The organism is Enterobacter sp. H2G27 (assembly GCF_054403075.1).
On record NZ_JBSVSI010000001.1, the window covers coordinates 57,672 to 170,318 of the forward strand.

At 56.1% G+C, this 112,647-nt stretch carries 109 protein-coding genes, 2 tRNA genes and 3 rRNA genes (1 of these 114 cut by a window edge); 58 read left to right on the top strand and 56 right to left on the bottom strand.

Annotated features, from left to right (window positions below):
* The 9 genes from livH to ugpQ all read left to right on the top strand — a co-directional run.
* Positions 1 to 628, top strand: partial view of a high-affinity branched-chain amino acid ABC transporter permease LivH gene (livH, locus tag ACW9E7_RS00245; RefSeq protein WP_013099131.1) — the 3' portion only. The gene continues 299 nt to the left of window position 1, outside the view; the window shows 628 of its 927 coding nt (coding positions 300-927); the start codon falls outside the window, past its left edge; it ends in the stop codon at positions 626 to 628.
* On the top strand, positions 625 to 1,902 hold the full coding sequence (gene livM, locus ACW9E7_RS00250) for a branched chain amino acid ABC transporter permease LivM (protein WP_048226437.1): 1,278 nt from the start codon (positions 625 to 627) through the stop codon (positions 1,900 to 1,902). The genes livH and livM overlap by 4 nt, the downstream gene beginning before the upstream one ends.
* Positions 1,899 to 2,666 carry a high-affinity branched-chain amino acid ABC transporter ATP-binding protein LivG gene (gene livG / locus ACW9E7_RS00255; RefSeq protein WP_024906698.1) on the top strand — a complete coding sequence of 256 codons (768 nt, stop codon included), beginning with the start codon at positions 1,899 to 1,901 and terminating at the stop codon, positions 2,664 to 2,666. Before livM ends, livG begins: the two co-directional genes overlap by 4 nt.
* A 1-nt stretch (position 2,667) precedes the next feature.
* Positions 2,668 to 3,381 carry a high-affinity branched-chain amino acid ABC transporter ATP-binding protein LivF gene (gene livF, locus ACW9E7_RS00260; RefSeq protein ID WP_008500102.1) on the top strand — a complete coding sequence of 238 codons (714 nt, stop codon included), beginning with the start codon at positions 2,668 to 2,670 and terminating at the stop codon, positions 3,379 to 3,381.
* 252 nt (positions 3,382 to 3,633) lie between these two features.
* The gene (gene ugpB, locus ACW9E7_RS00265; protein ID WP_023310025.1) at positions 3,634 to 4,950 is read left to right on the top strand and encodes a sn-glycerol-3-phosphate ABC transporter substrate-binding protein UgpB; all 1,317 of its coding nucleotides are present in this window, start codon (positions 3,634 to 3,636) and stop codon (positions 4,948 to 4,950) included.
* Positions 4,951 to 5,069: 119 nt separating this feature from the next.
* Positions 5,070 to 5,957 carry a sn-glycerol-3-phosphate ABC transporter permease UgpA gene (gene ugpA, locus ACW9E7_RS00270; protein ID WP_023310026.1) on the top strand — a complete coding sequence of 296 codons (888 nt, stop codon included), beginning with the start codon at positions 5,070 to 5,072 and terminating at the stop codon, positions 5,955 to 5,957.
* Positions 5,954 to 6,799, top strand: coding sequence for a sn-glycerol-3-phosphate ABC transporter permease UgpE (ugpE, locus tag ACW9E7_RS00275; RefSeq protein ID WP_023310027.1), 846 nt, complete (start codon positions 5,954 to 5,956; stop codon positions 6,797 to 6,799). Before ugpA ends, ugpE begins: the two co-directional genes overlap by 4 nt.
* 1 nt (position 6,800) lies before the next feature.
* Positions 6,801 to 7,871, top strand: coding sequence for a sn-glycerol-3-phosphate import ATP-binding protein UgpC (locus ACW9E7_RS00280; protein ID WP_458727062.1), 1,071 nt, complete (start codon positions 6,801 to 6,803; stop codon positions 7,869 to 7,871).
* Entirely contained in the window at positions 7,868 to 8,614 is a 747-nt protein-coding gene (gene ugpQ / locus ACW9E7_RS00285; protein ID WP_458727063.1) for a glycerophosphodiester phosphodiesterase, read from the top strand. Before ACW9E7_RS00280 ends, ugpQ begins: the two co-directional genes overlap by 4 nt.
* Here ugpQ and ACW9E7_RS00290 read toward each other — a convergent pair.
* Entirely contained in the window at positions 8,598 to 8,975 is a 378-nt protein-coding gene (locus ACW9E7_RS00290) for a DUF2756 family protein (RefSeq protein WP_111964217.1), read from the bottom strand. The two genes, ugpQ and ACW9E7_RS00290, sit on opposite strands and share 17 nt — an antisense overlap.
* A gap of 123 nt (positions 8,976 to 9,098) precedes the next feature.
* Here ACW9E7_RS00290 and ggt point away from each other — a divergent pair, with 123 nt between their 5' ends.
* Positions 9,099 to 10,844 (top strand): gamma-glutamyltransferase, encoded by a 1,746-nt coding sequence (gene ggt / locus ACW9E7_RS00295; RefSeq protein WP_458727064.1) that lies wholly within the window; start codon positions 9,099 to 9,101, stop codon positions 10,842 to 10,844.
* Positions 10,845 to 10,930: 86 nt separating this feature from the next.
* Here ggt and yhhY read toward each other — a convergent pair whose 3' ends face one another.
* A complete protein-coding gene (yhhY, locus tag ACW9E7_RS00300; RefSeq protein ID WP_021242744.1) occupies positions 10,931 to 11,419 on the bottom strand; it encodes an N-acetyltransferase in 489 nt (162 codons plus the stop codon).
* A 256-nt stretch (positions 11,420 to 11,675) separates the two neighbouring features.
* Here yhhY and ACW9E7_RS00305 point away from each other — a divergent pair, with 256 nt between their 5' ends.
* The 5 genes from ACW9E7_RS00305 to gntU all read left to right on the top strand — a co-directional run bounded on the left by ACW9E7_RS00305 (position 11,676) and on the right by gntU (position 16,627).
* Positions 11,676 to 12,713 carry an oxidoreductase gene (locus ACW9E7_RS00305; RefSeq protein ID WP_458727065.1) on the top strand — a complete coding sequence of 346 codons (1,038 nt, stop codon included), beginning with the start codon at positions 11,676 to 11,678 and terminating at the stop codon, positions 12,711 to 12,713.
* Between the two features lie 123 nt (positions 12,714 to 12,836).
* A complete protein-coding gene (locus tag ACW9E7_RS00310; protein WP_021242746.1) occupies positions 12,837 to 13,532 on the top strand; it encodes a pirin family protein in 696 nt (231 codons plus the stop codon).
* Between the two features lie 101 nt (positions 13,533 to 13,633).
* On the top strand, positions 13,634 to 14,629 hold the full coding sequence (gene gntR, locus ACW9E7_RS00315) for a gluconate operon transcriptional repressor GntR (RefSeq protein ID WP_021242747.1): 996 nt from the start codon (positions 13,634 to 13,636) through the stop codon (positions 14,627 to 14,629).
* 126 nt (positions 14,630 to 14,755) lie between these two features.
* Positions 14,756 to 15,283 carry a gluconokinase gene (gntK, locus tag ACW9E7_RS00320; protein ID WP_008503362.1) on the top strand — a complete coding sequence of 176 codons (528 nt, stop codon included), beginning with the start codon at positions 14,756 to 14,758 and terminating at the stop codon, positions 15,281 to 15,283.
* A gap of 3 nt (positions 15,284 to 15,286) precedes the next feature.
* Entirely contained in the window at positions 15,287 to 16,627 is a 1,341-nt protein-coding gene (gene gntU / locus ACW9E7_RS00325; RefSeq protein ID WP_023310036.1) for a gluconate transporter, read from the top strand.
* A gap of 116 nt (positions 16,628 to 16,743) precedes the next feature.
* On the opposite strand, the gene plsB is transcribed toward gntU, so the two are convergent.
* On the bottom strand, positions 16,744 to 19,164 hold the full coding sequence (gene plsB / locus ACW9E7_RS00330) for a glycerol-3-phosphate 1-O-acyltransferase PlsB (protein WP_458727066.1): 2,421 nt from the start codon (positions 19,162 to 19,164) through the stop codon (positions 16,744 to 16,746).
* A gap of 154 nt (positions 19,165 to 19,318) precedes the next feature.
* Here plsB and ACW9E7_RS00335 point away from each other — a divergent pair, with 154 nt between their 5' ends.
* From ACW9E7_RS00335 to ACW9E7_RS00350, 4 genes are all read left to right on the top strand, one after another.
* Entirely contained in the window at positions 19,319 to 19,687 is a 369-nt protein-coding gene (locus ACW9E7_RS00335; protein ID WP_111964212.1) for a diacylglycerol kinase, read from the top strand.
* A gap of 108 nt (positions 19,688 to 19,795) precedes the next feature.
* Positions 19,796 to 20,404, top strand: coding sequence for a transcriptional repressor LexA (gene lexA, locus ACW9E7_RS00340; protein ID WP_111964211.1), 609 nt, complete (start codon positions 19,796 to 19,798; stop codon positions 20,402 to 20,404).
* A 62-nt stretch (positions 20,405 to 20,466) separates the two neighbouring features.
* Positions 20,467 to 21,804, top strand: a complete 1,338-nt coding sequence (gene dinF, locus ACW9E7_RS00345; protein WP_136196006.1) for an MATE family efflux transporter DinF — start codon at positions 20,467 to 20,469, stop codon at positions 21,802 to 21,804.
* 120 nt (positions 21,805 to 21,924) lie between these two features.
* Positions 21,925 to 22,134, top strand: a complete 210-nt coding sequence (locus ACW9E7_RS00350) for a CsbD family protein (RefSeq protein WP_024906712.1) — start codon at positions 21,925 to 21,927, stop codon at positions 22,132 to 22,134.
* A 47-nt stretch (positions 22,135 to 22,181) separates the two neighbouring features.
* Here ACW9E7_RS00350 and zur read toward each other — a convergent pair whose 3' ends face one another.
* Positions 22,182 to 22,694: a zinc uptake transcriptional repressor Zur gene (zur, locus tag ACW9E7_RS00355; protein WP_458727067.1), complete on the bottom strand. Its 513-nt coding sequence runs from the start codon at positions 22,692 to 22,694 to the stop codon at positions 22,182 to 22,184.
* Positions 22,695 to 22,809: 115 nt separating this feature from the next.
* On the opposite strand from zur, the gene ACW9E7_RS00360 reads away from it, so the two are divergent.
* The 4 genes from ACW9E7_RS00360 (at position 22,810) to pspG (ending at position 26,238) form a co-directional block, all read left to right on the top strand.
* Entirely contained in the window at positions 22,810 to 23,298 is a 489-nt protein-coding gene (locus tag ACW9E7_RS00360; RefSeq protein ID WP_115876925.1) for a cupin domain-containing protein, read from the top strand.
* 172 nt (positions 23,299 to 23,470) lie between these two features.
* Positions 23,471 to 24,781: a conjugal transfer protein TraF gene (locus ACW9E7_RS00365; RefSeq protein ID WP_115876924.1), complete on the top strand. Its 1,311-nt coding sequence runs from the start codon at positions 23,471 to 23,473 to the stop codon at positions 24,779 to 24,781.
* Between the two features lie 82 nt (positions 24,782 to 24,863).
* Positions 24,864 to 25,859: a tRNA dihydrouridine(20/20a) synthase DusA gene (dusA, locus tag ACW9E7_RS00370; protein ID WP_458727068.1), complete on the top strand. Its 996-nt coding sequence runs from the start codon at positions 24,864 to 24,866 to the stop codon at positions 25,857 to 25,859.
* Positions 25,860 to 25,995: 136 nt separating this feature from the next.
* Positions 25,996 to 26,238: an envelope stress response protein PspG gene (gene pspG, locus ACW9E7_RS00375; protein WP_111964222.1), complete on the top strand. Its 243-nt coding sequence runs from the start codon at positions 25,996 to 25,998 to the stop codon at positions 26,236 to 26,238.
* Between the two features lie 184 nt (positions 26,239 to 26,422).
* On the opposite strand, the gene ACW9E7_RS00380 is transcribed toward pspG, so the two are convergent.
* The gene (locus tag ACW9E7_RS00380; protein ID WP_133293585.1) at positions 26,423 to 27,406 is read right to left on the bottom strand and encodes a quinone oxidoreductase; all 984 of its coding nucleotides are present in this window, start codon (positions 27,404 to 27,406) and stop codon (positions 26,423 to 26,425) included.
* Positions 27,407 to 27,472: 66 nt separating this feature from the next.
* Here ACW9E7_RS00380 and dnaB point away from each other — a divergent pair, with 66 nt between their 5' ends.
* Together dnaB and alr are read left to right on the top strand one after the other, a co-directional pair.
* Positions 27,473 to 28,885: a replicative DNA helicase gene (dnaB, locus tag ACW9E7_RS00385; RefSeq protein WP_023310046.1), complete on the top strand. Its 1,413-nt coding sequence runs from the start codon at positions 27,473 to 27,475 to the stop codon at positions 28,883 to 28,885.
* A 16-nt stretch (positions 28,886 to 28,901) separates the two neighbouring features.
* A complete protein-coding gene (alr, locus tag ACW9E7_RS00390; RefSeq protein WP_127729266.1) occupies positions 28,902 to 29,981 on the top strand; it encodes an alanine racemase in 1,080 nt (359 codons plus the stop codon).
* Positions 29,982 to 30,032: 51 nt separating this feature from the next.
* On the opposite strand, the gene ACW9E7_RS00395 is transcribed toward alr, so the two are convergent.
* A complete protein-coding gene (locus ACW9E7_RS00395) occupies positions 30,033 to 31,175 on the bottom strand; it encodes an ENY2 family protein (RefSeq protein ID WP_458727069.1) in 1,143 nt (380 codons plus the stop codon).
* A 304-nt stretch (positions 31,176 to 31,479) separates the two neighbouring features.
* Between ACW9E7_RS00395 and ACW9E7_RS00400 the strand changes: the two genes are divergently transcribed.
* Positions 31,480 to 32,073: a response regulator transcription factor gene (locus ACW9E7_RS00400; RefSeq protein WP_240741472.1), complete on the top strand. Its 594-nt coding sequence runs from the start codon at positions 31,480 to 31,482 to the stop codon at positions 32,071 to 32,073.
* Positions 32,074 to 32,153: 80 nt separating this feature from the next.
* Here ACW9E7_RS00400 and ACW9E7_RS00405 read toward each other — a convergent pair whose 3' ends face one another.
* The 6 genes from ACW9E7_RS00405 to ACW9E7_RS00430 form a co-directional block, all read right to left on the bottom strand.
* The gene (locus tag ACW9E7_RS00405; protein WP_111967849.1) at positions 32,154 to 32,444 is read right to left on the bottom strand and encodes a hypothetical protein; all 291 of its coding nucleotides are present in this window, start codon (positions 32,442 to 32,444) and stop codon (positions 32,154 to 32,156) included.
* On the bottom strand, positions 32,445 to 32,852 hold the full coding sequence (locus ACW9E7_RS00410; protein ID WP_115876918.1) for a hypothetical protein: 408 nt from the start codon (positions 32,850 to 32,852) through the stop codon (positions 32,445 to 32,447).
* 65 nt (positions 32,853 to 32,917) lie between these two features.
* Positions 32,918 to 33,400 (bottom strand): ribonuclease domain-containing protein, encoded by a 483-nt coding sequence (locus ACW9E7_RS00415; protein ID WP_115876917.1) that lies wholly within the window; start codon positions 33,398 to 33,400, stop codon positions 32,918 to 32,920.
* A 17-nt stretch (positions 33,401 to 33,417) separates the two neighbouring features.
* Positions 33,418 to 33,867, bottom strand: a complete 450-nt coding sequence (locus tag ACW9E7_RS00420) for a lysozyme (protein WP_458727070.1) — start codon at positions 33,865 to 33,867, stop codon at positions 33,418 to 33,420.
* A complete protein-coding gene (locus ACW9E7_RS00425) occupies positions 33,867 to 34,469 on the bottom strand; it encodes a DUF2589 domain-containing protein (RefSeq protein WP_115876915.1) in 603 nt (200 codons plus the stop codon). The genes ACW9E7_RS00420 and ACW9E7_RS00425 overlap by 1 nt, the downstream gene beginning before the upstream one ends.
* A 75-nt stretch (positions 34,470 to 34,544) precedes the next feature.
* Complete coding sequence (locus ACW9E7_RS00430; RefSeq protein WP_045335167.1) at positions 34,545 to 35,102, bottom strand: DUF2589 domain-containing protein; 558 nt, start codon at positions 35,100 to 35,102, stop codon at positions 34,545 to 34,547.
* 206 nt (positions 35,103 to 35,308) lie between these two features.
* On the opposite strand from ACW9E7_RS00430, the gene tyrB reads away from it, so the two are divergent.
* From tyrB to ACW9E7_RS00450, 4 genes are all read left to right on the top strand, one after another.
* Entirely contained in the window at positions 35,309 to 36,502 is a 1,194-nt protein-coding gene (gene tyrB, locus ACW9E7_RS00435; protein ID WP_458727071.1) for an aromatic amino acid transaminase, read from the top strand.
* Between the two features lie 257 nt (positions 36,503 to 36,759).
* Entirely contained in the window at positions 36,760 to 37,473 is a 714-nt protein-coding gene (gene aphA, locus ACW9E7_RS00440) for an acid phosphatase AphA (RefSeq protein WP_133293590.1), read from the top strand.
* Between the two features lie 113 nt (positions 37,474 to 37,586).
* Positions 37,587 to 38,003 carry a secondary thiamine-phosphate synthase enzyme YjbQ gene (locus ACW9E7_RS00445; protein ID WP_111964202.1) on the top strand — a complete coding sequence of 139 codons (417 nt, stop codon included), beginning with the start codon at positions 37,587 to 37,589 and terminating at the stop codon, positions 38,001 to 38,003.
* 2 nt (positions 38,004 to 38,005) lie between these two features.
* Positions 38,006 to 38,359, top strand: a complete 354-nt coding sequence (locus ACW9E7_RS00450) for an MmcQ/YjbR family DNA-binding protein (protein ID WP_111964201.1) — start codon at positions 38,006 to 38,008, stop codon at positions 38,357 to 38,359.
* 3 nt (positions 38,360 to 38,362) lie between these two features.
* Here the strand turns inward: ACW9E7_RS00450 and uvrA are convergent, their stop codons facing one another.
* Positions 38,363 to 41,185, bottom strand: a complete 2,823-nt coding sequence (uvrA, locus tag ACW9E7_RS00455; protein WP_136196010.1) for an excinuclease ABC subunit UvrA — start codon at positions 41,183 to 41,185, stop codon at positions 38,363 to 38,365.
* 250 nt (positions 41,186 to 41,435) lie between these two features.
* Here uvrA and ssb1 point away from each other — a divergent pair, with 250 nt between their 5' ends.
* Complete coding sequence (gene ssb1, locus ACW9E7_RS00460; RefSeq protein WP_023310055.1) at positions 41,436 to 41,966, top strand: single-stranded DNA-binding protein SSB1; 531 nt, start codon at positions 41,436 to 41,438, stop codon at positions 41,964 to 41,966.
* Between the two features lie 61 nt (positions 41,967 to 42,027).
* Here ssb1 and ACW9E7_RS00465 read toward each other — a convergent pair whose 3' ends face one another.
* Positions 42,028 to 42,309 (bottom strand): YjcB family protein, encoded by a 282-nt coding sequence (locus tag ACW9E7_RS00465; protein WP_458727072.1) that lies wholly within the window; start codon positions 42,307 to 42,309, stop codon positions 42,028 to 42,030.
* Positions 42,310 to 42,953: 644 nt separating this feature from the next.
* Here ACW9E7_RS00465 and ACW9E7_RS00470 point away from each other — a divergent pair.
* The gene (locus ACW9E7_RS00470) at positions 42,954 to 44,519 is read left to right on the top strand and encodes an EAL domain-containing protein (protein ID WP_111964200.1); all 1,566 of its coding nucleotides are present in this window, start codon (positions 42,954 to 42,956) and stop codon (positions 44,517 to 44,519) included.
* Positions 44,520 to 44,525: 6 nt separating this feature from the next.
* Here the strand turns inward: ACW9E7_RS00470 and soxS are convergent, their stop codons facing one another.
* Positions 44,526 to 44,852: a superoxide response transcriptional regulator SoxS gene (gene soxS, locus ACW9E7_RS00475; RefSeq protein WP_008503387.1), complete on the bottom strand. Its 327-nt coding sequence runs from the start codon at positions 44,850 to 44,852 to the stop codon at positions 44,526 to 44,528.
* A 98-nt stretch (positions 44,853 to 44,950) separates the two neighbouring features.
* Here soxS and soxR point away from each other — a divergent pair, with 98 nt between their 5' ends.
* The 4 genes from soxR (at position 44,951) to ACW9E7_RS00495 (ending at position 49,809) form a co-directional block, all read left to right on the top strand.
* On the top strand, positions 44,951 to 45,409 hold the full coding sequence (soxR, locus tag ACW9E7_RS00480) for a redox-sensitive transcriptional activator SoxR (RefSeq protein ID WP_008503388.1): 459 nt from the start codon (positions 44,951 to 44,953) through the stop codon (positions 45,407 to 45,409).
* 288 nt (positions 45,410 to 45,697) lie between these two features.
* A complete protein-coding gene (locus ACW9E7_RS00485; RefSeq protein WP_115876910.1) occupies positions 45,698 to 46,369 on the top strand; it encodes a glutathione S-transferase family protein in 672 nt (223 codons plus the stop codon).
* Between the two features lie 293 nt (positions 46,370 to 46,662).
* Positions 46,663 to 48,012: a guanine/hypoxanthine transporter GhxP gene (gene ghxP, locus ACW9E7_RS00490; RefSeq protein ID WP_115876909.1), complete on the top strand. Its 1,350-nt coding sequence runs from the start codon at positions 46,663 to 46,665 to the stop codon at positions 48,010 to 48,012.
* A 150-nt stretch (positions 48,013 to 48,162) separates the two neighbouring features.
* Entirely contained in the window at positions 48,163 to 49,809 is a 1,647-nt protein-coding gene (locus ACW9E7_RS00495; RefSeq protein WP_008503391.1) for a Na+/H+ antiporter, read from the top strand.
* Positions 49,810 to 49,875: 66 nt separating this feature from the next.
* On the opposite strand, the gene ACW9E7_RS00500 is transcribed toward ACW9E7_RS00495, so the two are convergent.
* Positions 49,876 to 50,763: a LysR family transcriptional regulator gene (locus ACW9E7_RS00500; RefSeq protein ID WP_133293593.1), complete on the bottom strand. Its 888-nt coding sequence runs from the start codon at positions 50,761 to 50,763 to the stop codon at positions 49,876 to 49,878.
* 102 nt (positions 50,764 to 50,865) lie between these two features.
* On the opposite strand from ACW9E7_RS00500, the gene ACW9E7_RS00505 reads away from it, so the two are divergent.
* Together ACW9E7_RS00505 and ACW9E7_RS00510 are read left to right on the top strand one after the other, a co-directional pair.
* Positions 50,866 to 51,276 carry a CidA/LrgA family protein gene (locus ACW9E7_RS00505; protein ID WP_021242769.1) on the top strand — a complete coding sequence of 137 codons (411 nt, stop codon included), beginning with the start codon at positions 50,866 to 50,868 and terminating at the stop codon, positions 51,274 to 51,276.
* Positions 51,269 to 51,958 (top strand): LrgB family protein, encoded by a 690-nt coding sequence (locus tag ACW9E7_RS00510; RefSeq protein ID WP_458727073.1) that lies wholly within the window; start codon positions 51,269 to 51,271, stop codon positions 51,956 to 51,958. Before ACW9E7_RS00505 ends, ACW9E7_RS00510 begins: the two co-directional genes overlap by 8 nt.
* 32 nt (positions 51,959 to 51,990) lie before the next feature.
* Here the strand turns inward: ACW9E7_RS00510 and actP are convergent, their stop codons facing one another.
* From actP to acs, 3 genes are all read right to left on the bottom strand, one after another.
* Entirely contained in the window at positions 51,991 to 53,640 is a 1,650-nt protein-coding gene (gene actP / locus ACW9E7_RS00515) for a cation/acetate symporter ActP (protein ID WP_274241769.1), read from the bottom strand.
* The gene (locus ACW9E7_RS00520) at positions 53,637 to 53,951 is read right to left on the bottom strand and encodes a DUF485 domain-containing protein (protein ID WP_008503396.1); all 315 of its coding nucleotides are present in this window, start codon (positions 53,949 to 53,951) and stop codon (positions 53,637 to 53,639) included. Before ACW9E7_RS00520 ends, actP begins: the two co-directional genes overlap by 4 nt.
* An 82-nt stretch (positions 53,952 to 54,033) precedes the next feature.
* On the bottom strand, positions 54,034 to 55,992 hold the full coding sequence (gene acs / locus ACW9E7_RS00525) for an acetate--CoA ligase (RefSeq protein WP_458727074.1): 1,959 nt from the start codon (positions 55,990 to 55,992) through the stop codon (positions 54,034 to 54,036).
* A 423-nt stretch (positions 55,993 to 56,415) separates the two neighbouring features.
* Here acs and gltP point away from each other — a divergent pair, with 423 nt between their 5' ends.
* On the top strand, positions 56,416 to 57,729 hold the full coding sequence (gene gltP / locus ACW9E7_RS00530) for a glutamate/aspartate:proton symporter GltP (RefSeq protein ID WP_024906735.1): 1,314 nt from the start codon (positions 56,416 to 56,418) through the stop codon (positions 57,727 to 57,729).
* A gap of 53 nt (positions 57,730 to 57,782) precedes the next feature.
* Here the strand turns inward: gltP and ACW9E7_RS00535 are convergent, their stop codons facing one another.
* From ACW9E7_RS00535 to fdhF, 3 genes are all read right to left on the bottom strand, one after another.
* A complete protein-coding gene (locus ACW9E7_RS00535) occupies positions 57,783 to 58,457 on the bottom strand; it encodes a tetratricopeptide repeat protein (protein ID WP_458727075.1) in 675 nt (224 codons plus the stop codon).
* 121 nt (positions 58,458 to 58,578) lie between these two features.
* Positions 58,579 to 58,731 carry a Hok/Gef family protein gene (locus ACW9E7_RS00540; RefSeq protein WP_059386360.1) on the bottom strand — a complete coding sequence of 51 codons (153 nt, stop codon included), beginning with the start codon at positions 58,729 to 58,731 and terminating at the stop codon, positions 58,579 to 58,581.
* Between the two features lie 322 nt (positions 58,732 to 59,053).
* On the bottom strand, positions 59,054 to 61,201 hold the full coding sequence (fdhF, locus tag ACW9E7_RS00545) for a formate dehydrogenase subunit alpha (RefSeq protein ID WP_458727076.1): 2,148 nt from the start codon (positions 61,199 to 61,201) through the stop codon (positions 59,054 to 59,056).
* A 256-nt stretch (positions 61,202 to 61,457) separates the two neighbouring features.
* Between fdhF and ACW9E7_RS00550 the strand changes: the two genes are divergently transcribed.
* The gene (locus ACW9E7_RS00550; RefSeq protein WP_458727077.1) at positions 61,458 to 62,189 is read left to right on the top strand and encodes a response regulator; all 732 of its coding nucleotides are present in this window, start codon (positions 61,458 to 61,460) and stop codon (positions 62,187 to 62,189) included.
* 3 nt (positions 62,190 to 62,192) lie between these two features.
* On the opposite strand, the gene lpxO is transcribed toward ACW9E7_RS00550, so the two are convergent.
* The 7 genes from lpxO to ACW9E7_RS00585 all read right to left on the bottom strand — a co-directional run bounded on the left by lpxO (position 62,193) and on the right by ACW9E7_RS00585 (position 69,340).
* The gene (gene lpxO, locus ACW9E7_RS00555) at positions 62,193 to 63,101 is read right to left on the bottom strand and encodes a lipid A hydroxylase LpxO (protein WP_115876902.1); all 909 of its coding nucleotides are present in this window, start codon (positions 63,099 to 63,101) and stop codon (positions 62,193 to 62,195) included.
* Between the two features lie 143 nt (positions 63,102 to 63,244).
* On the bottom strand, positions 63,245 to 64,249 hold the full coding sequence (locus ACW9E7_RS00560) for a carbohydrate kinase family protein (RefSeq protein WP_111964190.1): 1,005 nt from the start codon (positions 64,247 to 64,249) through the stop codon (positions 63,245 to 63,247).
* The gene (locus ACW9E7_RS00565; protein WP_111964189.1) at positions 64,249 to 65,109 is read right to left on the bottom strand and encodes a ketose 1,6-bisphosphate aldolase; all 861 of its coding nucleotides are present in this window, start codon (positions 65,107 to 65,109) and stop codon (positions 64,249 to 64,251) included. Before ACW9E7_RS00565 ends, ACW9E7_RS00560 begins: the two co-directional genes overlap by 1 nt.
* A 10-nt stretch (positions 65,110 to 65,119) precedes the next feature.
* A complete protein-coding gene (locus ACW9E7_RS00570; protein ID WP_458727078.1) occupies positions 65,120 to 65,806 on the bottom strand; it encodes a D-lyxose/D-mannose isomerase in 687 nt (228 codons plus the stop codon).
* 49 nt (positions 65,807 to 65,855) lie between these two features.
* Complete coding sequence (locus tag ACW9E7_RS00575) at positions 65,856 to 66,797, bottom strand: ABC transporter substrate-binding protein (protein WP_126817613.1); 942 nt, start codon at positions 66,795 to 66,797, stop codon at positions 65,856 to 65,858.
* 30 nt (positions 66,798 to 66,827) lie between these two features.
* Positions 66,828 to 67,823: an ABC transporter permease subunit gene (locus ACW9E7_RS00580; protein ID WP_133293600.1), complete on the bottom strand. Its 996-nt coding sequence runs from the start codon at positions 67,821 to 67,823 to the stop codon at positions 66,828 to 66,830.
* A gap of 2 nt (positions 67,824 to 67,825) precedes the next feature.
* A complete protein-coding gene (locus tag ACW9E7_RS00585) occupies positions 67,826 to 69,340 on the bottom strand; it encodes a sugar ABC transporter ATP-binding protein (RefSeq protein ID WP_458727079.1) in 1,515 nt (504 codons plus the stop codon).
* A 181-nt stretch (positions 69,341 to 69,521) separates the two neighbouring features.
* Between ACW9E7_RS00585 and ACW9E7_RS00590 the strand changes: the two genes are divergently transcribed.
* Both ACW9E7_RS00590 and yjdP read left to right on the top strand, forming a co-directional pair.
* Positions 69,522 to 71,804 (top strand): ATP-binding protein, encoded by a 2,283-nt coding sequence (locus tag ACW9E7_RS00590; RefSeq protein ID WP_458727080.1) that lies wholly within the window; start codon positions 69,522 to 69,524, stop codon positions 71,802 to 71,804.
* 69 nt (positions 71,805 to 71,873) lie between these two features.
* A complete protein-coding gene (gene yjdP / locus ACW9E7_RS00595) occupies positions 71,874 to 72,197 on the top strand; it encodes a DDRRRQL repeat protein YjdP (protein WP_033144428.1) in 324 nt (107 codons plus the stop codon).
* A 52-nt stretch (positions 72,198 to 72,249) separates the two neighbouring features.
* Here yjdP and phnP read toward each other — a convergent pair whose 3' ends face one another.
* The 16 genes from phnP to ACW9E7_RS00675 all read right to left on the bottom strand — a co-directional run bounded on the left by phnP (position 72,250) and on the right by ACW9E7_RS00675 (position 83,939).
* The gene (phnP, locus tag ACW9E7_RS00600; RefSeq protein ID WP_458727081.1) at positions 72,250 to 73,008 is read right to left on the bottom strand and encodes a phosphonate metabolism protein PhnP; all 759 of its coding nucleotides are present in this window, start codon (positions 73,006 to 73,008) and stop codon (positions 72,250 to 72,252) included.
* A gap of 9 nt (positions 73,009 to 73,017) precedes the next feature.
* On the bottom strand, positions 73,018 to 73,452 hold the full coding sequence (gene phnO, locus ACW9E7_RS00605; RefSeq protein WP_111964182.1) for an aminoalkylphosphonate N-acetyltransferase: 435 nt from the start codon (positions 73,450 to 73,452) through the stop codon (positions 73,018 to 73,020).
* Positions 73,445 to 73,996 carry a ribose 1,5-bisphosphokinase gene (phnN, locus tag ACW9E7_RS00610; RefSeq protein WP_115876894.1) on the bottom strand — a complete coding sequence of 184 codons (552 nt, stop codon included), beginning with the start codon at positions 73,994 to 73,996 and terminating at the stop codon, positions 73,445 to 73,447. Before phnN ends, phnO begins: the two co-directional genes overlap by 8 nt.
* Positions 73,993 to 75,129: an alpha-D-ribose 1-methylphosphonate 5-triphosphate diphosphatase gene (gene phnM / locus ACW9E7_RS00615; protein ID WP_458727082.1), complete on the bottom strand. Its 1,137-nt coding sequence runs from the start codon at positions 75,127 to 75,129 to the stop codon at positions 73,993 to 73,995. Before phnM ends, phnN begins: the two co-directional genes overlap by 4 nt.
* Positions 75,126 to 75,806: a phosphonate C-P lyase system protein PhnL gene (gene phnL, locus ACW9E7_RS00620; RefSeq protein WP_458727083.1), complete on the bottom strand. Its 681-nt coding sequence runs from the start codon at positions 75,804 to 75,806 to the stop codon at positions 75,126 to 75,128. The genes phnM and phnL overlap by 4 nt, the downstream gene beginning before the upstream one ends.
* Positions 75,807 to 75,815: 9 nt before the next feature.
* Positions 75,816 to 76,571, bottom strand: coding sequence for a phosphonate C-P lyase system protein PhnK (gene phnK / locus ACW9E7_RS00625; protein ID WP_133293605.1), 756 nt, complete (start codon positions 76,569 to 76,571; stop codon positions 75,816 to 75,818).
* Complete coding sequence (locus ACW9E7_RS00630; RefSeq protein ID WP_133293606.1) at positions 76,568 to 77,413, bottom strand: alpha-D-ribose 1-methylphosphonate 5-phosphate C-P-lyase PhnJ; 846 nt, start codon at positions 77,411 to 77,413, stop codon at positions 76,568 to 76,570. Before ACW9E7_RS00630 ends, phnK begins: the two co-directional genes overlap by 4 nt.
* Positions 77,406 to 78,470 carry a carbon-phosphorus lyase complex subunit PhnI gene (locus ACW9E7_RS00635; RefSeq protein ID WP_458727084.1) on the bottom strand — a complete coding sequence of 355 codons (1,065 nt, stop codon included), beginning with the start codon at positions 78,468 to 78,470 and terminating at the stop codon, positions 77,406 to 77,408. Before ACW9E7_RS00635 ends, ACW9E7_RS00630 begins: the two co-directional genes overlap by 8 nt.
* On the bottom strand, positions 78,470 to 79,054 hold the full coding sequence (phnH, locus tag ACW9E7_RS00640) for a phosphonate C-P lyase system protein PhnH (RefSeq protein WP_127729318.1): 585 nt from the start codon (positions 79,052 to 79,054) through the stop codon (positions 78,470 to 78,472). The genes ACW9E7_RS00635 and phnH overlap by 1 nt, the downstream gene beginning before the upstream one ends.
* Positions 79,051 to 79,503 (bottom strand): phosphonate C-P lyase system protein PhnG, encoded by a 453-nt coding sequence (gene phnG, locus ACW9E7_RS00645; protein WP_458727085.1) that lies wholly within the window; start codon positions 79,501 to 79,503, stop codon positions 79,051 to 79,053. Before phnG ends, phnH begins: the two co-directional genes overlap by 4 nt.
* Positions 79,504 to 80,229, bottom strand: a complete 726-nt coding sequence (gene phnF / locus ACW9E7_RS00650) for a phosphonate metabolism transcriptional regulator PhnF (RefSeq protein WP_458727086.1) — start codon at positions 80,227 to 80,229, stop codon at positions 79,504 to 79,506.
* Positions 80,230 to 80,249: 20 nt separating this feature from the next.
* Positions 80,250 to 81,029, bottom strand: a complete 780-nt coding sequence (gene phnE / locus ACW9E7_RS00655) for a phosphonate ABC transporter, permease protein PhnE (RefSeq protein ID WP_274241803.1) — start codon at positions 81,027 to 81,029, stop codon at positions 80,250 to 80,252.
* 50 nt (positions 81,030 to 81,079) lie between these two features.
* Positions 81,080 to 82,096, bottom strand: a complete 1,017-nt coding sequence (gene phnD / locus ACW9E7_RS00660) for a phosphonate ABC transporter substrate-binding protein (protein WP_325814457.1) — start codon at positions 82,094 to 82,096, stop codon at positions 81,080 to 81,082.
* A gap of 24 nt (positions 82,097 to 82,120) precedes the next feature.
* Positions 82,121 to 82,909: a phosphonate ABC transporter ATP-binding protein gene (phnC, locus tag ACW9E7_RS00665; protein WP_136196026.1), complete on the bottom strand. Its 789-nt coding sequence runs from the start codon at positions 82,907 to 82,909 to the stop codon at positions 82,121 to 82,123.
* Between the two features lie 173 nt (positions 82,910 to 83,082).
* Entirely contained in the window at positions 83,083 to 83,523 is a 441-nt protein-coding gene (gene yjdN, locus ACW9E7_RS00670) for a VOC family metalloprotein YjdN (protein WP_458727087.1), read from the bottom strand.
* Between the two features lie 80 nt (positions 83,524 to 83,603).
* Complete coding sequence (locus ACW9E7_RS00675; protein ID WP_111964171.1) at positions 83,604 to 83,939, bottom strand: zinc ribbon domain-containing protein YjdM; 336 nt, start codon at positions 83,937 to 83,939, stop codon at positions 83,604 to 83,606.
* Positions 83,940 to 84,534: 595 nt separating this feature from the next.
* Between ACW9E7_RS00675 and crfC the strand changes: the two genes are divergently transcribed.
* Positions 84,535 to 86,889, top strand: a complete 2,355-nt coding sequence (gene crfC / locus ACW9E7_RS00680; protein WP_302237831.1) for a clamp-binding protein CrfC — start codon at positions 84,535 to 84,537, stop codon at positions 86,887 to 86,889.
* Complete coding sequence (locus ACW9E7_RS00685) at positions 86,886 to 87,761, top strand: diguanylate cyclase regulator RdcB family protein (RefSeq protein WP_111964169.1); 876 nt, start codon at positions 86,886 to 86,888, stop codon at positions 87,759 to 87,761. The genes crfC and ACW9E7_RS00685 overlap by 4 nt, the downstream gene beginning before the upstream one ends.
* Positions 87,762 to 87,819: 58 nt before the next feature.
* On the opposite strand, the gene kdgT is transcribed toward ACW9E7_RS00685, so the two are convergent.
* Positions 87,820 to 88,812 carry a 2-keto-3-deoxygluconate transporter gene (gene kdgT, locus ACW9E7_RS00690; protein ID WP_115876883.1) on the bottom strand — a complete coding sequence of 331 codons (993 nt, stop codon included), beginning with the start codon at positions 88,810 to 88,812 and terminating at the stop codon, positions 87,820 to 87,822.
* Positions 88,813 to 89,461: 649 nt separating this feature from the next.
* Between kdgT and proP the strand changes: the two genes are divergently transcribed.
* Positions 89,462 to 90,964: a glycine betaine/L-proline transporter ProP gene (gene proP, locus ACW9E7_RS00695; protein WP_023334221.1), complete on the top strand. Its 1,503-nt coding sequence runs from the start codon at positions 89,462 to 89,464 to the stop codon at positions 90,962 to 90,964.
* Between the two features lie 33 nt (positions 90,965 to 90,997).
* On the opposite strand, the gene ACW9E7_RS00700 is transcribed toward proP, so the two are convergent.
* On the bottom strand, positions 90,998 to 91,951 hold the full coding sequence (locus ACW9E7_RS00700; protein WP_458727088.1) for a nickel/cobalt transporter: 954 nt from the start codon (positions 91,949 to 91,951) through the stop codon (positions 90,998 to 91,000).
* Positions 91,952 to 92,445: 494 nt separating this feature from the next.
* Here ACW9E7_RS00700 and ACW9E7_RS00705 point away from each other — a divergent pair.
* The 4 genes from ACW9E7_RS00705 to rrf all read left to right on the top strand — a co-directional run bounded on the left by ACW9E7_RS00705 (position 92,446) and on the right by rrf (position 97,421).
* A 16S ribosomal RNA gene (locus ACW9E7_RS00705) occupies positions 92,446 to 93,985 on the top strand.
* Between the two features lie 85 nt (positions 93,986 to 94,070).
* Positions 94,071 to 94,146 (top strand) — tRNA-Glu (locus tag ACW9E7_RS00710).
* A 183-nt stretch (positions 94,147 to 94,329) separates the two neighbouring features.
* Positions 94,330 to 97,234 (top strand): 23S ribosomal RNA (locus tag ACW9E7_RS00715).
* Between the two features lie 71 nt (positions 97,235 to 97,305).
* Positions 97,306 to 97,421: ribosomal RNA gene (rrf, locus tag ACW9E7_RS00720) — 5S ribosomal RNA — on the top strand.
* Together the 16S, 23S and 5S rRNA genes with 1 tRNA gene alongside form the textbook arrangement of a ribosomal RNA operon.
* 235 nt (positions 97,422 to 97,656) lie before the next feature.
* Here rrf and ACW9E7_RS00725 read toward each other — a convergent pair.
* A tRNA-Phe gene (locus ACW9E7_RS00725) sits at positions 97,657 to 97,732 on the bottom strand.
* Positions 97,733 to 97,902: 170 nt separating this feature from the next.
* Here ACW9E7_RS00725 and ACW9E7_RS00730 point away from each other — a divergent pair.
* A complete protein-coding gene (locus ACW9E7_RS00730) occupies positions 97,903 to 98,748 on the top strand; it encodes an AraC family transcriptional regulator (protein WP_133293614.1) in 846 nt (281 codons plus the stop codon).
* A gap of 36 nt (positions 98,749 to 98,784) precedes the next feature.
* On the top strand, positions 98,785 to 99,375 hold the full coding sequence (locus tag ACW9E7_RS00735; protein ID WP_458727089.1) for a LysE family translocator: 591 nt from the start codon (positions 98,785 to 98,787) through the stop codon (positions 99,373 to 99,375).
* On the opposite strand, the gene ACW9E7_RS00740 is transcribed toward ACW9E7_RS00735, so the two are convergent.
* From ACW9E7_RS00740 to aspA, 5 genes are all read right to left on the bottom strand, one after another.
* Positions 99,372 to 99,947, bottom strand: a complete 576-nt coding sequence (locus tag ACW9E7_RS00740) for a transcriptional regulator (RefSeq protein ID WP_032643754.1) — start codon at positions 99,945 to 99,947, stop codon at positions 99,372 to 99,374. The genes ACW9E7_RS00735 and ACW9E7_RS00740 overlap by 4 nt on opposite strands.
* Before the next feature lie 49 nt (positions 99,948 to 99,996).
* Entirely contained in the window at positions 99,997 to 101,688 is a 1,692-nt protein-coding gene (locus ACW9E7_RS00745; RefSeq protein WP_458727090.1) for a protein-disulfide reductase DsbD, read from the bottom strand.
* The gene (gene cutA / locus ACW9E7_RS00750; protein ID WP_111965412.1) at positions 101,664 to 101,987 is read right to left on the bottom strand and encodes a divalent cation tolerance protein CutA; all 324 of its coding nucleotides are present in this window, start codon (positions 101,985 to 101,987) and stop codon (positions 101,664 to 101,666) included. The genes ACW9E7_RS00745 and cutA overlap by 25 nt, the downstream gene beginning before the upstream one ends.
* Before the next feature lie 113 nt (positions 101,988 to 102,100).
* Positions 102,101 to 103,402: an anaerobic C4-dicarboxylate transporter gene (locus ACW9E7_RS00755; RefSeq protein ID WP_458727091.1), complete on the bottom strand. Its 1,302-nt coding sequence runs from the start codon at positions 103,400 to 103,402 to the stop codon at positions 102,101 to 102,103.
* Between the two features lie 115 nt (positions 103,403 to 103,517).
* Positions 103,518 to 104,954, bottom strand: a complete 1,437-nt coding sequence (gene aspA / locus ACW9E7_RS00760; protein WP_003855923.1) for an aspartate ammonia-lyase — start codon at positions 104,952 to 104,954, stop codon at positions 103,518 to 103,520.
* A 334-nt stretch (positions 104,955 to 105,288) separates the two neighbouring features.
* Here aspA and ACW9E7_RS00765 point away from each other — a divergent pair, with 334 nt between their 5' ends.
* A complete protein-coding gene (locus tag ACW9E7_RS00765) occupies positions 105,289 to 105,753 on the top strand; it encodes an FxsA family protein (RefSeq protein ID WP_023616652.1) in 465 nt (154 codons plus the stop codon).
* Positions 105,754 to 105,777: 24 nt separating this feature from the next.
* Here the strand turns inward: ACW9E7_RS00765 and yjeH are convergent, their stop codons facing one another.
* Positions 105,778 to 107,028, bottom strand: coding sequence for an L-methionine/branched-chain amino acid transporter (gene yjeH, locus ACW9E7_RS00770; RefSeq protein WP_458727092.1), 1,251 nt, complete (start codon positions 107,026 to 107,028; stop codon positions 105,778 to 105,780).
* Between the two features lie 179 nt (positions 107,029 to 107,207).
* On the opposite strand from yjeH, the gene ACW9E7_RS00775 reads away from it, so the two are divergent.
* The 3 genes from ACW9E7_RS00775 (at position 107,208) to ACW9E7_RS00785 (ending at position 109,664) form a co-directional block, all read left to right on the top strand.
* Positions 107,208 to 107,501, top strand: a complete 294-nt coding sequence (locus ACW9E7_RS00775; protein ID WP_003855929.1) for a co-chaperone GroES — start codon at positions 107,208 to 107,210, stop codon at positions 107,499 to 107,501.
* A gap of 31 nt (positions 107,502 to 107,532) precedes the next feature.
* A complete protein-coding gene (gene groL / locus ACW9E7_RS00780; RefSeq protein ID WP_023310114.1) occupies positions 107,533 to 109,176 on the top strand; it encodes a chaperonin GroEL in 1,644 nt (547 codons plus the stop codon).
* Positions 109,177 to 109,310: 134 nt separating this feature from the next.
* Complete coding sequence (locus tag ACW9E7_RS00785) at positions 109,311 to 109,664, top strand: DUF4156 domain-containing protein (protein ID WP_023310115.1); 354 nt, start codon at positions 109,311 to 109,313, stop codon at positions 109,662 to 109,664.
* 47 nt (positions 109,665 to 109,711) lie between these two features.
* Here the strand turns inward: ACW9E7_RS00785 and epmB are convergent, their stop codons facing one another.
* Positions 109,712 to 110,740, bottom strand: a complete 1,029-nt coding sequence (gene epmB, locus ACW9E7_RS00790) for an EF-P beta-lysylation protein EpmB (protein ID WP_271369032.1) — start codon at positions 110,738 to 110,740, stop codon at positions 109,712 to 109,714.
* A gap of 40 nt (positions 110,741 to 110,780) precedes the next feature.
* Here epmB and efp point away from each other — a divergent pair, with 40 nt between their 5' ends.
* From efp to ecnB, 3 genes are all read left to right on the top strand, one after another.
* Positions 110,781 to 111,347 carry an elongation factor P gene (gene efp / locus ACW9E7_RS00795; protein WP_008502940.1) on the top strand — a complete coding sequence of 189 codons (567 nt, stop codon included), beginning with the start codon at positions 110,781 to 110,783 and terminating at the stop codon, positions 111,345 to 111,347.
* 58 nt (positions 111,348 to 111,405) lie between these two features.
* Positions 111,406 to 111,537, top strand: coding sequence for an entericidin A/B family lipoprotein (locus ACW9E7_RS00800; protein ID WP_024907352.1), 132 nt, complete (start codon positions 111,406 to 111,408; stop codon positions 111,535 to 111,537).
* Positions 111,538 to 111,645: 108 nt separating this feature from the next.
* Positions 111,646 to 111,792 (top strand): lipoprotein toxin entericidin B, encoded by a 147-nt coding sequence (gene ecnB / locus ACW9E7_RS00805; RefSeq protein ID WP_003025482.1) that lies wholly within the window; start codon positions 111,646 to 111,648, stop codon positions 111,790 to 111,792.
* Between the two features lie 35 nt (positions 111,793 to 111,827).
* On the opposite strand, the gene ACW9E7_RS00810 is transcribed toward ecnB, so the two are convergent.
* Positions 111,828 to 112,427 (bottom strand): helix-turn-helix transcriptional regulator, encoded by a 600-nt coding sequence (locus ACW9E7_RS00810; RefSeq protein ID WP_115876639.1) that lies wholly within the window; start codon positions 112,425 to 112,427, stop codon positions 111,828 to 111,830.
* Positions 112,428 to 112,647 lie beyond the last annotated feature (220 nt).

Here is a 112,647-nt window from a genome sequence, read left to right on the forward strand (position 1 = left end):
CAGCTCCAAGCGTCTGATTGCGTTGATTTCCGCGATCGGGATGTCGATCTTCCTGCAAAACTACGTCAGCCTCACCGAAGGCTCGCGCGACGTGGCGCTGCCAAGCCTGTTTAACGGCCAGTGGATTGTGGGGGCCAGTGAAAACTTCTCGGCTTCTATCACCACTATGCAGCTGGTTATCTGGGTCGTGACCTTTATTGCGATGCTCGCCCTGACGCTGTTCATCCGCTACTCGCGTATGGGTCGCGCCTGCCGCGCCTGCGCAGAAGACCTGAAGATGGCGAGCCTGCTCGGCATCAACACCGACCGCGTGATTGCCCTGACCTTCGTGATTGGCGCCGCGATGGCGGCCGTCGCAGGCGTGCTGCTCGGCCAGTTCTACGGCGTGATCAACCCGTACATCGGCTTTATGGCCGGGATGAAAGCGTTTACCGCGGCGGTTCTGGGCGGTATCGGCAGTATTCCGGGGGCGATGATCGGCGGCCTGATCCTGGGTGTGGCGGAAGCGCTCTCCTCGGCGTATCTGAGCACTGAGTATAAAGATGTGGTGTCGTTTGCCCTGCTGATTCTGGTTCTGCTGGTGATGCCTACCGGTATTCTGGGCCGTCCGGAGGTAGAGAAAGTATGAAACCGATGCATTTTGCAATGGCGCTGCTCTCTGCCGCCATGTTCTTCGTGCTGGCGGGCGTCTTTATGGGCGTCCAGTTAGGTCTGGACGGGACGAAGCTGGTGGTAGACGCCGCCCCCGACATCCGCTGGCAGTGGGTATTTATCGGCACTGCCGTGGTGTTCCTGTTCCAGCTGCTGCGTCCGCTGTTCCAGAAGTCGCTGAAAAACGTCTCCGGGCCGAAATTCGTTCTGCCGGCCATCGACGGGTCAACCGTTAAGCAGAAGCTGTTCCTCGTGGCGCTGCTGGTGGCCGCCGTGGCGTGGCCGTTTGTGGTCTCTCGTGGAACCGTAGATATCGCTACCCTGACCATGATCTACGTGATTCTTGGTCTTGGTCTGAACGTGGTGGTGGGGCTATCTGGCCTGCTGGTGCTTGGCTACGGCGGCTTCTACGCCATCGGCGCCTACACCTTCGCGCTGCTGAACCACTATTACGGCCTCGGCTTCTGGACCTGTCTGCCGCTGGCGGGGCTGGTCTCCGCCGCAGCCGGTTTCCTGCTTGGCTTCCCGGTGCTGCGCCTGCGCGGTGACTACCTGGCGATCGTGACCTTAGGCTTCGGTGAAATCGTCCGTATCCTGCTGCTGAACAACACCGAAGTGACCGGCGGCCCGAACGGCATCAGCCAGATCCCGAAACCGACCTTCTTCGGTCTGGAGTTCAGCCGTACCGCCCGCGAAGGCGGCTGGGATACCTTCAGTAACTTCTTCGGCGTGAAGTATGACCCGTCCGACCGCGTGATCTGGCTCTATCTGGTAGCGCTGCTGCTGGTGGTGATCACCCTGTTCGTGATTAACCGCCTGCTGCGCATGCCGCTGGGCCGCGCGTGGGAAGCACTGCGCGAGGATGAGATCGCCTGCCGTTCCCTGGGCCTGAACCCGACACGCATCAAGCTGACCGCGTTCACCATCAGCGCCGCGTTTGCCGGTTTCGCCGGGACGCTGTTTGCCGCGCGTCAGGGCTTCGTCAGCCCGGAATCGTTCACCTTTGCCGAATCCGCTTTTGTGCTGGCGATTGTGGTGCTCGGCGGGATGGGCTCGCAGTTCGCCGTTATCCTCGCGGCCATCCTGCTGGTGGTTTCGCGCGAGCTGATGCGCGACTTTAACGAATACAGCATGTTAATGCTGGGTGGTTTGATGGTGCTGATGATGATCTGGCGTCCGCAGGGCTTGCTGCCGATGACCCGTCCACAGCTGAAGCTGAAGAACGGGCAAGCGAAAGGAGAGCAGGCATGAGTCAGCCATTATTATCCGTTAACGGTCTGATGATGCGTTTTGGCGGCCTGCTGGCGGTCAACAATGTGTCACTGGATCTGCACAAGAAAGAGATTGTCTCCCTGATTGGCCCGAACGGCGCGGGGAAAACCACGGTCTTTAACTGCCTGACCGGCTTCTACAAGCCGACGGGCGGCACCATCATGCTGCGCGACAAGCACCTTGAAGGGCTGCCGGGCCAGCAGATTGCCCGCATGGGCGTGGTGCGTACCTTCCAGCACGTGCGTCTGTTCCGCGAGATGACGGTGATTGAGAACCTGCTGGTTGCGCAGCATCAGCAGCTGAAAACCGGGCTGTTCTCCGGTCTGCTGAAAACCCCGGCCTTCCGCCGCGCCCAGGATGAAGCGCTCGATCGCGCCGCCACCTGGCTCGACCGAATTGGCCTGCTGCAGCACGCTAACCGCCAGGCGAGCAATCTGGCCTACGGCGACCAGCGTCGTCTGGAGATTGTGCGCTGCATGGTCACCCAGCCGGAAATCCTGATGCTCGACGAACCGGCGGCGGGCCTCAACCCGAAAGAGACCAAAGAGCTGGACGAGCTGATTGCTGAGCTGCGCGATCACCACGACACCACCATTCTGCTGATTGAGCACGACATGAAGCTGGTAATGGGCATTTCCGACCGTATCTACGTGGTTAACCAGGGTACGCCGCTGGCAAACGGCACGCCGGAAGAGATTCGCAACAACCCGGACGTGATCCGCGCATACCTGGGTGAGGCATAAGATGGAAAAAGCGATGTTAACGTTCGACAAGGTCAACGCGCACTACGGCAAGATTCAGGCGCTGCACGACGTCAGCCTGCATATCAATCAGGGTGAAATCGTGACCCTGATTGGCGCCAACGGCGCGGGCAAAACCACGCTGCTCGGCACCCTGTGCGGTGACCCGCGCGCCACCAGCGGGCGGATTGTGTTCGATGGCAAAGACATTACCGACTGGCAGACCGCCAGAATCATGCGCGAGGCGGTGGCGATTGTTCCGGAAGGGCGCCGCGTGTTCTCGCGTATGACGGTGGAAGAGAACCTGGCGATGGGCGGGTTCTTCGCCCACCGCGATGAATACCAGACCCGCATCAAGTGGGTGTACGAACTCTTCCCGCGCCTGTGGGAGCGCCGCATTCAGCGTGCGGGCACCATGTCCGGCGGTGAGCAGCAGATGCTGGCGATCGGCCGCGCGCTGATGAGCCAGCCGCGCCTGCTGCTGCTGGATGAGCCGTCGCTCGGCCTGGCGCCAATCATCATCCAACAGATATTCGACACCATCGAGCAGCTGCGCAAAGAGGGGATGACCATCTTCCTCGTCGAGCAGAACGCCAACCAGGCGCTGAAGCTCGCCGACCGTGGCTACGTGCTGGAGAACGGCCGCGTGGTGCTGGAAGACACCGGCGACGCGCTGCTGGCGAACGAAGCGGTGCGGAGCGCGTATCTGGGCGGATAGGTAAAAGCAAAAAGGCAACGCAAGTTGCCTTTTTTAGTGTTTTCTCCCTCTCCCTGTGGGAGAGGGCCGGGGTGAGGGCACCAGACCGCACCCAACCATCCAACCCCCTTCACATAACCATCATCCCCCTGACCCTTTACTGTCACTTATCTGTAAACAAACAGTTATTTTTCTGTCATTCGAGCATGTCATGTTACCTCGCGAGCATAAAACGCGTGATATCGCGCATCCGGCACAATAAGAGAGATGACAATGACATCGTTACGACACACAGCTTTGGGTCTGGCACTGGGTCTGGCTTTTGCGACGAACGCAATGGCTGTGACGACCATTCCGTTCTGGCATTCCATGGAAGGGGAGTTGGGTAAAGAAGTTGACTCCCTGGCGCAGCGTTTCAACGACACCCACCCGGATTACAAAATTGTGCCGGTGTACAAAGGCAACTACGAGCAGAGCCTGAGCGCGGGCATCGCCGCCTTCCGTACCGGCAACGCGCCTGCACTGTTACAGGTTTATGAAGTGGGCACCGCCACGATGATGGCCTCCAAAGCCATCAAGCCGGTCTATGAAGTATTCAAAGAAGCGGGTATTAACTTCGATGAATCCCAGTTCGTGCCAACCGTAGCGGGTTACTACACCGATTCCAAAACCGGACATCTGCTGTCTCAGCCGTTTAACAGCTCCACGCCGGTGCTGTACTACAACAAAGACGCCTTCAAGAAAGCCGGTTTAGATCCGGAGCAGCCGCCAAAAACCTGGCAGGACCTGGCCGAATACACCGCGAAGCTGAAAGCGGCGGGAATGAAGTGCGGCTACGCCAGCGGCTGGCAGGGCTGGATCCAGATTGAAAACTTCAGCGCCTGGCATGGCCTGCCGGTTGCGACCAAAAACAACGGCTTCGACGGCACCGATGCGGTACTGGAGTTCAACAAGCCGGAGCAGGTGAAGCACATTGCGCTGCTTGCCGATCTGAACAAGAAGGGCGACTTCAGCTACTTCGGGCGTAAAGACGAATCCACCGAGAAGTTCTACAACGGCGACTGCGCCATTACCACCGCCTCGTCCGGCTCTCTGGCGGATATCCGCCACTACGCCAAATTTAACTACGGCGTGGGCATGATGCCGTATGACGCTGACGTGAAGGGCGCGCCGCAGAACGCCATCATCGGCGGGGCGAGCCTGTGGGTGATGCAGGGTAAAGACAAGGGCACCTATAAAGGCGTGGCCGAGTTCCTCGACTTCCTGGCGAAGCCGGAAAACGCCGCCGAATGGCACCAGAAGACCGGCTACCTGCCGATCACCAAAGCCGCGTATGACCTGACCCGCGAGCAGGGCTTCTACAGCAAGAACCCAGGGGCGGACATCGCGACGCGCCAGATGCTGAACAAGCCGCCGTTGCCGTTCACCAAAGGCCTGCGTCTGGGCAACATGCCGCAGATCCGCACCATCGTGGATGAAGAGCTGGAAAGCGTGTGGACCGGGAAGAAAACGCCACAGCAGGCGCTGGATTCTGCGGTAGAGCGCGGGAATCAGCTGCTGCGCCGCTTTGAGCAGTCGACGAAATCGTAAAAAAATGCCCGGTGACGCGCAGCGTTCCGGGCCTACGGATTAATGCGGCCTGATGCCTCACCCCAACCCTCTCCCCCAGGGAGAGGGAGAAAACAGAAATCGCCAGGAACCAAATCTCAATGTCATCATCCCGTCCGGTGTTCCGTTCCCGCTGGCTTCCGTACCTGTTGGTCGCGCCGCAGCTGGTCATCACCGTTATCTTCTTTATCTGGCCTGCGGGCGAAGCGCTGTGGTACTCGGTACAAAGCGTCGACCCGTTCGGGCTTTCCAGCCAGTTTGTTGGTCTGGACAACTTTACCGCGCTGTTCCATGACAGCTACTACCTGGACTCCTTCTGGACGACGATGAAGTTCAGCGCGCTGGTGACCGTCAGCGGTCTGGTTGCCTCGCTGTTTTTCGCCGCGCTGGTGGACTATGTAGTGCGCGGCAGCCGTATTTATCAAACCCTGATGCTGCTGCCTTACGCCGTGGCTCCCGCCGTCGCCGCCGTGCTGTGGATCTTCCTGTTTAACCCCGGGCGCGGGTTGATTACCCACTTCCTGGCCGAACTGGGCTACGACTGGAACCACGCCCAGAACAGCGGCCAGGCGATGTTTCTGGTGGTGTTCGCCTCGGTGTGGAAGCAGATCAGCTACAACTTCCTGTTCTTCTTTGCCGCGCTGCAGTCCATCCCGCGCTCGCTGGTGGAAGCCGCTGCCATCGACGGGGCTGGGCCCATTCGTCGTTTCTTCAGACTGTCGCTGCCGCTGATCGCCCCGGTGAGTTTCTTCCTGCTGGTGGTTAACCTCGTGTACGCCTTCTTCGACACCTTCCCGGTGATCGACGCGGCGACCGCAGGCGGTCCGGTACAGGCGACCACGACGCTGATTTACAAAATCTACCGCGAAGGCTTTGCGGGGCTGGATCTCTCCGCCTCCGCCGCGCAGTCGGTTGTGCTGATGTTCCTCGTCATCATCCTCACGGTGGTGCAGTTCCGCTATGTCGAAAGTAAGGTGCGCTACCAATGATTGAGAACCGTCGCGGGCTGACGATTTTCAGCCATACCATGCTGATTTTAGGGATCATCGTTATCCTCTTCCCGCTGTACGTGGCGTTTGTCGCCGCCACGCTGGACACCAAAGCGGTGTTCGACACGCCGATGACGCTGCTCCCCGGCGGGCATCTGTTCGAGAACATGAAGACCATCTGGACCCGGGGCGTGGGCGCCAACAGCGCGCCGTTCTGGCTGATGATGCTCAACAGCTTCATCATGGCGTTTGGCATTACGGTCGGCAAAATTACGGTGTCGATGCTTTCGGCCTTCGCCATCGTCTGGTTCCGCTTTCCGCTGCGTAACCTCTTCTTCTGGATGATCTTCATTACGCTGATGCTGCCGGTAGAGGTGCGTATCTTCCCGACGGTGGAGGTGATCGCCAACCTGAAGATGCTCGACAGCTACGCGGGCTTAACCCTGCCGCTGATGGCCTCGGCGACCGCCACCTTCCTGTTCCGCCAGTTCTTTATGACCCTGCCGGACGAGCTGATTGAAGCGGCGCGCATCGACGGCGCGTCGCCGATGCGCTTCTTCCGCGACATCGTGCTGCCGCTGTCGAAAACCAACCTTGCGGCGCTGTTTGTGATCACCTTTATCTACGGCTGGAACCAGTACCTGTGGCCGCTGCTGATTATTCAGGACGTCAACCTCGGCACCGCCGTGGCGGGCATCAAAGGCATGATCGCCACCGGCGAAGGCACCACCCTCTGGAACCAGGTGATGGCGGCGATGCTGCTCACCCTTATCCCACCCGTAGTCATTGTTTTAGCCATGCAGCGCGCGTTTGTCCGCGGCCTGGTCGATAGCGAGAAATAAGATGGCAGGTTTAAAACTTCAGGCAGTAACCAAAAGCTGGGATGGTAAAACCCAGGTGATTCAGCCGCTGACGCTCGACGTGGCGGACGGAGAATTCATCGTGATGGTCGGCCCGTCCGGCTGCGGCAAATCCACGCTGCTGCGCATGGTGGCGGGGCTGGAGCGCGTAACCTCCGGGGATATCTGGATTGATCGTCAGCGCGTCACCGAAATGGAGCCAAAAGACAGGGGCATCGCGATGGTGTTCCAGAACTACGCCCTCTATCCGCACATGAGCGTGGAAGAGAACATGGCCTGGGGGCTGAAAATCCGCGGCATGGGCAAAGGCCTTATCGACGAGCGGGTGAAAGAGGCGGCGCGTATTCTCGAGCTGGACGGCCTGCTGAAGCGCCGCCCGCGCGAGCTCTCCGGCGGCCAGCGCCAGCGCGTAGCGATGGGGCGCGCCATCGTGCGCGATCCGGCGGTATTCCTGTTCGACGAGCCGCTCTCTAACCTCGATGCCAAGCTGCGCGTGCAGATGCGTCTTGAGCTGCAGCAATTGCACCGTCGTCTGAAAACCACCTCGCTGTACGTTACCCACGATCAGGTCGAAGCCATGACCCTCGCCCAGCGCGTGATGGTGATGAACAAAGGCGTTGCCGAGCAGATTGGTACCCCGGTGGAAGTGTATGAGAAACCGGCTACCCGCTTTGTGGCGAGCTTTATCGGCAGCCCGGCGATGAACCTGCTGGAAGGGCGTATCAGCAGCGCGGGCTCGCACTTTGAGCTGGAAAGCGGGATGGCATTGCCAATCAACTGGTACTATCGTGGCTACGCCGGGCGTAAGATGACGCTCGGTATCCGCCCGGAACATATCGGTTTAACCTCTCAGGCGGAAGGAGGCGTGCCGCTGGTCATGGACACGCTGGAGATGTTGGGTGCAGATAACCTGGCGCACGGGCGCTGGGGCGAGCAAAAGATGGTGGTGCGTCTGGCACATCAGGAGCGCCCTAAAGCAGGCAGCACGCTGTGGCTGCACCTGCCGGAAAATCATCTGCACCTTTTTGACGGTGAAACAGGACAACGAGTATGAGCAACTGGCCTTATCCCCACGTCGTCGCCCACCGCGGCGGCGGTAAACTGGCGCCGGAGAACACCCTGGCGGCGATTGATGTTGGCGCGCGTTACGGCCACACCATGATCGAGTTCGACGCCAAGCTGTCGAAAGACGGCGAGATTTTCCTGCTGCATGACGATAACCTCGAACGCACCAGCAACGGCTGGGGCGTGGCGGGCGATCTGCCGTGGCGCGATCTGCTGAAAGTCGACGCCGGAAGCTGGTACAGCGGCGAATTCAAAGGCGAACCGCTGCCGCTGCTGGCGGAAGTGGCCGATCGCTGTCGCCAGCACGGCATGATGGCCAATATCGAAATTAAACCGACCACCGGCACCGGGCCGCTGACCGGCAAAGTGATTGCCCTTGCCGCGCGCGAGCTGTGGGAAGGGATGACCGCGCCGCTACTCTCCTCGTTTGAAATCGACGCGCTGGAGGCGGCGCAGGCTGCCGCGCCGGAGCTGCCGCGCGGGCTATTGTTGGACGAGTGGCGCGAAGACTGGCGCGAGCTGACGACGCGCTTAGCGTGCGTCTCTATTCATCTCAACCACAAGCTGCTGGATGAGGCGCGGGTGAAGATGCTGAAGGACGCGGGTCTGCATATTCTGGTTTACACCGTCAATAAACCCCAGCGCGCGGCCGAACTGCTGCGCTGGGGGGTAGACAGCATCTGCACCGATGCAATCGACCTGATCGGCCCGGACTTTAGTTCTGCGGATTAAGCATACTGCCATTCGACTGCGGCGGCAGCATATGCTGCTGTCCGCTACCTGACGACGTCATTCCCCCTAACATCCCGCCGTTTTTATTTGGCAACGGTTGCTCGCGCACCTGCCCCTGCTGCACGCGCTGGGTGTTGGCGTTCATCTGATTTTGCAGGCTTTGCTGCTGCACCTGGGTCTGCGTTCTCAGCTGCTGATTCAACATCCCTTTTTGCTGCTGCTGCTGGCTCATCATCTCGGTCTGCATACGCTGCTGGCTCGGGATGACGTAACCCTGCTGATTCGGGTTATTCATGGTGTTGAGGGGCTGTGCGAGCGCGGCAAACGGGATCAGCGCCGTAAGAATCAATAAGCGTTTCATTGTCATTTCCTCCTTTTGAGGTCTCTCTTAAGTTTACCCTGATTTCACCATGACGATGATTTTTTAGGAGTTGTGAACCAGGCTTAAGCGGGGAATATGGATCCCTTCACCTGGAGAACAATAATGATGAAACCAACGTTTTTGCGCTGGGTCGCCCTCGCCGCGCTGATGGCTGGCGGTACATTTAGCGTGGCGGGGAACCCGCCCGCGGCGCCTCCGGTCTCTTACGGCGTGGAGGAAGATGTTTTTCATCCCGTGCGGGCAACCCACGGCATGGTGGCATCCGTGGATGCGCTGGCGACCCGCGTGGGCGTCGATATTCTCAGACAGGGCGGTAACGCGGTGGATGCCGCGGTCGCCGTCGGCTACGCGCTGGCGGTGACGCACCCGCAAGCGGGGAACCTGGGCGGTGGCGGCTTTATGATGCTGCGCACCAAAGACGGGAAAACCACCGCCATCGACTTCCGTGAAATGGCGCCTTCTCAGGCGTCACGAGACATGTTCCTTGATGACCAGGGCAACCCTGACAGTAAAAAATCCCTGACCTCGCATCTCGCGTCCGGCACGCCGGGCACCGTTGCGGGCTTCTCGCTGGCGCTGGAAAAATACGGCACGATGCCGCTGAACAAGGTGGTGCAGCCTGCCATCAAGCTGGCGCGGGAGGGCTTTGTGGTGAATGACGCGCTGGCAGACGACCTCAAAACCTACGGCAGCGAAGTCATTCCGAATCATGAAAACAGCAAGGCCATCTTCTGGAAAGACGGCGAGCCGCTGAAGAAGGGCGATAAGCTGGTGCAAAAAAACCTCGCTAAAAGCCTGGAGCTGATTGCGGAGCACGGTCCGGACGCCTTCTACAAAGGGGCGATTGCCGATCAGATTGCGGAAGAGATGCAGAAGAACGGCGGGCTCATCACCAAAGCGGATCTGGCGGACTACAGGGCGGTGGAGCGCGAGCCGATTAGCGGCACCTACCGCGGGTATGAGGTCTTCTCCATGCCGCCGCCGTCTTCCGGGGGCATTCACATCGTGCAGATCCTCAACATTCTTGAAAACTTCGATATGCACAAGTTCGGCTTTGGCAGCGCGGATGCCATGCAGATAATGGCGGAAGCGGAAAAACGCGCCTATGCCGATCGCTCGGAATATCTCGGCGACCCGGACTTCGTGAAGGTGCCGTGGCAGGCGCTGACCAACAAGGCGTACGCCAAATCCATTGCCGATCAGATCGATATCAACAAGGCCAGGCCGTCGAGCGAGATCCGCCCCGGCAAGCTGGCGCCGTATGAAAGCAACCAGACCACCCACTTCTCGGTGGTGGATAAAGACGGTAACGCGGTGGCGGTGACCTATACGCTCAACACCACGTTTGGCACCGGGATTGTGGCGGGCAACAGCGGCATTCTGCTGAACAACGAGATGGATGACTTCTCCGCCAAGCCGGGCGTGCCGAACGTCTACGGGCTGGTCGGCGGCGATGCGAATGCGGTAGGACCGAAGAAACGTCCGCTGTCGTCCATGTCGCCCACAATCGTGGTGAAAGAGGGCAAAACCTGGCTGGTAACCGGCAGCCCGGGCGGCAGCCGAATTATCACCACAGTATTGCAGATGGTGGTGAACAGCATCGACTTTGGGATGAACGTCGCCGAAGCCACCAACGCACCGCGCTTCCATCATCAGTGGCTGCCGGACGAGCTGCGCGTCGAGAAGGGCTTTAGCCCGGACACCATTAAACTGCTGGAGCAGCGTGGGCAGAAGGTGGCGGTGAAAGAGGCGATGGGCAGCACCCAGAGCATTATGGTAGGGCCGGACGGAGCGCTGTTTGGCGCATCAGATCCGCGTTCGGTGGATGATTTGACGGCGGGGTATTGATGTATTGCCCGGTGGCGCTGCGGTTACCGGGCCTACAACTGCACGAACGAAGGCCGGGCAAGGCGAAGCCGCCCCCCGGCAAATCACTACTTCATTCTCGCCATATAATACGCGTCCACATATTCGCCGTTGCGCAGGGCAAATTTCTTGCCGGTCCCTTCGATTTCAAAACCAAAATTTTTATAGAGGGCAACTGCCGCGGGGTTATCGGCAAAGACCGTCAGTTCGATACGTTCAATGCGCAACCAGTTGTCACACAGGTTGATCATCTCGCTCATGAGCCTGCGGCCTACGCCGCGTCCCTGCATATCCGCAGCAACGCTGATGCCGAATGTGGCAACATGGCTGCGACGCGGGTTTTCCATTACGTCCAGCGCCATATGTCCAATAACGCGCTGGTCAAGACAGGCAACGAGATGGCGCCGGCCTGGTTTTGTCGCAACGCGTTCGTGCCACATTTCCATAGAAGGATGAGGGAGTTGTAGCGTGTCGTGATACACATCAGGATGCGACATGATGTCACGTAAAGCTTCTGCATCGCTGGGTTCGATGTGGCGTATCACTATCTCACTCATTCCTTGTTCCTCAGTCAGTTAAAAGTCCCTTCCAACATCAATGACTTTAAAATTTGAGTCAACCGCTATTTTTTGCAAAAAGTATTGGACAAGTGCGAATGAGAATGATTATTATTGCTCTGCATTCAGGAAGACCGCTACGGGAACCTGAAAGCACGACATTGCTCACATTGCTTCCAGTATTACTTTAGCCAGCTTTTAGCTGGCTTTTTTTTTGTTATGGTTAGACTCAGTAACCTTCCAAAAGGACTGAGCCATGACACTACATTGCGCATTTATTGGATTTGGTAAAAGCACCACCCGCTACCACCTGCCGTATGTCCTCAACCGTAAAGATACCTGGCATGTGGCCCATATCTACCGCCGCCGCGCGAAGCCGGAAGAGCAGTCTCCGCAGTACTCCCACATCCACTTCACCAGCGATCTCGATGAGGTGCTTAACGACCCGCAGGTGAAGCTGGTGATTGTCTGCACCCACGCCGACAGCCATTTTGACTATGCCAAACGCGCGCTCAATGCGGGTAAAAACGTGCTGGTAGAAAAGCCGTTCACCCCGACTATTGCCGAAGCGAAAGAGCTGTTCGCGCTGGCGAAAAGCAAAGGCCTGACCGTCACGCCGTATCAGAACCGTCGCTTTGACAGCTGCTTCCTGACGGCGAAAAAAGCGATTGAAAGCGGCAAGCTCGGCAACATCGTGGAAATCGAAAGTCACTTCGATTACTACCGTCCGGTGGCGGAAACGCAGCCCGGACTGCCTCAGGATGGTTCGTTCTATGGTCTGGGCGTGCACACCATGGACCAGATCATCTCCCTGTTTGGCCGCCCGGACCACGTGGCGTATGACATTCGCAGCCTGCGCAACAAAGCCAATCCGGACGATACCTTCGAAGCCCAGCTGTTCTACGGCGATCTGAAGGCCATCGTCAAAACCAGCCACCTGATGAAGATCGACTACCCGAAATTTATCGTTCACGGTACCCGGGGTTCGTTCATTAAGTACGGCATTGACCAGCAGGAGACCAGCCTGAAGGCCAATATCATGCCGGGCGAGCCGGGATTTGCCGCGGACGATTCCGTGGGCGTGCTGGAGTATGTGAACGACGAGGGCATGACGGTCAAAGAAACGCTGAAGCCGGAAAGCGGCGACTATGGCCGCGTCTACGATGCGCTGTTTGAGACCCTAACAAACGGCACGGCGAATTACGTCAAGGAATCTGACGTTCTGATCAACCTCGAAATCCTTGAGCGGGCCTTCGAACAGGCTTCTCCTGCCACGATAACCCTCGCGAAATAAGCAAAAACGGCTCCTCTGAACTTGTTCACAATTTTTGAACAGAGGAGTCAATTTTCACCCTCTATGATCCCAGGCCGTTTGCGTCCACACTTACTCCATCGAAACGAACTGAGGGTGAAAACAATGATCTACTTACGCAAAGCAAACGAACGTGGTCACGCGAATCATGGCTGGCTGGACTCATGGCATTCATTCTCGTTTGCCGACTACTACGACCCGAACTTCATGGGCTTCTCCGCGCTGCGCGTGATTAACGACGACGTGATTGATGCAGGCCAGGGCTTCGGTACCCACCCGCACAAAGACATGGAAATCCTTACCTATGTGCTGGAAGGCGCGGTTGAGCACCAGGACAGCATGGGCAACAAAGAGCAGGTTCCGGCGGGCGAGTTCCAGATTATGAGCGCGGGTACCGGGGTGCGTCACTCCGAGTACAACCCGAGCAAAACGGAAAAACTGCACCTGTATCAAATCTGGATCATTCCAGAAGAGACCGGCATCACGCCGCGCTACGAGCAGCGCCGCTTCGACGCGAAACAGGGCAAACAGCTGGTGCTGTCCCCGGATGCGCGTGAAGGTTCCCTGAAAGTGCATCAGGATATGGAGCTGTACCGCTGGGCGCTGGCGAAAGATGAACAGTCCGTGCATCAGATTGCCGCTAACCGCCGCGTCTGGATCCAGGTGGTGAAAGGTGACGTGTCCATCAACGGGACCAAAGCGACAACCGCCGATGGTCTGGCCATCTGGGACGAGCAGGCGATCTCCGTGCACGCCGACAGCGAAAGCGAAATTCTGCTGTTTGACCTGCCGCCGGTGTAATAAAACATAAATAAATCCCCATCCTTCCCTTTGACAGGGGAAGGATGGGCTTTGTCCGTGGTAAACTGAGCAAATCTATCACTTCAAGATTTCTCAGGACGATGAAAAAGAAACGCCCCGTACTTCAGGATGTCGCCGATCGCGTCGGTGTGACCAAAATGACGGTCAGCCGTTTTTTACGTAACCCGGAACAGGTTTCCGTAGCGTTACGTGGCAAGATTGCCGCTGCCCTTGATGAACTGGGTTATATCCCCAACCGCGCGCCCGATATTCTCTCCAATGCGACCAGCCGCGCGGTGGGCGTTCTGCTTCCTTCTTTGACCAACCAGGTTTTCGCCGAAGTATTACGTGGAATAGAAAGCGTCACCGATGCGTTTGGCTACCAGACCATGCTCGCCCACTACGGGTACAAGCCGGAACTCGAAGAGGAACGTCTTGAGTCGATGCTTTCCTGGAACATTGACGGCCTGATTTTAACCGAACGAACCCACACTGCCCGCACGCTCAAAATGATTGAAGTGGCCGGTATTCCGGTCGTGGAGCTGATGGACAGCCAGTCGCCGTGCCTCGACATCGCCGTGGGGTTTGATAACTTCGAAGCGGCGCGTCAGATGACGGCGGCCATTATCGCCCGCGGGCACCGTCATATCGCCTATCTGGGTGCGCGTCTTGATGAACGTACTATCATCAAACAGAAGGGATACGAGCAGGCGATGCTTGACGCGAACTTAACCCCCTACAGCGTGATGGTGGAGCAGTCCTCTTCCTATACGTCGGGTATTGAGCTGATGCGTCAGGCACGACGTGAGTATCCGCAACTGGACGGTATTTTCTGTACCAACGATGACCTTGCGGTCGGCGCAGCATTTGAGTGTCAGCGTCTGGGGCTGAAGATCCCTGATGATATGGCGATCGCCGGTTTCCACGGCCACGACATTGGCCAGGTGATGGAGCCGCGTCTGGCGAGCGTCCTGACCCCGCGTGAACGTATGGGCCGCATTGGCGCAGAACGCCTGCTGGCGCGCATTCGTGGCGAGACGGTTACCCCGAAAATGTTAGATTTAGGTTTCACCTTGTCACCGGGTGGATCTATTTGAACTGACAAATTTGAAGTAGCTCACACTTATTCACTTCGCGCACGTTTGGATATTGCTTCTCTTTTGCCCCAGCAGGACAATGTTACCGATAACTGTTACCCGTAACAATTGACTGAGGGACACCCTTTGAGCACGACTAATCACGATCACCACGTCTACGTCCTGATGGGCGTTTCCGGTAGCGGGAAATCAGCCGTGGCCAGCGAAGTGGCGCATCAACTCCAGGCTGCGTTTCTTGATGGCGACTTCCTCCATCCGCGCAGCAACATCATGAAAATGGCCTCCGGCGAGCCGCTGAACGACGACGACCGCAAACCGTGGTTGCAGGCGCTGAATGACGCCGCGTTCGCTATGCAGCGTACCAATAAAGTCTCCCTGATCGTCTGCTCCGCGCTGAAAAAAACCTATCGCGACCTGCTGCGCGACGGCAACCCAAACCTCTCTTTCATCTACCTGAAAGGGGATTTCGAAGTGATTGAAAGCCGCCTGAAGGCGCGTAAAGGTCACTTCTTCAAAACCCAGATGCTGGTAACGCAGTTCGAAGCGCTGCAGGAGCCGGGTGAAGACGAGAAAGACGTCTTAGTGGTTGATATCGATCAGTCACTGGAGGGTGTTGTTGCCAGCACCATCGAGGTCATTAATAAAAGGCAGTAAGTTTTGAGTACATTAACGCTAGTTTTGACAGCAGTGGGTTCGGTATTGCTGCTGCTGTTTTTAGTGATGAAGGCGCGCATGCACGCCTTTGTTGCTTTGATGGTGGTTTCTATTGGTGCTGGTCTCTTTTCCGGTATGCCGCTCGACAAGATCGCCGCGACGATGGAAAAAGGGATGGGCGGTACGCTGGGCTTCCTGGCGATTGTGGTCGCGCTGGGCGCGATGTTTGGCAAGATTTTGCACGAGACGGGCGCGGTCGACCAGATTGCAGTGAAGATGCTGAAATCCTTTGGCCACAGCCGTGCGCACTACGCGATTGGCCTGGCAGGGCTGATTTGCGCGCTGCCGCTGTTCTTCGAAGTGGCCGTTGTGCTGCTGATAAGCGTCGCATTCTCCATGGCGCGCCATACTGGTACTAACCTCGTGAAGCTGGTCATTCCGCTGTTTGCGGGGGTGGCGGCGGCTGCGGCGTTTCTGCTGCCGGGGCCTGCGCCGATGCTGCTTGCCTCCCAGATGCACGCCGACTTTGGCTGGATGATCCTGATTGGCCTGTGCGCGGCAATCCCGGGGATGATTATCGCCGGTCCGCTGTGGGGCAACTTCATCAGCCGTTACGTTGAGCTGCATATTCCGGATGACGTCACCGAGCCGCACCTGGGCGAGGGCAAAATGCCGTCCTTCGGCTTCAGCCTGTCGCTGATCCTGCTGCCGCTGGTTCTGGTGGGTCTGAAAACCATCGCCGCGCGCTTTGTGCCGGTGGGTTCCAGCGCCTACGAATGGTTCGAGTTCATCGGTCACCCATTTACGGCGATCCTGGTGGCCTGTCTGGTGGCGATTTACGGCCTGGCGATGCGTCAGGGGATGCCGAAAGACCGGGTGATGGAGATTTGCGGTGCGGCGCTGCAGCCTGCGGGCATTATCCTGCTGGTGATCGGTGCCGGCGGCGTGTTCAAGCAGGTGCTGGTGGATTCCGGCGTGGGCCCGGCTCTGGGTGAAGCGCTGACCGGGATGGGCCTGCCGATTGCGGTAACCTGTTTTGTGTTGGCTGCGGCGGTTCGTATCATTCAGGGTTCCGCCACCGTGGCGTGTTTAACCGCCGTGGGTCTGGTGATGCCGGTGATTGAACAGCTGAACTACTCCGGTGCCCAGATGGCCGCGCTCTCTATCTGTATCGCGGGCGGTTCGATTGTGGTCTCTCACGTTAACGACGCCGGCTTCTGGCTGTTCGGTAAGTTTACCGGCGCCACCGAAGCGCAAACCCTGAAAACCTGGACGCTGATGGAAACCATACTCGGCACGACGGGTGCGATTGTCGGGATGATTGCCTTTACGCTGCTCAGCTAAATGCAATGATTTAACAAGGCAGAAAAAAAGGCCCGGTAGCGTTAACGCTTACCGGGCCTTTTATTATGCAGAACGTCAGGCCGGGTCAGGTGAAACCATCACCCGGCTTTTTAACATCACTCGCCCTGCGTGGCGCTCTCAATCGTCAAGCGCACGTCCGAGGTAATCAGCTCTGCGAGCATCTGGTAAACCTTCAGCGTCTCTTCCGGCTCGGCATCGCCTGTATCGCTGATGAAGCCTTCATCACGCAGCGTCAGTACCAGAGAACTAAAGACTGCTTTGTCGAAGAATTCAGGGGCGTTAATGCCGTGCAGAACGGACAGGCGCTGGGCCAGCGTCCGGCTTTCTTTCTCCAGCGTACCGCGGTTGATGGACGGGTTCGCACTCAGCAGCCAGAACGTAATGGCGTAGCGCTGCAGCGTTTCACGCGCACCGGCCGCCAGCAGCTGCAGGGTACGGGAGCGTGACGGATTGATGTGCAGCTCGTCGTTTGAAACGGCGATCAGCCCCTGGCGACGCATCTCTTCCGTCATCTTATCCAGTTCTGTCGCCAGCTCATCCTTACTCCAGCGCAGGAACAGCTCCGCTTTCAGCATCGGATAGATGGTCTCAAGATGGCGCAATAGCTCCTGACGGGAGATATGACGATGCTGGGTAATAATGGCGGCCATGAGCGACGGCAGCATCAGCATATGCGTGATGTTGTTGCGGTAGTAGGTCATCAGCACCGCCTGCTCGCGCGGCAGAATGATGATGTCGCCGATCGTGTCCTTTTCGACTTCAAACTTGTTCATCTGAAGCGCGTGATCGATAAGCTCACTGGCGGTCGCAGAAGGTACGGTCGAATCAACCGAATACGGCACGTTCCGCATCATATCCAGATAGCAATCCAGCTGCTCTGTGAGCTGTTCACGGGTCAGCGAGCGCTGGCGCGAAGCCAGAAGCGCCGTACAGCACAGGTTCATGGCGTTAGCCGCACCGGCGTTGTTAATGCGCACCATCAGCTCGGACGCGATGCCGTTAACCGTTGGCGTCAGCCAGGCCGGACGCACCGCTTCGATAGGATCGATGGACTCGCGCCACTCCGGAACGTGATGGTTCAGGTACGTCATCAGCGGCATCGGCTCGCCGAAGTTAACGTAGCCCTGACCAAGATTGCGCAACTTGCTCAAGCCGCGCAGCATCTGCGGCAGGCTCTCTTTCTCTTTGGTCGCGCCACGCAGCTCTTTCGCGTACGTGCCCACTTCCATCACGTGCTCGTAGCCAATGTAGATAGGCACCAGCGTAATCGGACGGGTACCTCCGCGCAGCATGGCCTGGATGGTCATCGACAGCGTGCCGGTCTTCGGATCGAGCAGACGTCCGGTACGGGAACGACCGCCCTCCACGAAGTACTCCACGGAATAGCCGCGGCTGAACAGCTCGCCCAGATACTCGCGGAACACGGTGGAGTAGAGCTTGTTACCCTTGAAGGTACGACGAATAAAGAACGCGCCCAGGCGGCGGAAAATCGGACCTGCTGGCCAGAAATTCAGGTTGATACCGGCAGCAATGTGCGGCGGTACCAGCCCCTGATGATAGAGCACGTATGAAAGGAGCAGGTAGTCCATGTGGCTGCGGTGGCAGGGGACATAGACAATCTCATGGCCATCATGCGCCAGCTGACGCACGCGCTCGGCGTTATGGACGTTGATGCCCTGATACAGGCGGTTCCACGTAAAGCCGAGAATACGATCGGAAAGGCGAATCATCTCGTAAGAGAAGTTCGCTGCAATCTCTTCCATCAGCGCAATGGCGTTCTGCTGGGCTTTCTCATGCGAAATTTTCTTGCTGCGCGCTTCATCTTCAACGGCGCGGGCAATCGCTTTGGAGGCCAGCAGCTTGTTGAACAGATCCTGACGCGCCGGGAGGCGTGGCCCTACGGCAGCGAGGCGCTGACGAGCGAAGTGCATACGCGCCACGCGCGCCAGTTTTTGCGCGATGATCTTGTCGGTGCCGTGCTCGTCCGCCATGTGACGCAGCGAAACGGAAGGGGAGAAACGTACAAAGCTGTCGCGTCCCAGCCAGGAGACCGCAAAGAACTTCTGGATGCCGTTAAGCATGCGCAGCGGCGGGTTCTCTTCACCTTTTTCGCGGCCCGGACGACGACCAAACATCACCGATACCGGCACCATCTGCACATCCAGATCGGGGTTGCTGCGGTGCAGGTCGAGATAGTCATGGAACAGCTTGATGGACTCTTCTTTCGGCGTGTAATAGGTAAACACGCGCGGCCCGCCGTGGATGAACACGTAGCGCGGCAGCAGCGTACCGTCAACTTCCAGCGGTTCAAGCGGATCTGGTAAGTCATGCGCCAGACACTGGGCGCGAAGCGTCAGTAAGTCAGCCTTCGAGTTATAAGGCAAAACGTACATAATGGGACGCGACGTATCGAGCCCCAGTTCCAGCGCGGGTTCTGCTGGGATAGACTTGCTTTTTACCAGGATGCTTAATGGTAAATTAAGTAATTTGTAGTAAATTCGTGGCCAGCCGGACATAAACGATGTAAAGCCTCTGGTTAATAATGCAATTGCGGCGCAAGGATAACAGAAAGCGCGCAAAATTTCTGTTGTTACCCGTCATACTTCAGGCTGTAGCGAAACGCGCTACGGCTCCTGTTACTGACGCTCTTTTTTAAAAAAGGTTCTTTTAATGGCCAATAATACCACTGGGTTAACACGTATCATCAAAGCCGCCGGCTATTCATGGAAAGGTTTCCGTGCCGCATGGGCCAACGAGGCCGCGTTTCGCCAGGAGGGCGTCGCCGCTATCATCGCGGTGATCGTCGCCTGTTTCCTTGATGTTGATGCTATTACCCGCGTACTTCTTATCGGTTCCGTACTTCTGGTGATGATAGTGGAAATTCTTAATAGCGCTATTGAGGCCGTTGTGGATCGCATCGGTTCCGATTTCCATGAGCTTTCTGGCCGCGCAAAAGACATGGGATCTGCTGCCGTATTACTGGCGATTATCACTGCCGTTATCACCTGGGTCACGCTGCTTTGGTCACATTTCCGATGAGCCTCGAGGAATAATTAAGTCCCTGGTTTTTTGTGCAGTTTTTGGTTCCAAAATCGCCTTTGACTGTATATACTCACAGCATAACTGTATATACACCCAGGGGGCGGAATGAAAGCGTTAACGACCAGGCAGCAAGAGGTGTTTGATCTCATCCGGGATCATATCGGCCAGACGGGTATGCCACCTACGCGTGCGGAAATCGCGCAGCGTCTGGGTTTCCGTTCTCCGAATGCTGCCGAAGAACACCTGAAAGCGCTGGCGCGTAAAGGCGTGATTGAGATTGTATCAGGCGCGTCACGCGGTATCCGACTGCTGGTAGAAGAAGAGACGGGCATTCCGCTGGTAGGTCGTGTTGCTGCCGGTGAGCCTTTACTGGCACAGCAGCATATTGAAGGTCATTACCAGGTCGATCCAGCCATGTTCAAGCCGAGCGCTGATTTTCTGCTGCGCGTTAGCGGCATGTCGATGAAAGACATCGGTATTCTTGACGGCGATCTGCTTGCGGTACATAAAACGCAGGATGTGCGTAACGGCCAGGTGGTTGTCGCGCGCATTGACGATGAAGTCACCGTCAAACGTCTGAAAAAACAGGGTAACACCGTTCAGTTGCTGCCTGAAAACAACGAGTTCACCCCAATTGTGGTCGATCTCCGCGAACAGAACTTCTCTATCGAAGGTCTGGCAGTAGGCGTGATTCGTAACGGTGAATGGCTGTAATCTCTTCCTGACAGGCTACGCTTCCGCTGTAGCCTGTTCATCTACCTTTCCCGGTATTTCGCATGTCACTACTGACGGCATCAGATAAGGCATTGTGGCGTCTTGCCCTGCCGATGATTTTCTCCAATATTACCGTGCCTTTACTGGGACTGGTTGATACTGCCGTTATAGGCCATCTTGATTCACCGGTTTATCTTGGCGGCGTGGCGATTGGCGCGACGGCAACCAGCTTCCTGTTTATGCTGTTGCTCTTTTTACGCATGAGCACCACCGGTCTTACCGCACAGGCTTATGGTGCGAAAGATCCGCTGCGTCTGGCGCGTGCGCTGGTGCAGCCGCTGATACTCGCGCTTGGCGCGGGTGCATTAATCGTTGTATTGCGGACACCCCTGATCGATCTTGCGCTTCATATCGTTGGCGGCAGCGAGGCGGTACTGGATCAGGCGCGACGTTTCCTTGAAATCCGCTGGCTCAGCGCGCCAGCGTCGCTGGCTAACCTGGTTCTGCTGGGGTGGTTACTGGGCGTTCAGTATGCCCGGGCGCCAGTGATTTTGCTGGTGGTGGGCAACCTTCTCAACATTGTGCTGGATATCTGGCTGGTGATGGGCCTGCATATGAACGTGCGGGGCGCGGCGCTGGCGACGGCGATTGCCGAATACGGAACCTTTATCATTGGCTTGTGGATGGTCTGGCGCGTGCTGTCGATGCGCGGGATCTCTCTGGCGCTGCTCAAAACCGCATGGCGCGGCAATATCCGTAAGCTGCTGGCCCTCAACCGTGACATCATGCTGCGCTCGCTGCTTCTTCAGCTCTGCTTCGGCGCGCTGACGGTTTTCGGGGCTCGACTGGGGCCAGAAATCGTGGCGGTCAACGCGATATTGATGACGCTTCTGACCTTTACCGCCTATGCGCTGGACGGTTTTGCCTACGCGGTTGAAGCGCATTCCGGGCAAGCATACGGTGCGCGAAAAAGCGGGCAGCTTCGGGATGTCTGGCGGGCAGCCTGCCGTCAGTCGGGACTGGTGGCGCTGGCCTTTGGTCTGGTGTACGCCTGCTTTGGTGAGCAGATCGTTGCATTGCTGACGTCTATCCCTGCTCTGCGCGAGCTGGCGAGTCACTATCTCCTCTGGCAAGTCATCTTACCGGTGGTCGGCGTCTGGTGTTATCTGCTGGACGGCATGTTTATTGGTGCGACGCGCGGAGCGGAAATGCGCAACAGCATGGCGGTTGCGGCGGCAGGTTTTGGTCTGACGCTGCTAACGCTTCCCTGGCTGGGTAATCACGGTTTGTGGCTGGCCCTGGCCGTCTTCCTCTCGCTGCGCGGGTTATCGCTGGCGTTTATCTGGCACCGCCACTGGCAAAACGATACCTGGTTCTCTTCGCGCCACGATATATCGTGACGGTTAAAGATTCCGAATATGAAATTAACTACGGAATCCTTAACTACAATAATTATCACGTCCAGCAGAAAAGAACGTAACGGACGTTACGACCCGACGCTTAACTAAGAGGACACGATGATGAATAAAGACGAAATCGGCGGCAACTGGAAGCAGTTCAAAGGTAAAGCGAAAGAAAAGTGGGGTAAGCTGACTGATGACGATATGACCGTCATTGAAGGTAAACGCGATCAGCTTGTCGGTAAAATTCAGGAACGTTACGGCTACGCGAAAGATCAGGCGGAAAACGAAGTAAAAGACTGGGAAACCCGTAACGACTACCGCTGGTAACGCTGAATAACCCACAGGGCGGCTCCAGGCCGCCTTATCTTTTGCCGTTAACGCGGCTTTTTCTTCACCAGGATAGAGTGGTCGTGCTGACACGCGTCCTGATGGCGACAGGCTTCCACCTCCACGCACGCGGAACAGAGCCCGTGCGCTTCAATCACGTTATGACGCAGGGCAAACCCTATTTTCGCTGCCAGCGTATGCATAATGTCTTCCACGCCTTCCGCAGCCTCTTCTTTCACCACGCCGCAGCGGTCACAGATAAACATCGCCGATGTGTGGGTGGGCTGATCGAACAGATGGCACAGCACATAGCTGTTGGTGGATTCCACCTTGTGCACGAACCCTTGTTCAAGCAGGAAATCCAGAGCGCGATAGACCGTCGGCGGCTTTGCCTGCGGCTCGCTTTCGCGGAGCAGGTCGAGCAGATCGTAGGCGCTGATGGCACCCTGCTGCAGGCTCATCAGGCGTAATACTTCAAGGCGCTGCGGAGTCAGGCGCACATTGCGTTGCGCACACAGCTTTTCGGCCTGCGCTAACAGCTCTTTTGTGGACTTATCCATGTAGCACCCCGGATGTTATAGGACGGAAAACCCTCACTTTATCATGTTCTGGTAAAAACGCCGAGATCCACCAGTCTGTGCTATACCTGACCCATTACAAACCGGGAAATAAACAATGAAAAAACCTGACTGTATTCGGCACTGGCGCGACGTAGAAGTCGCGGATGATTCGACCTATCCAGATAGCGATGAGCTTTTTTCTATCGGCGCCCCGCTGGCTCGAAAGCTTGGGCTCGGGCGTATTGGTATCCATCATGAGCGCCTGCCGCCTGGGCGCAGGACGTCCTATCCGCATGCGGAGAGCGACGAAGAAGAGTTTATTTACGTGCTTGAAGGCCACCCTGACGCCTGGATTAATGGCTACTTGTGGAAGCTGGAGCCTGGCGACAGCGTAGGTTTTCCCGCCGGTACCGGCATCTGTCATACCTTTATCAACAACACGGACGACGAGGTTCGGCTCCTGGTCGTTGGCGAGGCCAACAAGAAGCATAACCGCATATACTATCCGCTTAACCCGGTTTATGCCGCTACCCGAGAGGATCGCTGGGTAGACCACCCGCCCCAGTTTTTTGGACCGCATGATGGAAAACCTGGGAAAAAATAATTTCCTCTTCTATAAATATTGAGGGCCGTCACAAAATATAACAGGCCGTAAGGGAGTTTTACTTAGGGATAGAAATAGCGGGTCTTTTACTACTTATTCACAGCAATAGTTCGTTCCTGTTTGGGTGATAACAGACAGGGGTTATTTCATAACAGACTATAACGGGCATACTGTGAAAAAAAATTTTAAATTTTCGGTGGTTAGTATCGCTGTTTCCTTGTTTATGGCAAATCAGGCGGGAGCAGCCAATACCTGGACAGAATCACGAAGCGACGCAATGGGTGGCACTGGCGTTGCCTCCGGGAGCTATGGCAGTGGGGCATTAATCAACCCCGCGCTGCTGGCAAAGGCAAAACCTGACGATGATGTGACGGTCATTTTGCCGTCCGTTGGCGTACAGGTAACGGATGAGGACAATCTTCAGGACGAGATTGATACCATCAACGACAAAATCAATCACTACAAGGATGTGGTTGATAATCTCACGCCAAGAGAAATTATCACCAATCCATTAGGTTCCATTAATCAATTCCAGGGCGCGGCCAAAGATCTGGCCGATGAGCTGGACTATCTCAAAGGCAAAACCGCACGCGCAACGGCAGGGGCAGGGCTTGCTGTGAGTATCCCTAACGATGTCCTTTCGGTAGCCTTCATGGCGAAAGGCTATGCCCATGGCCGGGTGAGCTCGTCTATCGATCAGCAGGATATTGATTATCTGCGCGGTATTCAACGCAGTAATGTGGTGGCTGCCGGTGTTGCCCTGGACGCTGCGCTGAACGGCACGGATCAGATCACTAAAAACCTCAACTCAACCGCGTCTGGCCGGGCAGCGATTGTCTCCGACTATGGTGTTGCCGTTGCCCGCCAGTTTGACCTCGGCGGCGTCCCTGTTTCCGTGGGCGTGACGCCAAAGCTGCAAAAAACCTGGGTCTATAACTACACCACGTCAATCTACGATTACGACAGTAACAAGTGGAACGACAGCCGCTACCGTACTGACGATACGGGCTTCAACGTGGATGCCGGTATTGCGGCCGATTTCGGCGAACACTGGACCGTTGGCGTGAGCGGACAAAACCTGATGTCGCGCGATATCGACACCAAAGATATCCGTATCCGCAATGGCCGTACGGGAGAAGTGGTGAGCTATAAAGACACCTATCAGATCCGCCCGCTGGTAACCGCCGGTGCCGCCTGGCATAACGACCTGGTGACGCTGACCGCCGATGGCGATCTGACCGAAACCAAAGGCTTCAAGAGCGAAGATACGTCGCAGTACGTGGGTGTCGGTGCCGAGGTGACGCCGCTGAGCTGGCTGGCGGTCCGTGCGGGTTATCGTGCAGACGTGAAGGGTAACGACAGCAATGTCTTTACCGGCGGTGTCGGTTTCGCGCCGTTTAGCACCGTGCATGTTGACCTGATGGGCCTTTACGGTGAAGATGAAACCTGGGGCGCAGGGGCTCAGCTGAGCATGACGTTCTAAAGTCAACCGGAGGCGCTGCGCCTCCGGCTTTTCTTTGTGCTATAGTAGCGCCCCTTTTCCACCAGATGCTTAAAACTTCGCCATGTCGTCAGAATCACAGACCGCTTTCCCCGCACACCGTTTCTCCATTGCGCCGATGCTCGACTGGACGGACAGACACTGCCGCTATTTCCTGCGCCAGCTCTCCCGCCATACGCTGCTGTACACCGAAATGGTGACCACGGGCGCAATTATTCACGGGAAGGGCGACTATCTGGCCTACAGTGAGGAAGAGCATCCGGTTGCCCTGCAGCTGGGCGGCAGCGATCCGGCCGCGCTGGCGCAGTGTGCGAAGCTGGCGGAAGCGCGCGGCTACGACGAGATCAACCTGAACGTTGGCTGCCCGTCCGACCGTGTGCAAAACGGTATGTTCGGTGCCTGCCTGATGGGGAACGCGCAGCTGGTAGCGGACTGTATCAAGGCGATGCGCGACGTCGTTTCCATTCCGGTGACGGTCAAAACCCGTATCGGGATTGACGACCAGGACAGCTACGAATTCCTGTGCGACTTCATCGATACGGTCTCCGGAAAGGGCGAATGCGAGATGTTCATCATTCACGCGCGAAAAGCCTGGCTCTCCGGCCTGAGCCCGAAAGAGAACCGTGAGATCCCGCCGCTGGACTACCCGCGCGTGTATCAACTGAAGCGTGACTTCCCGCACCTGACGATGTCGATCAACGGCGGCATTAAGTCGCTGGAAGAGGCCAAAGCGCATCTGGCGCATATGGATGGCGTGATGGTCGGCCGCGAGGCGTACCAGAACCCAGGCATTCTGGCGACGGTCGATCGCGTAATCTTTGGCATTGAAGGCGCAGACACCGATCCGGTTGCCGTCGTGCGGGCGATGTATCCTTATATTGAGCGCGAGCTGAGCAACGGTACGTATCTCGGCCATATCACCCGCCATATGCTGGGTCTGTTCCAGGGTATACCGGGCGCGCGTCAGTGGCGTCGCTACCTGAGCGAAAACGCACATAAAGCCGGTGCCGATATTGAGGTGCTGGAACATGCGCTGCGACTGGTGGCAGACAAGCGATAACTTTCGCTAAAAGTTCGTCAAATTCACCACGCCCTGCGAGTTCTCGCGGGGCGTTTTGCTTTAAGAACAAAACGTTAGCTTTGGCATGGATCTTGTAATGCTTAATGCATTACTCGGGAACTCGTGGGAGAGCACCATGCTGGAACTACTTTTTGTGATTGGCTTTTTTGTCATGCTGTTAGCGACAGGCGTTTCGTTGCTCGGCATTCTGGCGGCTATCGTGGTGGCGACGGTGGTCATGTTTATTGGCGGACTGTTTGCGCTGACGATCAAACTGCTGCCGTGGTTACTGCTGGCCGTTGCTGTGGTGTGGGTGATTCGGTCGATTAAATCGCCAAAAGTGCCCGGTTATCAGCGCAATAACCGCTTTCGTTACTAAGGTATTGAGGGGTTCGTCACATAGTTGTAACTTTTCCGGCAGCATGGCTTAGAACAGAATAGGATTTACTTATCGAATCTGTCACTATGACTGCCGTTAAAGAATTCATCGTGCTGTACCCTACATACAGCCGAACTAAAAAAAGAAAGGGCTTCCCACGGGAAGCCCAATTTCTTTTTGGGGCTCAGGGAATCAACAGGCTCGACCCCTGCGTCGCCCGGCTCTCCAGCACCTCATGCGCGCGCTGCGCATCGGTCAGCGCGAATTTCTGCGCATCTGCCACGTCCACTTTGATGACACCGCTGGCGATCAGCGAGAACAGCTCGTTGCTGGCTTCCTCAAGTTCTTCCCGGTTGGTGATGTAGCCCTGCAGGGAAGGGCGCGTGACGTACAGCGAACCTTTCTGATTCAGAATACCGAGATTCACGCCGGTGACAGCGCCTGACGCATTGCCAAAGCTCACCATCAGCCCACGACGCTGCAGACAGTCCAGCGACGCTTCCCAGGTGTCTTTCCCAACCGAGTCATACACGACGCGCACCTTTTTGCCGCTGGTGATCTCCTTCAGCCGTTCGACAATGCTCTCTTCACGATAGTTAATCACCTGCCAGGCGCCCGCCTGCAGCGCGCGCTGCGCTTTTTGGGCATTGCCCACGGTGCCGATCAGTTTTGCGCCCAGGGCTTTTGCCCACTGACAGGCGATGAGCCCGACGCCGCCCGCCGCGGCATGAAACAGGAACTGCTCGTCGGGTTTAATTTCATAGGTTTTACGCAGCAGGTAGTAAACCGTCAGACCTTTCAGGAACGAGGCCGCCGCCTGTTCGAAGGAGATAGCGTTAGGCAGCAGGGCGGCTTTATCCGCCGGAACGTTGTGGACGGAGCTGTAAGCGCCCAGCGCAGACTGCGCATATACCACGCGGTCGCCCTCTTTAATATGCTTAACCGCGCTGCCCACTTTGACGACGACACCGGCTGCCTCGGTGCCGAGGCCGCTCGGCATTGACGGAGGCGGGTAGAGACCGCCGCGAATATAGGTGTCGATGTAGTTTATGCCTATGGCTTTGTTTTCAACCTGCACTTCGTTTTCGCCAGGCGCGGTGGGGGTGAACTCCACCGCTTTGAGTACGTCTGGCCCACCGTGTTTCTGAAATTCAATGCGCGTTGCCATGCTCCCTCCGTAAGAAAAATATGGTAATCTTTCGACCCACTCTTTATCTCGGTAACTCCATTCACTATGGCAGGAAACAAACCCTTCAACAAACAGACTGAACCTCGCGAGCGTGATTTCCAGGTCGCAGGGTTAAAGGTCCCGCCGCACTCGATTGAAGCGGAACAGTCGGTGTTGGGCGGTTTAATGCTGGATAACGAGCGCTGGGACGACGTCGCCGAACGCGTCGTGGCGGAAGATTTCTACACCCGCCCGCACCGCCACATCTTTACCGAAATGGCGCGTCTGCAGGAATCGGGCAGCCCGATCGATCTGATCACGCTCGCGGAATCACTGGAGCGTCTTGGTCAACTCGACAGCTGCGGTGGGTTTGCCTATCTGGCGGAACTGTCAAAAAACACGCCTAGTGCGGCGAACATCAGCGCTTATGCCGATATCGTGCGCGAACGTGCCGTCGTCCGCGAGATGATTTCGGTGGCGAACGAGATCGCCGAAGCGGGTTTTGATCCGCAGGGTCGCACCAGCGAAGACCTGCTTGACCTTGCCGAGTCCCGCGTCTTCAAAATCGCCGAAAGCCGCGCCAACAAAGACGAAGGCCCAAAAAATATCGCCGATGTGCTCGACGCCACCGTCGCCCGTATCGAACAGCTGTTCCAGCAGCCGCACGATGGCGTCACCGGAGTGAATACCGGCTATGATGATTTGAACAAGAAAACCGCTGGCCTTCAGCCGTCGGATTTGATTATCGTCGCCGCGCGTCCGTCGATGGGTAAAACCACTTTTGCGATGAACCTCGTCGAAAATGCGGCGATGTTGCAGGATAAGCCGGTGCTTATCTTCAGCCTTGAGATGCCCTCCGAGCAGATTATGATGCGTTCTCTGGCATCGCTGTCTCGCGTGGATCAGACCCGCATTCGTACCGGCCAGCTCGATGATGAAGACTGGGCGCGCATCTCCGGCACCATGGGCATTCTGCTGGAAAAACGTAACATCTATATCGATGACTCTTCCGGCCTGACGCCGACGGAAGTGCGCTCCCGCGCGCGCCGTATCGCCCGTGAACACGGCGGCATCGGCCTCATCATGATCGACTACCTTCAGCTGATGCGCGTTCCGTCGCTTTCCGACAACCGTACGCTGGAGATTGCGGAGATTTCCCGCTCGCTCAAGGCGTTAGCCAAAGAGCTGCACGTGCCGGTGGTCGCGCTGTCGCAGCTGAACCGCTCCCTGGAACAACGCGCCGACAAGCGCCCGGTCAACTCCGACCTGCGTGAATCCGGCTCCATCGAGCAGGATGCCGACTTAATCATGTTTATCTACCGTGATGAGGTTTATCACGAGAACAGCGACCTGAAAGGGATCGCCGAAATTATTATTGGTAAACAACGTAACGGCCCGATCGGGACGGTACGTCTGACCTTTAACGGACAGTGGTCACGTTTCGACAACTATGCCGGTCCTCAATATGATGATGAGTAATTTCTAAGGAATTCAAATGCAAGCGGCAACTGTTGTTATTAACCGCCGCGCTCTGCGACACAACCTGCAACGTCTGCGTGAACTGGCGCCTGCCAGCAAGCTCGTTGCAGTCGTGAAAGCGAACGCTTACGGACACGGTCTTCTTGAGACCGCGCGAACGCTCCCCGATGCCGATGCCTTTGGCGTCGCCCGTCTTGAAGAAGCCCTCCGCCTGCGCGCGGGGGGGATTACCCAACCGATTCTTCTCCTCGAAGGTTTTTTCGAAGCCAGCGATCTGCCAACCATTGCTGACCAGCATCTGCACACGGCGGTACACAATGAAGAACAGCTGGCCGCACTTGAAACCGCCGAGCTGAGCGAGCCGGTGACCGTCTGGATGAAGCTAGACACGGGCATGCACCGTCTGGGCGTGCGTCCGGAAAGCGCGGAAGCGTTTTACCAGCGTCTATGCCGGTGCAAAAACGTGCGCCAGCCGGTGAATATTGTTAGCCACTTCGCCCGTGCCGATGAGCCCGAGTGCGGTGCAACCGAGCGGCAGCTGGATATCTTTAATACCTTCTGCGAAGGCAAGCCGGGGATGCGCTCGATCGCCGCATCCGGCGGTATTTTGCTGTGGCCGCAGTCGCACTTCGACTGGGCGCGACCGGGCATCATTCTTTACGGCGTATCACCGCTGGAGAACAAGCCCTGGGGGCCGGATTTTGGCTTCCAGCCGGTCATGTCGCTGGTCTCTAACCTGATTGCCGTGCGTGACCATAAAGCGGGTGAGCCGGTGGGCTACGGCGGTACCTGGACCAGCGAGCGTGATACCCGCCTTGGCGTGGTGGCGATGGGCTATGGCGACGGTTATCCCCGTGCCGCGCCGTCGGGTACGCCGGTTCTCGTCAACGGTCGCGAGGTGAAGATTGTTGGTCGCGTGGCGATGGACATGATTTGCGTCGATCTGGGGCCAGAAGCGCAGGATAAACCCGGCGACGATGTGGTGATGTGGGGGGAAGGTTTACCCGTTGAACGTATTGCTGAAATCACTAAAGTGAGTGCTTACGAACTTATTACCCGCCTGACGTCTCGGGTGGCGATGAAGTACGTCGACTGAAACGTGTACATAACAGTCCAACGGCATACGCTGCCGTTGGACAAGTAACGCTTATTTCAACACGTTATAAATCGCCTGATTCGTTAAATAATCTGACGCCAGCCCTGACTCTGGACTGAAGCGCGCGCCCTGGATGGATGAGAAGCGTTTTCCTGTGTTGCCCAGTGAGACATAGCGTTCTCCCCCATCGTTTTCCGAAATGGTGTACACCGTTTTCTGCATTTCGGCGAACAGCGGAGCGTTACGCTGAATGACCTGATGCAATTCCAGCAGCTGCACACCATCAAGATTGAGCTTTTTATCCAGCGTGACCCCCCATCTTTGCAGGCAAACCTCGGCAAAATGACGCACGATCGTGCCCGGTTCATGTACCACTTTTTCCCCGCTATTCCCATTAGCCGACGCATTTCCCACCAGCGTAGCATGACGACCAGACATAGGATAAATATGTACCTTTGTCGTGCTATCGGTCTGTGGAATGACGCACGAGAAACCTTTTGAACGCTCGTGTCGGGCATAGAAAGCCACATACTCCTTCACGTTGCTGCCCAGAGTGACTTTTTCCGGCTGGAAATTACCCATTCCCGGAACCGGATCGACAGCAAAAATATTCACCGGAATAGTCGTCAAAAGGGGATCGGCCAGCATCGCATTCGCAAGCATATGGCAGCTAATTCCGCCCCGGCTCCATCCCACAAGGTTCACCTGAGTGGGCAGAATCTGGCCCTGACGGAAGGTTTTAATAATTTGCTGCTGCAGCGCCTGCTGGGTCACTTTACGGTCACCATAATCATACTTGCGCCACCAAAACGATCCGGTAACCTCAACGTCCTGAATCGGCACGCCCGCCTTTTTGAGCTGCTCATAGTTCTCTTTTGTGAGCTTTTCTCGCTGCCAGTCAACGTGCCCTTTAATAATATTGATCGCGTGCTGAACATTCTCACTCCAGCCGCTGCCCAGAAGCTGGGCCCGAAGCTGAGAATATTCTCCGCTTTTGACCCAAAGTTCATCGCTTTGAAGATTACCGCTTCCCGGGCCATCAAGAATGACCCATTCGGCGAACTCTTTACCCTTGTTATTGGCGGCCAGAGAAGAAATGAGCTCGCCGTTCCAGTAATTAGCATGAGACTCATCAAACTTATTAGAACCAGTACCACAGAAATACACTGTTAGTATTGTCATAAATGACCTCATTGAAATATTAATATGTAGGTGGATGGCACGCGTGCAGTTAAATAATACGTGTCGGCAATATTTCGAGAAATATGCTATTAAGCCCAGGGTATTTTTGATAGCGATAAGTTCGTTCTTAATTAAATATGGCTATGTTTAATGTGTAGCACTGCTTAACTTTTTGCTTAGGCATATGACATTTGCCTTATGCTGAATGCTGTTTTTACAGTTCTGCAATAGCACGCATACTTAATTTCGGAATAAGTTAGTTGAATAATCAAAGAAAATAGATTTCACACGGGGTTATGCTACAATGAACATATTAATGATCGATGAATTACCGATCTTCATTCACGGTATGAAAACAGAGCTGGAACGCGTAATGCCGGAATGCACTGTTTTTTCAGCGAACAACTTTGAAGATGCACACGCAATCTTAACCTCTATGCCAGTCAGCATTATTTTGCTGGATGGTGAAATGAAATGCCGTGATTTTATCACAAATTTGATGTCAAACTGGCCTGAGCTACCGATCGTGGTAATGTTACGAAAAACGACGGATAAGATATTCAACTTCTACATTCGTCAAAGCATTAAGGGCATTTTTACTAAGGATCTTCCCGCCGAGAAAATCAGCCAGATACTTAGCATGGTTTCCTCGGGTGTGGTCTGCTTTCCGGAGCAGGCCGTGATTCAGCGAGAACAACCCACTGGCGGTTTACCGATTCATACTCTGAGTCGTCGGCAGAAGGAAGTGCTCAAGCTGCTGGCGAATGGAGGAACAAATAAGCAGATCAGCAGACAACTGAATATCAGTGCTGGTACGGTCAAAGTACATCTGGAATCCATTTTTCACCGATTGCAGGTCAACAATCGAACACAGGCTGCAATGCTCTATTTTAAATATATGGGCAATTAGGCCGTTTTTGTAAGACGCAGGATTGGTATCAAACTATGTTTAGTGAAAAGCGCGACAGGCAGAATACTGTCGCGCTTTTTTTAATGATACTGAGATTTGAAATAGTATATCACGACCACCAGAGTTCCAAAGTCCTGCAATAGCCAGAAGGGAAAACTGTCACTCAGTATATCAGCCCCAGTAAGGATAAATTTCATGTTTAAACTGCTCTCACCAAAAAAGCCAAAGGCGAGGGCAGCTAAGCCGACTTTACACATTACCGGCAGAGCATGGACTCTTCGACTATAGGCTGCAAACAAAATGAGCAGCGAGGTGACAAGGTCGACGAGGATAATAAAGGGAAGAACCCAGCCATTCATTATGTTAAGCATTTACTCTCCATCGGGATTGTTATGGGTTAAATCAGGCGGAGAAAGTGACTCGTGCCTGACTTTGCTTTTGATGACGCTGGCGACATCAAAAATATCGCGCTGTTCGTGCCGGCGGAAAAAGTTTGCCAGCCAGACGATCAGACCATTACTCATTGCCCCGAGGATATAACCTAAACCAAGCGTGATATCGGCCTGGTTAAGGTCTATCTTTAACCAGCGGGCTGATAAGCCACCTAATGCGACGGCCGCACCCATGCTGATTCCGCCAAAAATAATGCCTGCCATAAATCGGCTGTGCTGATGCAGCCGCTGCGGTTGCCAGAAAAACGAAATACTGACGCCGCCAAATAAGCCTGAAAATGCCAGCAAGGCTTCGCTGATGAGGGTCGGGAGATAGATGTCAGACATACATTCATCCTCTGCAAGGATAAACCCCCTCGAAAAAGGGGATTTATTATCGTAACGGGCGCTTATTATTGGCAGGGATCCAGCTCAACAATATGCTGATACTTATCGGTAGTGATAAAGCGCTGTTGCCCTGACAGGCTGTAAATCAAACGTTCAGGAGAGCGATAGCCCTTTACGACATCCACATCCGCGCTAAGCCAGGGCTGATCGGCAGGAAGAGCGCTATGGCTGTATTTGTCACCTCCGATCCATTTTTGATGAGTGAGTTTCAACCCCCAAAGTGACTCGCTTTCACTCCCCGACCAGCCGAGGCGTTTGGCTTCTTCCGACGTGATATAGCGGTCGGGCAGGCGGCCAAAATTTTTTATATGGCGAAGGGTTGTCGCCAGCTCGGTCACATTATTGACGGGCGGTACACCCTGAGAAGATAAAAAGGCGTTAACTTCCTTTATTTCATCTTCGCAGGTTGGCATGGCGGCAGTAGCCTGTAAAACGGCGAATAAGGAAGCAGAAAGAACGGCCATTTGCACTATGGATAATGATTTCATGTGTTTTTCCTGTCGAGTTAACTGAGAAATAACTTCATTTCCGCCTCGCGGCGACGCGTCAGACCAGCCAATACCTTCCCGCCTGCCTTATTCCAGCTTTTGAACTGCAGTGCGGCGCCCTGAACATCGCCCGCGTTGAATTTTTTGAGCAGCGTTGATTTCTTCAAATTGCCAACGCCGAGGTTGAAGGCGAAGGAAACCAGCGCGTCGAATTGCGCCTGCGTTGCTGGCTGGTTCAGCAGCTTTTTCACGCCGTCCTCGGTGCGTTTCAGATCTTTGCGCAGCAGTTCTTTGGCTTCGCCGGTAGTAATTTTAGTGAGCTTTTCCATCTCCTCTTTGAGGATCAAATGGCCATAGCCGATGGTCCATAAACCTACGGCATCGCGATAACGCTCCAGCTTTAGTCCTTCAAACTGGCAAATCAGCTGAATACCCTTGTCACCTGTACTTTCTGGTTGTGTGTGCATTACGGAGTCTCCTCTGCTTTCGGACGGGGAATCACCTTGTTGGTGTATTCGTCAATCAAGCGCATAACGCTTTCCGGTGGCTCAAGCGCGGTAAACTGCATCTCCACATCGACGTGGCGGCTGTCACGCCCGCCTTTGTTATCGCTGGAAGGCGAAAGGCTGACGTGAAAGCGACCAAATTCGTTTTCACCAGACTGGCGGGAAGGTGCCTGCATGCCTTCTGTACGGATCGTCAGGTTGACCTTCATTTTCTCCAGCATCAGCCCGCGCGGCGTTGAAAGTGCGACCAAGGGCAGGTCAAAGTAGTGCTTTTCATCCAGTGCCAGCTGTACCGTGCGTGGAACCAACGAACCGTCCTCAGCAGGTTCGAAAAAGGGATCCAGCGCTTTCATATACTGCTGAGCAATCAGTTCGTTGGCCGCCGTGGCCGCGTACTGCATCCCGCGCGTAATATCTTCAAGCGAGATCGGCACGCCGGGAATATCGGCTGGCGGCGTAGGGGGCGTGTTTTCCTGTACAGGCGGCGTGCCTTCATCCTCTTTGCCCATCCTGTTTTCCGGCTCTTCATCCTTGCCGCCGCGCAGCCATTTTTTAAAAGACATATTTCGCTCCTGGAAAAAGGGCTACCCGGGTAGCCCCTGCGTTACGGAATCGCACGTATGTCGCGGCGTGGAAGATTATTGCGCGGCGACAGGCTTGGTTTTGGCGTTGGTCAGGTAGTCAATTACGCGCTGCAGAGCTTCTGGTGGCTCCTGGCGTTTGATCTGGGTATGAATGGAGTATTTCGCGCGTGTATCGGTCGAACGGGTCTGCTCCGATTTATGGGAGACTTTGCCGGTCATTTTAGCTTTAAAGACACCCCAGCCGACGGACGCTTCCACGGAGGCCTCCGCTTCGGTACTGCTGGAACTGGCTTCGCTCTGGCTCACTTCCAGCTCAAAGTCGATGGTGCCGTCTTCGATACAGATGATAGGGTGCGTGATCGCCGCCAGCAGCGGAATGCTCATCTTGCGGGTCACGCTGCCTTTGTTCACGCCTTGTTCGTCTACCACGGTTTCGTCGTAGTCGAACTCGATCGCGACGGCTTTGCCGTCTTTAATGCAGACAGAGAGCAGGAAGTCGGTATAGGACTTGCTCGCCTGAACCTGTGCTTTGATCATCGCCTGCAGCGGACCGCCGATCATATGCTCCAGCGGCAGGGCGTTAATAACTGAACCAATAAATTGTGAATCCATGATGTGAACTCCTTGAATCAGTGAATGCGCGGTTGCGCAGGAGTCACATTACGGAAAGCGAGAAGGGGAAAATATTGGGTAAATGTCATGGCTAAAGGACGCAAAAAACCTATGCCGATCGCAGGATAATCCTAAGGGGTGGTGTTGCGTGATATTCCGGTTTATTGTTGAAATCCCTGCCTCATCGAATTCCGGAGAACCATCGCGTGTTTCAGAAAGTTGACGCCTATGCCGGCGACCCTATCCTCTCCTTAATGGAGCGTTTCAAAGAAGATCCTCGCAGCGACAAAGTGAACCTCAGCATCGGTCTGTATTACAACGAGGATGGCATTATTCCTCAATTAAAAGCCGTTGCCGAAGCCGAAGCACGTCTGAACGCTGTTCCACACGGCGCTTCTCTTTATCTGCCAATGGAAGGGCTAAACGCTTATCGCAACACCATTGCACCGCTGCTGTTCGGCACCGATCACGCGGTGCTCGCGCAAAAACGCGTGGCGACCATCCAGACGCTGGGCGGCTCGGGTGCGCTGAAAGTGGGTGCAGACTTCCTGAAAAAATACTTCCCGGATTCAGGCGTGTGGGTCAGCGACCCGACGTGGGAAAACCACGTTGCGATCTTCGAGGGCGCAGGCTTCAAGGTCGAGACCTATCCGTGGTTCGACAGCAAAACTAACGGCGTGCGCGTTGAAGCGCTGCTGGAAAAACTGAACACGCTGCCGGCGCGCAGTATTGTGCTGCTGCACCCATGCTGCCATAACCCGACCGGTGCAGATCTCACTAACGCCCAGTGGGATACGGTGATTGAGATACTGAAGGCCCGTGACCTGATCCCGTTCCTCGACATTGCCTACCAGGGCTTTGGCGCGGGCATGGAAGAAGATGCTTACGCCATCCGCGCCGTAGCCAGCGCCGGGCTGCCTGCTCTGGTTAGTAACTCCTTCTCTAAAATCTTCTCCCTGTACGGTGAACGCGTTGGCGGTCTGTCCGTAGTGTGTGAGGATGCCGAAGCAGCCAGCCGCGTGCTCGGCCAGCTGAAAGCGACGGTACGCCGTATCTACTCCAGCCCGCCAAACTTTGGTGCGCAGGTGGTGGCGACGGTTCTCGGTGACGAGCAGCTGAAAGCGTCATGGCTTGGCGAAGTGGAAGCGATGCGTAAGCGCATTCTTTCGATGCGTCAGGAACTGGTTAACGTCCTGAAAGAGGCGGTGCCGGGACATAACTTCGACTATCTGCTCAAGCAGCGCGGGATGTTCAGCTATACCGGACTGAGCGCGGCGCAGGTCGATCGCCTGCGCGAAGAGTTCGGCGTTTATCTCATTGCCAGCGGCCGTATGTGCGTGGCGGGTCTGAATTCAAGCAACGTTCATCGCGTGGCGCAGGCGTTTGCCGCTGTAATGTAAGTACTCACTATTCATTTTCCCCTTTCCCTGTGGGAGAGGGGTGGGGTGAGGGCATCAGGCCGCACAAGAATCTTGCCCGGTGGCGCTTCGCTTACCGGGCCTACACGTCACATCTGCGCTTTGTGATCATCTTCTTTTTATTCATCTTCATAAGTAAAAACTCCTTCCCTTCACCTCCCGCTGGGGTTATGGTCGGATAGTTTTTTGACCGTTCGCTCAAATTAAAACGATAACAAACTGAATTTTCAGGGGAAAACATGCGCAAGATCACACTGGCGCTCAGCGCCGCCTGCTTATTGTTCTCGCTTAATAGCGCCGTCGTCGCGCGAGCTTCTGCCCCGACGCCGCTTTACACCGGTACCACTGCCGCCATGCTTGCCGAGCAGGCGCCCATTCACTGGGTTTCCGTGGCTCAAATCGAAAACAGCCTGATGGGCCGTGCGCCAATGGCCGTGGGTTTTGACATTGACGATACCGTTCTCTTCTCCAGCCCGGGCTTCTGGCGCGGAAAAAAAATGTATTCGCCCGACAGCGAAGCGTATCTGAAGAACCCGGAATTCTGGGAAAAAATGAATAACGGCTGGGACGAATTCAGCATCCCGAAAGAGGTTGCCCGGGCGCTTATTGCCATGCACGTGAAGCGCGGGGACAGCATTTACTTTGTGACCGGCCGCAGTCAGACCAAAACGGAAACCGTCTCCAAAACCCTGCAGGATGATTTTCAGATCCCGGTAGCCAGCATGAATCCGGTGATTTTTGCCGGTGACAAAGAAGGGCAAAACACCAAAACCCAGTGGCTGGAAAAGAAAAATATCAAAGTATTCTACGGCGATTCGGATAACGACATCACTGCCGCGCATGACGTGGGTGCCAGAGGGATCAGGGTATTGCGTGCCTCTAACTCGACCTATCGACCGCTGCCGATGGCCGGAAAGTTTGGCGAAGAGGTCATTGTGAACTCTGAGTATTAAACCGCAGGCGACGAGTTTGACTCTTTTTTAAGCAAATCTCGTCGCTGCGGGTTTTACCTTTCGCCTTCTTGCTGCACACTTAGAAAGATTCATCTTTCATTACGGAGCAGCACATGTGGTATCAACAGACCCTGACCTTAAGCGCTAAACCACGCGGATTTCATCTGGTGACGGACGAAGTCATCGGGCAAATCCGCGACCTGCCGCGGGTCAAAACGGGTTTGCTGCATCTGCTCCTTCAGCACACGTCTGCCTCTCTCACGCTTAATGAAAATTGCGATCCCACCGTCCGGTCAGACATGGAGCACCATTTTCTGAAGAGCGTCCCGGACAACGCTCCTTATGAGCATGACTATGAGGGGGCAGACGATATGCCTTCGCATATTAAATCCTCCCTGTTGGGCGTATCGCTTATGCTGCCGGTTCACAACGGGCGGCTGCTGTTGGGAACGTGGCAGGGGATCTGGCTGGGAGAGCATCGCATTCACGGTGGTTCGCGTAAAATTATCGCCACGCTACAAGGGGAATAAAGATGACAATTTCGGAGATACTTCAGTACTGCATGAGCAAGCCCGGCGCGGAGCAGAGCGTCCATAGCGACTGGAAAGCCACGCAGGTTAAGGTGGGGGATGTGCTGTTCGCGATGGTGAAAGAGGTGGAAGGCCGTCCGGCGGCGTCGCTGAAAACCAGCCCTGAACTGGCGGATTTGCTACGTCAACAGCATGATGACGTGAGGCCGAGCAAGCACCTCAATAAGGCGCACTGGAGCACCGTCTATCTGGATGGATCGATTCCAGGCTCGCAAATTTACTACCTGGTGGACGCGTCCTATCAGCAGGCGGTTGAGCTGCTGCCGGAAACGACCCGACAGCAGCTCTCCGTGTGACAATTACAGCAACGGTTTAAGGAAGCGCGCGGTGTGCGAGGCTTCGCACTCTGCAACCGTCTCTGGCGTACCTGAGACGAGGATTTCACCGCCGCCGCTGCCGCCTTCCGGGCCGAGATCGACAATCCAGTCCGCGGTTTTAATCACGTCCAGGTTATGTTCGATGACCACGATAGTGTTGCCCTGATCGCGCAGCTGATGCAGCACGTCGAGCAGCTGCTGGATATCGGCAAAGTGCAGGCCGGTGGTCGGCTCGTCCAGAATGTAGAGCGTCTGACCGGTGCCGCGTTTTGACAGCTCGCGCGCCAGCTTCACGCGCTGCGCTTCGCCGCCGGACAGCGTAGTTGCCGACTGCCCCAGACGAATGTAGGTCAGGCCCACGTCCATCAGCGTCTGCAGCTTACGCGCCAGCGCAGGAACGGCATCAAAGAATTCGCGCGCCTCTTCGATGGTCATGTCCAGCACTTCGTGGATGGTCTTGCCTTTGTACTTAATCTCCAGCGTTTCTCGGTTATAGCGCTTGCCTTTGCACTGGTCGCACGGCACGTAGATATCCGGCAGGAAGTGCATCTCAACCTTGATCACACCGTCGCCCTGGCACGCTTCGCAGCGGCCACCGCGTACGTTAAAGCTGAAACGTCCTGGCGTATAGCCGCGGGAGCGTGCTTCCGGCACACCGGCAAACAGTTCACGTACGGGCGTGAAGACGCCGGTATAGGTTGCCGGGTTAGAGCGCGGGGTACGGCCAATCGGGCTCTGGTCAATGTCGATAACTTTATCGAAATGCTCCAGCCCCTGGATGTCACGGTACGGCGCCGGCTCGGCCAGCGTCGCGCCGTTCAGCGCCGTCTGCGCAATCGGGAACAGCGTATCGTTGATCAGCGTCGATTTACCGGAACCGGATACGCCGGTGATACAGGTAAACAGGCCAACAGGCAGCGTCAGGGTGACGTCTTTCAGATTGTTGCCGCGCGCGCCGGTCAGCTTCAGCACTTTTTCAGGATCTGCCGCTACGCGCTGTTTTGGCACCTCAATCTTACGCTTGCCGCTCATGTACTGACCGGTCAGCGATTCGGGCACCGCCATGATGTCCTTCAGCGTCCCTTCTGCAACCACCTGTCCGCCGTGTACGCCTGCGCCCGGACCAATATCGATCACGTGATCAGCCGCGCGGATCGCATCTTCATCGTGCTCGACCACGATTACCGTGTTGCCGAGGTTGCGCAGGTGGACCAGCGTGCCGAGCAGACGCTCGTTGTCGCGCTGGTGCAAGCCGATGGACGGCTCATCCAGTACGTACATCACGCCTACCAGACCCGCGCCAATCTGGCTCGCCAGACGAATACGCTGGGCTTCACCGCCGGAGAGCGTTTCTGCCGAGCGGGATAGCGTCAGGTAGTTCAGGCCGACGTTCACCAGGAATTTCAGGCGATCGCCAATCTCTTTCAGCACTTTTTCGGCAATTTTCGCGCGCTGGCCGGAGAGTTTCAGGTTATTGAAGAAGTCCATCGCGTGGCCGATGCTCATGTCTGAGATGGTCGGCAGCGCCGTGTTTTCCACAAACACGTGGCGCGCTTCGCGGCGCAGGCGCGTTCCTTCACAGGTGGCGCAGGAGCGGTTGCTGATGAACTTCGCCAGCTCCTCGCGCACCGCGCTGGATTCGGTCTCTTTGTAGCGGCGCTCCATGTTGTGCAGCACCCCTTCGAACGGGTGGCGACGCACGGAGGTATCGCCGCGATCGTTCATGTATTTGAACTCGATGTGCTCTTTACCGGAACCGAACAGGATCACTTTGTGCACGTTCGGGCTCAGGCTGGCCCACGGCGCTTCAACGTCGAACTTGTAGTGTTCTGCCAGCGATTTCAGCATCTGGAAGTAGTAGAAGTTACGCTTGTCCCAGCCGCGAATGGCGCCACCCGCCAGCGACAGTTCCGGGTTCTGGATCACGCGATCCGGATCGAAATACTGCTGCACGCCCAGGCCGTCACACGTCGGGCACGCGCCCGCCGGGTTGTTAAAGGAGAACAGGCGCGGTTCCAGCTCGCGCATGCTGTAGCCGCAAATCGGGCAGGCAAAGTTGGCGGAGAAGAGCAGCTCTTCCGCTTCTGGATCGTCCATGTCGGAGACCACGGCCGTGCCGCCAGAGAGTTCCAGCGCCGTTTCAAAGGATTCCGCCAGGCGCGTGGCGAGATCGTCGCGCACCTTAAAGCGGTCAATCACCACTTCGATGGTGTGCTTCTTCTGCAGCTCCAGCTTTGGTGGATCGGACAGGTCACACACTTCGCCGTCGATACGGGCGCGGATATAGCCCTGGCTTGCCAGATTTTCCAGCGTTTTGGTGTGTTCGCCCTTACGCTCTTTGATGATTGGCGCAAGGAGCATCAGGCGTTTGCCTTCCGGCTGCGACAGCACGTTATCGACCATCTGGCTCACGGTTTGCGCCGCCAGCGGGACGTCGTGGTCCGGGCAGCGCGGCTCGCCCACGCGGGCATACAGCAGACGCAGGTAGTCATGAATTTCGGTAATGGTACCGACCGTTGAGCGCGGGTTATGCGACGTGGACTTCTGCTCAATAGAGATAGCAGGTGACAACCCTTCAATATGGTCGACATCCGGTTTTTCCATCAGCGACAGGAACTGACGAGCGTACGCCGAGAGCGATTCAACGTAACGACGCTGTCCTTCGGCATACAGAGTGTCGAAAGCCAGTGAGGATTTGCCAGACCCCGAAAGCCCGGTCACGACAATGAGTTTGTCGCGAGGGATTATCAGGTTGATATTCTTGAGATTGTGGGTGCGGGCGCCCCGAACTTCGATCTTATCCATTCACCTTTCCCGGTTGGAACACGGATTGCCTGGTTTGTTTGAAGGACAAACGGCTGTCAGAAACGGCTAATTATGACACAATTTGACCTGTTTGAATATACAGTATTGGAATGCATTTTCTGATTCGCTGTGTAACAATGTTGAGTTGCGGGAGAACTCTGGAACGTGCTACGCAACTATCAAAGTGCAGCATGGAAATGGTACACTCGCGCGTTTACACTATTAAGAAACGTATTCAGGAGACACGAACATGGCCAGCAGAGGCGTAAACAAGGTGATTCTCGTCGGTAATCTGGGCCAGGACCCGGAAGTACGCTACATGCCGAGTGGTGGCGCAGTTGCCAACATTACGCTGGCTACTTCCGAATCCTGGCGTGATAAAGCGACCGGTGAGATGAAAGAGCAGACCGAATGGCACCGCGTTGTGCTGTTTGGCAAACTGGCCGAAGTGGCCGGAGAATATCTGCGTAAAGGTTCTCAGGTCTATATCGAAGGCCAGCTGCGTACCCGCAAATGGACCGATCAGTCCGGTGCTGAGAAGTACACGACTGAAGTCGTGGTTAACGTCGGCGGCACCATGCAGATGCTGGGGGGCCGTCAGGGCGGTGGCGCACCTGCAGGTGGCGGTCAGAGCCAGCAGCAGGGCGGTTGGGGTCAGCCTCAGCAGCCGCAGGGTGGCAACCAGTTCAGCGGCGGCGCACAGTCTCGTCCGCAGCAGCAGTCTGCTCCGGCGCCGTCTAACGAACCGCCAATGGATTTCGACGACGACATTCCGTTCTGATTCCCGCGTGCTAAAACAAAAAACCCAGACCATCGTCTGGGTTTTTTTATTCCGTAAGGGATCAGGTAATCACCATCGGCCAGTCTGGCGGCGTGTGGCTCATCGCCTCAACCATCACCACTTTAATATTTTCCCAGACGGCGGCCATATCCAGCAGGGTGATACCAAGCAGACCCGTTGCAAACCAGCAGGCCGCACCCAGCCCCAGCAGGGTGCTGATGACAGCAAGACCCGCATAGTCAGATTTACGAAACTGAATGTTCAGCGTGCTGGCTAAAAACATCAGTACCGCACTTAACAAAGGCCAGCGCATGAGAACCATGCTGGTAGTAATGGTTGCCATAAAACCCATCCTCTACAAATCAGACGAACTGCATGAAACAGTGTTTCTCGTTACAAAATATGTGTGAACTATATCACAATTGATGATTTATTCGCCAGTGCCTGTGCGATCAAAAAAGAGGATTTTATTCCCCAGGAAAAGCGATTCTGTAGGCAGGACCAGCCTCGGCGCATGAGGAGATGAACCCACAACGTGCCGGAAACGCCCGTCGGGCAAGTGGGGATACCGCAAATTCGGTTTTTATAACAGGGGCGTTATTCTCCGCCATTACTGAAAATAGTGTGGTAAAGACCGATTATTTATAAATCATCAAACACAGTACCTGGAGCAAATAGCATAAAACGTCATGACGATGTTGTACTTTTTTCATGCTGTTAGACGTTTGGCTTAATCAACGATCGTCTGTTGTGTTATCTTTCCGTCGGCCCCGGCGGGCTGGATAATTATTTCCCTTAATTGAAACGGAACGAATACTTACAGTTTAACTTACGGGAAAATATTATCGTCATAACGAAATTTAAGATTTTTAATACTAAAAGTCAGTTGCTAACTTTGCATGATTCATGCAACGTAATCACCTGTTTAACAAAGCATCCGGCCTTCATTACTACAGGCGTACAACATGCAGGGATATAGGGCGGGAAATGAATCGTAGCGCGCGGCGCAAAATGCTCAGGGTGGTAGGGATCATCATGGTAGTTATGCTGCCGGTGATGCTTGCCCTATGGTTTGCCCAGCTACGCGCCGTGTCTGAAACAAGCGCACAGCTACGCACATTTGCTGAACTGGCTTTAGACAAAACAGAGCTGGTTATTCAACAGGTTGAGCTGGCCCGGGACGAGGCTGAAAAATATCAGGGTGAGCTTTGCACGCCGGGACACCGTCAATATATGCTGAACGTTGTTCGTGGCCGCCTGTTTGTCGCCGATTTAATTTACGCTGAAGGTCAGAATTTTCTTTGTTCGACCGTTTTTACACCGGATCATCCCTACGCCATTCCTGTCGCTAATTACACGCGTAAACCTGACGTCGCTATCTATTATTATCGCGATACCCCATTTTATACTGGCTATAAAATGACATATATGCAGCGCGGAAATTATGTGGTGGTCGTCAATCCGCTTTCATACAGCGAAGTCATGTCAGCGGATCATTCTCTCTCGTGGGGTGTGTACGACACGGTAACCAATGCTTTCTTTTCGGTTAGCCAGAAAGCCAATGTTTCTTTATTAAATTCGATGATTCGAGATAAGGAATCGGTATTTCAAAAAGATAACCGCTTTTATACGATCGTAACGTCCCCCAAAAGACCTATTGCGGCCATTGTGTCGACATCGAATAAACGCTTTTATGAAACGCTTTATCACCAGGCGACGTTGACGCTACCGCTGGGCATGATCTGCAGCATTATTATTTTGCTGGTATGGTCCCGTACCCATCGTGAGCTTAATTCGCCGGGGCGCTTACTGCACCGGGCGCTGAACAAGCGACAGCTTTGCGTCCACTATCAGCCGATTATTGATATCAAGAACAACCAGTGTGTGGGTGCGGAAGCGTTGTTACGCTGGCCGGGTTTTAACGGGCAGGTGATGAGCCCGGCTGAGTTTATTCCGCTGGCGGAAAATGAGGGAATGAGCGAGCGGATTACGGACTATGTCGTTGAGGAGGTGTTCAACGATCTGGGCCATTTCCTGGCGGAGCATCCGCATCTCTATATTTCGATTAACCTGTCGGCCACGGATTTCCACTCCTCGCGGCTGATCGCCATGATTTCCGACAAGGCTCGCCACTACGCCGTCCGCGCGCAGCAAATCAAAATTGAAGTGACGGAACGTGGTTTTATCGATGTGCCAAAAACCACGCCGGTGATTCAGGCTTTCCGTCAGGCTGGTTATGAAGTCGCGATCGATGACTTCGGTACCGGCTACTCGAACCTGCACAACCTCTACTCGCTGAACGTGGATATCCTGAAGATCGATAAATCGTTTATCGATACCTTAACGACCAACAGTACCAGCCACCTGATCGCCGAGCATATTATCGAGATGGCGCAGAGCCTGCGCCTGAAAACCATTGCGGAAGGGGTAGAGACGGCAGAGCAGGTGAGCTGGCTGTTGAAGCGCGGCGTCCAGTTTTGTCAGGGATGGCACTTCGCGAAAGCGATGCCGCCCCAGGAATTTATGACCTGGCAGCAGCAGCCTTTGCACTGAGAGTGATTAATTCAACTGGTGGCGATAGTCGCTCGGCGTACGGTCAAATTCGCGGCGAAACACGCGGGAAAAGGTTTGTTGCGACACATAGCCAAGATCCATCGCGATATCAAAAATGGGCCGCTGCGTTGAGCGTAGCGCCTGCGCTGCCAGCAGAAGTCTTCGCTGGCGAATGTACTCACCCAGCGTCTGATGCATGACCGTGCGGAACATTCTCTGTAAATACCATTTCGAATAGCCCGACTTTTTAGCGACCACATCAATGTTCAACGGTTGGTCGATATGGTCATCAATCCATTCAATAAGCGTCTGAATAATCTGCTGATGCGACATAAGGTTGCCCCTCTGTAGATACAACTATCTCGGTTAATTCGTCGTTTTCTCTGCGGGGGAGTATAATTCCTCAAGTTAACTTGAGGTAAAGAGGTTTTATGGAAAAGAGATTGCCGCGAATAAAAGCGCTTTTAACCCCCGGCGAAGTGGCAAAGCGAAGCGGCGTAGCGGTATCGGCGCTCCACTTCTATGAAAGCAAAGGGTTAATCAAGAGCATCCGTAACGGGGGTAACCAGCGTCGCTATACGCGCGACGTGCTCCGCTACGTGGCGATAATCAAAATTGCGCAACGAATCGGAATTCCCCTGGCCACGATCGGCGAGGCGTTTGGCGTGCTGCCGGAAGGGCATACGCTGAGTCCGAAAGAGTGGAAAGAGCTGTCGTCCCAGTGGCGTGAAGAGCTGGACAGGCGTATTCACACGCTGGTCGCTCTGCGTGACGAGCTGGATGGCTGCATCGGCTGCGGCTGCCTGTCGCGCAGCGACTGCCCGCTGCGTAACCCCGGCGACAAACTGGGCGAGCAGGGGACGGGGGCGCGGCTGCTGGAAGAGGATTGAGATTGCGCGGCAAAAAGCACATAAAGAACTAAAGCGCCACATAAGGGCGCTTTAGTTTTTCCCGGTCTTTGTCTTTCACTCTATCCCGCTGGTTCACGGGAGGGTTTCCCCCGACGTCAGCACCCCTCAGTGTCGAGCTGGTTGGGGAGGTTCCGGATTGTGCTGACACTTTAATTCTATGCAAGACCCGTTTTTTCGCCAGCGTCGCTGATCGGTTTTTAGCCGAATTTTTTTCGCGGTGTTGTTCAATTTTCTATAGTTAAAAAGTATGAATAACAGGAGAAAGCCATGCTCACGGTACACCACCTTAACCAGTCGCGCTCGCACCGCGCGATCTGGGCGCTGGAAGAACTCGGCCTGCCTTATGAGATCGTTCACTATCAGCGCCAAAAAAACATGCTGGCGCCGGAGGCTCTCAAAAAGGTACATCCGTTGGGTAAATCACCGGTTATCGAAGATAACGGGCTGATCCTTGCGGAGTCTGGCGCCATTCTGGAGTACCTGCAGGAAACTTACGATCCCGAGTCGCGGCTTAAGCCTTTAGATCCGGCGCATAAGGTGCAGTACCGCTTCTGGCTGCACTACGCGGAAGGATCGCTGATGCCGCTGTTGTTAATGAAGCTGGTCTTCAGCAGCCTCGGAAAACCGCCGGTGCCGTTTGGTATCCGAACCCTGGGGAAAGCGCTGGGGCAGGGGGTGCAGAAAGCGTACCTCAACCGCCAGCTGGAAACCCATGCGCGCTTTATTGAATCACATCTGGCTAAAAACAGCTGGTTTGCCGGGGATACGCTCAGCATGGCCGACATCCAGATGAGCTTTCCGATTTTTGCCCTGCTGGCGCGCGGCGGTATTAACAACCTGCCGCATATTCAGGCATGGAAAAGTAAGGTTGAGAACAGCCCTGGCTGGCAAAGAACTCTGGAGCAAGGGGGGCCGTTATCCATCCCGGGTGAGGATTAAATGTAAACAAATTGCGCATTGACGATAACGTTTGCGCATCCTCTGTTTATTTCTTCAGCGTCATAAGTGAATTTTAGCGAAAAACGATAAAGTTCAGTTGAAAAGGGCGGGGATTAGGCTGGATAATCGTTTGCCTTAATTTGACCACCCGTTTGTAAGCGCGGAGCTAAACGTTTGCTTTTTTTGTGACGCCCTTTCGTCGCAAACGCAACACAAGGATTTGACGTTTAGCTGGCAGTGGCGTCTCCACCTCGCTTACGGACTTCCTAAAAAACTCTCAGGGGATGTTTTCTATGTCTACGCCATCTGCGCGTACTGGCGGTTCACTTGACGCCATGTTTAAAATTTCGGCCCGCGGCAGCACCGTGCGTCAGGAAATCGTTGCTGGTTTGACAACGTTTCTGGCGATGGTTTATTCCGTCATCGTTGTGCCGGGCATGCTGGGCAAAGCGGGCTTCCCGCCAGCGGCTGTCTTTGTAGCGACCTGTCTTGTGGCCGGCGTGGGCTCTATCGTGATGGGCCTGTGGGCGAACCTGCCGCTGGCGATTGGTTGCGCCATCTCCCTGACCGCGTTTACCGCGTTCAGCCTGGTGCTGGGTCAGCACATCAGCGTACCGGTTGCGCTGGGCGCCGTGTTCCTGATGGGTGTGCTGTTTACCATTATTTCAGCGACCGGCATCCGTAGCTGGATCTTGCGAAACCTGCCGCAGGGCGTGGCGCACGGTACCGGCATCGGCATCGGCCTGTTCCTGCTGCTGATCGCCGCCAACGGCGTCGGTCTGGTCATCAAGAACCCGCTGGACGGCCTGCCGGTGGCGCTCGGCCATTTCGCCAGCTTCCCGGTGATCATGTCGCTGATCGGCCTGGCGGTGATTATCGGTCTGGAAAAACTGAAAGTCCCGGGCGGCATTCTGCTGACCATTATCGGCGTGTCGATTGTGGGCCTGATTTTCGATCCGAACGTCCACTTCTCCGGCATTTTCGCCATGCCGTCGCTGAGCGATGACAAAGGCAACTCCCTGATTGGCAGCCTGGATATCGTTGGCGCGCTGAACCCGGTGATCCTCCCAAGCGTGCTGGCGCTGGTGATGACCGCCGTGTTTGACGCGACCGGTACTATTCGTGCGGTGGCCGGTCAGGCGAACCTGCTGGATAAAGACGGTCAGATTATTGACGGCGGCAAAGCGCTGACCACTGACTCCCTGAGCAGCGTCTTCTCTGGTCTGGTGGGTGCGGCGCCTGCGGCGGTATACATCGAGTCCGCGGCGGGTACGGCGGCAGGCGGTAAAACCGGCCTGACGGCGATCACCGTCGGCGTGCTGTTCATGCTGATCCTGTTTCTCTCTCCACTCTCGTACCTGGTTCCGGCGTACGCGACCGCGCCAGCGCTGATGTACGTTGGCCTGCTGATGCTGAGCAACGTGGCGAAAATCGACTTTGCGGATTTTGTGGACGCGATGTCTGGCCTGATTACTGCGGTCTTCATCGTACTGACCTGTAACATCGTGACCGGCATTATGATCGGCTTCGCGTCGCTGGTGATCGGTCGTCTGGTCTCCGGTGAATGGCGCAAGCTGAACGTTGGCACCGTTGTTATCGCCGTTGCGCTGGTGGCGTTCTACGCGGGCGGCTGGGCAATCTAAGTTGTCCTTTGATGCGAAAACGGGTGGCTCAGGCCGCCCGTTTTTATTTTCAGGACTCATCCTGTTGCCTTTTGCGTTACTCTGGGGAAGATAGAATAAAAGGCACGACGCCTTCCGGAGTACATAAGCAACACAGCAAACAGGGAACGCATGGAAATCTTCTTCACAATACTCATCATGACCCTTGTGGTCTCGCTATCCGGGGTGGTTACACGCGTACTGCCCTTTCAGGTCCCCCTGCCATTAATGCAAATTGCCATCGGCGCGCTGCTGGCGTGGCCGACGTTTGGCCTGCACGTGGAATTTGACCCCGAACTGTTCCTCGTGCTGTTTATTCCGCCACTGCTGTTTGCCGATGGCTGGAAAACGCCCACGCGCGAATTCCTTGAGCACGGGCGAGAGATCTTCGGCCTGGCGCTTGCGCTGGTGGTGGTCACCGTCGTCGGGATTGGTTTCCTGATCTACTGGACGGTGCCGGGCATTCCGTTAATACCGGCTTTTGCGCTGGCCGCCGTGCTGTCGCCAACCGATGCCGTGGCGCTGTCCGGCATTGTGGGTGAAGGCCGTATTCCGAAGAAAATCATGGGGATTTTACAGGGTGAGGCGCTGATGAACGACGCCTCCGGCCTGGTCGCCCTGAAGTTTGCCGTGGCCGTAGCGATGGGTACGATGGTCTTTACCGTCGGCGGCGCAACGCTGGAATTCTTCAAGGTGGCGATTGGCGGTATTCTCGCAGGCTTCGTGGTGAGCTGGCTGTACGGCCGCTCGCTGCGCTTCCTCAGCCGCTGGGGCGGCGATGAACCCGCTACGCAGATCGTACTGCTGTTCCTGCTGCCGTTTGCCTCTTATCTGATTGCCGAACATATCGGCGTGTCGGGCATTCTGGCAGCGGTTGCGGCAGGGATGACCATTACCCGTTCCGGCGTAATGCGCCGCGCGCCGCTGGCCATGCGCCTGCGTGCAAACAGCACCTGGGCCATGCTGGAGTTTGTCTTTAACGGCATGGTGTTCCTGCTCCTGGGCCTGCAGCTGCCTGGCATTATGGAGTCCTCGCTGGTGGCGGCGGAGGCCGACCCGAACGTTGAGGTCTGGATGCTGTTTACCGACATCGTGCTGATCTACCTGGCGCTGATGCTGGTTCGTTTCGGCTGGCTGTGGACGATGAAAAACTTCAGCGTCCGCTTCCTGAAGAAAAAACCGATGGAGTTCGGCTCGTGGACAACGCGTGAACTGCTGATTGCCTCTTTTGCGGGCGTACGCGGGGCGATCACCCTTGCCGGTGTGCTCTCCATTCCGCTGCTGCTGCCGACAGGCGATGTCTTCCCGGCGCGCTACGAGCTGGTCTTCCTGGCGGCGGGCGTGATTCTCTTCTCACTGTTTGTCGGCGTGATTATGCTGCCGATCCTGCTGCAGCATATTGATGTCGGCGATTCGACCCAGCAGCACAAGGAAGAGCGCATTGCGCGTGCCGCCACCGCCGAAGTGGCCATTGTCGCCATCCAGAAAATGGAAGAGCGTCTGGCCGCGGATGCGGAAGAGAACATCGATAATCAGCTGCTGACGGAAGTGAGTTCCCGCGTAATTGGTAACCTTCGCCGCCGCGCTGACGGGCGTAACGATGTGGAAAGCTCGCTGCAGGAGGAGAACCTGGAACGCCGGTTCCGTCTGGCAGCGCTGCGCTCAGAGCGTGCCGAACTGTACCACCTGCGCGCCACGCGCCAGATCAGCAACGAGACGCTGCAAAAGCTGCTGCACGATCTGGACCTGCTGGAAGCGCTGTTGATAGAGAATCAGTAGCGCTGTTTTTGCCCCTCACCCTAGCCCTCTCCCCACAGGGGAGAGGGAACCGATCGAGCCCAGGGGTTAGGGTGTGGGCACCCAAAACCCCTCACAACACTGCAGCCACGCCTGCGCGCTCTGCGACAAATAGACCCCTTCACGCCAGATCATGCCCAGTTGCCAGTGTAGATCGCTCTCCAGTGGGATCCAGCGCAGCGTGTTTTTATCCAGACGCTCGCAAATCGGCTGCGGCAGAATGGCAATCCCCACGCCGGCCTGCACCATCGCCGCCAGGAAATCCCACTGTCCGCTGCGCACCGCAATGCGCGGCTTGACGTTATGTTGGTTAAACAGCGTCATCAGCTGGCGGCTGAGAGCGAAGTCTTCGTTGTAGATCAGCAGAGGATGCTCGCCGAGCAGTTCAGGCTTCACCGAGTTTAACTTCAGCCAGTCGCCGGAGCGGGGAACCAGCACGCACAGCGGGTGGCTAAAGAGCGGAAGCGTCGCCAGGCCGCTCTCTTCCTCAACGGGGAGGGCAGTCATGGCCACGTCGAGCTCGCCGTTAGTGACGGCCTGCTGGACGGTTAACCCGCCGAACTCTGAAATCTTCAGCTCTACGCCGGGATAGCGCTGGCGAAACAGGCTAATCGGCCCGGCCATCATCATCCCCACCATCGGTGGAATGCCGAGGCGAAGCACCCCTTTGGTCAGATGATTAATATCGTCCAGCTCTGCTTTCAGCTGGCGGAACTCCGCCAGAATCGCCAGCCCACGCTCGAACACCACGCGTCCGGTGTCGGTCAGCAGCAGCTTGCGCCCGTCGCGGATCAGCAGGGTACAGTTCAGTTCATCTTCGAGGTTTTTCAGCATCTTGCTGATGGTGGGCTGGGTAACAAACAACTTCTCCGCTGCGCGGGTAAAACTTTGCTGACGAACCACTTCGACAAAATAGCGCAGCGTTCTTATGTCCATGATTATTCCTCGAAACTATACCTTTGATGATTTTAATTCATTTCAGTCCACACCGTGCGCTCACTATACTGGCGCTTCGTCTCATTTTTGAGGAAAACCCCCATGGCCGTGGCGTTAAGCCGTGTTACGCCTGCCGTTGTACAACGACTCCAGGTCCCGGTTCAGGTACTGCTCTACGCGGGACTGTTTGTTTTCGCCGAATATCTTGTCGGCTGGCTCCACCTGCCGCTGCCTGCCAACCTGGTGGGGATGCTGCTGATGCTGACGCTCATCCTCTGTCGCGTGATCCCCCTTAACTGGGTGCGCGCCGGGGCGCGCTGGCTGCTGGCGGAGATGCTGCTGTTCTTTGTCCCTGCCGTGGTGGCGGTGGTGAACTATGCGCAGCTGCTGATGGTGGACGGCTGGCGAATCTTTGCGGTCATCGCGCTGAGTACGCTGATGGTGCTGGGGGCGACCGCCTGGGTTGTGGATAAAGTGTACCGGTTTGAAATCAGCAGGCACAAACATGACTAACTTTCAGATCAGCGTCCTGTGCCTGATCGCGACGCTCGGGATCTACTTTGCCAACAAGCGGCTGTATCGCCGTTTTCATGCCCTGCCGCTGATGCCGCTGGTCTTTACGCCGATCCTGCTGGTGCTGATGCTGGTCTTCGGCCATATCTCCTGGCAAAACTATATTGGTGAAGCCCACTGGCTGCTGTGGCTGCTCGGCCCGGCGACCATCGCCTTTGCCGTGCCCGTTTACGACAATCTGGCGATTATCAAACGCCACTGGATGTCGCTCAGCGCCGGCGTGATTACCGCCACGGTGGTCGCGGTCTGTAGCTCCGTCTGGCTGGCGCGGCTGTTTACGCTGCCCGACGAAATTCAGCGCAGCCTGGCCGTACGTTCGGTGACCACGCCGTTCGCGCTGGCGGCGGCTAAACCCCTCGGCGGACAACCGGACCTGGTGGCGCTGTTTGTGGTGGTGACGGGCGTCTTTGGGATGGCGGTGGGCGATATGCTCTTTCTGCGGCTTTCTATTCGGGAAGGAATGGCCAAAGGCGCGGGGTTTGGCGCGGCGTCGCACGGCGCGGGCACGGCACGTTCCTATGAGCTGGGCCAGCAGGAGGGCGTTGTCGCGAGCCTGGTCATGATGCTGTCGGGCGTGGTAATGGTGCTGGTTGCGCCGCTGGTGGCGTGGGTGATGTTTTAAGCTCCCCGGCCAGAATGACCGGGGAGAAAGGCTTAGTGCGCGCGGCCCTGCTCAACACCGAGACCGGTTTGTGAACGGATAAACTGGGCGCGGAATTTCTCACGCTCCAGGTTACCCTCCGGCGAATTGTCGGTGGCCGAGAAGACCCAGATACCGATAAACGCCACGGCAATAGAGAACAGCGCCGGGTATTCATACGGGAAGATGGCGCTTGCGTGACCGAGGATCTGCACCCAAATGGTTGGGCCCAGAATCATCAGGATCACCGCCGTCAGCAGCCCCAGCCAGCCGCCAATCATCGCCCCACGGGTGGTCAGTTTCGACCAGTACATGGAGAGCAGGATGATCGGGAAGTTACAGCTGGCCGCAATCGAGAAGGCCAGCCCCACCATAAAGGCGATGTTTTGCTTCTCGAACAGAATGCCCAACAGAATCGCCACGACGCCCAGCACCAGCACGGTAATTTTCGAGACCTTCAGTTCATCGCGCTCGCTTGCGCCTTTGCGGAAGACGTTGGCGTAGAGGTCATGCGAAACCGCCGACGCGCCGGCCAGCGTTAAACCCGCAACCACCGCAAGAATGGTGGCGAAGGCCACGGCGGAGATAAAGCCGAGGAACAGGTTGCCGCCCACCGCGTCCGCCAGATGCACCGCCGCCATGTTGTTACCGCCAATCAGCGCGCCCGCCGCGTCTTTAAACGCCGGGTTCGCCCCCACCAGCATGATCGCGCCAAAGCCGATGATGAAGGTCAGAATATAGAAGTAGCCCATGAAGCCGGTAGCGTAGAAGACGCTCTTGCGCGCTTCACGCGCATCGCTCACGGTGAAGAAGCGCATCAGTATATGCGGCAGACCCGCGGTACCGAACATCAGGCCGAGACCAAGCGAGAGTGCAGATATAGGGTCTTTCACCAGCCCGCCCGGGCTCATAATGGCTTCCCCTTTCGGGTGGACCGCCATCGCTTCGGTGAACAGGTTATTGAAGCTGAAGCCAACGTGCTTCATCACCATAAAGGCCATAAAGCTGGCGCCGAACAGCAGCAGAACGGCTTTGATGATCTGCACCCAGGTGGTGGCGAGCATGCCGCCGAACAGCACATACATCACCATCAGCACGCCCACCAGCACTACCGCGATGTGGTAGTTCAGGCCGAACAGCAGTTCGATCAATTTACCCGCGCCGACCATCTGCGCAATCAGGTACAGCGCCACTACCACCAGCGAGCCGCAGGCGGAGAGGGTGCGAATCGGCCCCTGCTTCAGGCGATACGAGGCCACGTCGGCGAAGGTATAGCGGCCCAGATTGCGCAGGCGCTCGGCAATCAGGAACAGAATGATCGGCCAGCCGACGAGGAAGCCGAGGGAGTAGATCAGGCCATCATAGCCGGAGGTGTACACCAGCGCGGAGATCCCGAGGAACGAGGCGGCGGACATAAAGTCACCCGCAATCGCCAGCCCGTTCTGGAAGCCGGTAATATTGCCGCCTGCGGTGTAGTAATCGTTACGGGAGCGCACGCGTTTCGACGCCCAGTAAGTGATGTACAGCGTCAGCACCACGAAAATCAGGAACATCACAATCGCCTGCCAGTTGGTTGGCTGGCGCTGTACCTCGCCGGTAATGGCATCCGCCGCGTGGGCGGCAAAGGGAAGTGTGGCGGCTAGCGCCGTCAGGACTCGCTTCATGATGCTTTTACCTCTTGCAGTACCGCTTTATTAAGACGATCGAATTCACCGTTCGCGCGCCAGACGTAGACGCCGGTTAGCACAAATGAAATCACGATCACGCCAATGCCAATGGGGATACCGCGCGTCACGCTGGTACCCTCGTGTAACGGGGTGCCCAGCCAGTGCGGCGCAAAGGCAATCAGCAGAATAAAGCCGACATAGATAATCAGCATGATGATGGAAAGGGTGAAGGCAAACCGTTGCCGCTTATCGACGAGCTCCCTGTAGTGCGCACTATTCTCTATCTGCTGACAAATATGGTCATTCATCACAGAGTCTCCAAAGGTAAGGTTGGTTTGTTTTTATCCCCTCTCCCCTATGGGGAGAGGGTGAGGGGAGAGGGAGAAATCACTAGGAAGGCATTGCGATGGTCTGCTTCTCTTCGAGCAGTTTTTCCACCACGCCAGGATCCGCGAGCGTTGAGGTATCACCGAGGTTGCTGGTGTCCCCTGCCGCGATTTTGCGCAAGATACGACGCATAATTTTGCCGGAGCGGGTTTTCGGCAGAGAGTCGGTCCAGTGCAACACGTCCGGCGTGGCCAGCGGGCCAATCTCTTTACGCACCCAGTTGCGCACTTCGGTATACAGCTCTGGCGACGGCTCTTCCCCGTGGTTCAGGGTGACGTACGCGTAAATCGCCTGGCCTTTAATGTTGTGCGGAATGCCCACAACAGCCGCTTCGGCAATCTTCGGATGCGACACCAGCGCAGATTCAATCTCCGCGGTGCCCAGACGGTGGCCGGAGACGTTCAGCACGTCGTCCACGCGTCCGGTAATCCAGTAATAGCCATCTTCATCACGGCGCGCGCCGTCGCCGCTGAAGTACATGTTTTTAAAGGTCGAGAAGTAGGTCTGCTCGAAGCGATCGTGATCGCCGAACAGGGTACGCGCCTGACCCGGCCACGAGTCCGTGATCACCAGGTTGCCTTCGGTGGCGCCTTCCAGCGGGTTGCCTTCGTTATCCACCAGCGCAGGCTGCACGCCGAAGAACGGACGGGTTGCCGAGCCCGCTTTCAGCTGAGTGGCGCCCGGCATCGGGGTGATCATAAAGCCGCCGGTTTCGGTCTGCCACCAGGTGTCCATGACCGGGCATTTCTCGTTGCCGATTTTCTTCCAGTACCACTCCCAGGCTTCCGGGTTGATTGGCTCACCCACGGAACCGAGGATGCGCAATGAAGAGCGGTCAGTGCCTTCGATGGCTTTATCGCCTTCCGCCATTAATGCGCGGATCGCCGTTGGCGCGGTGTAGAGAATATTGACCTGATGCTTGTCGACTACCTGACACATCCGCGCCGGAGTCGGCCAGTTCGGTACGCCCTCAAACATCAGCGTCGTTGCGCCACAGGCCAGCGGGCCGTACAGCAGGTAGCTGTGTCCGGTAACCCAGCCCACGTCGGCTGTACACCAGTAGATGTCGCCCGGATGGTAATCAAAGACGTATTTGAAGGTGGTGGCCGCGTAGACCAGATAGCCGCCGGTGGTGTGCAGCACGCCTTTCGGCTTACCGGTCGAGCCGGAGGTGTAAAGAATGAAGAGCGGATCTTCTGCGTTCATCTCTTCGGGCTGATGCTGGTCGCTCGCTTTTTCAATCAGGTCGCTCCACCACAGGTCACGCCCCTCGTGCCAGTCGATTTTGCCGCCGGTACGCTTAAGGACGATAACGTTGCTGACCGTTTTGACGTTCGGGTTTTTCAGCGCTTCGTCGACGTTTTTCTTCAGGGGGATTCCGCGTCCGGCGCGCACGCCTTCATCGGCTGTGATCACCAGTTTTGAACTGGAATCGACAATACGGCCCGCAACCGCTTCTGGTGAGAAACCGCCAAAGATAACGGAGTGGATCGCACCAATACGCGCGCAGGCCAGCATGGCTACCGCCGCTTCCGGCACCATCGGCATATAGATAGCGACCACATCGCCTTTTTTAATGCCTTTTTCCAGCAGGACGTTGGCGAAGCGGCACACGTCGCGGTGCAGTTCTTTATAGGTAATGTGTTTGCTCTGGGAGGCATCATCGCCTTCCCAGATAATCGCCGTCTCGTTTCCGCGCTCGGCAAGGTGACGATCAAGGCAGTTCGCCGCCAGGTTCAGGGTGCCATCTTCATACCATTTAATGGAGACATTGCCGGGCGCAAAGGAGGTGTTCTTCACCTTCTGGTAAGGTTTGATCCAGTCAAGGATATGACCCTGCTCACCCCAGAAGGTGTCCGGGGCGGTGATAGATTGCTGATATTTCTCGTGGTACTGCTCCGGGGTGATCAGGCAACGGTCCGCAATATTTGCGGGAATGTCATGTTTGTGTATTTGGCTCATGGCTTTTTTTCTCCTTGTAAGATGTTAATAATATGTCGCAAAAACGTTAATTGTAGGGGCTTTACAAGCTTTGTTTATTATTTGGGCTGCAGATCACGCATTGTTTGAAGAGTATGAAAATTGAGCGAATGAATCTTTGAAGGAAAATAATTTATGCTGACGATTATTCACATTTATGTTTAAAAAAGCGTTTTTATAACAAAAGGTTATTTATCAGAATTAGAACAAACTGCCGTCATCGTCGCTTTTGTGAGTGAAACGCGTCGTTCTTTAAGGCTTGCGCAACAGGTCGCGCAAATGATACTCATACGCCGCGTTAAAAAATCCCATAAACCAACGCAACACAATTCATACCCTTTCAGTATGTCTCCATATTCATGCAGTTTGAGTGAATAAGGCGCTTCATTGAGGAAGTCAGTTTCTATGAAAAACGTTAAAGTCAGCCTTGCCTGGCAGATCTTAATCGCCCTTGTGCTGGGCATCTTGCTGGGCAGTTACCTTCACTATCACAGCGACAGCCGCGAATGGCTGATTGCGAACCTGCTCTCACCGGCAGGGGATATCTTCATTCATCTGATCAAGATGATTGTGGTTCCGATTGTGATCTCGACGCTGGTGGTCGGTATTGCGGGCGTCGGCGATGCGAAGCAGTTAGGTCGTATTGGTGCAAAAACCATTATCTATTTCGAAGTGATCACTACGGTTGCGATCATTCTTGGTATCACTTTGGCGAACGTGTTCCAGCCGGGTTCCGGGATCGATATGTCGCAGCTGGCAACGGTGGATATTTCGAAATACCAAAGTACGACCGCTGACGTGCAGAGCCATGCGCATGGCCTGATGGGCACAATCCTGTCGCTGGTGCCGACCAACATCGTGGCGTCGATGGCGAAGGGCGAAATGCTGCCGATCATCTTCTTCTCGGTACTGTTTGGTCTGGGGCTCTCTTCTCTGCCCGCGACGCACCGTGAACCGCTGGTGACCGTGTTCCGCTCTATTTCCGAGACCATGTTTAAAGTGACCCACATGGTAATGCGTTACGCGCCGGTAGGGGTGTTTGCGCTTATCGCCGTCACCGTGGCGAACTTCGGTTTTGCCTCCCTGTGGCCGCTGGCGAAGCTGGTGATCCTGGTGCACTTCGCCATCCTGTTCTTCGCACTGGTGGTGCTGGGCATCGTGGCGCGTCTGTGCGGGCTGAGCATCTGGATCCTGATCCGTATCCTGAAAGATGAGCTGATTCTGGCCTACTCCACGGCAAGCTCTGAGAGCGTGCTGCCGCGTATTATTGAGAAGATGGAAGCCTACGGCGCGCCTGCCTCTATTACCAGCTTCGTGGTGCCGACCGGTTACTCCTTTAACCTGGATGGTTCCACGCTGTACCAGAGTATCGCCGCTATCTTTATTGCCCAGCTGTACGGCATTGACCTGTCGCTGTGGCAGGAGATCGTCCTGGTACTGACGCTGATGGTGACGTCTAAAGGTATCGCAGGCGTACCGGGCGTTTCGTTCGTGGTGCTGCTGGCGACGCTGGGCAGCGTAGGCATTCCGCTGGAAGGTCTGGCCTTTATCGCCGGTGTGGACCGTATCCTCGACATGGCGCGTACGGCGCTGAACGTGGTGGGTAATGCGCTGGCGGTGCTGGTTATAGCCAAATGGGAACACAAATTCGATCGTAAAAAGGCGCTGGCGTATGAACGCGAGGTGCTGGGTCGTTTTGATAAGACTGCTGACCAGTAATGTAACGTTGTCTTCCCTCTCCCCTTTGGGGAGAGGGTTAGGGTGAGGGGATTTTATTCCCCGCTCAACGCATCAAACTCTTCGCACCCCGTATCAAACCCTTCCGTACAGCTCAGGTTCAACCAGTACAGTGATTTCTGTTTATTGGGCGTGATAAAGCCTTTCTCACCCTGCCTGAACAGCATCCCAGCCCAATACTCGGCATAGCCGGTACGCGAAAGGGCTGAACTCCGCTTGAACCAGGAGGCAGCCTGCACGTCATCCTGCGCTACCTCACCGCCGTTGGCATAAATCAGCCCCAGGAGCAGTTGGGCATCGACCGCAGAGTCGCTGTCGATATCTTCGGTCGCCGTTTGCAGCAGTCTGATGGCCTGGGGATAGTCAGTTTTCCCCGCCTGAGTATTCACCAGAATGCGCGCCAGCATGATCGCACCGCGTTTGCTGCCAGCAATGTTTGCCTGTTGGGCCAGGGCTTTGGCCTGTGCGTAATCACCTTGCGTAAAGAGGATTTGCGAGAGCAACCCCATGGCGTCGACATCGCCGCCTTTCGCGGCTTTCTCGGCCCACAGCGCGGCCTGCTTGCTGTCGCCGGAGCTGAAGTACGTATCGGCAAGATAATACTGGGCGCGGGCATCGCCGGCTTCCGCCTGTTTCCGATACTGGCTGCCTATCTCATCCGCGCGGGCAAAGGACGTTAAAAACAATAACAACAGAAAAATGGCTTTCATGGACTCTTATCATCTGGGTACACGCCGCGCAGTATAATCGCGGGCGCAAAAGAAAAAAACGGGTGCATTAAGACCCCAGCATCCTACAAGCCGGGCGGAACCGTTGTTCCGCCCGTAGAGATTAGCCTGCGTTGCAGGCTAATTTTGCCGCCACCTCCTGATGCTCACTCTTTATTGAGAACTCGCAGAGCTTACCACGAGTAATAAAGGTAAAAATCACTATCGTCAGGCAAACAATAAAGACGATGCCTAACGCAGTTTTTAATGGCGTCATGCCTTTTACTCCTTGTCAAAAAAAGAATAAGAGGCTACTCTCAACCTGTTGGGAGTTGAGGGAGTAGCCTCGGGTAAATGAAAATTTCCCGGGGCTTTCCACTTTCTGTCCCTCAACAATGCTCAAGACAGAAAGTCTTAAGCACCCGCCGCACATCTTATCCCTCTGAATTAAAATGCAAAGATGTAATTCTATTCTGCGTAAATTACATTATTTCTGCGAGCCGCTTTACAAAATAATAATTTCTATTTCTTATGAATTAATTGGAAATAAAAAGGGAGTGAATATATCACTCCCTTTATTCAACGTTCAATTAACGGCTTTAACCGATTGCGCTTTCGCGCAGTCGGGATTTCAGCTTGTTATATTCCTCTATCACGTACTGTTCCGCCGCGTGCTGATCCGCAATCGGCTCAACGTTGACGGCACAGTATTTATACTCCGGCGTTTTGGTTATCGGGCTTAAGTTCTCCGTCACCAGCTCGTTGCAGGCACCAATCCACCACTGGTAGGTCATATAGACCGCCCCTTTGTTCGGGCGATCGCTGACCTGCGCGCGGGTGATGATCCGCCCTTTGCGCGAGTTCACCCACACCAGGGCTTCGTCCTCAATACCAAGGCGTTCAGCATCTGCGGTGTTGATTTGCGCATAGCCCGGTTCGTCCGCCAGCGCGGCCAGCGCGGCGCAGTTACCGGTCATTGAGCGGCAGGAGTAATGGCCCACTTCACGTACGGTGGAGAGCACCATCGGATACTCGTCGGTGAGTTTATCGATCGGCGCGACCCAGTCGCAGGTGAAGAACTGCGCCAGCCCGTTCGGGGTGTCGAATTTCTCCTTAAAGAGATAGGACGTGCCTTGATCGGCCTCTGACTCATCCCTGCACGGCCACTGGATGTACCCCAGCTCACCCATTTTTTCATAGGTGGCGCCGTAGAAGTCCGGACACAGACTGCGCAACTCGTCCCAGATCTCCTGGGTGTTGTTGTAGTGCATCGGGTAGCCCATGCGGGTGGCGATTTCGCTGATGATCTGCCAGTCCGTTTTCAGATCCCACTTCGGCTCGACCGCCTTGAAGAAGCGCTGGAAGCCGCGGTCCGCCGCCGTATAGACGCCTTCATGCTCGCCCCAGGAGGTCGACGGTAAAATCACATCCGCCGCCGCCGCAGTTTTGGTCATGAAGATATCCTGGACAATCACCAGCTCCAGATCCTCAAACCCTTTACGCACTGCAGAAAGCTCGGCGTCGGTCTGAAGCGGATCTTCACCCATGATGTAGGCCGCACGCACTTCGCCATGCGCCGCGCGGTGCGGCAGCTCGCTGATGCGATACCCGGTGTGTTCCGGCAGGCTTTCCACGCCCCAGGCCTTCGCGAACTTGGCGCGGTTTTCCGGAAACTTCACGTACTGGTAGCCCGGATAAGTATCCGGCAGCGCGCCCATATCGCAGGCGCCCTGCACGTTATTCTGACCACGCACCGGGTTCACGCCAACGTGGGCTTTACCCAGATTACCGGTCAGCATCGCGAGGCTGGTGAGCGAGCGCACGGTTTCCACGCCCTGGTAGAACTGGGTTACGCCCATACCCCAGAGAATGGCGGCGGTTTTTGCCCCGGCATACATTCTGGCCGCCTGACGAATCTCCTGTGCGCTGACACCGGTTATCGCTTCGACGGATTCAGGCGTATAGCCCTCGACTATTTTCTTATACTCTTCAAAGCCTTCTGTACGGGTCGCGACAAACGCCTGGTCGTACAGGTTCTCCTCAATAATGACGTGCCCCATTGCGTTCAACAGCGCGATGTTTGAGCCGTTTTTCAATGCAATGTGCATATCCGCAATGCGCGCGGTTTCAATTTTGCGCGGATCGCAGACGATGATTTTCGCCCCATTCTGTTTAGCGCGAATAACGTGGTTCGCGACGATAGGGTGAGAATCCGCCGGGTTATAACCAAAGATGAAGACGAGATCGGTATTATCTATCTCGTTGATGGCGTTACTCATTGCGCCGTTACCGACCGACTGGTGCAGACCTGCAACCGATGGGCCGTGTCAGACGCGAGCGCAGCAGTCGACGTTATTAGTACCAATAACGGCGCGCGCGAATTTTTGCATCACATAGTTGGTTTCATTTCCCGTCCCGCGGGAAGAGCCGGTAGTCTGGATGGCATCCGGGCCATACTTGGCCTTGATGGCGCTCAGGCGCGCGGCGACGTAATCCAGCGCCTCGTTCCAGGAGACGGCTTCCAGCTTGCCGCCGCGCTCGCGGCGGATCATAGGGGTTTTCAGGCGCGGGGTAAGGATTTGGGTATCGTTAATAAAATCCCAGCCGTAGTAACCTTTCAGGCACAGCGTGCCCTGATTGGTTTTCCCCTGTGCGGCCTCCGCCCGGACGATTTTGCCGTTATCGACCACCAGGTGGATCTTGCAACCTGAGGCACAATAAGGGCAAACCGTGACGACTTTTTTCATCAGTCTGCTCCAGTTAATCGAATCGTTCGCACCCACTATGCAGCTTCTATGCCATGTTTTTTGTATGGGTATCCCCTGACTTTACGGCCCATCCGGGGTGAAAACCCTGACAAAAAGCAGTCAATCGTCAAAATTGACGTGTCGACAGGGCGGCGGATGTGACATGGGTTGAATTTCCGTCACTGAAAAAACCTTTTGACTGGAGCCGACGGCAGAATAGTTCAGACTTAACATAATCCCCTGACGGAAGCATACGATGAAACCGGCGATTCTGGTGGTTGATGACGATACGGCAGTCTGCGAACTGCTTCAGGACGTGCTGAGCGAGCACGTCTTTAGCGTGCTTGTCTGCCATAACGGCCAGGATGCACTGCGGCAGGTGCAACAGGAGCCAAATATCGCGCTGGTACTGCTGGATATGATGCTGCCGGATATTAATGGACTGCAGGTTCTGCTGCAGCTGCAAAAGCAGCGTCCGGCGCTACCGGTTGTGATGTTAACCGGCCTGGGCAGCGAGTCAGACGTGGTGGTGGGGCTGGAGATGGGGGCCGACGATTATATTGGCAAGCCGTTCAACCCGCGCGTGGTGGTCGCCCGCGTAAAAGCGGTACTGCGCCGTACGGGCGTGCTGGCTGCGGATCCCTCCGCAGCGCCCGTTGCGGGCATTGCGTTTAACGGATGGACGCTTGATACCACCCGCTGCGAGCTGAGCGATCCGCAGCGTAATCCCGTCCCCTTAACCCAGGGCGAGTATGGCCTGCTGCTGGCGCTCACGCAGAATGCCCGTCGGGTGCTAAGCCGTGACAGGCTGCTTGAGCTGACCCACAGCGAAAGCGCCGACGTGTTCGACCGCACGATTGACGTGCTGATCATGCGCCTGCGCCGGAAAATAGAGGCTAACCCGCATCAGCCTGCGCTCATCAAAACCATTCGCGGGCTGGGTTACGTGTTTGCCACCGACGTGAGCCGGCCCGAGCAGGCGGCATAAGGCTTACGTTATTGCCGGAACAATGATGGCGGCAAAAATTGCGATGATGCACAGATACTTGAGGGCGTAATAGGCCTTACGGTTTCTTTTTTTCAGACGCTGCCCCCGCTCGCGGCCCGCATGAACGTATTTAAAAATGCGGTTTATGCCGCCGGTGCTGTCATTCTCGTCATTCGGTGAGCTGGCTGCAGACATCAGCGTGGTCCCCACCCAATGGTTAACCGCCTGCGCCCAGCGCCATTTCATCGGACGCTCAATATCGCAGAAGAGAATAATGCGCGTTTGATCCGATTTATTCTCTGCCCAGTGGACGTAGGTCTCATCAAAAATAACGGCTTCACCATCCCGCCAGCTGTGGCGCTGCCCGTCGACTTCAATAAAGCAGCGGTCGTCATTCGGTGTGAATAAGCCCAGATGGTAACGAACCGAGCCCGCGTACGGGTCCCGGTGCTTGCCAAGCTTTGCACCCGCCGGAAGCTCGGCAAACATGGCCGCCTTCACCGAGGGGATTTCACTCACCAGCCGGGTCGTCACCGGGCATAAAGACTGCGCGGAGGGATGGGCATCGGCATACCATTTCAGGTAAAACCGTTTCCAGCCGCGTTTAAAAAAGGTGTTAAAGCCGGCGTCGTTATTATTTTCCGCCGCCTTAATATGGTGCTGCAAACGCAGCGCCTCTTCGCGAATAATCAGCCAGTTTTCCGTCAGCTTATTTAATTCAGGAAAACGTTCTGTTTCAAAGAAAGGCTGCCTGGCGGGCAGGGAAGAAAAAGCCGTCATAAACATATTGATGGGCGCCATGAACGTCGAATGGTCGAAGAGCTGACGGGAAAGCGTCTGTTTTTCTTTGCCGCGTGAATGCGCATAAATAACGCTGATAATGAAAATACCGATGATGATGGCTGCGAACATTTTTCCCTTGTCCTCTTTCTATCTCATTTCGGAAAAGCGTGCGGACAGAGTGCTGCCCACGCCGAATATGCCAGATGGAGAGAGTGTAGTTCGGAGATGTAAAATTCATAGATCTGTAATGAAAAATCGCAATTATTGTTAAATTAAACACTCTCGCGAATAAACGCCTGCAGCTCGGCCAGCGTTTTTGCGCCATCAATCGCATTGGCGGCCAGCAGGCTTGCTCGCGCGCAGGCGTGTGCCAGATAAATACTCTCTGTTAGCGGCAGCGATTCATGGCAGCCGTATAAAAAGCCTGCGCAAAAGGCATCGCCCGCGCCGACGCTGCCGATAATCTCTTCCTGCTCCAGCATCCATGACGGGATCCAGCGACCCTCTTCACCATGTGCTTCTCCCCATGCTCCTTCCGGACAGTGGATCACCACCCGCTGGCGTACCCCGGCCGCCAGCAGCTGCGCCGCGGCGTCGGCGATATGGGCAACGTGCGGGGCGTCGTTTTCGTCACGCATTGTCAGGCCGCTAAACTCACCGGCCTCCAGCTCGTTAATTACCAGATAGTCGAGATGTCGCAGGGCAGGGAGCACCAGCGGCTGATAGCGCGGGTCGCCCTTGCGGGAAACCAGATCGAGCGACGTTTCATACCCCTGGTCACGCATCTGCGCCAGCAGCCGCGCGCTGCGGGTGCCAAATTCGTCATCGGGCATATCCAGGCTGTCGAGCAGCAGGAGATAGCCGAGATGGAAGATCTTCATCGATCCGTCTAAGCGATCGAAGGCGGGTAGATCCAGCAGGCGGTTGGCCCCCGGCGAGTGGAAAAAGGTGCGCTGTCCGCTGGGATCGGTCATCACCTGCGACATGGAGGTTGGCGCAAATGTGGTGCGCTGAACGCGCTGGCGGTTGACGTGGTACTGGTCGAGCATTGCCAGAATGTAGTCCCCGTCGCCATCTTCGCCAATCAGCCCCACCGCCTGCAGCGGCAGGCCAACGTGCATTTTCGCCAGCGTCAGCAGGACGTTGAGCGGCGCGCCGCCGGTTGAGCGTTCGCTGTGGGTGATTTCCGCCAGCCAGCCGCGCTCCGGCCACTGCACGATCTGGTGGACGTGGTCCACCAGCATATTGCCTGCGGCGATGATGCCTTTACGTTCCATTATGCCTGCCCCGCGCTGCCGAAGATGCGCATCTGTTCGGCGACCGTATCCGTAATCGCCTCTTCTATCCCCAGCAGCAGCTCGGCAAACTCGTCGTACAGCGGCTGGCGGTTAGCCATGCGCTGCTCCACGGCGGCGAGCGCGGCCTGCGACATCCCGGTATAGAAATTGATTTTATGAATGCCCAGCTCAATGGCGCGGCGGAAGTCAGCATCGCTAATCCCGGAGCCGCCGTGTAAAACCAGCGGCAGCCCCGTCTGCTGGCGAATGGCGTCCAGGCGCGGGAAATCGAGCTTCGGCTCGCCTTTATACTTGCCGTGCGCGTTGCCGATGGCGACGGCCAGCGCATCGATGCCGGTTGAATCAACAAATTCGCGCGCCAGCTGCGGATCGGTGAAGAAGGCTTCATCCGCATGTCCGTAAAGCGCGCCGCCTTCATCGCCACCGACCGCGCCCAGCTCCGCCTCCACCGACACGCCGACCGCGTGGCACATTTTCACCACTTCCCGCGTCTGGCGGATGTTTTCCTCGTAGCTCAGCGTAGAGCCGTCGAACATCACCGAGCTGAACCCTAAGCGCAGGGCGCGCACGACGGCGTCAAAATGCAGGCCGTGGTCGAGGTTGAGCACCACGGGAATATCGTGACGGGCGGCTTCGAACTTAACCGCTTCGACAAGAGAATCCAGCGACACGTACTTAAAATGCACTTCGGCGATGTTGATGATAAACGGCGAGCGTTCCTGCTTTGCGGCGGCGAACAGCGCGCGCAGGAAGTGGGAGTCGAGCACGTTAAACGCGCCCAGCGCGTAGCGGTGCTGTCTGGCGTGCGCAAGACCGTCGGCAAGAGAAATTAATGGCATTATTTACCCCTTATATCCGAAACAGGTTGTACTCGTTGCACAGCACCAGCAGCGCCGGTTCGTCTTCTTCGATGTTGTTATAGCGGGCAACGGGCTGCAAAAAGTGGTTGTCGTGTTCATCGTCATTGACCGAGGACACTTCCCCGACCAGCACGTCACCGAAGCCGCGTTCGCCCCAGAAACTGTGGTAAAGGCCGGGCGTCAGGCAGATGCTTTCCCCGGGCAGCAGGCGCAGCTGGCTGCCGGGAGCGTGGGTCTGACGGCAGCCGTCGACGGTGACCGTCACGTCGGTGTTTTCCGTCTCTTCATGCGCCCCGGCATTCCATAACTCAATAATCAGGTTCCCGCCGCCCCGGTTGATAATGTCTTCTCGCTTACGCCAGTGAAAATGCATCGGCGTCACCTGGCCGTCGCGCACGTGCATGATTTTTTCGGCATAGCATTTTTCATAAGGTACGCCGTTGGGCGAGCCGTTGCGCAGGGTAAACAGCGTCAGGCCCTCTGCGGCAAAGCTGTTGCCGCCGAACGCCGTCACGTCCCAGCCGAGCCTGAGGTCGAACACTTCCTGCCATGCGGCCTGGTCAAGCTGCTGCCATTTTGTTGGCGGAAAGCTGGCAAAAGGTGGGAGATGCACGTCGTGCATGGAGAAAAACTGCCGCGTGTGGCCGAGAATTTCATTGATGTCGGAGCGTTTCATGGGGACTCCTTGAAAACAGTTCCCTCTCCCTGTGGGAGAGGGAAAAGGATCATTTAACCGTCCACCCCTTATACGTGCCGACGTTCTTTTTATCGATCATCGTCACCGGGATCAGCACAGGCTCTTTCGGCGCAGGTTTGCCCTGAAGAATGTCATAGCCGATCTCCACCGCTTTTGCCGCCATAACCTGCGGATCTTGCGCCGGGGTCGCGACAAACAGGGAGTTTTCGCGCTTCAGCGCTTCCTCACCGTCCGGGCTGCCATCCACGCCGACAATAAAGAACTCATTGCGCTGCGCCTGCTTCGCGGCCAGATCGGCGCCGATCGCGGTCGGATCGTTAATCGCAAACACGCCGTCGATCTTCGGATTGGCCGCCAGCAGGGAGGTCATGACTTCCAGGCCGCCTTCACGACTGCCTTTGGCGTTCTGGTTATCCGAGAGCACCTTGATATCCGGATGTTTTTTGAACTCCGTCTGGCACCCTTCCACGCGGTTTTGCACCGCTGAGACCGGCGGTCCGTTGATGATCACCACGTTGCCTTTCCCTTTCAGGCGGTCAGTAATGTACTTACAGGCCATCTCACCCGCCTGGGTGTTATCGGAGGTGATGGTGGCATCAGCCCCTTCCGCCGCGACGTCAACCGCCACGACCACGATCCCGGCGTCCTTCGCGCGCTTCACCGCCGGGCCGATCCCTTTGGAGTCCGCGGCATTGAGGATGATCATGTCCACCTTCGCGGCGATGAAGTTGTCGATCTGCGCCACCTGCTGGCCCAGATCGTAACCGCTGGAGACCAGCGTCACCTTGACGTTATCCCCCGCCAGCTTGCGCGCTTCCAGCTCGGCACCTTTGGTGATCTGCACGAAGAACGGGTTGGCCAGGTCACCCACCGTCACGCCAATGGACTTCAGATCTTTTGCCTGCGCAAACGGCGTTGCGGCAAGCAGCGCGCCAGCACAGAGCGCGGTTACTAAGGGTTTCAAACGCATCTTGTCTTCCTCACTCGTAGGGTATTGTTGTTATGCACTTTGATGGTGTCGGGTACGGTATTTGTCGATCAGCACCGCAATGATGATCACCGCCCCTTTGATCACCAGCTGCCAGAAATAGGAGACGCCCATCAGCGTCATGCCGTTGTTGAGGGTGGCGATGATCAATGCACCGACCAGCGTGCCGGTGATCGTGCCGATCCCGCCGACGAAGCTGGTGCCGCCGAGGATCACCGCTGCAATTGCATCCAGCTCGTAACCCGTGCCGAGGTTACCGTTAGCGCTGTAGAGGCGTGAGGCGCTCATGACGCCGCCGAGGCCGGAGAGCAGGCCGCTCATGCCGTAGACAAACAGCAGCACCAGCCAGACCTTAATCCCCGTTAAGCGCGCCGCCTGCATGTTGCCGCCCACGGCGTAGATGTGAACGCCGAGCGTGGTGCGGCGCAGGATGAACCAGCACACCGCAATTACCGCAAGGGCAATGACAACCAGCCAGGGGATCGGGCCGAGGTAGTTATTGCCGATCCACTCGAAGTTGATGTTGGAGTTAATGACCGTCGTACCGTCGGCCAGCAGATAGGCCGCGCCGCGCAGCGCCGTGTAGGTGCCGAGCGTGACGATAAAGGGCGGCAGCCCGGCAAAGGCCACCAGCGCCCCGTTGAACAGGCCCAGCACCATGCCGAGCATTAGCGCGGCCGGAATGGATAGCCCGGCGAATTCGGGAATGAGCGACACCACCATCGCCGCCACCGCCGTGGTGCCGAGAATCGACCCCACCGAGAGGTCAATCCCGCCGGTCAGGATAATGAAGGTCATTCCCGCCGCGAGCACGATGTTGATCGACGCCTGACGGGTGATATTGAGCAGGTTGCTCTCGGTGAAGAAGTTGGGCGCAATAAAGCCAAAAACTGCCACAATCAGGATCAGAATCGGCAGGATACCGACCGTTTGCATCAGATCGCTCATCAGCATTTTTTTTGCGGAAGCGGATTTCGCCACCTGCTGCGGACTGGTTGAATGTGTCATGGTTACACCGCCTGATGATGAGTGTCGTTTACGCCGGTTGCCAGCGTCATGATGTTTTCCTGAGAGATGTCGCGCCCGTGAAGCTCGCCCGCGATGCTGCCTTCGCGCATCACGTACACCCGGTCGCTCATCCCCACCACTTCCGGCAGCTCGCTGGAGATCATCAAAATCGCCACCCCTTTGCGGGCCATTTGGTTCATGATGCGGTAGATCTCGCTTTTCGCCCCGACGTCCACGCCGCGCGTGGGTTCGTCCAGAATCAGAATGCGTGGGCCAATCGCCACCCAGCGGGAGATGAGCAGCTTCTGCTGATTTCCGCCGGAAAGCCCGCCCGCGCGCACCTGAGCATGGGGCACGCGGATGTTAAGCAGGGCGATGGCGTCATCGGAAATCGACTGGGCTTTTTTGCGGTTTAACATGCCGAAGGTGGCGTCGCGCTCAAGCGTCGCCATGGTGATGTTCTCCTGCGCCGCCAGCTCCAGAAACAGCCCCTGCTCCTTGCGGTTCTCGGTGAGAAAACCGATGCCGTTTTCGATGGCCGCGCGCGGGGAGTGGATCACCACCGGCTCGCCGTCGACCTCAATCATGCCGCCGGTGGCTTTACGCACGCCGAAGATGAGCTGCGCCAGCTCGGAACGTCCGGCCCCCACCAGGCCCGCCAGCCCGACGATTTCGCCGGAACGCACCTGCAGGCTGCACGGCTGTACTTTTTTACCGTCGGTGAGGTGGTGGACGTTGAGACGCGGGCTGCCGAGGGGGATATCACGCTCCTTGTTGAACAGGTCGCTTAGCGGGCGGCCCACCATCATCTTCACCAGTTCCGACGCGTTCAGCTTGTCGCGCGTCAGGCTGCCGACGTACTGCCCGTCGCGTAGAACGCTGACGCGGTCAGAGAGTTCATAGACCTCCGCCATGCGGTGGCTGATATAGATGATCGCCATCCCTTCATCGCGCAGGCGCAAAATCAGTTCAAACAGGCGATGCGTTTCGCGGGAGGAGAGGGCGGCGGTGGGTTCATCCATCACCAGAATACGGCTGTTGCGGTGCAGCGCGCGGGCAATTTCTACCTGCTGCTGTTCGGCGATGGTGAGCTTCATCACCCGATCGGTGGCGCTGAACTGCGCGCCGAGGCGGTCAATCACCGCCTGCGCCTGGGCGGCCATCTCCTTGCGCTGCACCATCCCGCCGCGCGACAGCTCGCTGCCGAGGAAGATATTTTCGGCTACGGTCAGATTGGGCGCGAGCTGCATCTCCTGATAAATCAGAGTGATGCCTGCGGCCAGCGCATCTTTCGGCCCTTTAATGTGAAACGGCTTGCCGTCGATCAGGATCTCGCCGCCGGTCGCGGTATAGGCCCCCGCGAGGATTTTCATCAGCGTGCTTTTTCCCGCGCCGTTTTCGCCCATCAGCGCATGGATCTCACCGGGAAACACCGTCAAATCCACGCCCTTGAGCGCGTGGAAACTGCCAAACGTTTTGGCAATGCTGCGCATCTCTAATACCGGGGTTCTGCTCATGGCGGATCTCCTGTGAATGCCGATTTCTGTACTTCATCACAGGTGCGTAAATGCAAAATGTCAGAAGCTGTTCATATTTGTCATAGTTATGAATAGCTAATCGCCATCACATTTTCCTTTTCCCTCTCCCTGTGGGAGAGGGGCAGGGTGAGGGCAGCAAACCGCAAAGGAGCCTCAATCCATGCCATCACGCCGCCCCCCGTTCTTCGCCAGCGCCCGCGGTCGCCTGCTGATTTTCAATCTGCTGGTGGTCGCCGTGACGCTGATGGTGAGCGGCGTGGCGGTGCTCGGCTTCCGTCACGCCAGTCAAATCCAGGAGCAGGTGCAGCAGCAAACGCTGGACGATATGACCGGCAGCATGAACCTGGCCCGCGATACCGCCAACGTGGCGACGGCGGCGGTGCGGCTCTCGCAGGTGGTGGGGGCACTCGAGTACAAAGGCGAAGCCGAGCGCCTGAAGCAGACGCAAATGGCGCTGCGCCGCTCCCTGGAGCAGCTTGCGGAGGCACCGCTGGCACAGCAGGAGCCGGCCCTGGTGGCGCGTATTATTCAAAGAAGTAATGAATTACAGCAGAGCGTGACGGAGATGCTGGAGCGAGGACAGCGACGCCATCTGGAGCGTAACGCGCTGCTGAGCTCGCTGTATCAAAGCCAGAGCTACCTGCGCCATCTGCAGGACATCAACCGCCGTTATGACAGCAACGTACCGAATGCGCAGCAGCTGATGGAGATGGACCGGCTGATCGCCGCCGCCATTGATACCCCTTCGCCGCGCGCGACCGTTCAGCAGCTGGACGCGGTGGCCGCAACGCTGCCCCGGAGTGCCGTACAGCCGGTTGTGAAGGAAGTTCTGCCTGATTTTAATGCCGAGCTAGGTCAGCTCGCCCCGCTGTCGAAGCGGCTGGAAGAGAGCGACCTGGCGATAAGCTGGTACATGTTCCACATCAAGGCGCTGGTGGCGATCCTCAACAGCGACATTAATCAGTACGTCGAGCAGGTGGCGCAGGCCTCCCGGCTTCGCACCGCCCAGAGTCATCACGAGCTACAATCCATCAGCGTATTTATCAGCATCTTCGCCGTGCTGGCGTTGATCATCACCGGGTGTGCCTGCTGGTATATCTACCGCCATCTGGCCTCAAACCTGACGGCCATTTCCCGGGCGATGTCGCGTCTTGCTCACGGCGAACAGGATGTCTCCGTTCCCGCCCTGCAGCGGCGCGATGAGCTGGGCGAGCTGGCGCGCGCGTTCAACGTTTTTGCCCGCAACACCGCCTCGCTTGAACACACCACGCGTCTGCTGAAAGAAAAAACAACGCAGATGGAGATCGACCGCATTGAGCGTCAGGGGCTTGAAGAGGCGCTCCTGCACAGCCAGAAGATGAAGGCCGTCGGACAGCTGACGGGCGGGCTGGCGCATGATTTTAATAACCTGCTGGCGGTGATCATCGGCAGTCTTGAGCTCACCGCCCCTGAATCAAAAGACGCGCCGCGCATTACCCGGGCGCTAAAGGCGGCCGAGCGTGGCGCCTTGCTGACCCAGCGACTGCTGGCGTTTTCCCGCAAGCAATCCCTGACCCCGCATGCTGTAGAGATGCTGCCGCTGCTGGAGAACCTCCGGGAACTGCTGCGCCACTCCCTGCCTGCTACCCTGACCCTGGAGATTGAAGCGCAATCCCCTGCATGGCCCGCCTGGATAGACGTCAGCCAGCTGGAAAACGCCATCATCAACCTGGTGATGAACGCGCGCGATGCGATGGAAGGGCAAAGCGGAGTGATTAAAATTCGCACCTGGAATCAGCGCGTTACCCGCAGCGACGGACGCAGGCAGGACATGGTGGCGCTGGAAGTCATTGACCGCGGCAGCGGCATGTCGCAGGAGGTCAAATCCCGGGTCTTTGAGCCGTTCTTCACCACCAAGCAGACCGGGAGCGGAAGCGGATTGGGCCTGTCGATGGTCTACGGCTTTGTCCGCCAGTCCGGCGGTCGCGTGGAGATCGAGAGCGCGCCGGGGCAGGGAACGACCGTGCGGCTACACCTTCCGCGCTCGACGCTGCCCGCTGCTGCAGTTGATGAAGCATTATCTGCCACCGCCTCCGTCGATAGCGAGCGGCTGGTGCTGGTGCTGGAAGATGAGGCGGATGTCCGTCAGACCCTGTGCGAACAGCTGCACCAGCTTGGCTATCTGACGCTCGAAGCGGAAAACGGCGAGCAGGCGCTGAACATGCTGGCGGCGTCGCCGGATATTGGCATGTTTATCAGCGACCTGATGTTGCCGGGAAGCCTGAGCGGAGCCGAGGTGATTAGCCATGTGCGTAATCATTATCCGCAGCTTCCGGTGCTGCTGATCAGCGGCCAGGATTTACGGCCCACGCATAATCCTCAGCTGCCGGACGTTCCGTTACTGCGCAAGCCGTTTACGCGGGTGCAGCTGGCTCAGGCGCTGCGCAAGGTAATGGTAATTTGAGATTCCTCCGCTACCCCCGTTTCCTGCCGTTGATTATCGTAAGGCCAGTTCACCTGCGAGTCTGGCCTTATGAAACGTTACTCAACTGCTCTGTTATTTGGTCTGCTGTCTCTCACCAGCCAACTGGCTCATGCCGACATTGTTGATGATGCTATTGGCAACATTCAGCAGGCGATCAACGATGCCTACAACCCCAGCAGCAGCCGAAGCAATGACGACGACGATCGTTATGACCGCAGCCGTCAAATCGACAGTCGACAGTACGACGATCGTCGTCGGCAGCTCGAAGACAGGCGCCGCCGTTTAGACGAGCGCCAGCGACAGCTGGATGACGACAGACGTCGTCTGGAAGAGGACGAGCGCAGGTTGGAAGACGATTACGATCGAGGCTAAGTGCGGCCTGTTGCCCTCACCCCAACCCTCTCCCACGGGAGAGGGAGAAAACCTAGTCCAGGACCAGCACCATCCCGTCATACCCCGCTTCAATGCCGTCGGGCAGCGGGTTATCCATCATCCACACGTCAAACTGATGGCTGATGTGCGTCAGGATCACCTGCGGGCAGCCAATCACCTCGTTTAGCGCCATCACGGTATTTAAGTCGCAATGGTTTCGCGGCGTCTCGTCGCGCGGTTCGTGGCTGCAGTCGATAATCATCGCCTGCGGCTGATTGTTAAGCAGGAACTTCACCGTTTTTTCCGGCAGCCCGGCGGTGTCGGACAGCCAGGCAACGCGGCTGTGGGCTGACTCCAGCAAATACCCGAAGGTCAGTTTCGAATGGTTGAGCGGCAGCGGCGTTACCCGCATTCCCTGAAGCTCAAACATGACAAAGGGTTCGACCGTATGGCTGAAATCCAGAATCCCCGGATGTTTAAACAGGTCGTCGCATCCCGCTTCATCCGGCGGACCGTAGACGGGGATCGTCGCGCCCACGCCCCAGCGCAGGGGGAAGAGCCCCTGAACGTGATCCATATGGTAATGGGTCAGCAAAAACTGCTGAAAGCTGCCTGCAGCCCAGTCGTCCATCAGGTGCGGAATACCCGCGTCCAGCAGGGTCACCGCATCGTTGAATTTGACCACCGCGCTACAGGGGCGACGGCGATAGGTCTCCTGCAGGCGCGCCCGGCGGCACGCCGCGCAGTCGCAGCCAAAGACCGGTACGAGCTGGGCGCTTCCGGTTCCTGTTAACGCGATCGTCAGACTCATAACACACCTCTACAGCGGTTTAGTGAATCGAAAATGGCTCTGTGTATATCCTTCACGGACGTAAAAACGATGGGCATCGGTGCGCTTCACGCTGGTGGAGAGCTCGGTCAGCTCAGCGCCGGCCTGTCTCGCGACGTCCTCTGCCCAGGCGAGCAGATGGCTGCCCACTTTTAGCCCGCGCGCCTGCGGCATCACCACCAGCTCCTGGATCTCGCCGATCCAGCGCGCGTGATGGAGGTGAAACTGCAGGTGCAGGCCGATCATGCCGATGACCTGCCCGTCCAGCTCGGCAAGCTGGTAGCGCATATTGTGATCCTGCAGATTGGCAAGATAGCCCGCGTGAAACGCCTGGCGATCGAATTCCGCCTGTTTCAATTCGCAGATTAACGCATAGACGATTTGCGTATCGTCGGCGGTGGCGGGACGAAGCCTGCAGTCAGGCATGCTGTTTCTCCTTCTGACGGATAAGCGATAAAAAGGTCTCGACTGACTGTAGCAAACTTCCGTCGTTATTAAGGATATGGCAGTCGGACGGGGTGTAGCGCGCCGCACGCTCCAGCCGCTGGTCGATCTCGCGGGCGGATTCACGACCCCGTATCTGCAACCGGCTGCGCAGGACCTCCGGTGAAACCTGCAGGCAGACCGGCAGCAGGGCTGCCCCATAGCGGGCGCGCGCTTGCGAAAGATGCGCCCGCGAGCCGTTGACCAGCACGTCGAACCCCGCATGCAGCCACAGATCGGTCTCGATGCCGATTCCGTAGTAATAGCCATTGGCGTGCCAGCTCAGCGCCAGCAGATTTTGCCCGGCGCGGGTGAAAAACTCCTGCTCGCTCAGGGCGATATGGTTTTCACTCCCCGCATTGGCCGCGCGGGTAATGTACCGGTGCGCCACCAGCAGCTGCGGATGCTCCTGCTGCCGTAAGGCGGACAGCAGGCTGTCCTTACCGGAGCCGGACGGCCCCATTAGCCAGATAAGTCTTCCCATCAGAACACCCTCTTTCCCTGACGCCAGACGTGGTCGATATGAACGTGCTCGCCCTTGCGGTGGGCCAGGACCAGATCCGCCCGCTTGCCTTCGGCTATCTCGCCGCGATCCTGCAGATTAAGCGCCGAGGCCGGGTTTTTCGTCACCAGGCGAATCGCCTGCGGCAGCGTAAAGCGGTTGCCCTCGTCGTCGGCCACCCGGAACGCCGCGTCGAGCAGGCTGGCGGGGTAGTAGTCGGACGAGAGGATATCCAGCAGGCCAAGGGACGCGAGCTTGCTTGCCGCGACGTTGCCGGAGTGTGAACCGCCGCGCACGATGTTCGGTGCGCCCATCAGCACGTTCATGCCGTGCTTGCGGGAGGCTTCAGCCGCCTCGAACGTGGTGGGAAATTCGGCGATCACGCTGCCAAGCTGGTGGGATTCGAGCACGTGACCGTGTGTGGCATCGTCATGGCTGGCCAGCGCGATATTACGGTCCCGGCACATCGCCGCAATCCTGAGACGGTTAGGCTGCGACCACCGTGCCGCAAGCGCCAGCTGCTCTTCTTCGTAACGCGCCATCTCCGCATCGCTGAGAGAATATTTGCCCTGATAGTATTCGCGATACTTTTCAATGTTGGCGAACTGACGCTGCCCCGGCGAGTGGTCCATCAGGGAGACCAGCGACACCGGCTCGCGGCCGACCAGCTTTTCAAACAGCGGCAGGGTGGTGTGGTGCGGCAGCTCGCAGCGCAGGTGCAGGCGGTGCTCGGCGCGGTTGAGGCCGCGTTTTTGCGTCTCCTCTACGGCGTTGATCATCTTCTCCAGATTCTCCAGACGGTCGCCGCCGTCGCGCACGTCACCAATGGCCACCGCGTCCAGTACGGTGGTGATGCCGCTGGCGACCATCAGCGCGTCGTGGCTGCTCATCGCAGAATGCGCGGGCCAGTCCACCTTCGGCCGTGGCGTGAAGAACTTGTCCAGATTATCGGTATGCAGTTCAATCAGCCCCGGCAGCAGCCAGCCGCCTTCACCGTCCATCGCCTCGGGCGAGCGGCTCTGGGTTTCAGCAAACGCGCGGATTGTTCCGTCCTGGATCTCAATCGAGCCGTCAACCACCTCATTATCCAGCACCAGCTTGACGTTATTGATAATCATACGTTTGTCCCCATCGGGTGCAGTCTGTCCGCGACGCGGGTGCGAACGCTCTCATCGTGGAAGATCCCGACGATCGCCGCCCCGCGCGCTTTGGCCTGCTCGATCAGTTCCACCACGGCCGCGCTGTTTTTAGCGTCGAGCGAGGCGGTGGGTTCATCCAGAAGTAAAATCGGGTAGTCGACAATAAAGCCGCGGGCGATGTTGACGCGCTGCTGCTCGCCGCCGGAAAAGGTCGACGGGGCAAGGTGCCACAGGCGCTCCGGCACGTTGAGGCGCGTCAGCAGGCTGGCGGCTTTGGCGGCACAGGTTTCGCGCGGCACGCCAAGATCCAGCAGCGGCTGCATGACCACGTCCAGGGCGGATATCCGCGGGATCACCCGCAGAAACTGGCTCACCCAGCCGATCGTCGTGCGGCGCACCTCCAGCACCTTACGCGCGGGGGCCTGTACCAGGTCGACCCATTCATCGCCGTGGCGAATATGAATATGGCCTTCGTCGGGCAGATAGTTGGCGTACAGGGAGCGCAGCAGGGTGGATTTTCCGCTGCCGGAGTGGCCGTGCAGCACCACGCATTCGCCGCGATTCACCTCCAGTGAGGCATTTTGCAGCACCGGCAGGCGTACGCCGTTTTGCTGGTGGAGCACAAAGGTCTTACTTACGTTTTGTACGTGGATCATGTTGGCCTCTTAGTTCTGCAACACGGACGACACCAGCAGCTGGGTATAGGGATGGTGGGGATCGTCGAGCACGCGGTCAGTTAATCCACTTTCCACCACCTGACCCTGCTTCATCACCAGCAGACGGTCCGCCAGCAGGCGCGCCACGCCCAGATCGTGGGTGACAATCACCACCGCAAGGTTCAGTTCCACCACCAGGCCGCGCAGCAGGTCGAGCAGTCGCGCCTGCACCGAGACGTCCAGCCCGCCCGTGGGTTCATCCATAAACACCAGCTTCGGATGGGTGACCAGGTTGCGGGCGATCTGCAGGCGCTGCTGCATCCCGCCGGAGAAGGTCGTCGGCAGGTCGTCGATGCGCGAGGCGGGGATTTCCACCTCTTCAAGCCAGTGCTGGGCGGTGGCGCGGATATTGCCGTAGTGGCGCGCGCCGGTGGCCATCAGGCGTTCGCCAATATTGCCCCCCGCAGAGACCTGACGGCGCAGGCCGTCCATCGGGTGCTGATGCACCACGCCCCACTCGGTGCGCAGCAGGCGGCGGCGCTCGGCCTCGCTCATGCCGAAGAGGGAGTGTCCCTGGTAGAGTATCTCGCCGTGTTGCGGCGTAAGGCGCGCGGAGATGGACTTCAGCAGGGTGGTTTTGCCGGAGCCGGACTCGCCGACGATCCCCAGCACCTCACCCGGCCACAGCTCGAACGACACGTCGCTAAAGCCTTTGCCCGGCGCATACAGGTGGGTCAGGTTATTAACCGAAAGCAGCGGTTTCATTGGCCGTTCGCCTCGCTCTGTTGGCGGCAAAAATCGGTGTCGGAGCAGACAAACATCCGTTTGCCCGTATCATCCAGCACCACTTCATCCAGATAGCTGTGTTTGGATCCGCAGATGGCGCACGGCTCGTCCCACTCCTGCACCGTAAACGGGTGATCGTCGAAATCCAGGCTTTCCACGCGGGTGTAAGGCGGAACGGCGTAGATGCGTTTTTCGCGCCCGGCGCCGAAAAGCTGCAGGGCCGGCATCATGTCCATCTTCGGGTTATCGAATTTTGGGATTGGCGACGGGTCCATGACGTAGCGCCCGTTGACCTTCACCGGGTACGCATAGGTGGTGGCGATATGGCCGAAGCGGGCGATATCCTCATACAGCTTCACCTGCATGACACCGTACTCTTCCAGCGCGTGCATGGTGCGGGTTTCCGTTTCGCGCGGCTCGATAAAGCGCAGCGGCTCCGGAATCGGCACCTGGAAAATCAGAATCTGATCTTCAGTCAGCGGGGTTTCCGGAATGCGGTGGCGGGTCTGGATCAGCGTCGCGTCTTCGGTTTTTTCGGTGGTCGCGACGCCCGTTACCCGCTGAAAGAAGCTGCGGATCGACACGGCGTTGGTGGTGTCGTCGGCGCCCTGGTCGATGACCTTCAGCACGTCCGCCTCGCCGATCACGCTGGCGGTAATCTGGATGCCGCCCGTGCCCCAGCCGTAGGGCATCGGCATTTCGCGGCCGCCGAACGGCACCTGATAGCCCGGAATCGCCACCGCTTTAAGTATCGCTCGGCGGATCATGCGTTTGGTTTGCTCATCCAGATAGGCAAAGTTGTAGCCGCTTAAGTTAGCCATGTTTGCGCTCCCGTTGCAGGCGTTTCAGCAGTTCCAGTTCGGCCTGGAAATCGACGTAGTGCGGCAGCTTGAGGTGTGAGACAAAACCGGCGGCCTCAACGTTGTCCGCGTGAGCCAGCACGAACTCTTCGTCCTGCGCCGGGCCTGCAACGTGCTCGCCGTAGTCCGGTGCCTGCAGGGCGCGGTCGACCAGCGCCATGGCCATGGCCTTGCGCTCGCCGAGGCCGAATACCAGCCCGTAGCCGCGGGTAAAGTGCGGGTCTTCGTCTTCCGGGGCGACGAAACCGTTGACCATTTCACACTCGGTCATCAGCAGTTCGCCGACGTTCACCGCAAAACCCAGCTCTTCCGGCACGATTTCGACGTCGATATAGCCGCTGCGAATTTCGGCGGCAAACGGGTGGTTGCGCCCGTAGCCGCGCTGGGTAGAGTAGGCTAGCGCCAGCAGATAGCCCTCGTCGCCGCGCATCAGCTGCTGCAGGCGGGACGAGCGCGAGCACGGGTAAACCGGCGGCGTGCGGGTGATGTCATCCGGCTGCGCGCCGGAATCCGCTTCCGCCTTCGCCAGGCCCTGTTTCGCCAGCAGGCTGAAAACGTGCGGAGACGGTTCCTGTTCTGCGTCAGAGGTGCTGAGCGGTGGCATCTCGCCGTTCGCCAGCAGGGTAAAATCCAGCAGGCGGTGGGTGTAGTCGTACGTGGGGCCAAGCAGCTGGCCGCCGGGGATGTCTTTATAAACGGCAGAAATGCGGCGTTCCAGGCGCATCTCCGCCGTGTTCACCGGCTCGCTTACCGCCAGTTTGGCAAGCGTAGTGCGGTAAGCGCGCAGCAGGAAGATCGCTTCCACGTTATCGCCGCTGGCCTGCTTCAGGGCCAGCGCCGCCAGCTCGCGGTCGGCGATGCCGCCTTCGGTCATCACCCGGTCGACGGCGAGGTTTAGCTGCTGCTCGATTTGGGCCACGCTCAGCTCAGGGAGCTGTTCATCGCCCCGTCGTCTGTGCGTCTGCAGCGCATGGGCGGCGGCGATAGCCTTCTCGCCCCCTTTGACGGCAACGTACATCAGCACACCTCCACGTGGGTGGTCCGCGGGATGGCCAGCAGGCGCTCGCCGCAGGTCAGGATCAGGTCAATGCCCAGCGGGAACGGGTGCGGGCGCTCGGTCAGCTCGTGAATGATGCACTCCGGCAGCTGCGGCGCAACCATGCGCTCATCGGCGATGCCTGCCCCCGTCAGGCGCAGCATGCGGCCGCCGCTCAGGCTGGTGACCTGCAAAATCAGCGTGGCGCTGGTTTCCGGGGCGACGGCGGAGCCTTCGCTCAGGGCATTCAGCTGTTCATGGCTGATTTGTTCGTCGGCCACGGCAAAGATTGCCTGCTGCGGCTGTTCAACCAGCGGGGCGCCGGTGTGAAAACGCAGGTTCTGGCTGGCGATATCGTTCGACAGCGCGCCCGAAAGCCATACCGGTGTATCGTTGTCGGCCAGGGTCAGCAGCACGCTGGTGGTCGCCAGGTTCAGCGGCAGCCAGCCCTGAGAGAGCTGGTGCAGCGAGACAATCACGCCCGGCTCGCTCATGGCTTTCAGCAGGCGACGAAAACTGTGTTGGGCATCCTGGACGGCCAGGGTAAAAGCGGGTTGAAGCGTCATGCGTTGTCTCCGCGAACGAGCGTAAAGAAGTCGACCCGGCTGGTATTCACTTCGGCCTGACGCGAGGCAAGACGTGCGGCGCGGTCGGCCTCCAGCGGGGAAATAAGGGTTTCCATCAGCGTCTGGAAATGCGGTTGTTCCTGTAAAAGCGCGTCGATGACCGCGCAGCGCTCGGCGTGCGCTTTATCACGCCCGAGCACGTAGCCGTAGCCCAGCGTGCCGCTGTGCAGGCGGATCGCTGCGCGGGTGAGGGTGGCATCTCCGGCGAAAAAGCGTTCTCCGGTGCCGCCCATGCGCGCCTGGATCTGAACGAGGCCGATCTCCGGTGCGCGAAGAGTGTCGTAGTCTGGCGTCAGGCTGAGCGCGTTCATGCGGGCAGCCAGCGCAGCAGGCTGGCTGTGGGCCAGCACGCGCATCCAGCGCTGTCGGGTGGCGGTGTCGAAGTGCATTCAGTGCTCCATGGTGAATTCGATCATGTCGGCGCGGGTCAGGCTGACGGAGTATTCCGTCGCGTCGATCTCGCCGTCACGGTGGTTGAGGGTGCGCACGCAGAGCAGCGGGGCCATATTGGGAATTTCGAGTACTTTGCTCTCTTTCGCCTGCGCGCGGCGGGCGCTGATGCGCGTCTGGGTGCGTTTCAGCGCAATGCCTGTCGCATTCTGGAGAAAATCATGCAGCGATCCGCTGGAGAAATTCTGCAGCACCGGCCAGAGGGTGAGGTCCGCGAAGTAGTGGTCGATCTGGCACACCGCCACGCCGTTGACGCGGCGCAGCGTGCGCAGGTGGATGACGTTGTCGCCCTCCTGAATGCCCAGCGCGTCCGCCACGTGGCTGGAGGCCGGACGCAGCACCGAGAGCAGCTTTTCGCTGGTCGGGTGGCTGCCCTGATCCAGCAGGTTCTGGCTAAAGCGCGCCTGGGCGTTCAGCGGGTAGTCGAACGGGCGCATCAGCACCAGCACGCCCACGCCCTGACGGCGCTGCACCCAGCCGCGCTCGACCAGCTGGTCAATGGCGCGGCGGAGGGTATGGCGATTGACTTCATAGCGGTCGGCAAGCTGCTGCTCGGCAGGGAGGTAGTCTCCGCAGCGGTAGTGCGTGCGCAGCTCCACTTCGAGCTTTGCCGCAATCTCTTGCCATCGGGTGGGGTAACTGGTCGGATATCTGGATAAGTGCATAGAAAACAAAGCCTCGCTTCTCAGATGAAGTGCTTACGCAAACGTTGAGAGAGGAAATCCAGCAGGCTGACGGTGACGATGATGAGCGCCATCAGGGCGCAGGTTTGCTGGAACTGGAAACCGCGAATCGCTTCCCACAGGGTGACGCCAATCCCGCCTGCGCCGACCATGCCGACCACGGTGGCGGAGCGGACGTTGGACTCAAAGCGGTACAGGGAGTAGGAGATCAGCAGCGGCATCACCTGAGGCAGAACGCCGTAGAGGATCTCTTCGATTTTATTGGCACCCGTGGCGCGGATGCCTTCCACCGGACCGGGTTCAATGGCTTCGACCGCCTCGGAGAGCAGCTTGGAGAGCACGCCGGTGGTGTGGATGAACAGCGCCATGACGCCCGCGAACGGACCCAGGCCGACGGCGACCACGAACAGCATCGCAAAGACCATTTCGTTGATGGCGCGGCAGGCGTCCATCAGGCGGCGCATGGGTTGGTATACCCACCACGGCACGATGTTTTCGGCGCTCATCAGGCCAAACGGAACGGAGAGAATGACGGCAAGCGCGGTGCCCCAGACGGCGATTTGCAGGGTGACCGCCATTTCGCTGAGGTAGTCCTGCCACTGGCTGAAGTCCGGCGGGAAGAAGTCGGCGGCGAAGGTCGCCATGTTGCCCGCGTCTTTGAAGAGCAGCAGCGGATCCATTTCCGCGCCCTTCCAGGAGATAACCAGCACCGCCAGCAGGATGGCCCAGCTTATGAGCGAGAACCAGCTGCGCTTTGGCGGCGGGAGAGTGATGGTTTGCATGTTGGCTCCTTAATCTGTTCTCCCTCTCCCTCAAGGGAGAGGGGACAAAGTTACTGCACCGCTTTATTCACGCTGGTCATCGCGCCGAGCGCGGCGGTCAGGCGGTCGAGGTCTTCAAGCTGGGCCTGAATCTCGGCCACTTTGCTGGTCTTCTCCTCGTCCTTCAGTCCCTTGTTGTCCTTCACGCCCTGCATCTCTTTAAACAGCGCCAGCTGGCGAATCGGAACCAGCTGCAGGTCGCTTGACGGGCGGAACGGTGCCCAGCCCAGGCGCGCCAGGACCGCTTTCTCTTCCGGCGTTTTGCCATAGGTCATGAAGAAGTCGTACACCTTGTCCTTGGTGCTCTCGGAGAGATTTTTACGCCAGACGATCGGGTCGCCCGGGATCAGCGGCGATTTCCAGATAACCTTGATCTCTTTCAGCTTGTCCGGCGCGGAAGTTTTCAGCTTGTCGAGGTTCTCGGTGTTGTTGGTGGCAACGTCCACCTGCTTGTTGGCCACCGCCAGAGCGTTGGTTTCGTGGCTGGCGTTTACGGTGCGCTTGAAGTCGCTGGCGGAGGCGTTGTTTTTGGCGAAGACGTAGTAGCCAGGGACAAGGTAGCCGGAGGTAGAGTTCGGGTCGCCGTTGCCGAAGGTCAGCTCTTTGCGTTTGGCGAGCATGTCATTGAGGTTGTTGATCGGGCTGTCTTTGTTAACGATCAACACGCTCCAGTAGCCAGGGGAGCCATCGGCCGCGACGGTCTGGGCAAAGACCTGGCCGTTCGCGCGGTCCACCGCTTCCATGGCAGAGAGGTTGCCGTACCAGGCGATGTCCACTTTATTAAAGCGCATCCCCTGGATGATGCCCGCGTAGTCCGGGGCGAAGAAGGCGTTCACTTTGATCCCCAGTTTGGTTTCCATATCTTTCAGGAACGGTTCCCACTGAGGTTTCAGGTTTTGCTGTGATTCCGTCGAAATAATGCCGAAGTTCAGCGCTTTTTCCTGCTCTTCCGCATACGCCGGGCTTAACAGGGTGCTGAGGCTGAACATGCTGGTAAAGGCCAGCGCGGCAACGGCTTTGTAGCTCATGTACTTTCCTCGGATCGGGTTTATTTAAGCAGCCTGCGCGTTCTCTTCGACGCGGTTAATGCTGCGGTAGAGATGGTCAAAACGTTCGTTATCAAACTGATGGCTCGCGCCATCAAAGAACACGTGCCCCTGACGCAGGGCGACGATGCGCTCGCAGTAGCGCAGGGCGTAATCCACCTGATGCAGCGTGACCACCACGGTGATGCCGTCGTTCTGGTTAATGTCGCGCAGGGTCTCCATCACGATGCGTGCGGACTCCGGGTCCAGCGAGGCGATGGGTTCGTCAGCAAGAATGATTTGCGCTTTCTGCATCAGCGCGCGCGCAATCGCTACGCGCTGCTGTTGCCCGCCGGACAGGGTGGAGACGCGCTGGTGGGCGAAGTGCGCCATGCCGACGCGGGTCAGCGCCTGTAAGGCTTCCTGCTTCTGGGAAGGGGAGAACCAGCGCAGACAGGTGCGCCAGAACGGGGTGCTGCCGAGCGCGCCAATCAGCACGTTCTCCAGCACCGTCAGGCGGTTTACCAGGTTGAACTGCTGGAAGATGTAGCCCGTCTGGGCGCGGCTCTTGCGGATATCGCTCGCCAGACGCCCGGCGCGCTGTACGGTATTACCCAGCAGCTCGACGTGGCTTTCCGGCGTTTTATCGCCGGTGATAAGCCCGCTCAAATGGCGCAGAAGGGTAGATTTACCCGAGCCAGAAGGCCCGAGAAGCGCCACCATGTCGCCCTGCCGGACGGTCAGATCAACGGCATGCAGAGCCTTGTTGTGATTGAAGGTCTTGCTCAGTTTCTCGACGCGGATGACGGTTTGCATGTGCTGGGCCTCACGATAAATGTGGCCTCATGCTGGCGCATCAATATGACATTTGGGTTAAGTGCAGGTTGCGGGAGTTTGAAGAGTTGAAGTGAAAGCGATGACAGTTACTGTAGGCCCGGTAAGCGCAGCGCCACCGCGCGCTTTTGCTGGCTGCGCTGCGCGTGTCCTGCCTACGACGTTTGTTGCTTAACGACGTTAATCATCCACGGCACGCCGAACTTATCGGTGACTCTACCAAAACCATGTGCCCAGAAGGTTTCCTGCCAGGCCATGTCGATGTTCCCGCCCGCGGCGAGGTTGTCGAACCAGCGTTTGCCTTCATGGACGTCCTGGGTGTCAAGCACCAGCGTAAAACCCGCGTACTGCGCGTTGCTGCCGGGCGGCATCCCGTCGCTCATCATGATATCGCTGCCCGCAATGCGGACGTTGGAGTGGGCGATAGCCGAATCCGGAAATTGCATACCGGACGGACAGCCTTCTTCGCTGTTATCGCTTTTTGGCATTTCACCGAAGGTGATTTTATAGAGAAGTTCTGCGCCGACGGCTTGCTGGTAAAAGGCGGTGGCCTCAGCGCAGTTGCCGGCAAAAGAGATGTAGGGACTTAACGGCATAATCTTTACCTCACGTAAGATAAGCCCGTTAAGTGTAGTGCCCGAAAGCCCGGTAAGCGAAGCGCCACCGGGCGGGTAAATCAGTTCTTTTTCACAAACTCTGATTTCAGTTTCATCGGACCGAAGCCGTCAATTTTGCAGTCGATATTATGATCGCCTTCAACCAGACGGATATTCTTCACTTTGGTGCCGATCTTCAGCATGGAAGAGCTGCCTTTCACTTTCAGATCTTTAATCACGGTGACGCTGTCGCCGTCCGCCAGCAGATTGCCGTTCGCATCTTTGACGACAAGTGCATCAGCATCGTTTGATGGTTCGGCATCATTCCATTCATGAGCGCATTCCGGGCAGATGAACATGCCATTATCTTCATAGGTGTATTCAGAATTGCATTTTGGGCAGTGTGGGAGTGACATATCGGTATCCTCAAAAAGTGTAAACGCGCTGGAAAGTGCCAGCTAAATGACGGCAGCGTGCCGAAAAAGGCGGCAAGTATAGCGCAAATCCACACGTTTGTCGGTGACATTGTGAATTAAAAAAATGCAAAAAACGTATCGGGAGTGACACATCCTGTCAGTCAGTTAAGCGATGCTTACCTCATTAACACGGTGGGAAGAAATGACGCTAAATATATCGAATATTTTATTGCGGCAAATTGCTACGTTCCTTCATTTCGGATAAGGTGAAGCGACACATTGTTATTTATCTCTGGACTTCGCTGCTCTACATATCTTATGGCAGTGGGGTATTACCTCTCTTTTTAGGGGGGAAATAATGATGATATATCCTGAAGTTTCTTAAAAATGGGCTACGCTTTTTTTCTTTTGGCTGTCAGGCCAGGAGGGAAGCTATACACGCCATGCAAGGATAGTGAATTATTTCTGATTATCATCAATCAGTTATATTTCGGCGAACATGTTTTCCACACGTAATCATATAAGCCTGAACAACATAATTAATACCAGTGGCTTAATAAAAGTAATAAATTTGCGTTAAGGAAAGGCTTTTATCATGCACACACAGACCATTTTTGAATTAAGCCAGGAAGCTGAACGTTTGCTACAGCTCGCCCTGCAAAATCTTGATACGTTGAAATCAATGCCGACTGCGATGCTGGAGAGCACCGCGGCTGCTATTACGGGTGAAAAGAACAACGTTTTACCTTTGCATTTTAGCGCGCGCGGCGTCGAAGCGCAGCAGGCGATGCTGAATAATGAATTACGAAAAATAACCCGGCTGGAAATGGTCCTGGCTATTGTGGGCACCATGAAGGCGGGAAAATCAACCACCATTAATGCGATTGTGGGGACCGAAGTGTTGCCGAATCGCAATCGTCCGATGACGGCACTTCCTACTCTGATTCGCCACACGCCGGGTCAGAAGGAGCCGGTGCTGCATTTCTCGCATGCCTCGCCCATTGATGAATTGATCCAACTGCTCCAGAAAAAGCTATGCGATTACGACCGCGGGAAGCTGGCTCAGCGTCTGGAAATTGATAAAGACATGAATACGCTGCTGGAGCGCATTGAAAAAGGGGAAGCGTTTGAGAAGCATCACCTGGGCGCACAGCCGATATTTCACTGTCTGAAAAGTCTCAACGACCTGGTGAGGCTTTCCCAGGCATTAGGTGTAGAGTTTCCGTTCTCTGAGTATGCGGCTATCGAACATATCCCGGTAATTGAAGTGGAGTTCGTGCATCTTGCGGGTCTGGATGCTCACCTCGGACAGCTGACGCTGCTCGATACGCCCGGGCCGAATGAGGCCGGACAGCCGCACCTGCAAAAAATGCTCAGCGAGCAGTTGTCCCGGGCGTCGGCGGTGCTGGCCGTGATGGATTATACCCAGCTTAAATCCATCTCTGATGAAGAAGTCCGCCAGGCCATTTCTGCGGCGGGAAAATCCGTGCCGCTGTATGCGCTGGTCAATAAATTCGATCAGAAAGATCGCAATAGCGACGATGAAGAGCAGATCCGGGCGATGATCTCCGGCACCTTAATGAAAGGCAATATTTCGCCTGGCCAGATCTACCCCGTTTCGTCCATGTGGGCCTACCTGGCGAACCGCGCTCGCTACGAGATGAGTACCCACGGACAACTGCCGGATCATCAGGAGCAACCCTGGGTGCAGGATTTTGCTGAAGCTGCGCTTGGACGTCGCTGGCGCACGGCGGACCTGGACGATATCGACCATATTCGTCATTCTGCCGATTTGCTCTGGGAAGATTCGCTATTCGAACAACCGATACGCAAACTGATTTACGCCGCCTATGCCAATGCTTCGCTTTACGCGCTGCGTTCGGCCTCGCATAAGCTGCTTAACTACGCGCAAAATGCCCGGGAGTACCTCGACTTCCGCTATCAGGGATTGACGGTGGCTTTTGAGGCGCTGGAACTGAACATCGCACGTCTGGAAGAGGACATGGCGCTTCTGCAGACGCGTCAGAGCGTGGTGAGCGATGAGGTGAAACATGAGGTTGAAGAGGCTCTGAACGCCACTACGGACTTTATGGGAGCCCAAAAAACTGCGCTTCACCAGGCGATTGGTGAGGTGTTCAGCGCTCAGCATATTCTTGATTTGGCAGGTATCGATCGGCAGAACCTTCGCGGTGACGAGCTGCACGAGCTGAAACAGCTGGTTCTGGAAGATGAAGGGCAGGCGCAGATCGCGCTGAGTAAAATCCGCTCCTCCTGCGAGCTGGTGATGCTGGATGCACAGACGAAGATTTGCCGGGAGCTGGCGTTACGCTTCGACCAGCTTGAATCTACGCTGGCGCGTTCCCTGAACGAAGCCATGCGCCCCATCGAAACGCGTATTAAAGAGCATCTGAGCCATGCGGGTTTTCGGGCGCGGATCAGTTTCCCCGCGTTTCAGGCAAGCCAGCTTAACTTCAATACGCGAGCGCTGTTTAACGATGCGATTGCGCAGGACGACAGCCAGGCAGGCCCCCCATCAGGCGGGAGCAGCATGCGTGAAACAGTCTCTCGTTGGCTCAATAATCCGGGCTGGGGCTGGGATGAGTATGTGGAAACGCGCACGCGCTATGTTATCGATATTGCGCAGCTACATGACAGATTTAAGCAACATATTGAGCTGTTTTGTGAACAAATACGTAAAGCTTTATCCGCGCAGGTCGATGTCTCTGTTACGGCAGGAATGGCAACGTTCTTTGCAGAATTTTCGTTGTGCCTGACCGGGTTACAGGAAAGCTTGCGTGATAGCCTCGCAGTGCGTCAACAGAATGAGCATTCAACCCGAGCGCTCTGCCAGTTGTTGAAGCAAAGTATTACTACTGCGACGTGGATACAGGAAGATACCCGATTGTTACGCGATGATATTCAAACTCTATTCGCGGCAGAGCAACCATGACAACACCACTACTGGATGGCCCAGGGCGAACGCTGGAGTGTATTAATCCAAAATTTATGGTCGATCTGGTTCAGGGAGTGGACGCGGCGCGTCATCCTCACCTGGGACCTCAACAGCTTCAGTTTCGTGAGCGTTTGACTCAGGAAATCATGACGCATACCCGGCTACGCCCCTGGGCGATGGCGGGTATGCTCAATGAAAATGCGGCGCTGCGCCTGGGGCTGGCGGAAAAACTGGCCGGCATGCTTGACCCGGGTCATCTCGCGCTGACGCTGATGGCAGAGAAGCTGATTGCTTTGCGCCAGCAGACGCACCCGCGCGCCCAGCAGTCCCCCGGACTGATGCAGCAGTACGCTGAACTCTCTTCTCATTTTACCCAACGCGCCGCCTGGAAAGAGAAGGCGCTAACCCAGCGCGGGCTGACGGTGCAGGCGGGCGAGCACAGCGAGCAGATTTTTACCCGCTGGCGGGCCGGACATTATGATGGCTGGTCGCTGGCCGGGCGCTGTTTTATCGTCCTGGAAGAGCTGCGCTGGGGGGCATTTGGTGACGCATGCCGCCTCGCGAATGAAGATGTGGCGGCAATGCTTAAGGATAACCTGCGCAGCATGGCGGCTAACTATCTGGCGCAGGGTATCAATGCGTCACCCACGACCCGTCATTTCTATCACCAGTGGCTTACAACGCCAGCCTCTCCGGGCTTAATCGATCATAAAGATATGCTGGGCTGGCTGGGGGACTGGTGTCAGGCGGATCAACATCCGGTGAGCTGGTCAGTGACGCAAAACTGGCAGACCGTCGCGCTGGGCATGCCGCGGCTCTGTTCGGCAAAACGGCTGGTGGACGGGATGGTGGAAGAAATTTTTGGATGAATACCTTATCACCCCGATCCTCTCCCCGAGGGGAGAGGGGATGATCTGGTGCGGTGTGTTAATGATTCGCTTCTATTGGCTTCGGTTCAGGCTGGGTCTCATGCATATTCCCGTAGCGCTTCGCATACAGCGCCGTGATGATGGGTACCAGAATCGCGGTGACAATCACGCTCGCGGCAACCAGTGCTGTCGCTGAAGCAGCGACCGGTTCGAAGGCCGGGTTAATCTGAGCAATAATCATCGGGTTTGCGACAGCAGCACCTGCGGCTGAAGAGGCGGCGACGCCCGCCGTGCCGTTTCCTCCTCCGATTACGCGGTCAGCAATAATCAGCGGAATGCCGGTGATGACGATCACGGCGACACCCAGCACAATGCCCAGCAGGCCTGTATCGAGAATGACCTTCAGGTTGATGGTGTTCCCCAGTGCGAAACCGAAGAAAGGGATCAGCACCGGCGTGGCTTTGCTGAAGAAATCACGCAGATCGCGATCGAGATTGCCAAGGGCGAAACCGACCAGGAAGGGCAGGATCGCGCCGACAAAGTGGTGGGGTTCAAACGAGGCCAGGCCAGCAGACCCCAGGATCAGCATCGTCATTAATGGGCCGGACTCCAGTGACATCAACACAAATGCGCCGGACTCTTCTTTCGTTCCGTACTGGTTCATCAGGCTGGCGTATAATCCGCCGTTGGTCATGTCCATCGCCGAGACAATTGCCAGGACCGATAATCCCGCGAAGAACCCGGTCTGAATTCCATTCTCCGGAATGAACATTGCGCATATCATTGCCGCCGCCCAGGCTACCGCTATTTTGGTTATCACCAGCGTTCCGGATTTCCGTAATACGGTACCCGTTGCCCGCAAATTAATGGACGCGCCGATACAAAAAAACCAGACGGCAAGAATCGGAACCGTGCCCGTTATCATGCCTTTAGTGAAACCGCCAAAATAAGCTCCGGTATTGGGAGCAAGGGTATTCAGGATCGCGCCCAGCACCAGCGGAACCAGCATCATACCGCCAGGAATGCGTTCTATCGTGGCTTTAATCTTCATAGACAAACCTCACATCGGATCCCGCAGCACGGGGGATAGGTGTTAAAAATTAGTCAATAAATTCAATTGATTGCTCTTATTGCTTGCCGTCTTTTTTCGATGGCCCAGCAACATAATTAAATGTGTGCTCGCGATTAGCCTCTTTTGAAAACACATAAAACGTTGTATTCGGATTTATCATGCGATCATTGGAATATTGATTCAATGAAAATAAAACATCGTTTTAGTTATCTTTGTCACATATTCAATGTAAAGCTTGAGGCCGGATCCTGTTGATGAAAATTTATGTAAAGTTGATGTGAATTAACGTGGTTTGTTTTTCTGTTACGAAAGAAATAAAAACGCGCGTGAGGATGTTCTTTTGGGGAGGGTAAGGAAGTGCTTATTGGCATTCCTTGACAAAAATTGGACTGAGTTGACCAGATGCAAAAATATATGTGAAGTTGATCACAAATATAAACGCTGGTAGGGTAAAAAGGTCATTAACTGCCCATGCAGGCGTCAACAGGTTCGGTTGTATCGATGTAAAACGTCAATGTAAGTAAACCTGCTACGCTTGAATAAGGCGATTCGCATGGAGCGGATCCCATGGTTCACAGAACGCATACTGGACTGTGAAACAGACAGGGCCGAGTCAACGAGGATAGCTATGCTGAGAAGGAAAAAGATTAAACCCATCACGCTTCGCGACGTCACCATTATTGATGACGCAAAGCTGCGTAAAGCGATTACCGCAGCCTCGCTCGGTAATGCGATGGAATGGTTCGATTTTGGTGTCTACGGTTTTGTGGCCTATGCGTTAGGTAAAGTGTTTTTCCCCGGGGCCGATCCCAGCCTGCAGATGATTGCTGCACTGGGTACGTTCTCCGTTCCCTTCCTGATTCGCCCGCTGGGCGGTCTGTTCTTCGGTATGCTCGGCGATAAATATGGTCGCCAGAAGATCCTTGCTATCACCATCGTTATTATGTCGATCAGTACATTCTGTATCGGCCTTATACCGTCTTACGCCACCATCGGCATTTGGGCACCCATTCTCCTGCTGATTTGTAAGATGGCCCAGGGCTTCTCCGTAGGCGGTGAATATACCGGAGCCTCGATCTTCGTTGCCGAGTATTCCCCGGACCGTAAGCGCGGTTTTATGGGAAGCTGGCTGGACTTCGGCTCGATTGCCGGGTTTGTCCTGGGGGCGGGCGTCGTGGTGTTGATTTCAACCGTGGTGGGTGAAGATAACTTCCTCGACTGGGGCTGGCGTATTCCGTTCTTCCTGGCATTGCCGCTGGGGATTATTGGCCTCTACCTGCGTCATGCGCTGGAAGAGACGCCTGCCTTCCAGCAGCACGTCGATAAACTGGAGCAGGGTGACCGCGAAGGGCTGCAGGATGGTCCTAAGGTATCGTTCAAAGAGATTGCTACTAAGCACTGGCGCAGCCTGCTGACCTGTATTGGTCTGGTGATTTCGACCAACGTGACCTACTACATGCTGTTGACCTACATGCCGAGCTATCTGTCGCATAACCTGCACTATTCGGAAGATCACGGTGTGCTGATTATTATCGCCATCATGGTGGGTATGCTGTTTGTGCAGCCGATTATGGGCCTGTTGAGTGACCGTTTTGGTCGTCGACCGTTCATTATTCTGGGAAGCGTTGCGCTGTTTGCTCTGGCAATCCCGGCATTTATTCTTATTAACAGTGATGTGCTGGGGCTGATTTTTGCCGGTCTGCTGATGCTGGCGGTGATCCTTAACTGCTTTATCGGGGTGATGGCCTCAACGCTGCCCGCAATGTTCCCGACCCACATTCGCTACAGCGCGCTGGCCGCAGCCTTTAACATCTCGGTGCTGATTGCCGGTCTGACCCCAACGCTTGCCGCCTCGCTGGTGGAGAGCACACAGAACCTGATGATGCCTGCTTATTACCTGATGGTGATCGCGGTGATTGGTTTGATTACCGGTATTACCATGAAGGAGACGGCAAATCGTCCTCTGAAAGGCGCAACGCCTGCGGCATCGGATATCCAGGAAGCGAAGGAGATCCTGCGTGAGCACTACGATAATGTAGAGCAGAAGATTGAGGATATTGACGCCGAGATTGAAGAGCTGCAGAAAAAACGCTCCCGACTGGTGGATCAGCATCCACGCATCAACGAGTAATAAATAAACCCGCCAACGGCGGGTTTTCTTTTATTAGCATCCGGCAGCGATGTAGTCGCCATTGGCACTGATGGGGATCACCGTCAGGAACAGCACTGTCGCGAACAGGATCAGGACTATCCCTCCGGCTATTTTGACTGCCGGTACCAGCCATCTTAATGAGGCGCTTTCTCCGAACCAGGTCACCGTGCGTTCGCGTGCGTACCTTACAGCCAGGGACAGCCCCACAATAGAGAGGGCGGTTCCCAGAGACATGGTCATGACTGCGGCCACCCCCCAGGTGACAATGCCCAGCGCGTTCGAAAACATCAGAATCATGATCGCCCCGCTGCACGGGCGTGCGCCAATCGCCAGAATCACGCCCAGACGGGTTTTCCAGTCGCCCTGCGTCAGGTCTGTACCTACGCCGTGATGGCTGCAGCCACAGTGTTCGCCGTGCTGATGAAGTGGCTTAATTGCAGAGACAGACATTCTGCGCGGACGCAGACTTTTCAGCGCCTGGTAAATGACAAATGCGCCGAATGCGCCAATAAGCACTGCGCTGATCTTCTCCACATACCAGCGGCTGGTACTAATATCCCCTGAGGCGAGGTTAAATCCTACCGCCAGAATAAAGACAAACAGAATGGCGCTGACGCCCTGCATCAGGCTGCCCAGGAAGGGAACGACCCGGGTGGCCAGCTCGCTTTCCTTATTGGTAGTCAGATAGGTTGTCACAATGAATTTTCCGTGCCCGGGTCCGATGGCGTGAAGGACACCATAAAGGAAAGCCCCCGTTAACAGCCATAATCCTCCGCTGTACTGGTGATTATTAAGCTGCAGCAGATACATCACCAGATAACGGTGCAGGGTAATTTGTGTGGCAAGACACCACTGGATAAAGGCGTTCCAGTGCGTGTGCAGGGTAAAACCGGCAAAGAGAATTACCAGAAGCATCAACCCAGCGGTAGGGAGACGCCAGTCACGGGTGAGGCGTTGTGTGGTCATGATGCGGCCTGCACAGAGGAGAGTATTTGCCGCTAGTATAGTTGATCTTACCGCTCAATTCGTGGGATCGCGTCGGGAACCGTGCATGATTGTGGATAACTTTGTGCATAAAAGGGTATAAGGCGGGGTTTTGCTGGGGAATGCAGCAGTCAGTCATTTTTTTGCAACTTTTCGGTTGCGGTCGTTCGGGAACTCCCTATAATGCGCCTCCATCGACACGGCGGATGTGAATCACTTCACAAACAGCCCGGTCGGTTGAAGAGAAAAAATCCTGAAATAACGGGTTGACTCTGAAAGAGGAAAGCGTAATATACGCCACCTCGCAACGGTGAGCGAAAGCCGCGTTGCACTGCTCTTTAACAATTTATCAGACAATCTGTGTGGGCACTCAAAGTGACATGGATTCTTAACGTCGCAAGACGAAAAATGAATACCAAGTCTCTGAGTGAACATACGTAATTCATTACGAAGTTTAATTCACGAGCATCAAACTTAAATTGAAGAGTTTGATCATGGCTCAGATTGAACGCTGGCGGCAGGCCTAACACATGCAAGTCGAGCGGTAACACAGGGAGCTTGCTCCTGGGTGACGAGCGGCGGACGGGTGAGTAATGTCTGGGAAACTGCCTGATGGAGGGGGATAACTACTGGAAACGGTAGCTAATACCGCATAACGTCGCAAGACCAAAGAGGGGGACCTTCGGGCCTCTTGCCATCAGATGTGCCCAGATGGGATTAGCTAGTAGGTGGGGTAACGGCTCACCTAGGCGACGATCCCTAGCTGGTCTGAGAGGATGACCAGCCACACTGGAACTGAGACACGGTCCAGACTCCTACGGGAGGCAGCAGTGGGGAATATTGCACAATGGGCGCAAGCCTGATGCAGCCATGCCGCGTGTATGAAGAAGGCCTTCGGGTTGTAAAGTACTTTCAGCGGGGAGGAAGGCGTTGAGGTTAATAACCTCAGCGATTGACGTTACCCGCAGAAGAAGCACCGGCTAACTCCGTGCCAGCAGCCGCGGTAATACGGAGGGTGCAAGCGTTAATCGGAATTACTGGGCGTAAAGCGCACGCAGGCGGTCTGTCAAGTCGGATGTGAAATCCCCGGGCTCAACCTGGGAACTGCATTCGAAACTGGCAGGCTAGAGTCTTGTAGAGGGGGGTAGAATTCCAGGTGTAGCGGTGAAATGCGTAGAGATCTGGAGGAATACCGGTGGCGAAGGCGGCCCCCTGGACAAAGACTGACGCTCAGGTGCGAAAGCGTGGGGAGCAAACAGGATTAGATACCCTGGTAGTCCACGCCGTAAACGATGTCGACTTGGAGGTTGTGCCCTTGAGGCGTGGCTTCCGGAGCTAACGCGTTAAGTCGACCGCCTGGGGAGTACGGCCGCAAGGTTAAAACTCAAATGAATTGACGGGGGCCCGCACAAGCGGTGGAGCATGTGGTTTAATTCGATGCAACGCGAAGAACCTTACCTACTCTTGACATCCAGAGAACTTTCCAGAGATGGATTGGTGCCTTCGGGAACTCTGAGACAGGTGCTGCATGGCTGTCGTCAGCTCGTGTTGTGAAATGTTGGGTTAAGTCCCGCAACGAGCGCAACCCTTATCCTTTGTTGCCAGCGGTTAGGCCGGGAACTCAAAGGAGACTGCCAGTGATAAACTGGAGGAAGGTGGGGATGACGTCAAGTCATCATGGCCCTTACGAGTAGGGCTACACACGTGCTACAATGGCGCATACAAAGAGAAGCGACCTCGCGAGAGCAAGCGGACCTCATAAAGTGCGTCGTAGTCCGGATTGGAGTCTGCAACTCGACTCCATGAAGTCGGAATCGCTAGTAATCGTAGATCAGAATGCTACGGTGAATACGTTCCCGGGCCTTGTACACACCGCCCGTCACACCATGGGAGTGGGTTGCAAAAGAAGTAGGTAGCTTAACCTTCGGGAGGGCGCTTACCACTTTGTGATTCATGACTGGGGTGAAGTCGTAACAAGGTAACCGTAGGGGAACCTGCGGTTGGATCACCTCCTTACCTTAAAGAACCTGCCTTTGTAGTGCTCACACAGATTGTCTGATGAAAAGTAAATAGCAAGGCGTCTTGCGATTGAGACTTCAGTGTCCCCTTCGTCTAGAGGCCCAGGACACCGCCCTTTCACGGCGGTAACAGGGGTTCGAATCCCCTAGGGGACGCCACTTGCTGGTTCGTGAGTGAAAGTCACCTGCCGTCATATCTCAAAACTGACTTACGAGTCACGTTTGAGATATTTGCTCTTTAAAAATCTGGATCAAGCTGAAAATTGAAACGACACATCTTTAATGGTGTGTTCGAGTCTCTCAAATTTTCGCAATCAGAAGTGAAACATCTTCGGGTTGTGAGGTTAAGCGACTAAGCGTACACGGTGGATGCCCTGGCAGTCAGAGGCGATGAAGGACGTGCTAATCTGCGAAAAGCGCCGGCGAGGTGATATGAACCTTTGACCCGGCGATGTCCGAATGGGGAAACCCAGTGCAATTCGTTGCACTATCGTTAACTGAATACATAGGTTAACGAGGCGAACCGGGGGAACTGAAACATCTAAGTACCCCGAGGAAAAGAAATCAACCGAGATTCCCCCAGTAGCGGCGAGCGAACGGGGAGCAGCCCAGAGTCTGAATCAGCTTGTGTGTTAGTGGAAGCGTCTGGAAAGTCGCACGGTACAGGGTGACAGTCCCGTACACGAAAGCACACAGGTTGTGAACTCGAAGAGTAGGGCGGGACACGTGGTATCCTGTCTGAATATGGGGGGACCATCCTCCAAGGCTAAATACTCCTGACTGACCGATAGTGAACCAGTACCGTGAGGGAAAGGCGAAAAGAACCCCGGCGAGGGGAGTGAAAAAGAACCTGAAACCGTGTACGTACAAGCAGTGGGAGCACCTTCGTGGTGTGACTGCGTACCTTTTGTATAATGGGTCAGCGACTTATATTCTGTAGCAAGGTTAACCGTATAGGGGAGCCGAAGGGAAACCGAGTCTTAACTGGGCGTTAAGTTGCAGGGTATAGACCCGAAACCCGGTGATCTAGCCATGGGCAGGTTGAAGGTTGGGTAACACTAACTGGAGGACCGAACCGACTAATGTTGAAAAATTAGCGGATGACTTGTGGCTGGGGGTGAAAGGCCAATCAAACCGGGAGATAGCTGGTTCTCCCCGAAAGCTATTTAGGTAGCGCCTCGTGAACTCATCTTCGGGGGTAGAGCACTGTTTCGGCTAGGGGGCCATCCCGGCTTACCAACCCGATGCAAACTACGAATACCGAAGAATGTTATCACGGGAGACACACGGCGGGTGCTAACGTCCGTCGTGAAGAGGGAAACAACCCAGACCGCCAGCTAAGGTCCCAAAGTCATGGTTAAGTGGGAAACGATGTGGGAAGGCACAGACAGCCAGGATGTTGGCTTAGAAGCAGCCATCATTTAAAGAAAGCGTAATAGCTCACTGGTCGAGTCGGCCTGCGCGGAAGATGTAACGGGGCTAAACCATGCACCGAAGCTGCGGCAGCGACACTATGTGTTGTTGGGTAGGGGAGCGTTCTGTAAGCCGTTGAAGGTGTGCTGTGAGGCATGCTGGAGGTATCAGAAGTGCGAATGCTGACATAAGTAACGATAAAGCGGGTGAAAAGCCCGCTCGCCGGAAGACCAAGGGTTCCTGTCCAACGTTAATCGGGGCAGGGTGAGTCGACCCCTAAGGCGAGGCCGAAAGGCGTAGTCGATGGGAAACAGGTTAATATTCCTGTACTTGGTGTTACTGCGAAGGGGGGACGGAGAAGGCTATGTTAGCCGGGCGACGGTTGTCCCGGTTTAAGCATGTAGGCGGAGGTTCCAGGTAAATCCGGTACCTTATTAACGCTGAGGTGTGATGACGAGGCACTACGGTGCTGAAGTAACAAATGCCCTGCTTCCAGGAAAAGCCTCTAAGCATCAGGTAACACGAAATCGTACCCCAAACCGACACAGGTGGTCAGGTAGAGAATACCAAGGCGCTTGAGAGAACTCGGGTGAAGGAACTAGGCAAAATGGTGCCGTAACTTCGGGAGAAGGCACGCTGATATGTAGGTGAAGCCCCTGCGGGTGGAGCTGAAATCAGTCGAAGATACCAGCTGGCTGCAACTGTTTATTAAAAACACAGCACTGTGCAAACACGAAAGTGGACGTATACGGTGTGACGCCTGCCCGGTGCCGGAAGGTTAATTGATGGGGTTAGCGGCAACGCGAAGCTCTTGATCGAAGCCCCGGTAAACGGCGGCCGTAACTATAACGGTCCTAAGGTAGCGAAATTCCTTGTCGGGTAAGTTCCGACCTGCACGAATGGCGTAATGATGGCCAGGCTGTCTCCACCCGAGACTCAGTGAAATTGAACTCGCTGTGAAGATGCAGTGTACCCGCGGCAAGACGGAAAGACCCCGTGAACCTTTACTATAGCTTGACACTGAACACTGGTCCTTGATGTGTAGGATAGGTGGGAGGCTTTGAAGCGTGGACGCCAGTCTGCGTGGAGCCGTCCTTGAAATACCACCCTTTAATGGCTGGTGTTCTAACGTAGACCCGTAATCCGGGTTGCGGACAGTGTCTGGTGGGTAGTTTGACTGGGGCGGTCTCCTCCCAAAGAGTAACGGAGGAGCACGAAGGTTAGCTAATCCTGGTCGGACATCAGGAGGTTAGTGCAATGGCATAAGCTAGCTTGACTGCGAGAGTGACGGCTCGAGCAGGTGCGAAAGCAGGTCATAGTGATCCGGTGGTTCTGAATGGAAGGGCCATCGCTCAACGGATAAAAGGTACTCCGGGGATAACAGGCTGATACCGCCCAAGAGTTCATATCGACGGCGGTGTTTGGCACCTCGATGTCGGCTCATCACATCCTGGGGCTGAAGTAGGTCCCAAGGGTATGGCTGTTCGCCATTTAAAGTGGTACGCGAGCTGGGTTTAGAACGTCGTGAGACAGTTCGGTCCCTATCTGCCGTGGGCGCTGGAGAATTGAGGGGGGCTGCTCCTAGTACGAGAGGACCGGAGTGGACGCATCACTGGTGTTCGGGTTGTCATGCCAATGGCACTGCCCGGTAGCTAAATGCGGAAAAGATAAGTGCTGAAAGCATCTAAGCACGAAACTTGCCCCGAGATGAGTTCTCCCTGAGACTTTAAGTCTCCTGAAGGAACGTTAAAGACTATGACGTTGATAGGTCGGGTGTGTAAGCGCAGCGATGCGTTGAGCTAACCGATACTAATGAACCGTGAGGCTTAACCTTACAACGCCGAAGATGTTTTGGCGAAGAGACAGAACAATCAATTTCAGCCTGATACAGATTAACAGAATTTGCCTGGCGGCTTTAGCGCGGTGGTCCCACCTGACCCCATGCCGAACTCAGAAGTGAAACGCCGTAGCGCCGATGGTAGTGTGGGGTCTCCCCATGTGAGAGTAGGGAACTGCCAGGCATCAAAATAGAAGAACCCCGTACCGAAAGGTGCGGGGTTTTTTGCTTTGTGCTCAGAAAAAACCGGTGTCGCTGCGCTTGCCGGATCTACGGGTTTAGTAGGCCCGATAAGGCAAAGCTGCAAATTGGCAATACAGACCGCACGATCCCACGACAAAGAGAAACAAGAATACAAAGAAAGGATTTATAAACGCAGAAAAGCAAAAGCCCAGCCATAGGCTGGGTTCTTTAAATAGTGGTGCCCGGACTCGGAATCGAACCAAGGACACGGGGATTTTCAATCCCCTGCTCTACCGACTGAGCTATCCGGGCAACGGAGCGCATTAAACCGCAATCACGCGCTATCGTCAACATTATTTCGGGAAAAGCTGTTCAACTGCTTAAGTTTACGGCAATCTGTCCGCTTTCGCCGCGAAAATGCACAAATCTTCCAGACAGAACCAGTGTAATACGGCAATGCTGATAGTAAGAGGAGGGCAGTAATGGTGAATGACTGGCTTGAACTGCGTCAGCATGCAGATACGGGTATTGAGACGATTAAAGCGCATTTCGAAGGGCATGCATTTGATCCGCACTGGCACGATAGCTACCTTGTAGGGATAACCCTCTCCGGCACGCAGCAGTTTCACTGCCGCCGTGAGCGTCATCGCAGCCAGCCGGGCGACGCTTTCCTCCTCGAGCCTGGTGAAATCCACGACGGAGATGCGCCTGTAGAGGGTGGTTTTACCTATCTGACCTTCTATCTTGATGAGCGCTGGCTTATCCGTGCGCTACAGGGGCTTTACGAATCTACTCCCGGGAGTTATTCACTCCACTTTGCCCAAACGTTGACGCGGGAGCCGCAGCTGGTGCGCGCTATCGGCGAGACATTTTCCACCCTGCATAATAATGAGTTGAAGATCGTTCAGCAGAGCGCAATGGATAATCTGCTCTCCCGGATCACCGCCCATTGCCACTGGCGTAAAAAGCTGCCGTCGCAGTTACAAAGTGCTGCCGTGGCGTACCGTGCGCGCGACTATCTCTATGCTCATATCGGCGAGAACGTAGGGCTATCAGACCTTGCGCGCGAGACGGGCACCGATCGCTTCACCCTGACGCGCTGTTTTAAGCGCGAGTTCAACCTGGCGCCTCACGCATGGCTTATTCAACTGCGTCTGGCAAAGGCCCGACAGCTGCTTGCGTGTGGCGACCAGCCTGTTGATGTGGCTGCGGCAGTGGGATTTGCCGATCAAAGCCATCTGGGGCGCTGGTTTCAGCGGGCTTACCGTATCTCTCCTGCACACTACCGCCGGTTGTGCACAAACCTTCCAGACGTTTCCAAAAAATAGCGGCACATTCATGGCTCTAATAAAAAGGAGTCACCTGTGAGTTTGATACCCTTTCTGTTGTTCGCCTTTGTCGCCTCCATTACGCCGGGGCCAACCAATATTCTGGTGCTGACGAACAGCCAGCGCTTTGGCGTTAAAAATACCGTACCAGCTATTCTGGGCGGGTGTATCGCGGCCAGTGCGATTGTGCTGATATCAGGCGCCGGCGCAGGGGAAGTGCTGCGTCAGTATCCTCTAATACGTCAGCTCATGAGCTGGACAGGCGTGCTGTGGCTAAGCTGGATGAGCTGGCAGCTGTTTCGCGCCCCAGCCGCTCGTCTCTGCGCTGAGAACCATATCCAATTTACCGCTAAGGCGGCTGCACTGCTGCAGATCGTGAACCCTAAAACCTGGATGATGGCGCTGGCCGTCGTCAGTCTGTTTGCGCCTGCTGGCGATCATGCATTGCGGGATATTGCGCTAATGGCGCTATGGTTTCTGCTGATCTCAATAGCCTGTTTGATGTGCTGGGCGTGGCTGGGTAAAGCGGTGAACCGAATTTTTCGCACCACCGTAGCGATGGTGCGGTTTCAACGCCTGATGGCGCTGTGTCTTATCGTCTCTGCCTGGGCTGGCATGCTGGCTTAGGTCAGAGCCCCGCCCATACGGCACTGAGCAAAGCGCAGAATATCTTCCGCCAGGCGGTGCGCTGTATCCACATCGGCCTGGCTACGGTTTACCAGCATGCGGCTGAGGCAACCTTCCAGCACCAGTTCCATCTGCTTCGCCACCATCGCCGGATCGTCGACTTCCAGGGTGGTCAACAGCTCATGGGTGAAGTCATGAGCCGCCCGTTTTTGCTGATCTGCTAACTGGTGGATAGGATGCCCAGGGTCGGGAAAATAAGTGCAGGCTGCGATAAACAGACAACCCGGGTACCGGTTGTTGCTGACACATTCCGTCAGGGCGGTATAGCGCGCCAGCAGCTTCTGCTCCGCAGTCAGTTCTTCATTCAGCATCAGCTGCCTGCGCCAGATATCAACCTGCTGGCTGAGATAGCGCAGGGCATCATAGAGTAGCGCTTCTTTATCCGGCCAGAAGCGCTTAAGTTCATCCAGGGGGTAATCGATACGGTCGGCTACCATCTCAAGCGTGGTGCTGGCGATCCCTTGAATCTCAAGTAATTGCAGGGCTTGTCCCAGTACGTCTTCACGTTGCACGGTTATCTCCTCCGCTATTCCCAACGGTTTGTCCCGTTTAAAGTGTTGTTTACGGTTGGCGATTGCGCAAATGCGCGCTAAATGCCGCTGCATCCATAAACCCGGTTACACGCTTTTCTGGCTGCTCCTCGCCCCGTTCATTAAAGAACAAAATGGTGGGCAGACCGAGAACGTTAAGCTGTTTCAGCAGGTCCCTATCCTGCGCATCGTTGGCGGTGACGTTCGCCTGAAGAAGCACCATCTCTTTCAGGGCGCGCTGCACCTGCGGATCGCTAAAGGTGTATTTTTCAAACTCTTTGCAGGCGACACACCAGTCGGCATAGAGATCGAGCATCACCGGTTTGCCTTTCGCCTCCGCTAGGGCGCTGTTAAGTTCTTCCACGTTCTTTATTTGGGTGAAGTTCAGATGCGCCTGCATCTGACCCACGGGTGAACCAAACGCCCAGTCCTGCAGCGGGCGTACGCTTACCAGCGCGGCGGCGAGCAGGATAATTTGCACCAAACGCATCCACGGTCGTTTCGCTCCCAGACTGGTGATAAATGCCCAGCTGAAGAACGCTACGCCGAGCATAGCCCACAGGCGCATACCCCAGACGTCACCGATGATACGCTCCAGCAGGAACACCGGCAGCGCCAGAATGACAAAGCCAAATGCGGTTTTCACCGTTTCCATCCACGGGCCGCTCTTCGGCAGCAGTCGATTGCCGAAAACCGTGACCAGAATCAGCGGCAGACCCATGCCCAGGGCATACAGGTACAACGTTCCGCCGCCGAGCCACATGTTTCCGCTCTGGGCGATATAGAGCAGGATGGCGCTAAGCGGCGCGGTGGTGCAAGGGGAACAAACCAGCCCGGCAATGGCACCCATTGCGAACACGCCGCCTGCCGAACCACCCTGCTGGCGATTACTCATCAGCGTTAAGCGGGTTTGCAGCGAGGAGGGCAACTGCAGCGTGAACAGGCCAAACATCGACAGCGCCAGCAGGATAAATATCGCCGACAGGCCAATCAGCACATAAGGATGCTGCAGTGCGGCCTGGAACTGTAACCCGGCAGCGGCAACCACAAGTCCAAGGGCCGTGTAGGTCAATGCCATACCCTGCACGTAAATTAAGGCCAGCAGCAGCGCGCGGGCTGTGGAAAGGCGCTGTTTGCCGCCCAGCACGATGCCAGAGATGAGCGGATACATGGGCAGCACGCAGGGTGTAAAGGCAATGCCAATCCCAATCAGGAAGGCCCAGAGCGCCGAGAATGGAAGGTCTGCGTGGTCTTCGCTCTTCTCGTCCGAGGGGAGAGGGGAAACGGCAGCAGCCGCTTTCACTTCGCTGAGCGGAACAACCTTCGTTTCCGGCGGATAGCAGAATCCGGCATCCGCGCACCCCTGATAGGTCACCGTCAGCGTCGCGCCTTTATCCGCCTGATTCACCGTAACAGGCACGATCATGCGCTGGCGATAGATCTCGCTTTTGCCGTAAAACTCATCTTCATGCCACTCGCCAGCGGGCATCTGTAATGCGCCCACGCTGGCCTGAGCAGGCGTAATGCTCACCTGCTTGCGATAGAGGTAATAGCCCTCTTTCACCTGCCAGTTGAGCGTAAGGTCATGCTGGTTTTGCTGAAAATCGAAAACAAACGCCTGGTCGGCAGGGATGAAGTTCGAACGGCCGGGCGCGTCAAATAACCCGGCAAATACTGATGTGCTGCACAGCAGCAGAATCAGCGTAAGGAAGCGTTGAGCCATGAGAGATAGTCGTTATCGCCATGAACCACTGGCACCACCAGCAGCTCCGGGGTTTGGTAAGGATGATGAGATTTGAGGCAGTCCAGGAGTGCCTGCTGATTTGCCAGATTGGTTTTGAGCAACATCTGGACCTCGTACTCTTGCTCCAGCTTACCTTCCCAATAGTAAAGAGAGGTGGCACCGGGGAGGAGCGTAACGCAGGCTGCCAGTTTTTCGGCCAGCACTTTGGCGGCGAGATCCTGGGCAGAGGCTTCATCAGGGGCGGTACAAAGTACGACAACAGCATCAGGCGTGTTCACAAGTCGACCTCCTCATCACGAAAGGTTTAACTATATCACGCAAGGCGGTTGGTCATTAATGAAACGGGCCGCAGAGCGGCCCGATTTTAACTATTTTTACAACCGGGAGCGGTTTACAGCACCACGCCACCGATGATAAAGCCGAGGATCACGCAAAGTGAAATGGCGACCACGCCCGGGATCAGGAACGCATGGTTAAACACATACTTACCGATACGGGTTGAGCCGGTGTCATCCATCTCTACCGCCGCCAGCAGGGTTGGGTAGGTAGGCAGCACGAACAGGGCGGAGACGGCAGCAAACGAGGCGATGGCGGTCAACGGCGTTACGCCCAGCATCAGTGCCGCAGGCATCAGCGCTTTGGTGGTCGCGGCCTGAGAGTAAAGCAGGGTCGCAGCAAAGAACAGCACGACCGCCAGCAGCCATGGATAGTTGTGCAGCAGGTCCCCGGCCACGGTCTGAATGTCGCTGATGTGCGCTTTAACGAAAGTATCACCGAGCCACGCCACACCCAGCACGCACACGCAGGCGCTCATACCGGATTTAAAGGTGCTGGCGTTCAGCACTTCGCTGGTATCAATTTTACAGGTGATGCTAATCAGCGTGGCGATGGTCAGCATAAACACGACAATCGCTTCGTTACGCGGCAGAACCGGGTTCTGGATCAGACCTACGGTATCGCTGATGGCGGTCGCGTAGAACATGACGGCAACGATACCAATCAGGAACAGCAGCACGGAGCGTTTTGCATGTGGCTTCAGTTCGAAGACCTGACTGCCGCGCAGGCTCACTTCACCTTTTGCCAGACGCTCCTGATAAATCGGATCGTCTTTCAGTTCAGCGCCGAGGAAGTTACACAGCACGGCGGTAATCATCACCGCGATCAGCGTCACCGGGATACAGATCGCCAGCAGCGTCAGGTAGCTCACGCCCATCGGCTCAAGGATACCGGCGAAGAAGACCACCGCCGCGGAAATCGGTGAAGCGGTAATGGCGATCTGGGACGCGACGACCGCAATGGAGAGCGGACGCGACGGACGGATACCCTGTTCTTTCGCCACTTCGGTAATCACCGGTAACGTGGAGAAAGCGGTGTGGCCAGTACCGGCGAGAATGGTCATAAACCATGTCACCAGCGGAGCAAGGAAGGTAATGTATTTTGGATGGCGGCGCAGCATACGCTCCGCCAGGCTTACCAGGTAGTCCATACCGCCTGCCACCTGCATGGCGGCAATAGCGGCAATAACAGCCATGATGATTTCGATAACGTCGAACGGTATAGCGCCGGGTTTAATCTGAAAGATAAGGGTAAGAACGAGCACTCCAAGACCGCCGGCAAAACCGATGCCGATACCCCCGAGTCGTGCTCCCAAATAAATCGCCAACAAGACGATGACGAGTTCTGCTCCAAACATAAGGACCTGCCTTGCTTATTAACAAGTTGATATTGAATTGTTGTATTTTGGTAACGCCTAAAAAGAAAAAAGGCACGTCACAAGTGACGTGCCTTAAGAAGCCTAGCCTGAACGGTTACTGTTCGCTTTCATCGGTATATCGTTTCGCTTTATATGCCGGGTGCATCAGGTTTTGGGCCGAGAAGATATCGTCCAGCTCGGCTTCGGTCAACAGCCCGCGCTCCAGTACTACTTCACGTACGCTCTTACCGGTTTCGGCACAAATCTTACCGACGATGTCGCCGTTGTGGTGACCGATGAACGGGTTGAGGTAGGTGACGATCCCGATGGAGTTGTAGACATAACCTTCACAGACTTCTTTATTCGCCGTGATGCCGTTAATGCATTTTTCCAGCAGGTTGTAGCAGGCGTTCGTCAGGATGTGGATAGATTCAAACATCGCCTGGCCAATCACCGGCTCCATCACGTTCAGCTGCAGCTGACCCGCTTCAGAGGCCATGGTCACGGTCGTATCGTTACCGATGACTTTGAAGCAAACCTGGTTCACCACTTCTGGCACCACCGGGTTCACCTTGGCCGGCATGATGGATGAACCGGCCTGCAACTCTGGCAGGTTGATTTCATTCAGGCCAGCGCGCGGACCGGAAGAGAGCAGGCGCAGGTCGTTACAGATTTTGGACAGTTTCACTGCCAGACGTTTCAGCGCGCTGTGTACCATGACGTAGGCGCCGCAGTCGGAGGTGGCTTCAATCAGGTCTTCTGCAGGCACAACCGGCAGGTTAGACACTTCAGCCAGTTTCTGTACCGCCAGCTGCTGATAGCCATCCGGGGTGTTCAGACGCGTACCGATGGCGGTGGCGCCCAGGTTCACTTCCAGAAGCAGCTCGGAGGTGCGCAGCAGGTTTTTGGTCTCTTCGTTCAGCAGTACGTTAAACGCGTGGAATTCCTGGCCGAGGGTCATCGGCACCGCATCCTGCAGCTGGGTACGACCCATTTTCAGGATGTCCTGGAACTCAACCGCTTTACGCTGGAAGCCATCACCCAGTTGGTTGATCGCATCCACCAGTTTCACTACGGAGGCATACACCGCAATACGGAAGCCGGTTGGGTAGGCGTCGTTGGTGGACTGGCATTTGTTAACGTGGTCGTTCGGGTTCAGGTACTGGTATTCACCTTTCTGGTGACCCATCAGCTCCAGGCCAATGTTTGCCAGTACTTCGTTAGTATTCATGTTGACGGAGGTGCCCGCGCCGCCCTGATAGACGTCAACCGGGAACTGGTCCATGCATTTGCCGTTGTTCAGCACTTCATCGCAGGCTGCGATAATCGCATTTGCCGCGCTTTTAGGAATGGTTTGCAGCTCTTTGTTGGCCAGTGCTGCGGCTTTCTTCACCATCACCATGCCACGGACAAACTCAGGGATGTCGCTGATTTTGCTGTTGCTGATGTAGAAGTTTTCAATCGCTCTCAGAGTGTGGACACCGTAGTAGGCATCCGCTGGAACTTCCCTGGTACCCAACAAGTCTTCTTCGATACGAATGTTGTTTAACATGTGAACCTTCTTTTCAAGCTGCCGATGGATTGTACTAAACACACAGTATTTATGTGGTTTTGAATATTTTCTGGCCGACGATTATTCCCTCAATCAGCCAGATGCTCGAGATCATATGCTGATGATAGCGAATTGCCGTAAGCTGGATCACTTATTATCGAGCCGATTCCATGATAATTATTAATCTGTGAAATGGGTCACCGCTTTAAAATTTCCAAAAAAAATATCCGTGCAAACTGATTGAATTTTCGCTAACCGTCACCATTTCATACAAACGCGCGTCGCGAACACATTCAGACAGGGGCCGACGGCCCTTGCCATACAGGAGATGCCAGTGCGCTGGATACCGTTTATTGCTTTCTTCCTCTATGTTTACATTGAGATTTCCATTTTCATCCAGGTTGCCCATGTGTTGGGCGTACTGCTAACGCTGATTCTGGTGATTTTCACCTCCGTCATCGGCATGTCGCTGGTGCGTAATCAGGGTTTCAAAAATTTCCTGATAATGCAGCAGAAGATGGCCGCAGGGGAAAGCCCCGCGGAAGAGATGATCAAAAGCGTGTCATTGATTATTGCGGGGCTGCTGCTGATCCTGCCGGGATTCTTTACCGACTTCCTCGGCCTGCTGCTGCTTCTGCCGCCGGTGCAAAAACACCTGACCATGAAGCTGCTGCCGCATCTGCGCTTTAGCCGAATGCCGGGGGGCGGATTTAGCACCGGACCGGGCGATACCTTCGAAGGGGAGTATCAGCGTAAGGATGAACAGCACGACCGTTTAGACCATAAAGACGATCGGTAATGTTTTTGCCCGGTGGCGCTTCGCTTACCGCGTCTCCGGGTGCGCACCGCGCCTCGGCAAAAACACCCACAGCCCTGCCAGCATGACAATTGCGTACAAACTCTTCCAGCCCACCATCGCCAGCAGCAGCAGGCAAAGCACACCCCCGACGACCGCCAGAGCTTTATAGCGACCTTTTAGCAAACGGCATCCCGCCAGCATGCACAGCAGGTAGATCATGATGAAAATGCCGTTGGCGTAGACGATCAGCGCGTCCAGATTAATCTTCAGTGCGTAAATACAGAGCGTGCTCACCACGCAGCAGCCCAGTACGGCATTCAGGGCATTCAGCGGAAGCTGGCGTTTAGACAGGCGCGCGAGACGATTCTCGGGTTTGTCGAGCGCCTGCGACCATACCAGACGGGCAAAGCTCTGGATATAAATGTTGAGGCTGGCAAAACAGGCCAGATAGCCGATGACACAGGCGATCCATAGCGCCTGCACGCCGAACAGTTCCACCACGATACCCGGCAGCGAGGCCGCGGCGGCGAGATCCGCTCCGAACGCGTGGAAGTGTAAAACCAGCACGGTACACGCCCAATAGACCGTGCCAGCCAGCAGCAGGCCTATAATCAGGGCGCGGGGGAAATCACGTTCAGGCTGCTTAAATTCAGACGCCAGATGGGCAAAGGCTTCCAGGCCAACAAAACACCAGAACATGACGGAGAGCGCGGCGAAAAGCTGTGAATGGTCGACGTCTGTCAGCGCAGGGAAGGGAATTTCCTTGATGGTGATATCGCCCGCCCACCAGATAGCGACAACGAGCGCGACAATCAGCACCGCAACCAGCGTCTGCAGGTTGGCGCTCGAGCTGGCGCCGCGAGAGCCCACCCACCAGACGATTGCCAGCGTACCCAGCTCGGCCAGCAATAACTGCTCGTTATGCCAGCCAAACAGCGCCTGACCAAATCCGGTCGCAATATGCAACGCCGCAGGAAGGCCAACCGGAATGACGGAGAGAAACAGCCAGCCGGTTACACACTGCAGCCGCGGACCAAAGGCCAGTCCGACAAAGTGCGCCACGCCGCCCGCGCTGGGGAAATGCCGCCCCAGGATGGCAAACACAATGGCTATCGGGAAAACCAATACAATCAGCGCCGGCCACGCCCACAGGCTGTTATTTCCAGCCACCAGCGCCGCCAGTGCGGGTACGGCAAACACGCCCGTACCTAACAAGGAGGTTGAGAGCAGTCCGACGCCCTGCGCCAGCCCCAGCTCCTGCTTGAGTCCACTCATTGACATCGCCCTGCCAGTACCAAAAGAGAGGCGATGGTAACACTTTCGCAAATTTTTTTTTCGACTCCCCCTTGAAGGGGGAAAAAGCTATCCCCATCTCTCAGGGCACTAGTCGGAAAACCGCATGCGGGCCGGCGTCATCCATAACTGATAATGACTTTCTCAAAGGAGAGCTATCAATGAGTATTCGTCCGTTACATGATCGTGTGATCGTCAAACGTAAAGAAGTTGAAACCAAGTCTGCTGGCGGCATCGTTCTGACCGGTTCTGCAGCAGCCAAATCAACGCGTGGCGAAATCATCGCTGTCGGTAAGGGCCGCATCCTGGAAAACGGAACTGTGCAGCCGCTGGACGTTAAAGTTGGTGACATCGTAATTTTCAACGATGGCTACGGCGTGAAATCCGAGAAGATCGACAATGAAGAAGTGTTGATCATGTCCGAGAGCGACATTCTGGCAATTGTTGAAGCGTAATTTACGCACGAGAATTTGAGGAAATAAGAACATGGCAGCTAAAGACGTAAAATTCGGTAACGACGCTCGTGTAAAAATGCTCCGCGGCGTAAACGTACTGGCAGATGCAGTTAAAGTGACCCTGGGCCCGAAAGGCCGCAACGTAGTGCTGGATAAATCCTTCGGCGCGCCAACCATCACCAAAGATGGTGTTTCTGTAGCACGTGAAATCGAGCTGGAAGACAAGTTCGAAAACATGGGTGCGCAGATGGTGAAAGAAGTTGCCTCTAAAGCGAACGACGCTGCAGGTGACGGTACCACCACCGCGACCGTTCTGGCGCAGGCGATCATCACCGAAGGTCTGAAAGCCGTTGCTGCGGGCATGAACCCAATGGATCTGAAACGTGGTATCGACAAAGCTGTCGCCTCCGCTGTTGAAGAACTGAAAGCGCTGTCCGTACCGTGCTCTGACTCTAAAGCCATTGCTCAGGTTGGTACTATCTCCGCTAATTCCGACGAAACCGTAGGTAAACTGATCGCTGAAGCGATGGACAAAGTCGGTAAAGAAGGCGTAATCACCGTTGAAGACGGTACCGGTCTGGAAGACGAACTGGACGTGGTAGAAGGTATGCAGTTCGACCGCGGTTACCTGTCCCCATACTTCATCAACAAGCCAGAAACTGGCGCTGTTGAGTTGGAAAGCCCGTTCATCCTGCTGGCTGATAAGAAAATCTCCAACATCCGCGAAATGCTGCCAGTACTGGAAGCCGTTGCGAAAGCAGGCAAGCCTCTGGTTATCATCGCTGAAGACGTTGAAGGCGAAGCGCTGGCGACCCTGGTGGTTAACACCATGCGCGGCATCGTGAAAGTGGCTGCGGTTAAAGCACCTGGCTTCGGCGATCGCCGTAAAGCGATGCTGCAGGATATCGCTACCCTGACTGGCGGTACCGTGATCTCTGAAGAGATCGGTATGGAGCTGGAAAAAGCGACCCTGGAAGACCTGGGCCAGGCGAAACGCGTTGTGATCAACAAAGACACCACCACCATCATCGATGGCGTGGGTGAAGAAGCCGCTATTCAGGGCCGCGTTGGTCAGATCCGTAAGCAGATCGAAGAAGCGACTTCCGATTACGACCGTGAAAAACTGCAGGAGCGCGTAGCGAAACTGGCAGGCGGCGTTGCGGTAATCAAAGTCGGTGCTGCTACCGAAGTTGAAATGAAAGAGAAAAAAGCACGCGTTGACGATGCTCTGCACGCGACCCGTGCTGCGGTAGAAGAAGGCGTGGTTGCTGGTGGTGGTGTCGCGCTGGTGCGTGTTGCCGCTAAACTGGCTGGCCTGACCGCTCAGAACGAAGACCAGAACGTGGGCATCAAAGTTGCGCTGCGCGCAATGGAAGCCCCTCTGCGTCAGATCGTTTCTAACGCCGGTGAAGAGCCATCTGTGGTTGCGAACAACGTGAAAGCGGGCGAAGGTAACTACGGTTACAACGCAGCAACTGAAGAATACGGCAACATGATCGACTTCGGTATCCTGGATCCAACTAAAGTGACCCGTTCTGCTCTGCAGTATGCGGCCTCTGTTGCTGGTCTGATGATTACCACCGAGTGCATGGTGACCGACCTGCCTAAAGGCGATGCGCCTGATTTAGGTGCTGCTGGTATGGGCGGCATGGGCGGTATGGGCGGCATGATGTAATCGTGCGCTCTACGTCGTAGAATGTGAAAAACCCCCGGGCAGAAATGCTCGGGGGTTTTTCTTTTGGTCATCTTTTAGGTATAAGATTTACACACGGACAACTACTGTCCAGCTTATTGAAAACGAGGAATAACATGCGCGTAAAAGTCTGTGCAGGGATTGTAGGGGCAGCATTGCTGCTGGCGGGTTGTAGCTCCAGCAATGAGCTGTCGGCAGCGGGCCAGGGCGTTCGCTTTGTGGAAGATAAGCCTGGCAGTGAATGCCAGCTGTTAGGCACGGCAACCGGTGAGCAAAGCAACTGGATGTCAGGTCAGCATGGCGAAGAAGGTGGCTCGATGCGCGGTGCGGCGAATGCCCTGCGTAACCAGGCTGCGGCAATGGGCGGTAACGTCATTTACGGCGTGAGCAGCCCAACGCAGAGTATGCTGTCCAGCTTCGTGCCGACCGCCAGCCAGATGAACGGCCAAGTCTACAAGTGCCCGAACTGATTGCCTTTTCCCCTCTCCCTGTGGGAGAGGGTTAGGGTGAGGGGAAACTAGTGCTGTCGCAGCTGCAAATCCAGCGGCGTCTTGCTCGGCTCTCCGCCAATCTCCCGTGCCAGCTTCGGCACCATATAGCCTGAAACCAGCGTTAACAGTTCGCGCATAATCTGCCGGGCTTCTTCATCCGTTACCATGAAATGGGCCGCGCCCTGAACGCGATCCAGCACGTGCAGGTAATAGGGCATCACGCCCGCATCAAACAGGGCATTGCTCAGGTCAGCCAGCACGCGGGCGCTGTCATTCACGCCGCGCAGCAGCACGCTCTGGTTCAGCAGCGTTACGCCCGCTTTACGCAGACGCGCCATCGCCGCGCGAAAATCATCGTCAATTTCGTTCCCGTGGTTGATATGGTTCACCAGCAGCACCTGCAGGCGAGACTGCTCAAGGCGTGCCACCAGTCTGTCCGTGATACGTGCCGGAATAACAATCGGCAAACGGCTATGAATGCGCAGACGTTTGATGTGCGGGATGGCTTCCAGCTGTGTCAGCAGCCAGTCCAGCTCGTGATCTTTTGCCATCAGCGGATCGCCGCCGGAAAAAATAATCTCATCCAGCTCTGAATGGACGGCAATATAGTCCAGCGCGACCTGCCAGTTGCGTTTATTGCCCTGGTTTTCGGCATACGGGAAGTGCCGACGGAAGCAATAACGACAATTTACCGCGCAGCCGCCCTTTACCAGCAGCAGGGCACGGTTGAGATATTTGTGCAGTAAACCAGGCACCACGCTGTTCTGCTCTTCCAGCGGATCGGTGCTGTATCCCGGCGCGGTGATAAACTCATCCTGCGAAGTAAGTGTTTGTTTTAATAGCGGATCGTCGGGGTTGCCTTTCTCCATCCGCGCCACAAACGCACGGGGAACGCGCAGGGCGAAAAGGCGCTTTGCCTCGCGGCCAGCAAGCAACTCTGGGTGCTGATCGAGGTCTAAAAGACGCAGCAATTCATCAGGACTGGTGATTACATCGGCAAGTTGCGATAACCAATCTTCTCTGGACGGGGTGTTTAGGGTTACAATATGCGCCATTTTGTGGCTTAGCTACCAGTTAACAAATTTAGAGGGCCTTATGGCAACGTACTATAGCAACGATTTTCGTGCTGGTCTTAAAATCATGATGGACGGCGAACCGTACGCGGTTGAAGCCAGCGAATTCGTTAAACCAGGTAAAGGCCAGGCATTCGCACGCGTTAAGCTGCGCCGTCTGCTGACCGGTACCCGTGTTGAGAAAACCTTCAAGTCTACTGACTCCGCTGAAGGCGCTGATGTTGTTGATATGAACCTGACCTATCTGTACAACGATGGCGAGTTCTGGCATTTCATGAACAACTCCACTTTCGAACAGCTGTCTGCTGATGAGAAAGCGGTAGGTGATAGCGCTAAATGGCTGCTGGACCAGGCTGAGTGCATCGTAACCCTGTGGAACGGTCAGCCTATCGCTGTGACCCCACCAAACTTCGTAGAACTGGAAATCGTTGAAACCGATCCAGGTCTGAAGGGTGATACCGCTGGTACCGGCGGTAAACCAGCCAAACTGTCTACCGGCGCAGTGGTTAAAGTTCCACTGTTCGTACAGACTGGCGAAGTGATCAAAGTGGATACCCGCTCCGGCGAATACGTGTCCCGCGTGAAGTAATTTACGTCATGATTGAAGGCGCAGCGCCCGCTGCGCCTGATTTTTGCAGGCAGGGATGATGAAACGTACCGTTAAAATTCTGCTTCTGTTAGCGCTTTCCAGTGCATTGCTTTCCGGCTGTAACACCACCCGTGGAATGGGACAAGATATCCAGGATCTCGGTCATATCATTTCTCACGCCGCCAGCTAAGTTCGTCTAATTTTCCTAAAAATGCTTCCTTTTCCGTCATCCGGCGGGATCTTGTCTATCCTTAAGTTGCTATACACAAAACAACTTTGGCTATAAAAGGAAGATATTATGGTTAAGAAGACAATTGCAGCGATCTTTTCAGTCCTGGTACTTTCTTCAGTATTAACAGCCTGTAATACCACGCGTGGCGTTGGTCAGGATATTTCTGAAGGTGGTAGCGCAATCTCTGGTGCGGCAACTAAAGCCCAGCAGTAATTAACACACGGTACGAGACCAGCCGTTTCGTACCGTCAGCTTTTTGATTCCTGCAGGGATAAGAACGGAGAAAAACGCGTATCCATATGCAATTTCATGCGGATATTGCGTTTATAGGTATAGACCGTTTTTCCGTTGATACTCAGGTGGGCAGCAATTTTTTGATTGCTCGCGCCGTCCATCCATAATGTCAGCACTTTCTCTTCCTGCCGGGTCAGCAAGGGGGCGGCTGCCGTGGGCCTTTCAGCGCATGAGCGCGAGGTTAATGCATCATTTATAGTCGTTGCCACTTCTTCGAGACTGGCGTTTTTCAACAGCGACGACCACACCGGGAAGTGTCCGAGCCAGTCTGTCATGCCGTTGTCCTCTCCCGATTGCAGCAAAATAAACGGTAAGCGTTCACTGGCGTTGAGCAAGGACGAGAGCTGCTGAAAATGATGAATATCCTGCCTGAAACCGTACAAATCGGCGATAACCAGCGTGGGTTTCCATTGCAGAATGTGCTCCCTGGCAAGGAACAGATTATTCAGCCCGGTCACAACGTAGTGTCCCGGGAACAAACCGGAATGATTGAGCCATGCTTCAAACCCCGTGCGGGTAAAGTGACAACGGTCAATCAAGAGAATTTTGAACATATTTTATTCGCAGTCGGCTAGTGGTTTGGCTTCCTGCCATCAGAAAGCACATCATCATAGAGAAGTCGGATGAGTGCTAAATGCCGGAACTACGCGCCATACTGCGGCTATTTCTTGCCTTAACGTGTTCAGCAAAAAAATATTGAAAAAAAATAGCACGCTAACCAAAATATGGGGCGTAATCTCTGCCTTACGGGACGACCCGTAAGCGTTTCTTTCA

Bases quoted from the DNA above. Each gene is read 5' to 3' on its own strand.
- livM (WP_048226437.1), top strand. From the start codon at position 625: ATGAAACCGATGCATTTTGCAATGGCGCTGCTCTCTGCCGCCATGTTC.
- livG (WP_024906698.1), top strand. From the start codon at position 1,899: ATGAGTCAGCCATTATTATCCGTTAACGGTCTGATGATGCGTTTTGGC.
- livF (WP_008500102.1), top strand. From the start codon at position 2,668: ATGGAAAAAGCGATGTTAACGTTCGACAAGGTCAACGCGCACTACGGC.
- ugpB (WP_023310025.1), top strand. From the start codon at position 3,634: ATGACATCGTTACGACACACAGCTTTGGGTCTGGCACTGGGTCTGGCT.
- ugpA (WP_023310026.1), top strand. From the start codon at position 5,070: ATGTCATCATCCCGTCCGGTGTTCCGTTCCCGCTGGCTTCCGTACCTG.
- ugpE (WP_023310027.1), top strand. From the start codon at position 5,954: ATGATTGAGAACCGTCGCGGGCTGACGATTTTCAGCCATACCATGCTG.
- ACW9E7_RS00280 (WP_458727062.1), top strand. From the start codon at position 6,801: ATGGCAGGTTTAAAACTTCAGGCAGTAACCAAAAGCTGGGATGGTAAA.
- ugpQ (WP_458727063.1), top strand. From the start codon at position 7,868: ATGAGCAACTGGCCTTATCCCCACGTCGTCGCCCACCGCGGCGGCGGT.
- ACW9E7_RS00290 (WP_111964217.1), bottom strand. From the start codon at position 8,975: ATGAAACGCTTATTGATTCTTACGGCGCTGATCCCGTTTGCCGCGCTC.
- ggt (WP_458727064.1), top strand. From the start codon at position 9,099: ATGATGAAACCAACGTTTTTGCGCTGGGTCGCCCTCGCCGCGCTGATG.
- yhhY (WP_021242744.1), bottom strand. From the start codon at position 11,419: ATGAGTGAGATAGTGATACGCCACATCGAACCCAGCGATGCAGAAGCT.
- ACW9E7_RS00305 (WP_458727065.1), top strand. From the start codon at position 11,676: ATGACACTACATTGCGCATTTATTGGATTTGGTAAAAGCACCACCCGC.
- ACW9E7_RS00310 (WP_021242746.1), top strand. From the start codon at position 12,837: ATGATCTACTTACGCAAAGCAAACGAACGTGGTCACGCGAATCATGGC.
- gntR (WP_021242747.1), top strand. From the start codon at position 13,634: ATGAAAAAGAAACGCCCCGTACTTCAGGATGTCGCCGATCGCGTCGGT.
- plsB (WP_458727066.1), bottom strand. From the start codon at position 19,164: ATGTCCGGCTGGCCACGAATTTACTACAAATTACTTAATTTACCATTA.
- ACW9E7_RS00335 (WP_111964212.1), top strand. From the start codon at position 19,319: ATGGCCAATAATACCACTGGGTTAACACGTATCATCAAAGCCGCCGGC.
- lexA (WP_111964211.1), top strand. From the start codon at position 19,796: ATGAAAGCGTTAACGACCAGGCAGCAAGAGGTGTTTGATCTCATCCGG.
- dinF (WP_136196006.1), top strand. From the start codon at position 20,467: ATGTCACTACTGACGGCATCAGATAAGGCATTGTGGCGTCTTGCCCTG.
- ACW9E7_RS00350 (WP_024906712.1), top strand. From the start codon at position 21,925: ATGAATAAAGACGAAATCGGCGGCAACTGGAAGCAGTTCAAAGGTAAA.
- zur (WP_458727067.1), bottom strand. From the start codon at position 22,694: ATGGATAAGTCCACAAAAGAGCTGTTAGCGCAGGCCGAAAAGCTGTGT.
- ACW9E7_RS00360 (WP_115876925.1), top strand. From the start codon at position 22,810: ATGAAAAAACCTGACTGTATTCGGCACTGGCGCGACGTAGAAGTCGCG.
- dusA (WP_458727068.1), top strand. From the start codon at position 24,864: ATGTCGTCAGAATCACAGACCGCTTTCCCCGCACACCGTTTCTCCATT.
- pspG (WP_111964222.1), top strand. From the start codon at position 25,996: ATGCTGGAACTACTTTTTGTGATTGGCTTTTTTGTCATGCTGTTAGCG.
- ACW9E7_RS00380 (WP_133293585.1), bottom strand. From the start codon at position 27,406: ATGGCAACGCGCATTGAATTTCAGAAACACGGTGGGCCAGACGTACTC.
- dnaB (WP_023310046.1), top strand. From the start codon at position 27,473: ATGGCAGGAAACAAACCCTTCAACAAACAGACTGAACCTCGCGAGCGT.
- alr (WP_127729266.1), top strand. From the start codon at position 28,902: ATGCAAGCGGCAACTGTTGTTATTAACCGCCGCGCTCTGCGACACAAC.
- ACW9E7_RS00395 (WP_458727069.1), bottom strand. From the start codon at position 31,175: ATGAGGTCATTTATGACAATACTAACAGTGTATTTCTGTGGTACTGGT.
- ACW9E7_RS00400 (WP_240741472.1), top strand. From the start codon at position 31,480: ATGATCGATGAATTACCGATCTTCATTCACGGTATGAAAACAGAGCTG.
- ACW9E7_RS00405 (WP_111967849.1), bottom strand. From the start codon at position 32,444: ATGCTTAACATAATGAATGGCTGGGTTCTTCCCTTTATTATCCTCGTC.
- ACW9E7_RS00410 (WP_115876918.1), bottom strand. From the start codon at position 32,852: ATGTCTGACATCTATCTCCCGACCCTCATCAGCGAAGCCTTGCTGGCA.
- ACW9E7_RS00415 (WP_115876917.1), bottom strand. From the start codon at position 33,400: ATGAAATCATTATCCATAGTGCAAATGGCCGTTCTTTCTGCTTCCTTA.
- ACW9E7_RS00420 (WP_458727070.1), bottom strand. From the start codon at position 33,867: ATGCACACACAACCAGAAAGTACAGGTGACAAGGGTATTCAGCTGATT.
- ACW9E7_RS00425 (WP_115876915.1), bottom strand. From the start codon at position 34,469: ATGTCTTTTAAAAAATGGCTGCGCGGCGGCAAGGATGAAGAGCCGGAA.
- ACW9E7_RS00430 (WP_045335167.1), bottom strand. From the start codon at position 35,102: ATGGATTCACAATTTATTGGTTCAGTTATTAACGCCCTGCCGCTGGAG.
- aphA (WP_133293590.1), top strand. From the start codon at position 36,760: ATGCGCAAGATCACACTGGCGCTCAGCGCCGCCTGCTTATTGTTCTCG.
- ACW9E7_RS00445 (WP_111964202.1), top strand. From the start codon at position 37,587: ATGTGGTATCAACAGACCCTGACCTTAAGCGCTAAACCACGCGGATTT.
- ACW9E7_RS00450 (WP_111964201.1), top strand. From the start codon at position 38,006: ATGACAATTTCGGAGATACTTCAGTACTGCATGAGCAAGCCCGGCGCG.
- uvrA (WP_136196010.1), bottom strand. From the start codon at position 41,185: ATGGATAAGATCGAAGTTCGGGGCGCCCGCACCCACAATCTCAAGAAT.
- ssb1 (WP_023310055.1), top strand. From the start codon at position 41,436: ATGGCCAGCAGAGGCGTAAACAAGGTGATTCTCGTCGGTAATCTGGGC.
- ACW9E7_RS00465 (WP_458727072.1), bottom strand. From the start codon at position 42,309: ATGGCAACCATTACTACCAGCATGGTTCTCATGCGCTGGCCTTTGTTA.
- ACW9E7_RS00470 (WP_111964200.1), top strand. From the start codon at position 42,954: ATGAATCGTAGCGCGCGGCGCAAAATGCTCAGGGTGGTAGGGATCATC.
- soxS (WP_008503387.1), bottom strand. From the start codon at position 44,852: ATGTCGCATCAGCAGATTATTCAGACGCTTATTGAATGGATTGATGAC.
- soxR (WP_008503388.1), top strand. From the start codon at position 44,951: ATGGAAAAGAGATTGCCGCGAATAAAAGCGCTTTTAACCCCCGGCGAA.
- ACW9E7_RS00485 (WP_115876910.1), top strand. From the start codon at position 45,698: ATGCTCACGGTACACCACCTTAACCAGTCGCGCTCGCACCGCGCGATC.
- ghxP (WP_115876909.1), top strand. From the start codon at position 46,663: ATGTCTACGCCATCTGCGCGTACTGGCGGTTCACTTGACGCCATGTTT.
- ACW9E7_RS00495 (WP_008503391.1), top strand. From the start codon at position 48,163: ATGGAAATCTTCTTCACAATACTCATCATGACCCTTGTGGTCTCGCTA.
- ACW9E7_RS00500 (WP_133293593.1), bottom strand. From the start codon at position 50,763: ATGGACATAAGAACGCTGCGCTATTTTGTCGAAGTGGTTCGTCAGCAA.
- ACW9E7_RS00505 (WP_021242769.1), top strand. From the start codon at position 50,866: ATGGCCGTGGCGTTAAGCCGTGTTACGCCTGCCGTTGTACAACGACTC.
- ACW9E7_RS00510 (WP_458727073.1), top strand. From the start codon at position 51,269: ATGACTAACTTTCAGATCAGCGTCCTGTGCCTGATCGCGACGCTCGGG.
- actP (WP_274241769.1), bottom strand. From the start codon at position 53,640: ATGAAGCGAGTCCTGACGGCGCTAGCCGCCACACTTCCCTTTGCCGCC.
- ACW9E7_RS00520 (WP_008503396.1), bottom strand. From the start codon at position 53,951: ATGAATGACCATATTTGTCAGCAGATAGAGAATAGTGCGCACTACAGG.
- acs (WP_458727074.1), bottom strand. From the start codon at position 55,992: ATGAGCCAAATACACAAACATGACATTCCCGCAAATATTGCGGACCGT.
- gltP (WP_024906735.1), top strand. From the start codon at position 56,416: ATGAAAAACGTTAAAGTCAGCCTTGCCTGGCAGATCTTAATCGCCCTT.
- ACW9E7_RS00535 (WP_458727075.1), bottom strand. From the start codon at position 58,457: ATGAAAGCCATTTTTCTGTTGTTATTGTTTTTAACGTCCTTTGCCCGC.
- ACW9E7_RS00540 (WP_059386360.1), bottom strand. From the start codon at position 58,731: ATGACGCCATTAAAAACTGCGTTAGGCATCGTCTTTATTGTTTGCCTG.
- ACW9E7_RS00550 (WP_458727077.1), top strand. From the start codon at position 61,458: ATGAAACCGGCGATTCTGGTGGTTGATGACGATACGGCAGTCTGCGAA.
- lpxO (WP_115876902.1), bottom strand. From the start codon at position 63,101: ATGTTCGCAGCCATCATCATCGGTATTTTCATTATCAGCGTTATTTAT.
- ACW9E7_RS00560 (WP_111964190.1), bottom strand. From the start codon at position 64,249: ATGGAACGTAAAGGCATCATCGCCGCAGGCAATATGCTGGTGGACCAC.
- ACW9E7_RS00565 (WP_111964189.1), bottom strand. From the start codon at position 65,109: ATGCCATTAATTTCTCTTGCCGACGGTCTTGCGCACGCCAGACAGCAC.
- ACW9E7_RS00570 (WP_458727078.1), bottom strand. From the start codon at position 65,806: ATGAAACGCTCCGACATCAATGAAATTCTCGGCCACACGCGGCAGTTT.
- ACW9E7_RS00575 (WP_126817613.1), bottom strand. From the start codon at position 66,797: ATGCGTTTGAAACCCTTAGTAACCGCGCTCTGTGCTGGCGCGCTGCTT.
- ACW9E7_RS00580 (WP_133293600.1), bottom strand. From the start codon at position 67,823: ATGACACATTCAACCAGTCCGCAGCAGGTGGCGAAATCCGCTTCCGCA.
- ACW9E7_RS00585 (WP_458727079.1), bottom strand. From the start codon at position 69,340: ATGAGCAGAACCCCGGTATTAGAGATGCGCAGCATTGCCAAAACGTTT.
- ACW9E7_RS00590 (WP_458727080.1), top strand. From the start codon at position 69,522: ATGCCATCACGCCGCCCCCCGTTCTTCGCCAGCGCCCGCGGTCGCCTG.
- yjdP (WP_033144428.1), top strand. From the start codon at position 71,874: ATGAAACGTTACTCAACTGCTCTGTTATTTGGTCTGCTGTCTCTCACC.
- phnP (WP_458727081.1), bottom strand. From the start codon at position 73,008: ATGAGTCTGACGATCGCGTTAACAGGAACCGGAAGCGCCCAGCTCGTA.
- phnO (WP_111964182.1), bottom strand. From the start codon at position 73,452: ATGCCTGACTGCAGGCTTCGTCCCGCCACCGCCGACGATACGCAAATC.
- phnM (WP_458727082.1), bottom strand. From the start codon at position 75,129: ATGATTATCAATAACGTCAAGCTGGTGCTGGATAATGAGGTGGTTGAC.
- phnL (WP_458727083.1), bottom strand. From the start codon at position 75,806: ATGATCCACGTACAAAACGTAAGTAAGACCTTTGTGCTCCACCAGCAA.
- phnK (WP_133293605.1), bottom strand. From the start codon at position 76,571: ATGAAACCGCTGCTTTCGGTTAATAACCTGACCCACCTGTATGCGCCG.
- ACW9E7_RS00630 (WP_133293606.1), bottom strand. From the start codon at position 77,413: ATGGCTAACTTAAGCGGCTACAACTTTGCCTATCTGGATGAGCAAACC.
- ACW9E7_RS00635 (WP_458727084.1), bottom strand. From the start codon at position 78,470: ATGTACGTTGCCGTCAAAGGGGGCGAGAAGGCTATCGCCGCCGCCCAT.
- phnH (WP_127729318.1), bottom strand. From the start codon at position 79,054: ATGACGCTTCAACCCGCTTTTACCCTGGCCGTCCAGGATGCCCAACAC.
- phnG (WP_458727085.1), bottom strand. From the start codon at position 79,503: ATGCACTTCGACACCGCCACCCGACAGCGCTGGATGCGCGTGCTGGCC.
- phnF (WP_458727086.1), bottom strand. From the start codon at position 80,229: ATGCACTTATCCAGATATCCGACCAGTTACCCCACCCGATGGCAAGAG.
- phnE (WP_274241803.1), bottom strand. From the start codon at position 81,029: ATGCAAACCATCACTCTCCCGCCGCCAAAGCGCAGCTGGTTCTCGCTC.
- phnD (WP_325814457.1), bottom strand. From the start codon at position 82,096: ATGAGCTACAAAGCCGTTGCCGCGCTGGCCTTTACCAGCATGTTCAGC.
- phnC (WP_136196026.1), bottom strand. From the start codon at position 82,909: ATGCAAACCGTCATCCGCGTCGAGAAACTGAGCAAGACCTTCAATCAC.
- yjdN (WP_458727087.1), bottom strand. From the start codon at position 83,523: ATGCCGTTAAGTCCCTACATCTCTTTTGCCGGCAACTGCGCTGAGGCC.
- ACW9E7_RS00675 (WP_111964171.1), bottom strand. From the start codon at position 83,939: ATGTCACTCCCACACTGCCCAAAATGCAATTCTGAATACACCTATGAA.
- crfC (WP_302237831.1), top strand. From the start codon at position 84,535: ATGCACACACAGACCATTTTTGAATTAAGCCAGGAAGCTGAACGTTTG.
- ACW9E7_RS00685 (WP_111964169.1), top strand. From the start codon at position 86,886: ATGACAACACCACTACTGGATGGCCCAGGGCGAACGCTGGAGTGTATT.
- kdgT (WP_115876883.1), bottom strand. From the start codon at position 88,812: ATGAAGATTAAAGCCACGATAGAACGCATTCCTGGCGGTATGATGCTG.
- proP (WP_023334221.1), top strand. From the start codon at position 89,462: ATGCTGAGAAGGAAAAAGATTAAACCCATCACGCTTCGCGACGTCACC.
- ACW9E7_RS00700 (WP_458727088.1), bottom strand. From the start codon at position 91,951: ATGACCACACAACGCCTCACCCGTGACTGGCGTCTCCCTACCGCTGGG.
- ACW9E7_RS00730 (WP_133293614.1), top strand. From the start codon at position 97,903: ATGGTGAATGACTGGCTTGAACTGCGTCAGCATGCAGATACGGGTATT.
- ACW9E7_RS00745 (WP_458727090.1), bottom strand. From the start codon at position 101,688: ATGGCTCAACGCTTCCTTACGCTGATTCTGCTGCTGTGCAGCACATCA.
- ACW9E7_RS00755 (WP_458727091.1), bottom strand. From the start codon at position 103,402: ATGTTTGGAGCAGAACTCGTCATCGTCTTGTTGGCGATTTATTTGGGA.
- aspA (WP_003855923.1), bottom strand. From the start codon at position 104,954: ATGTTAAACAACATTCGTATCGAAGAAGACTTGTTGGGTACCAGGGAA.
- yjeH (WP_458727092.1), bottom strand. From the start codon at position 107,028: ATGAGTGGACTCAAGCAGGAGCTGGGGCTGGCGCAGGGCGTCGGACTG.
- ACW9E7_RS00775 (WP_003855929.1), top strand. From the start codon at position 107,208: ATGAGTATTCGTCCGTTACATGATCGTGTGATCGTCAAACGTAAAGAA.
- groL (WP_023310114.1), top strand. From the start codon at position 107,533: ATGGCAGCTAAAGACGTAAAATTCGGTAACGACGCTCGTGTAAAAATG.
- ACW9E7_RS00785 (WP_023310115.1), top strand. From the start codon at position 109,311: ATGCGCGTAAAAGTCTGTGCAGGGATTGTAGGGGCAGCATTGCTGCTG.
- epmB (WP_271369032.1), bottom strand. From the start codon at position 110,740: ATGGCGCATATTGTAACCCTAAACACCCCGTCCAGAGAAGATTGGTTA.
- efp (WP_008502940.1), top strand. From the start codon at position 110,781: ATGGCAACGTACTATAGCAACGATTTTCGTGCTGGTCTTAAAATCATG.
- ACW9E7_RS00800 (WP_024907352.1), top strand. From the start codon at position 111,406: ATGAAACGTACCGTTAAAATTCTGCTTCTGTTAGCGCTTTCCAGTGCA.
- ecnB (WP_003025482.1), top strand. From the start codon at position 111,646: ATGGTTAAGAAGACAATTGCAGCGATCTTTTCAGTCCTGGTACTTTCT.
- ACW9E7_RS00810 (WP_115876639.1), bottom strand. From the start codon at position 112,427: ATGTTCAAAATTCTCTTGATTGACCGTTGTCACTTTACCCGCACGGGG.